Raw genomic sequence first — 89,337 nt, forward strand, 5'->3', positions numbered from 1 at the left:
GCCTGGGGGCTTTGCACCGCATAGGCTGGGTCAAAATTAAACGCTGAACACGGGTCAGTTTTGAACGCTCATTGACATGATAGTCGTGATTGCCGATCACCAACGCGAGATCGGCGGCTGCGGCCACCCCCGGCGCCAGGATGGCAAGGCTGGCGAGCGACGCCAGTCCGAGTGGGAAAAGCCGTTTCATTTCTATCTCCTGTCTTTTGAAAACAGGTCAATCCTACCGTGCCCCATGGTGCCGCGTCCTTAACATAGATTAGCCCTGCGCAGGGCGGCGGGGCCGACACGCTGCACCAAGGCCGACGGCGTCATGGGGGATTTCAACACGGTCAAGTTGTCGAACCGCTCCGCAGCAACGGCCGATCTGAAGGGCAGTCAGATGGCGCTTGGGCCGAAGCCGCCGTGGTATGGCGATGAGGCGGTGGCGAAGGTGACGATCTGAACGTTGCTCTCGGGGTTTGGCTGTCGCACTTCATTGACGACGCGCACGACCGTTCGTCTTGCACCAACCATCGACCTTTCCCAGCCCCAAAGCGGACCCACCCTTGGCGACTACCCCGTTTTGGCTGAGGATGCATGTAGGGTTTGCTCTGTTGAACAACTCCTGCTTGATCGGAGTGTAAGCTGCGGATTCAATTCTTTTAACGGGCGGTTTTTGGAGAGCGAACTCTTGCGGTGAATACCTCCCTCGCTTCGGGTCCTCAGAAACCATTATGGCACATGCGATGCCGTTGGGTGGGGCCACCCATCGCATCAATTCAGGCCCAGAAGGCCCCGAATGCTTTGACACATTGGCCTTGGACATATGTGACGCGCGGTGGACTTGCCGTCGCCAGCGCCTTGGGCCTTTTTGTTGGCTTTGTGGGATTTTGATTGAAGCGTTTTCGCGATAATCTGTGATAGGAAAGACTGTGGCAGTCTTGGATATTCAATGACTTCAAAGGGTTATGCTGTCGAAATGAGAAATCCGTCAAAGGCCCTGATACTGTGCTGTCATTGAAACACCTGTTCTCGTCGGTGCGTATCCGGCTTTTGGTCATTGCGCTGCTGCCGATGCTTGTGTTGATGCCGCTGATGCTGGGCGGCTCGATGCTGCGCTGGGCTGGCAAGATCGACGATATCCTGATCACAAAGGTCAACGGAGATCTCACGATTGCCGACCAGTATCTGCAACGGCTGTTGGACACATCGGGTGAGCGGATGGCCGCGCTGGCCGACTCGGTGGCGTTGCGCGATGTGCTGGGCAACGATGCGGCGCGACAGGCCCTGCTGGATCAGCAGCGCGTGCAGCTTGGGCTGGATTTTTTGTATCTGACCGATGGCATCACAGGTCCTGATGGGTTTACGCCCGGCGATTGGCCGGTGGTCCGACATGCCATGTCGGGACATTGGCGCAGCGCGGTTGATATCCTTGGTGCGGAACACTTAAACGCGTTGCACCCCGGCTTGGCCGCGCGTGCGGCTATCCCGCTGGTCGATACCCGCGCCGCCGTGCCCACAGACCGCACCGTTGAAACCCGCGGGATGATCATCCATTCGGCAGCACCCGTGCGCCTGCCCGACGGCACGCGGGGAGCTTTGGTGGGGGGGCGGTTGTTGAACCGGAACCTTGATTTCATCGACACGATCAATGGCCTTGTCTACCGCGAACAAAGCCTGCCCAATGGCAGCCAAGGCACCGCGACGCTGTTTCTGGAGGATGTCCGGGTGTCCACCAACGTGCGGCTGTTTGAAAATGTGCGCGCGCTGGGCACGCGTGTTTCGGCCGAAGTGCGCGCACGGGTTCTGGACGAAGGGCAGGTGTGGCTGGACCGGGCCTTTGTGGTCAACGATTGGTATATCTCGGCCTATGAGCCAATCACCGACAGCCGCGGCGCGCGCGTCGGGATGTTGTATGTGGGGTTTCTTGAGACACCGTTTCAGGCGGCCAAGACCAACGCCATTCTGACGGCAGTGGGGTTTTTCCTGTTGATCGCGCTGGTCTCGGTGCCGATATTCCTGAGCTGGGCGGGCCGCATTTTCTTGCCGTTGGAACGTATGACCCAGACGATTGCACGGGTCGAGGCGGGCGATATGTCAGCCCGCAACGCGCCCGAGGCGGACAGCGGCGAGATCTCGCAAGTGGCCGGGCATCTGGATACCCTTCTGGATCAGGTGCAAGAGCGCGACCGCCAGTTGCGCGATTGGGCCGAACGCCTTGAACGCAAGGTGGCCGAGCGCACCCGCGATCTGCAAGAGGCCAACCGGCAGTTGGAACTGACCACCGAGCAATTGGTGATGTCTGAAAAGCTGGCCGCCGTGGGCGAGATCACCGCGAGTGTTGCGCATGAAATTAACAATCCTATAGCGGTGATTCAGGGTAATCTTGAGGTGGCTCGCGCCATGCTGGCCGAGGAAGCCGACAAGGTGCACACCGAGTTTTCCCTGATCGACGATCAGGTTTACCGGATCAGTGCCATCGTTTCCAAGCTGCTGCAATTCGCCAAGCCCGAGGAATATTCGGATGCCTCGAACATCCTTGCAGCAGGCGATGTGGTGCGCGATTGCCTTGTTTTGACCCGTCACCAGACCGAGGTGTCCGGCATCGAGATCGCGACCGATCTGCAAGGCGAGGCCAATGTGCGCATGGCGCGGACGGAATTGCAGCAGGTGCTGGTCAACCTGATCCTGAACGCCGTGCAGGCTATGCCGCAGGGCGGCGTTTTGACGGTGCGTGTGGCCGACATGCAAGACAGTGTCACGATCACTGTAGAGGACACAGGCCATGGCATCGCGCCCGAGGCGCAGAAGCGGATATTTGATCCGTTTTTTACCACGAAACAAGCCGAAGGCACCGGGCTGGGCCTGTCGATCAGTCAACGGCTTGTCACCCGCACTGGCGGCACGCTTGAGGTCCACTCGATCGAAGGGCAGGGCAGCCGCTTTGTCGTGACCTTGCCGTCCGCCCAAGAGGGGTGACATAGGCCTATGGCGTGGCGCAGGGCATGCGGCCAGCGGTTTTTTGGGCGCGCCACCAACATGTTTGCGCGAAGGGGCGGGAAAGTCCTGTTTTGCAGTCTGTCCAAGCAGAAAAGCCGGTCAGCGATCACGGCATCGTGCCGCGTGTAAAGTGGCAGACAGCGCGCGCCGACATGAAAAAGGCCCGGCAAACCGGCCGGGCCTTTTTTTGCATGGTATCGGTTGCGTGTCAGGCGTTTTGAAACGCCTACGCCATTCGGACAACCACCGCCAAACCCGCCCGGCGCGATGGCCGGGCGGATCTGCCAAGATCTGGCTTAGGCCAGATCGAAGCGGTCGGCGTTCATCACCTTGGTCCAAGCGGCAACGAAATCCTTGACGAATTTCTCTTTGCTGTCGTCTTGGGCATAAACCTCGGCGTAGGACCGCAGGATCGAGTTGGACCCGAACACCAGATCGGCGCGCGTGGCTGTCCACTTGACCTCGCCGCTATTGCGGTCACGGATTTCATAGAGGTTGTTTTCAACCGGCTTCCAAGTGTTGGCCATGTCGGTCAGGTTGACGAAGAAATCGGTGGTCAGCGCGCCTTCGTTGTCGGTGAAGACGCCGTGCTTGGTGCCGCCATAGTTGGTGCCCATGACCCGCATACCGCCAACCAGAGCGGTCATTTCCGGGGCAGTCAGGCCCATCAATTGCGTGCGGTCCAGCATCATTTCTTCGGCCGAAACCACATAGTCCTTCTTCAACCAGTTGCGATAGCCATCGGCCAGCGGTTCCAGAACGTCAAAGCTTTCGGCGTCGGTCATCTCGTCCGTGGCGTCACCACGGCCCGGCGCAAACGGCACCTCGATGTCGAACCCGGCAGCTTTGGCGGCCTGTTCGACGCCGACGTTACCCGCCAGAACGATCACGTCAGCGACGCTAACACCGGTCTCGGCGGCGATGCCTTCCAGCACGCCCAGAACACGGGCCAGACGCTCGGGCTCGTTGCCCTCCCAGTCTTTTTGCGGTGCCAGACGGATGCGCGCGCCATTGGCGCCGCCGCGCAGGTCCGAACCACGGAAGGTGCGGGCGCTGTCCCATGCGGTGGCCACCATATCCGACAGCGACAGGCCGCTTTCGGCGATCTTGGCTTTGACGGCGGCGACATCGTAGTCGGTCGCGCCGGCCGGGATCGGATCCTGCCAGATCAGGTCTTCCTGCGGGACTTCGGGGCCAAAGTAGTTGGCTTTGGGGCCCATGTCGCGGTGGGTCAGCTTGAACCATGCGCGGGCGAAGGCATCGTCGAATTCTTCGGGGTTCTTGTAGAACCGCTCGGAAATCTCACGATACTTGGGGTCCATCTTCATGGCCATGTCGGCATCGGTCATGATCGGATTATAGCGGATCGACGGGTCTTCGACGTCAACCGGCTTGTCCTCTTCCTTGATGTCCACGGGCTCCCACTGCCATGCACCTGCGGGGCTTTTCTTAAGCTCCCACTCGTAGTTCAGCAGCAGGTGGAAATAACCATTGTCCCATTTGGTGGGATGGGTCGTCCATGCGCCTTCGATGCCGCTGGTCACGGTGTCACGGCCAACGCCGCGCGTGGTGTGGTTGTTCCAGCCAAGGCCCTGCTCTTCGACGTCCGCCGCTTCGGGCTCGGGGCCCAGCAACTCGGCATCGCCATTGCCGTGGCATTTGCCAACGGTGTGGCCACCGGCCGTCAAGGCAACGGTTTCTTCGTCGTCCATCGCCATACGAGCAAAGGTTTCGCGCACCTGCTCGCCGGTTTTCAGCGGATCGGGGGTGCCGTTCACGCCTTCGGGGTTCACATAGATCAGGCCCATCTGCACAGCGGCCAGCGGGTTTTCCATGGTGGCGGGGTTTTCCACGTCGGCATAACGCTCATCCGACGGGGCCAGCCATTCTTTTTCCGCGCCCCAGTAGGTGTCCAGCTCGGGGTGCCAGATATCTTCGCGGCCGAACGAGAAGCCAAAGGTTTTGAAGCCCATCGATTCATAGGCCACGTTGCCCGCCAGCAGGATCAGGTCGGCCCAGCTAACCTTGTTGCCGTATTTCTTTTTGATCGGCCACAGCAGGCGGCGGGCCTTGTCGAGGTTGGTGTTGTCGGGCCAAGAGTTCAGCGGCGCGAAACGCTGGTTGCCAGTGCCGCCACCGCCACGGCCATCGGCCAGACGGTACGAGCCCGCGGCGTGCCATGCCATGCGGATCATCAGACCACCGTAGTGGCCCCAGTCCGCCGGCCACCAATCCTGACTGTCGGTCATCAGCGCGGTCAGGTCTTTTTTCAGGGCGTCCACGTCAAGCTTTTTCAGCTCTTCGCGATAGTCGAAATCGGGGCCCATCGGGTTGGTCTTGGTGTCGTGCTGGTGCAGGATCTCAAGGTTCAGGGCGTTGGGCCACCATTCCATGTTGGAGTTGCCCGAGGCTGTATTGCCGCCGTGCATGACCGGGCATTTGCCCTTTGGGTTCATGTCGTTGCCGTCCATGATCGTCTCCTGTTTATTGCTTCTATCTCTTGTCGCGCCGTCCATTTTCGGTGGCGTGGCAAATGTCGTGTGTCGCGCCCCAGCAACACCGGATTCGCGACTCTGACTTCCACATATCAGAGATTTTCTATAAGAGGAATTTGGAATTTTTAATTAATGTGATAGGTAGCGGTTATGAAAAGCCTGACCATAAAACACCTGCGCTATTTCGAGGCGCTGGCCCAGCAAGGCCATTTTGGCCGCGCCGCCGAGGCCTGCTCCATATCGCAACCCGCGCTTTCCGTTCAGATCAAGGAGTTGGAGGAAATCCTTGGCGCGTCGCTGGTCGAGCGCGGCACCCGCGATATTCGCCTGACCGGACTGGGCGAATCCTTTGCGGCCCGTGTGCGCGAGATTTTGCGCAGTGTCGATGAATTGGGCGATCTGGCCCGCGCCTCGCAAAGTCGCCTTGTGGGGCGGTTGCGGATCGGGGTGATTCCCACGATTGCACCGTATCTGCTTCCCCGTTTGGTGCAGCATCTGACCGGGCTTTACCCCGAGTTGGAGATTCGCCCGCGCGAAGCCGTCACCCAACGCCTGATCGAAGATCTGGCCGATGGGCAGATTGATACCGCCATTGTCGCACTGCCGGTGTCCGAGCCGAGCCTGATGGAAATGCCGCTGTTTGACGAAGATTTCGTGCTGGTCCGCCCGGCGGCAGACGCACAAAAGCCGGTGCCGAAGCCCGAGCATCTGAGCGAGATGAAACTGCTTTTGCTGGAAGAGGGGCATTGCTTTCGCGATCAGGCGCTGTCGTTTTGCAATATGTCGCCCTCGGTGCCGCGTGATTTGATGGAGGCCAGTTCGCTGTCGACGCTGGTGCAAATGGTGGGCGCGGGTATCGGTGTGACGCTGATCCCGGAAATGGCCGTGCCGATCGAAACCCGTTCAGCGCATGTGGCGGTGGCGCGGCTGCCGCGACCCCGGCCCATGCGCACGGTCGGTATGGTCTGGCGCAAGACCAATCCCCTGGCCCCGCAATTGACAGAAATTGCCAGCGCGTTTCGCGATGTGGTGCGCGGCGGCGTTTTGGACGATGCCCGTCAATCCTTGCCCGTCGCCGCGCCGCAGCCGTAAAGCGCGGCGTCGGCATGGGCGCGGTCGGCGTGTTCAAATTCCAGCGTTGAATGGCAGATGCCGAACCGGTCATGCAAGATCTGCTTGATCTCGGATTTGACCTGTTCTTGGCGGGCCCAACCCGCTGCATTCAGCATGACATGGCTATCCAGCGACGCGCTGTGTTCCTGCATCTGCCAGAAATGCACATGATGCAGATCCTGCACGCCGTCGATCTTGCGCAGTTCGGCCACAAGGTCCGAAGGATCAATGCCGGGTGGGCTGCCCAGCATCAACATCCGAATGGGGCCGCCGATTTCGCTTAACGCCAGATACAGAATATAGCCCGCAATCGCGATGGTGATCAGCGGGTCAACAATGCGCCAGTCATACAGCAAAATCAGCGTGCCGCCGACCATCACCGCGACCGAGGCCAGCGCATCCGACAGGTTATGCACAAACAGCGCCCGTATGTTCACGCTGTCGCGCTGCATCGTATAGGTCAGCATGGCGGTCAGAACATCAACCACCAGCGCGACGCCCGCCAATATCACCACGATCCAACCGGTCACCTGCGGCGGGTCGATCAGGCGCATCGCCCCCTCATAGAGCAGGAACGCCCCCACCAGAATCAACGAGGTATAGTTGATAAGCGCCGCGACCACCTCGATCCGGGCGTAGCCAAAGGTCATCACCTTGTCGGCGGGCCGCCGGGCGATTTTGCGCGCAACGAAGGCGATCAGCAGCGACACCATGTCAGACAGGTTGTGCATCGCATCGGCCACCAGCGCCAGACTGCCCGACAGCAGCCCGCCGATGATCTGCGCCACCGTCAGCAGCGCGTTCGCCCAGATCGCTAGGCTGACACGGCGGTCGCCGCTGTCGGGGTCCAGATGGACGTGGCCATGGTGGTGACCGTGTTGCCCGTTGTGATCCTGCGCCATGCTGCCCCCTTGTGCTGTGTGGCCTCAGTCCAGAACCACGATGCCGCTATGCTTGCACTTGTGCTCAGGCTCGACATGAATGGTCACCTCGGCCTCGTCGATGGCCTGTTTCAAGGCCGCTTCCAGACGGTCGCAGATTTCATGCGCGTCGAACACACTCATTTCGCCGGGCACGACAAGGTGAAATTCAATGAATGTGGCGCGGCCTGCATGACGGGTGCGCAGATCATGCGCCTCGACCGCGCCGCCACCATGTTCGGAGATCACACTGCGGATTTTCGCCAGTTCACCTTCGGGCAGGGCTTCGTCCATCAACCCGCTGAGCGATTGCGCGATCAGGTGCCCGCCTGACCACAAGATGTGCAGCGCAACCAGCGTGGCCATGATCGGATCAAGAATCCACCATCCGGTCACGATGGCCAGAACGATGCCCATGGCCACCCCTGCCGATGTCAGAACATCGGTAAACAGATGCCGCCCATCCGCGACCAAAGCGGGCGAGCGCAGCGCGCGGCCCTTGGTGACCAACAGCCACGCCCACACCCCGTTCAGGATCGTGGCCGCGCCGTTCAACAGCAAGCCTTCAAGCGGCGCGGTAATATCGCGCGGAGCGGTAAAGCCGTGATACGCCTCTTTCAAGATCAGCAAGGCGGCGATGATGATCATCACGCCTTCCAGAACGGCGCTGAAAAACTCGGCCTTGTGGTGTCCGAAGGGGTGGGTTGCATCGGCGGGCCGTGCCGCCACCTGTATCGCCACCAGCGCCGCAATCGCCGTGGCGACATTCACGGTGCTTTCCAGCGCATCCGACAGCAACGCGACCGATCCGGTCAGCCACCACGCAAGCGCCTTCAGCGCCAGCACAACGCCGCCGATGATCAGACTGCCCACGGCAAGTTTCATGGTGGCTGACATGCGGGGCCTCCGGTTGGCGCTTGGCGAACCTCTTGGATAAAGAACCGGGCGCGAGTCCTCAAGCCAAAGGGTGCGGCCAACGAAAAACCCCCGCGCCGGTTGGCGCGAGGGCATCATGCGTCACGGATTGCAGGGATCAGTTCCAGCCGACGTTGTTAAAGATCGTCTGCGCCGCCTTGGCGTTGGTGCCGAACACGGCGGTGTTGGTCGTGGTGTCTGGGATGAAGATGCCCAGACGCGCGGTGCGTTCGTGAAGTGGGACACCGCTGACCGCCGGATATTCGTTGTTCTGGCCTGCAAAATGTTGCTGCGCGAATTCTGTAGTCAGGAACTCAAGCAGCTTGTCGGCCTCGTCCGAATTGGGCGAATGCGCGGCCTTGGCGGCGGTGGACAGGTTCACATGCGCGCCCCGACCGCTTTGGTTGGGCCAGACAAAGCCGATGTTGTCCAGACCTTCGGTCAGGCCATCAACATCCTTTTCATAACCGCGCAGGTAGTAGTAGTGGTTGGACACCGCCACATCACATTCGCCCGACACGATGCCGCGCAACTGGTCGGTGTCGCCACCTTGGGGCGGACGCGCCATGTTTTCGACAACGCCGGCCGCCCATTCGGTTGCCGTGTCTTCGCCATGGGCTTCGATGATCGATGCCAGCAGCGACTGGTTGTAGATGTTCGAAGATGACCGGATACAGACCTTGCCCTTCCATTCGGGCTGCGCCAACTCTTCGTAGGATTTGGGCGGGGTATCGACGCGATCCTTGGCGTAAAAGATCATGCGCGCGCGCTGTGAGACGCCGATCCATTTTCCGTCGGGATCGCGCAGGTGCGGCGGCACACGATCATTGATCACGTCCGACGAAAACGATTGCAGGATGCCCGCCTCATCGGCGCGGCCCACGCGGCCAACATCCACGGTCAGCAGCACGTCAGCGGGGCTATTGTCGCCCTCGGCATCGATCCGGGCGATCAACTCGTCGGCCTTGGCCTCGATCCGGTTCACGGTGATTCCGGTGCGGTCGGTGAATTCGTTGAACAGTGCATCGTCAGAATCGTAGTGACGGCTGGAATAGACGTTGACCTCCTGCGCGAAGGCGGGGGCGGTCACGGCGGTCAGGGCCAATGCCGCAATCAGGGTGCGGGGGGCTTTCAGGGTCATGCCAGAATCATCCTTCTTGTTGTCTGACGAAATTAGTAAGACATTCCTATCTATTTCCGATAAAAACAGTCAAGTCAAAATCTGACAAAAAAAGTCAGACCGAGTCAAGGGTGGAAAAATGCCGTGATATCAATGAGTTTCTGGGTGATTAAGGAAGGTCAGCCGCGCGCTGTCGCGCGGCCAAGGGCCGCAGCCCCGGTTGTCAGTGTAAAGATCAGCGCCGCGATGCACACGATCGTCGGGCCTGTGGGCGTGTCGAACACGAACGACACCGGCAATCCCCCCAAGGCCGCCACCGACGCAAGGGCGGCTGCGATCAGTGCCATACGTTCGGGCGTGCCCGCCAAGGGCCGCGCGGCTGCGGCTGGCACGATCAGCATGGCGGCAATCAGCAAAACGCCGACAACCTTGATGGCCACAGCCACCACCAGCGCCAGCGCCAGTGTCAGGCCCAGTTGCTCGGCCCGTGGATCAATACCGCTGGCCTTGGCCAGATCGGGGTTCAACGTGGCGGTCAGCAGCGCTTGCCAGCGCCAGATCAGCAGCGCCACCACCAGCACCGCACCGCCCCAGATCACCGCCAGATCGGATTTGCCCACGGCCAGAATATCGCCGAACAGGTATCCCATCAGGTCGATGCGCACCCCTTGCAGGAACGACACCGCCACCAGCCCAAAGGCCAACGCCGAATGCGCCAGAACGCCCAGCAGGGTGTCCATCGCATAGCCGCGCCCTGACAGGGATGAAACCGTGGCCGCCATGATCAGCGCCACCACCAGCGCGCCGACAAACACCGACACGCCAAAGCCTAGCGCCATCGCCACACCCAGAATCGAGGCATGCGCCGTGGCATCCCCGAAATAGGCCATGCGCCGCCAAACCACGAAACAGCCCAAGGGCGCGGCGGCCAGTGCCACGCCCAAGCCAGCCAGCGCCGCGCGCATCATGAAATCGTCCAGCATCATCATTGCGCGGCCTCGTGATCTTTCGTGCGGTCGTGATCGTGATCGTGCGTGCAGCCCGATGCGTCATCATGAGCATGATCATGGGTGTGCCGATACAGCGCCAGCGCGCCCTGCGTGCCGGTCCCGAACAAGGCGCGGTATTCTTCGGCCTGCGCCACGTGTTCAGGCTGTCCTTCACAGCAGACATGCCCGTTCAGACAGATCACCCGGTCACTGGCGGCCATCACCACATGCAAATCATGGCTGACCATCAGCACCGCGCAGCCAAGGCTTGCGCGCACCTCTGCGATCCGCTGATAAAAGGCCGCCGCGCCGGGCTGATCCAGCCCTTGTGTGGCTTCGTCCAAAATCAGCAAATCGGGGGAGTTCATCAGCGCCCGCGCCAGCAGCACCCGTTGAAACTGCCCGCCCGACAGGTTGGTCATCTGCCGGCTGGCCAGATCGGGCAGGCCCGCCTGTTCCAGCGCTTTGCGAATGGTCGCGCGGCGGTGGCGGCGTGGCAGGCTAAGGAAACGGCCCACGGTCATTGGCAGGGTCGGGTCGATATGCAGCTTTTGTGGCACATATCCCACCCGCAGCCCCGGGGCGCTGATCACTTGCCCCTCGGTGGGTTTGATCGCGCCGATGATCACCCGCAACAGCGTCGATTTGCCCGATCCGTTCGGCCCGACGATGGTCACGATCTCGCCGCGGTCGATGGCGAAATCGACATGGCTCAGGATGCGGGTGCCGCCCAGTTGCACACCCACCGCTTGCGTTGAGATCAGGCTCATGCGTGGGCCTCGGCGGCGCACGAAGGGCACAGGCCCACGGCCTCGACCACGGCCTGTTCCACAACAAACCCGGTGTCACGCACCGCTTGACCCAAAAAGCCGCGCGCGGGGTCGGCATGGGCTTCGGCTACGGCATCGCAGGCGCGGCAGATCAGGAAGGCGGGGGTATGGTTTTGATCGGGGTGCATGCAGGCGACAAAGGCGTTCAACCGCTCAACCTTGTGGGCAAAGCCATGACTGACCAGAAAATCAAGCGCCCGATAGGCCACCGGCGGCTGCGAGCCCATGCCCTCATCGCGCAGAATATCCAAGATTTCATAGGCTCCCATGGCGCGATGGCCCTCAAGCAGCAACTCCAGCACCCGGCGCCTGACCGGGGTCAGTTGCAGGCCGCGGTCGGTGCAGGCGCGTTCGACCGTGTCCAGCCCTGCACGGATGCAACTGCTGTGATCGTGGCGTTCAAAGCCTATGGCATCCATTATGCTATCTCCGGGCAGTGCGGGCGGTCTTGGGGTGGGCGGCGAATTTTCCACTTGATATGTTATATGGTTACAACTATCAAGCACTGCATATGTTATATTATTACATGGAGAAGACAATGCGCCTGCCCGCCACCGCCCTTGCTGCCCTGCTGTCGTTTGGACTGCCCGCTGTTGCAGATACGCCGCGCGTTGCGGCCGACATTGCGCCGATTCAATCTTTGGTCGCGCAGGTGATGGATGGGGTGGGGGAGGTTGATGTGATCGTGCGCCCCGGCATGTCGCCACACGGCTACGCGATGCGCCCGTCCGAGGCGCGCGCTTTGGATCAGGCCGATCTGGTTATCTGGATGGGGCCTGAATTGACCTCATGGCTGGACGAGGCGATTGAGACCTTGGCCGATGATGCGGTTGTTTTGACATTAATGGACAACCCCGAAACCATCACCTTGGCAAGCCGCAAGGGTGCCCGCTTTGAAACGCATGAGCATGGTCACGACAGCCATGACGCGCAGGACGACCACGCGCACGATGATCACGACGACCACGGCCATGAGGAGCATGGCCACGACGATTACGACGACCACGGCCATGACGAGCACGACGACCACGCGCATGGGGGCCACGATCACGACGACCATGGCCATGAGGAGGCGCACGCGCATGACGGGGCCGACCCACATGCTTGGCTGGACCCGCAGAACGCCGACCGCTGGCTGGGGCTGATTGCCGCCGAACTGGCGCAGCTCGATCCCGACAACGCAGAGGCTTACAAGGCCAACGCGCAACAGGCCCGGTCCGACTTGGCCGCGCTCAGCGCTGACATCACGGCGCAGCTTGCGCCATTGGGCGACCGGCCGTTCTTGGTGTTTCACGATGCCTACCAGTATTTCGAGGCCCGCTTTGGCGTCACGGCGGCGGGGGCGATCTCGATCAGCGATGCGTCCGATCCCGGCCCGGCGCGTCTGGCGGAATTGCGCGCGCTGGTCGAGGAAGAAAACATCGTTTGCGCCTTTGCTGAGCCGCAGTTCAACACCACGATTCTTGACACCGTGTTCCCTGACACGCTGCGCATCGGCACGCTTGATCCCCAAGGCTTGGCGCATCCGGCGGGCGCTGGGCTGTATTCGGCACTTCTACGCGATATGGCCGATGCGATGGTCGAATGCCTGTCTCCCAAAGGGTGACGTCAATCGACCGCGCACTTGGCTGGAAACGCAGCGTCAAACTTGCGCCACGCGGCAAAGCTGCCCATTGTGGTTCCCGAGGGAACGATGCGGCCTGACCAAAGGTCGCCTTTCGGGGAGGACACGACAATGACATTTGCCTCGCGGCAGGATGCGCTTGATATTGAAAACGAAATATCGTGGGACGCGCGCGAGCGTCCTGCCACGCTTTACCAGATGCTGCGCGACACGGTCGAAGCGTTTCCCGACCGCCCCGCCGTCAGCTATCAATTGCAATCAGGCGCGTCTGATCCGTCGCAAACCCTGACATGGCAACAATTTCACGAACAGGTCTGCCGTGCGGCCAACCTGTTCCGCGATCTCAAGATCAAAGAAACCGATGTCGTGGCGCTTGTTTTGCCCAACACGCTGGAAACCGCCATCGCCACCATCGGTGCGGCCATTGCCGGGATCGTCAACCCGATCAACCCGCTGCTTGAGCCCGAACAGATCGGCGCGATCCTGCGCGAGACCGACGCCAAGGTGGTTGTCACGCTCAAGGCGTTTCCGAAAACCGACATTGCCCAGAAAACCGCCGAGGCGGTGCGCCATGCCTCGCATGTGCACACCGTGCTTGAGATTGACCTCAACCGGTATCTGACGCCGCCCAAAAGCTGGATCGTGCCGCTGATCCGCCCGAAAAATCCGGGCAATCACCATGCCGATGTGAAATGCTTTAATACCGAAATGGCCAAGCATCCGATCACGCTGGGCTTTGACGATGGCGGGCAGGATCGTGTCGCCGCTTATTTCCACACCGGCGGCACCACCGGCATGCCCAAAGTGGCGCAGCACCGTTACGCAGGCATGGTCTATAACGGCTGGTTGGGGCACACCCTGCTGTTCACGGAAAAAGACAGCGTGATGTGCCCGCTGCCTTTGTTCCATGTCTTTGCCTGCCACGTCATCCTGATGGCGATGATCAAATCGGGCGCGCATGTGGTGTTTCCAACACCTGCGGGCTATCGCGGCGACGGGGTGTTCGACAATTTCTGGAAGCTGCTGGAGCGCTGGCAGACCACCTTCGTGATCACCGTGCCCACCGCCGTTTCCGCCCTGATGCAGCGCAAAGTGGATGCCGATATCTCGACCGTGAAAAACGCCTTTTCCGGCTCGGCACCGATGCCGTTGGAACTGTTCAACCGCTTTGAAGCAGCCACCGGCATGACCGTGATCGAAGGCTACGGCCTGACCGAGGCCACATGCCTTGTGTCGTGCAACCCACCCGAAGGCCAGAAAAAAGTCGGCTCGGTCGGGGTGCCGTTCCCTTATACAGATGTCCGCATCTACAAAACCGATGACGCCGGCGCACCGGTGGACTGCGCCACCGATGAGGTGGGTGAAATCTGTATTTCCAATCCCGGTGTTTACGCGGGCAATACCTATACCGAGGCGGCCAAGAACGCTGATCTTTACCACCACGACACCTATCTGCGCACCGGCGATCTGGGCCGGATCGACCCGGATGGTTATCTGTGGATCACAGGCCGCGCCAAGGATTTGATCATTCGCGGTGGCCACAACATCGACCCCGCAGACATCGAAGAGGCGCTGATGGCGCATCACGACGTGGCTATGGCCGGGGCCATCGGTCAGCCTGACGCCCATGCCGGCGAAATTCCCTGTGCCTATGTTGAACTGGTCGAAGGTGGGGCCACCACCGCAGATGAGTTGCGCGAACATTGCAAGGTTCACGTGCATGAACGCGCCGCAATCCCCAAACATGTCGAAGTGTTGGATGAATTGCCCAAAACCGCCGTTGGCAAGGTCTTTAAGCCCGATTTGCGCAAACGCGCCATCACGCGCATCTACAACGCCGCGCTGGACGAGGCCGGGTTGGCCGCACGGGTGACGCAGGTGATCGATTCGAAAAAACGCGGGTTGGTCGCCCAGCTTGAGAAAACCGGCGAGCTGGACGAGGAAAAGCTGGGCCATGTTCTGGGCCAGTTCACCCGCCCGTGGGAATGGGCCGATCAGGCGCAAACCGAAGACGCCTGAGCCTTTGACAACCGCCGGGGGGCCAGCCCCCCGGACCCCCCGGGATATTTATGAACAGAAGAAGGCTGGGCCTTTTATACGCGAATAAAAAACCCCCGGTCGCTACATGGCACCGGGGGTTTCTTGTTGTGTCAAAGGGCCTTAGCTGACGTCTTTATAGTTGATCTCTTTTTGATCCTCGCCCAAACGTCCGCGCCGCACCAACAGACGGTTCAGCGCGTTGACATAGGCCTTGGCACTGGCCACCACTGTATCGGTATCGGCGGATTGCCCAGTGGCGATATTGCCCTCTTCTTCCAGCCGGACCGAGACCGTGGCCTGCGCGTCGGTGCCTTCGGTGACGGCATGCACCTGATAGAGCGACAGATGGGCATCATTGGGGTGCAAATCGCGCACCGCCTTGAAGGTGGCATCGACCGGGCCATCGCCGGTTTGGGTGGCGGTTTTTTCGACGCCGTCGATTGTCATGACCAGCTCGGCCTCGGCGGGGCCGCCGGTGCCGCAGACCACGCGCAGCGATTTCACGACCAGCCGATCACTGGCGTCATCCTCGCCCGCGCGCATCAGCGCGATCAGGTCTTCGTCGTAGACTTCCTTTTTGCGGTCGGCCAGATCCTTGAAACGCACGAACATGTCGTTCAATTGGTTTTCAGCCAGATCATAGCCCAAATCCTTGAGCTTGGCGCGCAGCGCCGCGCGGCCCGAGTGTTTGCCAAGCACGATGTTGGTCTCGGTCAGGCCCACATCCTCGGGGCGCATGATCTCGAAGGTTTCAGCGTTTTTCAGCATGCCATCCTGATGGATGCCGGATTCGTGGGCAAAGGCGTTTTTGCCGACGATCGCCTTGTTGTATTGCACGGGAAAGCCGCTGACCGTGGCCACCCGGCGCGAGATATTCATGATCTTGCGGCTGTCGATCCCGGTGTGAAACGGCATGATGTCGCCGCGCACCTTCAGGGCCATCACCACCTCTTCCAGCGCGGTGTTGCCGGCGCGTTCGCCCAAGCCGTTTATCGTGCATTCAATCTGGCGCGCGCCGCCAGCGACAGCGGCCAGCGCGTTGGCTGTGGCAAGCCCCAGATCGTTGTGGCAATGTGTGGCGAACACCACCTCGTCGCCGCCCGGCACTTCGGTGATCAGGCGGCGGATCAAATCGGCGCTTTCGACCGGGGCGGTATAGCCCACGGTATCGGGGATGTTGATGGTGTTGGCGCCTGCTTTGATGGCGATTTCCACGACGCGTTTGAGGTAATCCCACTCGGTCCGGGTGGCATCCATCGGGGACCATTGCACGTTGTCACACAGGTTGCGCGCATGGGTCACGGTTTCATGGATGCGGTCGGCCATTTCATCTTGGGTCAGGTCGGGAATGGCACGGTGCAACGGCGAGGTGCCGATGAAGGTGTGGATGCGCGGGGAACGCGCATGTTTCACCGCCTCCCAGCAGCGGTCGATATCTTTCACATTCGCGCGCGCCAGCCCGCAAATCGTGGCATCGCGCGATTGCTTGGCAATCTCGGACACGGCGCGGAAGTCACCCTCGGAGGCGATGGGAAACCCGGCCTCGATGATGTCGACGCCCATGTCGTCAAGCATCGCCGCGATTTCCAGCTTTTCCTCGTGGGTCATGGTGGCGCCGGGGCTTTGTTCACCGTCGCGCAGCGTGGTGTCGAAAATAACGACGCGGTCTTTGCCCTGATCCGGGGCGGTGGTTTTGGTCTGGTCAGTCATTTGGGAACTCGTTGGTTATCCTAAGCCTATGGCGCGAAATCAGGCACATCCTCTGAGCGGTCGCGCCGGGAACGGCACGCTCAGAGGCGGCTTAGGAGTAGCAGGCCGAAAGCGCAACCCGTAGACCGGGGCGCTTGCAGTTGTGCGATATGGCTCTGCTGTGTCATGGCTGAAACTATAGGCATCGCGCGCGCCATTGAAAACCCCTGATTTTCGGGGCTGTTGTTGGCTTGAACCGCCACTGCGGCGACCTATCATGATGGTCATGGAAAATGCATTGATTATAGGCGCTTCGGGCGGGATTGGCGCGGCACTGTCGGTGGCTCTGTCAGAGCGCGGGGTGGCGGTAACTGGTCTGTCGCGCTCGGGCGATGGGCTGGACGTGACGGATGAGGCCTCGGTCAGCGCGGCGCTTGGCCAGCTTAGCGGGCCGTTCGACATGATATTCGTGGCGACCGGGGGGCTGGAAATCAACGGACAACGGCCTGAAAAGTCCCTGAAGGATGTGACCGCGCAGAACATGCGTGACCAGTTCGCGCTGAACTGCATTGGCCCGTCTTTGGTGTTGAAACACGCGCCAAAACTACTGCCGCGCGACCGGCGATGCATATTTGTGGCGCTTTCGGCGCGGGTGGGGTCGATCGGCGACAACGGCTTTGGCGGCTGGTATGCGTATCGCACAGCCAAGGCCGCGCTGAACCAGATGATCCACACCGGCGCGATTGAACTGGCACGCAGCCACAAGCACTCAATCTGCGTGGCGCTGCACCCCGGCACTGTTGAAACGCCGCTGACCGCGAAATATGCGGGCCATCATCCCACAGTGACCCCGCAACAGGCCGCGACCAACCTTTTGGGCGTGCTTGACGGGCTGACGCCGGACGACACCGGCCTGTTCTACGATTGGGCTGGAAAGCGCGTGCCATGGTAAAACGTCTGGTTCTGGTGCTTGGCGATCAGCTCAGCAAACCCTTGTCCGCCCTGCGCGCGGCCGACAAGGACACCGACCTGATCGTCATGGCCGAGGTCGCGGATGAAGCGGGCTACGCGCCGCACCACCCCAAGAAAATCGCACTGGTCCTGTCGGCCATGCGCCATTTCGCAGCCGAGCTGGAGCAGGACGGCTGGCAAGTGGCCTATACCCGGTTGGACGACCCGGAGGCGTCCACGTCGATCGTCGGCGCGGTGATGCGCCGCGCGCAAGAGCATTGCACCACCACGGTGATCGCCACCGCGCCGGGCGAATGGCGATTGCACCGCGCGCTTGAGGCTGCGCCACTGTCTATGACCTTGCTGCCCGATGATCGTTTTGTTTGTTCGCTGGACGCGTTCAACGCATGGGCCGAGGGCCGCAAAGAATTGCGGATGGAGTATTTCTATCGCGAGATGCGCCGCAAGACCGGGCTGATGATGGAGGGCGACAAACCCGCAGGCGGCAAGTGGAATTACGACCATGACAACCGCAAACCGGCCTCGGGCGATATGCTGCGCCCCGCGCCGATGCAGTTTACCCCCGACGAGATCACCGAAGAGGTGCTCAATCTGGTTGAGACGCGGTTTGGTGACAATTTCGGCGCGCTGCGCCCGTTTCATTTTGCGGTGACACGGGCGCAGGCCCTGCGCGCATTGGATCATTTCGCCACGACCTTGCTGGCAGGCTTTGGCGATTATCAAGATGCGATGCTGCAAGACGACAAGTTTTTGCATCATTCGCTGTTATCTCCATATTTGAATATTGGATTGCTGAATCCTGTGGAAATCTGCCAGCGTGTGGTTGAAGAATGGAAAGCCGGGCGCGTGCCGATCAATGCCGCCGAAGGCTTTATCCGGCAGGTGATCGGCTGGCGTGAATATGTGCGTGGCATCTATTTCCGCGAGGGGCCGGACTATACCGCGCGCAATGCGCTTGGCCATGATCGCGATTTACCCGCCCTGTATTGGGGGGCCGAGACGGGGATGAATTGCCTGTCGCACGCCGTCGCCCAAACCCGCGACGAGGCCTACGCCCACCACATTCAGCGGCTGATGGTCACCGGAAATTTCGCGCTGCTGGCGGGTGTCGACCCGGCGCAGGTGCATGAGTGGTATCTGGCCGTCTATGCCGACGCGTTTGAATGGGTTGAAGCCCCCAACACCCTTGGCATGAGCCAGTTTGCCGATGGCGGCATCATCGCGTCGAAACCTTATGTGTCATCGGGCAATTACATCGCCAAGATGTCGGATTACTGTGGCAGTTGCGCCTATTCGGTCAAGGACAAGACCAGGCCAAAGGCCTGCCCGTTCAACCTGTTGTATTGGGACTTCCTGATCCGCCATCGTGACCGGTTCAAGGGCAATCCACGCATGGGGCAGATGTATCATACGTGGGACCGGATGGACGAGGACCGCAAACAGGCGGTTCTGGACGGGGCGGCGGAGGTGCTGTCGCGGCTGGATGCGGGTGAAGCGGTATAGCAGCATTGCGCCCCGTATCGGGCCGGGCAGGGGGGCGCTGCCCCCCGTCGCCGCAAGCGGCGCCTCCCCCCGGAGTATTTTGGGAACAATGAAGGACGCGGGTTAGTCTGACGCACCGTCAGTTTGTGGCGTTTCGGGCGTTTCGGATGGCTCAGGCGCGGCGTCGTCTTCCGCGATCCCCTCGGTCTGGTCTGCCAAGGCGCCGTTTTCCCATGTGCCGCTGGCCTCTTCGCCGGTGGCATAACGCATTGTGCCGTTGCCTTGGCGCTTGCCTTTGAGGAATGTGCCCTCGTAAACATCGCCGTTGGTATAGGTGGCCACGCCTTGGCCAGAAATCTCGCCGTTTTGCCACTCGCCCTCGTAGACGAATCCGTCAGGCATGGTGATTTTGCCTTGTCCATGGCGTTGCCCGGTCTGGAACTGGCCCTCATAGATCGTGCCGTCGGGATATGTGGCGGTGCCTGTGCCGTGGCGCTGCCCATCTTGCCACTGTCCTTCGTAGCGATAGCCATCGGCATAGGTCATCACCCCAAAGCCCTGATTGCGGGCGTTTTCGAAGGCGCCTTCATAGACCACGCCGTTGGGATAGGTGGCCTTGCCTTGACCGTCGATCACGCCGCCGGCCCATTCCCCTTCGTAAGTTGATCCGTCGGGATAGGTGATGCGGCCCTGTCCGTTGGCCAGATCATCGCGGAATTCGCCCTCATAGACCGAACCGTCAGGGTAGGTCACCGTGCCTTGCCCCGAAATCTTGCCAGCGTTCCAGTCGCCTTCGTAACGGTAGCCGTCGGTGCCGGTGAACACTCCGCTGCCGTGGCGGCGATCATCTTTGAACTGGCCTTCGTAGATGTCGCCGTTTTCATAGGTGACTTTGCCCTGACCCTCGCGGCGGCCCGCCACCAACTGACCCTCGTAGACATCGCCATTGGGTTGCGTCAGTTTGCCTTCGCCGTCGATCTGGCCTTCGGTCCACCGGCCTTCGTAGATCAGCCCATCGGGCATCGTCAGCGTGCCTTGGCCGTGCCGCGTTCCGCGCAGCACTTCGCCCTCGTAAACCGCGCCGTCGGGATAGGTGATGGTGGCCGTCCCTTCCTTGACGCCGTTCACCCAATCGCCTTCGTAGATATAGCCGCCGGGGCTTTCCATGCGGCCCTTGCCGTGATGCATCGCGTTGCGGAACCCGCCTTCGTAGCGCACCTCGTTGGCATAAACGGCAACCCCTTGGCCGGTGATCTTGCCGTCTTTCCATTCGCCTTCATAGGTGCCGCCATCGGCAAACACGATCCGGCCGACCCCTTCGGGCTTTCCCTTGGCGAACTGCCCCTCATAGACTGAGCCATTGGGAAACCGCGCCACGCCATCGCCGCGAATTTCACCCTCGATCCATTGGCCGGTATATTCATAGCCATTGGGCAGCGTGTAGGTGCCGGTGCCGTGCTGTAGCCCGTCCTTGAACGTGCCCTCGTAGACGCCGCCATCGTCATATTGCTTGCTGCGGACCTCGTCGTCCTGCGCCTGCGCGGTCCCGGCTAGCAGTGCGGCCAAAAGGATGGTTCTGCCCAGTGATACGTTCATGTCTGCCCCTGATGCCCAGCCCAGTCCGCCCGTTCCAGCGAACGCTCTTGAAATCTAAAGGAGCCGCGCGGCAGTGACAACGGCTTTTGACCAAATCGGCTTTCCCTCGCGCGGTGATCTGCTAAATCAGACATGAATTCAAACGAAAGGCACTCCATGGCCGACCGGTTTCGCCTGACATTGGCACAATGGAATCCCACGATGGGTGATCTGGCGGGCAACGCTGCGCTGGCCCGCCGCGCATGGGAACAGGGCCGTGCCGCCGGGTCCAACCTTGTGGCCTTGCCCGAGATGTTCATCACCGGCTACAACACACAGGATCTGGTGATGAAGCCGGCGTTTCATAGCGCCGCCATCGCCGAGATTGAGGCGCTGGCGCGTGATTGCACAGATGGGCCCGCGCTGGCCATAGGTGGCCCGGCGGTGGACGGCGGCGCGCTGTATAACGCCTATTATATCCTTCAAAACGGCAAGATCGCTGCGCGCGTGTTCAAGCACCACCTGCCCAATGAAACCGTGTTCGACGAAAAACGCATTTACGCTTCGGGCGATGTCACCGGGCCTTATGCCCTGGACGGGCTGCGCATTGGCAGCCCGATCTGCGAGGACAGTTGGTACGAGGACGTGGCCGAGACATTGGCCGAAACCGGGGCCGAGGTGCTCTTGGTGCCCAACGGTTCGCCGTATTACCGCGAAAAGGTCTCGCATCGGCATCAGTTGATGGTTGCGCGGGTCGTGGAAACCGGCCTGCCTTTGGTCTATCTCAACCTTGTGGGCGGGCAGGATGATCAGGTGTTTGATGGGGGCAGTTTCGTGCTGAACCCCGGCGGCGAATTGGCCCTGCAAATGCCCCTGATGCAAGAGGCGACCGCGCATCTGGATCTGATCCGCACCGATGAGGGGTGGCGCGCGGAAAAGGGCGAGCTGGCCCGCATTCCGCAGGCCACCGAGCAGGATTATCACGCGATGGTGTTGTCCCTGCGCGATTATCTGCGCAAGGCGGGGTTTTCCAAGGTGCTTTTGGGCCTGTCAGGTGGAATCGACAGCGCGCTTGTGGCCACTGTTGCTGCCGATGCGCTGGGCGCGGAAAACGTGCGTTGCGTGATGTTACCGTCTGAATATACCTCGGACGCGTCATTGCAAGACGCCAAGGCGCTGGCCGAAAATTTGGGCTGCCGGTATGATTTCGTGCCCATCGCACAGGGACGAGAGGCGATCACCGATACTCTGGCCCCGCTGTTTGACGGCACGCAGCCCGACGTGACCGAGGAAAACATTCAATCCCGTTTGCGCGGGCTGCTTCTGATGGCGATCTCGAACAAGTTCGGTGAGATGTTGTTGACCACCGGCAACAAATCCGAGGTGGCGGTGGGCTATGCCACCATCTACGGCGATATGTCAGGCGGATATAACCCGCTGAAGGATATGTATAAAACCCGCGTTTTCGAGACTTGCCGCTGGCGCAACGCCAATCACCGCGACTGGATGCAAGGCCCCGGGGGGGCAGTCATCCCGCAGCGCATCATCGACCGCCCGCCAAGCGCCGAACTGGCCCCCGATCAGCGCGACGAGGACAGCCTGCCGCCCTATGAGGTGCTGGATGGGATCCTTGATATCCTTGTCGATCAGGACGGCTCGATCGCGGATTGCGTGACCGCGGGCTATGATCGGGCCGATGCCAAGCGGGTGGAACACTTGCTTTATATCTCGGAATACAAGCGCTTTCAGTCCGCTCCCGGCACGCGCCTGTCAAAGCGGGCCTTCTGGCTGGACCGGCGCTATCCCATCGTGAACCGCTGGCGGGATGGCGACTGACGCGGCTCTGGGTGAGGCGGGCCGTCATTCCCACCAGCGGTCGATATGGGCGATGTCGGCGTCGGACCAGCCGAAGTGATGGGCGAATTCGTGGATGGTGACATGGGCCACCATTTGCGCGATCTCGACATCGCCCCGCGCCCGCCATTCGGCTAGGATCGGCTGCCGGAACAGCCAAACGGTATCAGGCGCAAGCATTTGGTCCATATAGGACTTTTCGGTAACGGGGATGCCTTCGTAAAGTCCGGTCAACTCAAGCGGGTCGCGCATATCAAAGGCGTCCAGCATATCCTGCGCGGGCCAGTCGACCACCCGTAGCGCCACATCTTGGGCGGCTTTGGCAAAGGGATGCGGCAGGCCCGCGACGGTCTCGCGGGCCATTTGATCCATGTCTTGCAAGCTGGGGTCGGGGGCATTCATCCCTCTAAAGTAAAGCAGTGTCAGACAGGGATAAATCCCGTTTCGTCAGCCTTGCATCATCAACTGATAGCTGGTCGGGACATAGCGAAACCCGTCGCCTTGTGCCTCGACATAGCCCATCCCCGGCCATGGCATGTGATACCCGATGAAGGGAATGCCATCTGCCGCCAGCATATCCAGAACGCGGCGGCGCGTCTTGGCGGCGGCGGCTTTGTCCATGTCGAACTTGACCTCCCAATCCGGGTAGCCAAGCGACCACACGTAGTGGTTGGCGAAATCTGCGGCGACCAGAAGGCGTTGCCCCTCGCTTTCGATCATGTAGGTCATATGCCCCGGCGTGTGGCCAAAGGCGGCCATGGCGGTGATGCCCGACGCCACGCTGTCCCCGTCGCCAATCATCGTCATCTGTTCGGCCAAGGGGCGCACTTTGCTTTCAAAGCCGTCGTTTTCCATCGCGGCCCAGGCATCGAACTCGACCGATCCGGTGATATAGCGCGCATTCGGGAAAGTCGGCGCATCGCCTTTCATCAGCCCGCCGATGTGATCGCCATGCATGTGGGTGATCACAACGATATCAATCTGATCCGGGGTATAGCCCGCCTGTGCCAAGGCGGCTGTGGTCGCCTCGGCGTTCAGGCCGGTGTCGAATAGAACCAGTTCCGCGCCCGTGTTGATCACCGTTGGCGTAAAAAAGAACTGCGCCTTGTCGGTGGGTATCCGCGCCTCGGCAGAGGCTTTGGCAAACGCGTCTTCGCTGACATTCAGGCCGAAAATCGTATGCGGATCAGGGCGCGGCATGGTCCCGGCCAAGATTGTCGTCACCTCGAAACCGCCCAACCCAACACGGTTGTAGCTCGACATCCCCGCCCCCATCATCGGGGCTGCGGCATGGGCCATTTGGCCACCGGCGGCTGCAATCGGTAATGCGGCGGCTGAGGCCAGCAGGCTACGGCGGGTGAATTCGCTGTTGGACATGGGAACCCTCTTTGGTTGTGTGTGTTCGATGGGCACTTTAGCGCAAAAACGGCTGTCTCTGCGGGCCTTCACGCGAATGTGACAGGCCCCGTCATTCTGGACAATTCCCGGCGGCTGTGACATGGCCCATCTCAATCAGGAGAGACCCATGACAACCACCCGTTTTGCCCCGTCGCCCACCGGCTATATCCACGTTGGCAACCTGCGCACCGCCTTGATGAATTTTCTTATCGCCCGCAAATCCGGCGGCACGTTCATTCTGCGCATCGACGATACCGACCCTGAGCGGTCGAAAGAAGAGTATGTCGACGCCATCAAGCAGGATCTGGAATGGTTGGGCCTGAAGTGGGACCGGGTTGAACGGCAATCCGAGCGGCTGGATCGCTATGCCGACGCTGCAGACAAACTGCGCGATATGGGCCGCTTTTACGAGGCGTTCGAGACGCCCACCGAACTGGACCTGAAGCGCAAAAAGCAGCTGAACATGGGCAAACCGCCAGTTTATGACCGGGCGGCGCTTGCCTTGTCCGAGGCGGAAAAAGGCGCTTTGCGCGCCGAGCGGGGCAATGGCGTTTGGCGCTTCAAGCTGGATCACGAACGGATCGAATGGAATGACGGTATTCTGGGCGATATTTCAATTGATGCGGCCAGCGTCAGCGATCCGGTGTTGATCCGTGGGGATGGTCAGGTGCTGTATACCTTGGCGTCGGTGGTGGACGACACCGAAATGGGCGTGACCCATGTGGTGCGTGGCAGTGACCACGTTACAAACACTGCAACGCAAATTCAGATCATCCAAGCGCTTGGCGGCACGGTGCCGCAGTTTGCGCACCATTCCTTGCTGACCGGGCCGCAGGGCGAATCCCTGTCGAAACGCCTTGGCACGCTCAGCTTGCGCGATTTGCGCGCGCAAGGGGTAGAGCCGATGGCGCTGCTGAGCTTGATGGCGCGGCTTGGCTCGGCTGATCCGGTCGAGGTGCACAGCGACATGGCGGATTTGATCGAAGGCTTCGACATCGGCCGCTTTGGCGCGGCGCCGACCAAGTTTGATGTGAACGACCTGTTCCCGCTGACCGCGCGTCTTTTGCACGAGCGCGATTTTGCCGAGGTCCGCGACGAGATTGCGCGCATTGGCGTCCCCGACGCCTCGGCCGAACGGTTCTGGACGGTGACGCGCGACAACATCACCACGCTGAACGACCTGCCCGATTGGTGGGCCATGTTCCGCGACGGGGCCGAGCCTGTAATCGACGACGAAGATCGCGACTTCATCGCACAAGCGATGCAGATGCTGCCCGAGGGGCCGTATGATGACAGCACATGGTCAAATTGGACCGCGCAGGTGAAAGAGGCCACAGGCCGCAAGGGCAAGGGCTTGTTCATGCCGCTGCGCAAAGCCCTGACCGGGCAGTCGCACGGGCCGGACATGGGGCAGGTCTTGCCGCTGTTGCAAAAGATCAAAGCGCGCGATTAAGCGTCATCGGCCTGTCGCGTCATCGGGGCGGCGCAGGCGGGCCTTTTCGCTGACCAGTGGCAGGGACTTATCGGCGTAGGCGCGGGCGCGCTCGGCCATGTCGTGTGCGGCTTGGGCCAGTGCCTTGTCCGGGCAGGTTGTCAGCGGTTCAAGCGCGGCAAGCAAATGCTGCACCACTTCGATCATGCCCGCCCCATCACGCGCGATGCTACCATAGGCCTTGTCGATCAGATCCTCGGGGTTTGTGTCGGGCACGAAGATGCGGTCGAATTTCGGCGGCGCATCGTTTAGCGGTGTGTGCACCCAATCCCATAACAGCCCTTGTTGGCGGGCGATCACGTCGATTGCCGTGCCCGGATCGTTGACGCCGGGCGACAAGGCGCGCGATCCGATTTCGGACAGGACAAGCAAGCCATAGGTGGCATCCTGCTCAAAGGTGCGGGTATCGGCGATGGTCAGGCAGACTTGTACTTTCTTGCGAAGCGCGTCGGACAGGCCTGCCGCATAGGCAATTGGCTGGCCTTGCAAAACATGGGTGCCGGGCGCGCTGTGGATATAGATTTTTGCTTGGCTTTTGCCCAAGGCCGCGCTGAGACGTGGCAGATCTATGAACTGCAAAAACCCCGACCGTGGCGCGCCGATGGGCTGCGCATCATCGGGGATGACCGTATCACGCGTCAGGGGTAAGGCCCGCAAGGCCGGTTCTGATCTGGTTTGCAGCAAGCTGTCGCGCGCCGCGTGTTCGGTTGCGCGCAGGCTGGTGTCCATACTGCTGAGATCGCTTAGGTGATCAATCCAGCGCAGCATGGCTAGAATGACCAGAACCACCACGGCCACGGTAACGGCCATCACCGTCACTGCCGCGCCCGGCCCATGCAGTTGCGCCTTGAACAGGATGATCGAGGTCAGCGCATAGACAAACGCGCCGATAAACGTGGCCAATACGGTCTGCGTTGTCGTGTCGGCCAGTAGGATTCGGTGCACCCGCGGGGTGGCCTGTGCGGCCGCCGCGTTATGGGCCGACACCATGACATTCAGTGAAAACGTGCTGACCGCCAGCATGCTGGAGGCCAGTATCGTCAGGATCGGCATCACCGCGTCTGGTGTAAATCGCTGGGTCAGCGCGTCCGGGATCACGTTTTCCAAAAAGATTGCCATGGCCGAGGCCACGACGGCCAAAATAGCCATCAACGCCACGCGCACCCACAAAAGCCGGCCAAGCCGCAGAAGCATCAAGATGGGTTTGGAGGCTGTCTTGGTTTTCATCGCGTGCCCTTGTTTGACGCGATCATGCCCCAGTGCCGGCGCGTGGTCCAGTGGCCGCGACAGGCTTAGTGATGCACAACCCGGATGCGGCGCGCTTGCAATTGCGCGTCGACAAACGCGCGCTCAACCGGGCTTAACTGGCGATGGCGCGGGTATAGCGGCTTGGCGCGGTCATCCAGCACCGGGGTGTCCCAGCCATCGGTGGTATCGAAAAACCGTGCTGCGCCCTCTTCGCCGAACTCTCGCAGGTAGCCTTGGACGACCACGTCGATATAGCTCAGCAAGGCGGGGTGGGTGTCGCATGGGGTGTCGTGTTGCCCCTCGGGGATGGAATATACCGCGATTTGCGGGGCGTGGGGCAGGGTATGGTGTATCTGATGGGCGGCGGGCACGCGATCATACGCAGCCTCGCGCTTGTCCAGCGCGGCCCAATCCTGCCCCGGCACGGGGGCGATCAGCCCGTCAATTTCACTATCCGCTGCGGGCACGACCGTCAGAAAGGCGACCGGGCGCAATGCAGTGTGCCGCCAGACCCGCCGCCAGCCGCGCAAACGGGCGCAATGCGTGTCTTGAAAACGATGGGTCTCGCGGTTCACAAGGCTGCCATAGCCGAAAAAATATGCATCATCGGTATATGTTATTTTTTTTGCCCCTTGATCTAAGTCATATCTCTACGGTCGTTTTGTCGTCACGGTGCGCAAAATTCAAGCAGTCGGATCAACAGACCATGCGCATTACCAAACGCACCAATATTGCCATTCGCGTCCTGATGTTTTGTGGGGCCAATGCAGGCCGTCTGGTGACCAAATCCGAAATAGCGGCGTGCTGCAATACCTCGGAAAGCCATCTGGCCCAAGTGATCAATCGTTTGGCGCAGCTGAACTTTCTGCACACCCAACGGGGGCGCTGCGGCGGCATTACCTTGGCGCGACCCATGAGTCAGATCGTGATCGGGGACGTGTTTCGACAGCTTGAGTCAAATGTGCCGATTGCCGAATGTTTTGCCGATGTCGACAATACGTGCCCCTTGGTTGAGTTCTGCCGTCTGAAACTGGCGATCGCTGACGCAGCCGAAGCGTTTTATGCCCATCTTGATGACGTCACGCTGGATGCATTGGTGTGTGACAACCAAGAATTGCTGGACGTATTCGTGCCCACGCGCTGCGCAGAACGCGCTTGAACTGATCCAAGCGGTATATTAGCGTTTAAGCATCTGATCGGGAGAACCGGATAACCCGGTGCCGAAGGAGCAACCGCCCCGGAAACTCTCAGGCAACAAGGACCGATCTGATAAAACAACTCTGGAGAGTTCCCGCAGTTGGCGGGACGCCGAAGGGATAGCGATCTCAGGCCAAAGGACAGAGGGGGCATCGTGGCGCGGCCGAAACGGGTGCGCGAAACCGATGCCGGATTGATCGTTCAATCAAGCTGGCGCCATTTGGAGAGACCGGATGAGCGACACCCTGCGTAAGACCCCGCTGCATGCGCTGCATGTCGAGTTGGGTGCCAAGATGGTGCCCTTCGCGGGCTATGACATGCCCGTGCAATACCCTCTTGGCGTGTTGAAGGAACACCAGCACACCCGCGCGTCGGCGGGGTTGTTCGACGTCAGCCACATGGGCCAAGTGATCGTGCGCGCCACAGGCGGCTATGACGCTGCCGCCCGCGCGACCGAGGTGCTTGTGCCGGTGGACCTGCTGGGCTTGGCGCAAGGGCGGCAGCGTTATGGGTTTTTCACCAACGATCAGGGCGGCATACTGGATGACCTGATGCTGGCCAATCGCGGGGATCACCTGTTTGTCGTGGTCAATGCCGCCTGCAAGGACGCTGACATTGCCCATATGCGCGCCGGTCTTGAGGGGTGCGAGGTTGAGGAAATCACCGACCGGGCCTTGTTGGCGCTGCAAGGCCCCGCCGCCGAGGGTGTTTTGCAGGCCCTCGTGCCGGGTGTGGCCGAGATGAAGTTCATGGATGTTGCCATAGTCGACAGCCGGTTTGGGGAGCTATGGATTTCGCGATCGGGCTACACGGGCGAGGATGGCTACGAGATTTCCGTGCATGCCGATCAGGCCCAAGGCTTGGCTCGTGCGCTGCTGGCGCATGACGCGGTTGAACCAATCGGGTTGGGCGCGCGCGACAGTCTGCGGCTTGAGGCTGGGCTGTGCCTGTATGGTCATGACATCGACAGCGGGACCACCCCGGTTGAGGCTGGCCTGACATGGGCCATCCAAAAAGTCCGCCGCGCCGGGGGGGCGCGCGCGGGTGGTTTTCCGGGTGCGGGTATCATCCTAGACCAGATCAGCAATGGCGCGCCCCGCAAACGCGTGGGTTTACGGCCTGACGGGCGTGCTCCGATGCGCGAGGGCACAGCCCTTTTTACCGATGCCGAAGGCGGCACGCCGATTGGTGCGGTGACATCCGGCGCGTTTGGCCCGACCTTGGGCGCGCCCATGTCGATGGGCTATGTGCCCGCTGCACTTTCTGCCCCCGGCACCCCGCTTTATGGCGAGGTGCGGGGCAAACGAATGCCCGTGACAGTGGCCGAACTGCCCTTTGTCCCGGCCAATTTCAAACGTTGACACTCAACCCTGACAACAAGGACGACAAAAATGAAATTCACCGAAGATCATGAATGGTTGCTAAGCGACGGCGATGTGGTGGTTGTTGGCATTACCGAACATGCCAGCGAACAGTTGGGCGATGTGGTGTTCGTCGAATTGCCCGAGGTTGGCACGCAAGTGGCCAAGGGAGACGAGGTTGTGGTGATCGAAAGCGTCAAGGCCGCAAGCGATATCATGGCCCCGATTGACGGTGAAATCACCGAAATCAACGACTCGCTGACCGATGACCCCGGCAAGGTGAACGAAGACCCGATGGGCGCGGCGTGGTTTTTCAAGATCAAGCCCACCGATGATGGCCAGATAGATGGCTACATGGACGAAGACGCCTACAAGGACTTCATTGATTAACCCTATTGCGGCCCTGCTTGGCTGGCCAAGGGTGCTGGTGGACAGGGCGCTTTTCTGGAAATGACGAGGATGATCATGCCTTTCACTCCGACAGACTATCTGCCTTACGATTTTGCCAACCGCCGTCACATTGGCCCGTCACCCGAAGAGATGGCCGAAATGCTGCGCGCGCTGGAGGCGGACAGCCTTGAGGCCTTGATCGACGACACGGTGCCACGGTCCATCCGGCAAGATACGCCGTTGGATTTCGGCAAGCCCAAATCCGAACGTGAATTGCTGCACCACATGCGCAATGTGGCCTGCAAGAACAAAGTTCTGACCTCGCTGATCGGGCAGGGCTATCACGGCACGGTCACGCCGCCCGCGATCCAGCGCAATATCCTTGAAAATCCGGCGTGGTATACCGCCTACACGCCCTATCAGCCGGAAATCAGCCAAGGCCGGCTTGAGGCGTTGTTGAACTTTCAGACGATGGTCAGCGACCTGACCGGGCTTGAGATCGCCAATGCATCGCTGCTGGATGAGGCCACGGCGGCGGCAGAAGCAATGACCATGGCGCAGCGCGTGGCCAAGACGAAGGCCAAGGCGTTTTTTGTCGATGAGAATTGCCATCCGCAGAACATCGCGGTGATGCAGACCCGCGCCGCGCCCCTGGATATCGAGGTGATCGTTGGCCCGCCCGAGGATATGCAGCCCGACACGGTATTTGGGGCAATCTTCCAATATCCCGGCACCTATGGGCATCTGCGTGATTTCAGCGATGAAATGGCCGCATTGCATGAGCACAAGGCGATTGGCATCGTCATCGCCGACCCGCTGGCGCTGACGCTGTTGAAAGAGCCCGGTGCCATGGGCGCGGATATCGCCGTCGGCTCAACCCAACGCTTTGGTGTGCCGATGGGCTATGGCGGCCCGCATGCCGCCTATATTGCCACCAAGGACGCCTATAAACGTGCCCTGCCGGGGCGGATTGTCGGGGTCAGCGTCGACAGTCACGGCAACCGCGCCTACCGTTTGGCCCTGCAAACCCGCGAGCAGCATATCCGCCGGGAAAAGGCCACATCGAACGTTTGCACCGCGCAGGCGCTTTTGGCGGTGATGGCGTCGATGTATGCGGTGTTCCATGGCCCCAAGGGGCTGAAGGCCATCGCGCAACGCATCCACCGTAAAACGCTACGTCTGGCCAAGGGGCTTGAGGCTGCGGGCTTTGACGTGCAACCGGATACGTTCTTTGACACGATCACGGTCGATGTGGGGCTGCTCCAGCGTGGCGTGCTACAAGCGGCCGTGCGCGAAGGCATTAACCTGCGCCGGGTGGGCGACACGAAAATCGGCATTACACTGGATGAACGCACCCGTTCCGCCACCATCGAATCCGTTTGGCGGGCCTTTGGAATCATCATGGAAGACCAAGATTTCGAGGGCGCGTATCGGATGCCCGACGCAGTGCTGCGGCAATCCGATTACCTGACGCACCCGGTTTTCCACATGAACCGCGCGGAGACGGAAATGATGCGCTACATGCGCCGTCTGGCCGACCGGGATCTGGCGCTGGACCGGGCGATGATCCCGCTGGGATCATGCACGATGAAACTCAATTCCGCCGCCGAGATGATGCCCGTCAGCTGGCGTGAGTTTTCCTTGCTGCACCCCTTCGTGCCTGCCGATCAGGCCGAGGGCTACAAGGAAATGATCGACGATCTGTCCGCCAAGCTATGCGATATCACCGGCTATGCCGCGATTTCGATGCAGCCTAATTCCGGTGCGCAGGGCGAATATGCGGGGCTTTTGACGATTGCCGCCTATCACCGCGCCAATGGCGAAGGCCATCGCAAAGTCTGTCTGATCCCGACCAGCGCGCATGGCACCAACCCGGCCAGTGCGCATATGGTTGGCTGGGATGTCGTGGTGGTCAAATCCGCCGAAAACGGCGATATCGACGTTGAAGACTTCCGTGCAAAGGCCGAAAAACACTCGGAAAATTTGGCGGGCTGCATGATCACCTATCCGTCAACCCACGGCGTGTTCGAGGAAACCGTGCGCGAGGTGTGTGATATCACGCACCGGCATGGCGGGCAGGTCTATATCGACGGGGCCAACATGAACGCCATGGTCGGGCTTGCCCGTCCCGGCGACGTGGGCGGCGATGTCAGCCACCTGAACCTGCATAAAACCTTCTGCATCCCGCACGGGGGCGGCGGCCCCGGCATGGGGCCGATTGGGGTCAAGGCGCATCTGGTGCCGCATTTGCCCGGCCATCCGTTGACAGGGGGCGAACAGGGGCCGGTGTCGGCGGCGCCTTTCGGCTCGCCTTCGCTTTTGCCGATCTCTTGGGCCTATTGCTTGATGATGGGCGGTGAGGGGCTGACGCAAGCGACGCGGGTTGCCATTCTGAACGCCAACTACATCGCCAAGCGGTTGGAGGGGGCGTATGACGTCCTTTACAAAGGGCCGTCGGGCCGTGTGGCGCATGAATGCATTCTGGATACGCGAACCTTTGAGAAAAGCGCAGGCGTGACGGTGGATGATATCGCCAAACGTCTGGTCGATTGCGGCTTTCACGCCCCAACCATGAGCTTTCCGGTGCCCGGCACCCTGATGGTTGAGCCCACGGAATCCGAGACCAAGGCCGAGCTGGACCGGTTTTGCGATGCCATGCTGGCGATCCGCGAAGAAATTCGCGATATCGAAGAGGGGCATGCGGATCGTGACAACAACCCGCTGAAAAATGCCCCCCACACGGTCGAGGATCTGGTGGGCGATTGGGATCGGCCCTACAGCCGCGAACAGGGCTGTTTCCCGCCGGGGGCGTTCCGGGTGGATAAATACTGGCCGCCGGTCAACCGCGTCGACAATGTCTATGGCGATCGGCACCTGATCTGCTCGTGTCCGCCGCTTGAGGACTACGCAGAGGCCGCCGAGTAAAGCGCATTGCTCCGCGCCGATCTTCGGTGCGGGGCATGTCATTTGGGCGGGTCAGCCCATCAAAAACGCGAACCTGTCGCGCAGGTGTGTCCAGCTGTCTTCGTTCGGGGCGGCCAGAATATACCCTTCGGTCAGGTTGGCATTGTAATCGGCCCCATCCAGCATGCGCACCACGCCACCGGCCTGCTGACAGATCATCACGCCCGCGGCGTGATCCCATGGGTTGAGCGTGCCGGAAATCATGAAATCCATCCCGCCTTGCGCCAAGGTGCGATATTCATGGCACGAACAGCGCAGCATCAGCGTTCGGGCAAACTCGGGCAGGCAGGCGGCCATCTCGGCCTGTTTGTCCTCGGGCAGCAGATAAAGATGAACATAACCCGACATGTCCGACAGAGCCCCGCCGCGCGCCACCGATAGGGGGCGATCCGCGCCGATATTGCGTGACAGATGGGCTTTATTTTCGCTATCGGCGCATATCCAGTCATCCATCACCGGATCGTACAGCAGCCCGAACACCGGATTACCAAACCGTGTGACCGACAAGATCACCCCGAACAGGGGCAGGCCATGGGCAAAATTCCATGTGCCATCCACCGGATCAAGGATGATCGCCATTTCCGCATCACCGATTTGGTCGCGCAGATCGGGATTTGTGCTGCTGGCCTCTTCGCCGACGACAAGGGCATGCGGGAACATCTGTTGCAGACCGCGCGCCAGCATGGCTTCGGCGGCGGTGTCGGCCTCGGTTACCAGATCGTAAGGCCCTGATTTCGATGAGATGTCGGAATGCGACAGGTTACGGAAACGCGGCATGATTTCGGCCCGCGCGGTGCGGCGGACCAGATTGATCAGGCTGGTTTTCTGAGCTTTGCTAAGCGGCGCAGTCAGGGCAATGGGAAGAGAATCGGTCATCGGTCGGGCCTTGAACGTAGAGGGGTTGACCCCATTGACTGCCACCGGACAAGGCGAATGACAATGCGTCTATTCGCGTGATCGCAGCACCTGTGCGGGGCGCGCCTGAATGGGCCGCCATGCAAAGGCCAGCCCGGCCAGCAGGCTGATCACCGCGCCGCCTGCGACAATGCTGAGGGCCGAAGCCCATGCAATCTCAAACCCTGTGTCCATCACGAAATGGCTGACGGCCCACCCCCCGGCAATGCCAGCGGCAAGCGCGACGATGCCCGCAACGGCCCCAAGGATCGCCGCGCGCAGCGCCAAGCTGGCCAAGATGCGCGCCCGCGATGCGCCAAGCGTCTTGAGAATTGCCGCCTCATGCGTGCGGGCCGCCTGATCTGCCGCCGCCGCGCCGATCAGCACCAAAAAGCCGGTCAGCAGCGTGGCCGCCGCCCCCCATGCCGTGGCCGAGGCTAACCCGGCCAGCAGCCCCGACACCCGGTCGATGGCATCACGCACGCTGATCGCGGTGACGTTTGGCATCGCGTCCGAGATATCGCGTAGGATGTCACGCTCGGCCTCTTGCTCGGCGTAGATGGTCGAAATGAAGGTATGCGGCGCGCCTTCCAACGCGGCGGCGTTCATCACAATGACAAACCCCATCCCGGCGGTCGAAAAATCGACCTCGCGCAGCGATGTCAACTCGGCGGTCAGGTCGCGGCCAAGGATGTTGACGGTGATCATGTCACCGATCGACAGGCCCATTTCCTGCGCTTCTTCCTCGGCAAAGCTGATCTGTGGCGGGCCGTCATAGCCTTTGCCCCACCATTCTCCGGCGACGATCTTGGTGCGGTCGGGCCGCGCATCGGCATAGCTGATGCCACGGTCACCTTCGACAACCCAATGGCCCGGGGCCACCTCGGTTGCGGGGCGGTCGTTGATCCGGCTGATCACCCCGCGCAGCATCGGGGCTGACTCGATGCGCGACACGGCGGGATCGGTATTCAGACGCTTCATGAAGGCTGGCATCTGATCTTTCTGGATATCGACAAAGAAATAGGATGGCGCGCGGTCGGGCAGGTCGCGGGCGATGGCACCGCGCAGGTTCTGGTCGATCTGGCCAACAGCGGCCAGCACCGACAGGCCCAGCCCCAGTGACAGCATCACCGGCGCTGCCGTGGTTCCCGGCCCGCCAATGGCCGCTAGCGCCCAAGCCAAGGCCGGGCGTCCGCGGGCCAGCGGTTTGGCCCGGCGGGCCAGTGTGACCACAGCAGCGGCGGCCAGCACCAACAGGATCAATGCGCCGAATATGCCGCCGGCGGTGGACAGCGTCAGGATGGTATTGCCTGAAAATATCATGGCCGCCCCAATCAGTGCCGTCAACAGCGCCAAGGTAGTTACCAGATACGGCCAGCGGGGCAGGCGGCGCGCCTGCCCAAGCGCATCGCGAAACAGGGCGGCGGCGCGCACGTCTTGCGCGCGGGCAAGCGGCCACAGGGCAAAGATCAGCACGGTCAGCGCGCTGTAAAGCGCGGCTTCGGCCATCGGTGCGGGATATGCGCCAAAGGCTGCGGGCACGGGCAGGCGCGCTTCGATGATGGGGGACAGAAGAACCGGCACGCCAACGCCCAAGGCCAGCCCGCAGACGATGCCGACAAGCGCCAGCAGCGCGACCTGAAAAAAGTAAGTCAGGAAAATCGTGCGCCGATCCGCGCCGAGGGTGCGCAGCGTTGCGATGGTTTCGGTCTTGGTGGCCAGATAGGCGCGCAGCGCAGCCGAGATGCCGACGCCGCCGACAGCCAGCCCCGAGAGCCCCACCAGCACCAGAAACGCGCCCAGACGGTCCACGAATTCGGCAACACCCGGCGTGCCGTTGCGAGCATCGGTCCAACGCAGACCGGAGTCAGGGAAGGTCTGTTCTGCCTGCGTTTGGAGCGCGGCAAGGTCGGCACCTGCGGGGAAATCCAGCCTGTAGCGGGTGGAATACAGGGTGCCCGGCCCCAGCAAGCCCGCCCCCTCAAGATCGGCTGAACGCACAATGGTGCGCGGTCCAAGGCCAAAGCCCGATGTGGCATTGTCCGGCTCGAACATGATTTCGGCACTGAGCACGAATTCAGCATTGCCAAGCCGGAACGTGTCGCCGGGTTGTAAATCCAGTTTTCCGCTCAGCAGGGGGTGCATGACCGCGCCGGGCAGGCCATCACGCCCGGCAAATGCCTGCGCAAGCGGCATCGCCGGGGCAAGCGTGACCTGCCCCAAAAGCGGATAGGCCCGGTCAACCGCCTTGACCTGCGTCAGGCCGCGTTCGCCATCCGGGGCCACGGCCATGGACCGAAAATCGACAATTTCGGACACGCGGTTTGCCGCGCCGTCCATCCAGTCGCGCTCGGCCTCATTGGCGAAGCGGTAGGTGAATTCGATCTCGGCGTCGCCGCCCAAAAGGGTGGCCCCTTTGCGCTCAAGGCCGGTGGCGATGCTTTCGCGCACCGTGCCAACGGCGGCAATCGCGGCAACGCCCAGAATGACGCAGGCCAGAAAGATGCGAAACCCGCGCAGCCCGCCACGCAGATCCCGCCGGGCCAGACGCGCGGCCGTGGGTATGCTCATGCAGGCACCTTTTGCGCTTCGGCCAGCCGACCATCGACCAGTTCAACCACGCGGTCACAGCGCGCCGCCAATTCCGGCGAATGGGTGACCATCACCAGCGTTGCGTCTTCGCGCGCGCTGAGGTCGAACAACAGGTCGATGATCGCAGCGCCGGTCTTGCTATCAAGGTTGCCGGTGGGCTCATCGGCCAGCATGATATCGGGCCGTGGCGCGGCGGCGCGGGCCAGCGCCACGCGCTGTTGCTCGCCGCCCGACAGTTGCGACGGGTAATGATCGGCCCGCTGTTCCAGCCCGACCGAAGCCAGTTCTTGGGCGGCGCGGGTGAAGGCATCGGATTGGCCAGCCAATTCCAACGGGGCGGCGACATTTTCAAGCGCGGTCATCGTGGGGATCAGGTGGAACGATTGAAATACAACGCCAAAGTGATCGCGGCGCAAGGCGGCCAGTTGATCTTCGTTCATGGCAGACAGATCATGTCCCAGTGCTCGCACCTGTCCCGCGCTGGCCCGTTCCAGCCCGCCCATCAACATAAGCAGCGAAGATTTGCCCGATCCGGACGGGCCGACAAGCCCCACCGTTTCCCCCTTCTGGACATCCAGTGTGATCCCGTGGAGTATCTGGACAAGCCCCGCGTTGCCCTGAAGCGACAGCGTGGCATCTTTGAGCGAAAGAACGGGGTCGGTCATGGGATTGTACCTGATTACTAAGGACTTTCTGACATATGGGGTAACCACCCTACGGGGCAAGGTGCTGGCCGCGCTTCTTTTGGTCGCGCCGCCTGTGTTTGCAGAACAAGTTTCGGTCTTGGCGTTCGGTGACAGCCTGACGCAAGGTTACGGTCTGTTGGATCATCAAGGGCTGGTGCCGCAGCTGGATCAATGGCTGGAGGATCAAGGCCACGCGGTGCGCGTTGTCAATGGGGGTGTGTCAGGCGAGACCACGGCAGGCGGTGCAGCCCGAATCGAATGGAGCCTGACGCCCGATATCGACACGGTGATGGTCACGCTTGGCGCCAACGACATGTTGCGCGGGATTGATCCGGCGGTGTCACGGGCCAACCTTGACCGTATTCTGACAGCGACCCAAAAGGCCGATGTGCCGGTGTTGCTGGTGGGGATGCGCGCACCGGGCAATTACGGGGCCGAATATCAGGCCGCGTATGACAGTATCTATCCGGATTTGGCGCAGAAGTTCGATACGCTGTATTTCGACCACTTTTTTGCCGGGCTGGGTTCGGACGATCCGGCACAGCTGCGCGACTATTTCCAGCCCGATGGCATCCACCCCAATGCCGAAGGCGTGCAGCTCATCGTCGAGGCGCTTGGCCCGAAGGTGGTGCAATTGGTCGAGGCCGCAAAATAAAAAACGGGCCCCTGCAGGGGGCCCGTGGGATACCCAAGATATAACTTAGGCCAAGGCGATATTCGTCGCCGACTCGCGGCCGTCGCGGCCGGGCTCGATGTCGAAGGTCACTTTTTGGTTGTCGGCCAGCCCGGTCAGGCCGGCACGTTCAACAGCCGAGATGTGCACAAACACGTCTTTGCCGCCACCTTCAGGCGCGATAAAGCCGTAGCCTTTTGTTGTATTGAACCATTTGACGGTGCCAGTAGCCATCCGTTTATCTCCTTTTGGTTGTTGTTGCCCACGGTGTTGCGGCAACCCGGCTATGTCAGAGCAAGATCGAGTGACTGAGCCGGTCGTAACGGAGCAGATGGTCGATAGAGGTAACGTCGCGGTGAAATATATGGGGCTGCAATGCGGATCGCGCAAGAAAAAATGCGCGCCCGGCTTCGGGCGCGCAAGCGGTGTTACGACTTGCAAAGCTTAGATAACGGTGACAACGGTCCCAACCGGGACGCGTTCATACAAGTCTCTTACATGTTCATTCAGCATTCGGATACACCCGTTCGAGACCGAACGCCCGATCGAGCGCGGCGCAGTGGTGCCATGAATGCGGAAATAGGTGTCGCGCCCGTTCTGGAATAGGTAAAGCGCGCGCGCGCCCAACGGATTGCCCGGGCCACCGGGTTGCACGTAGTCATTATCCTTGAACCGTGCGTATTCCTGTGGGTCACGTTCGATCATGTCGTTGGTGGGGCGCCACGTTGGCCATTCTTTTTTGACATCAATGGTGGCCGTGCCGGTAAATTGCAGCCCGGCCTTGCCGACCCCGACGCCATAGCGCAGCGCCTCACGCGGGGCGGTGACGAAATACAGAAAATGCGCGCGCGGCAGCACCAGCAATTGGCCGGGGGCATATTTCTCGGAGATGCGCACCTTGGTCGGCTTGAATTTATCTTCAAGCTCAAAGGCTTGGGCAGCAGCCGGCAGTGTGGTGGCGGCCAAGCCCGCCCCGATGAAAAAGCGGCGATCGATCATGTTTGTTTCCCTCTCAAGCACACGGCAACGTATAGTTTGCCACCAAAGCATGACAAAATCAAAACCCGGTGATGTGGCGCAATCCCGGTCCGCATATGGTTTTGGGGTCACGCGGGCCTCGGCCACCGGACTGGACCCGCAAATGCAAACGGGGAAGGCCCATGGCCCGCCCCGTTCGAATTCGTCCTGTCGTCACCGTGGTGACGTGCGGCCTTTAGGCCAGCTGCAGGTTGGTCGCGCTTTCGCGGCCGTCACGGCCTGCTTCAACGTCGTAAGTCACTTTCTGGTCGTCTGCCAGGCCGGTCAGGCCCGAACGCTCGACGGCGCTGATGTGAACGAACACGTCTTTGCCACCTGTTTCAGGTGCGATGAAGCCGAAGCCTTTGGTGGTGTTGAACCATTTCACTGTGCCATTGGCCATGTGAAGTCTCCTAATCAAGTATCCTGCCCGCGGAAGTGCGGCAGCGTGGCGTTGTCGTCTGGATCGAATGACTGAACGCCGTTTGAAGGGAGACAGTGGGTCGAAATAGAAAAACGTAGCAAGAGAGCGTATGACAGGTCAGGATCGGCTTGGCAAGGATAATCTGTAGCGAAGTTGTCGCGACCGTCCCGCGCGGGATCAAGGTGCGCAGCACCGCCGCGCGATCGCCAGTCCTGGGCTCCGCCCGTTCGTAGGCGAAACGCTCCCCCGGAGCGTTTCCGGGAAGCCTGCTCACCCACCCGCCGGGCTGGCGATTTGGTTCGCGTATGCGCCCTGTGTTGACGTCTTCCGATAGTGGCCGGGATAAATCGAGGGTTTCGGGGGGCGGGTCGCCATCCCGCGGTCTGGCGAACGTGCGGCTTGCTTTTTACGCCCTCAGCAGGGTGCGCAGTGACTGCGCACCCTACGATAATTACCGCGCGAATTTCTTATGCTTGATCCGCTTCGGCTCAAGCGCGTCGGGGCCGAGGCGACGTTTCTTGTCTTCCTCGTAATCCTCGAAGTTGCCTTCGAACCATTCCACATGGGCCTCGCCCTCGAACGCCAAGATATGCGTGCAGATACGGTCCAGAAAGAAACGGTCGTGGCTGATCACCACGGCGCAGCCGGCGAAATCAACAAGCGCGTCTTCCAAAGCGCGCAGGGTTTCAACGTCCAAGTCGTTGGTCGGTTCGTCGAGCAAAAGCACGTTACCGCCCGATTTCAACAGCCGTGCCATGTGAACGCGGTTGCGTTCGCCGCCCGACAGAAGCGAGACTTTTTTCTGCTGGTCACCGCCTTTGAAGTTGAAGGCCGAGCAATAGGCGCGCGAATTCATCTGGGCGTCGCCCAGTTGGATGATCTCGGCACCGCCGGTGATCGCCTCCCAGACATTGTCGCCGTCCTTGAGGTCATCGCGCGACTGGTCGACATAGGACAGCTCAACCGTATCGCCATATTCCACGGTGCCTTCGTCGGGCTGTTCTTGGCCCGTCAGCACCTTGAACAACGTCGATTTACCCGCGCCGTTGGGGCCGATCACGCCGACGATGCCGCCGGGCGGCAGCGAGAATGTCAGGTCTTCGATCAAAAGCTTGTCGCCCATGTGCTTTTTCAGGCCATCAACGTCGATCACCTTTTGGCCAAGGCGCGGACCGTTGGGGATGACAATTTGGGCGCGGGCCAGTTTTTCACGCTCGGACTGGTTGGCCAGATCGTTATAGGCGTTGATCCGGGCCTTGGATTTGGCCTGACGGGCCTTTTGGCCTTGCCGCATCCATTCCAACTCGCGCTCCAGCGTTTTCTGGCGCGATTTATCCTCGCGCGCCTCGTGCTGCAGCCGCTTGGCCTTTTGTTCCAGCCAGCTTGAATAATTGCCCTCGTAGGGGATGCCGCGGCCGCGGTCGAGTTCCAAAATCCAGCCGGTGATGTCATCAAGGAAATACCGGTCGTGCGTGACGATCAGGATGGTGCCCTTGTAGTCGATCAAGTGCTGTTGAAGCCACGCGATGGTTTCGGCGTCCAAGTGGTTGGTCGGTTCGTCCAGAAGCAGCATCTCGGGCGCTTCCAGAAGCAGCTTGCACAATGCGACGCGGCGTTTTTCCCCGCCCGACAGGGTGGTGACATCGGCATCATCGGGGGGGCAGCGCAGCGCCTCCATCGACACGTCGATTTGTGCGTCCAGATCCCACAGGTTCTGGCTGTCGATCTCGTCTTGCAGTTCCGCCATTTCATCGGCGGTTTCGTCCAAGTAGTTCATCGCCAGTTCGTTGAAGCGGTCCAGCTTGGCCTTCTTGGCCGCCACACCCAGCATGACGTTCTCGCGCACGGTAAGCGACGGGTCGAGGTGCGGTTCTTGCGGCAGGTAGCCCACCTTGGCGCCCTCGGCGGCCCATGCTTCGCCGGTGAAATCGGTGTCGAGGCCCGCCATGATCTTCATCAGGGTGGATTTACCGGCACCGTTGGGGCCCACGACGCCGATCTTCACACCGGGCAGAAAGCTGAGGTGGATGTTCTCAAAACATTTCTTGCCGCCGGGGTAGGTCTTGGAGACGCCCTGCATGTGATAGACGTATTGATTGGCTGCCATTGAGTGTGCTCCGAAACGGTTGGAAAAGAGTGTTGGTCCCGTATCTAGTCAATGTTGCAGGCCGCCGCAATCGCTGTGGGCGCGTTGGCGTTTTTCGGTTGGACAGGCGGTGAGGGGCTGGCACAAGGGCGCAATGACATTGCGTTTGCCATATGTGCGCCCCGGTCAGGTGGTGGGCTTGCTGGGCGGATCCTTCGATCCGCCGCATCAGGGGCATGCCCACATCAGTCGCGAGGCGCTGAAGCGCTTTGGACTGGATCAGCTTTGGTGGCTGGTCAGCCCAGGCAATCCGCTAAAGGCGCACGGCCCCGCCCCGATGGAGCGGCGCATCACGGCCTGCCGCGCAATGGTGACCCATCCGCGTATCCATGTCACCGATGCCGAGGCGCAGCTTGGCACTCGCTATACGGCCCAAAGCCTGCGGGCCTTGCAGGTGGCGCGGCCCGGTGTGCGCTTTGTCTGGTTGATGGGGGCCGACAATCTGGCGCAGTTCGATCAATGGCAGGATTGGCGCGACATCATGGAGCGTGTGCCCGTGGCGGTTTTGGCCCGGCCCGGCCAGCGGATTTCGGCGCGCATGTCCAAGGCGGCAAGGGTTTACGGCGCGGCACGGCTACCGGCGGCGTCCAGTCACTCTTTGGGTCATCGCGGGCCGCCAGCGTGGTGTTTTGTCAACGTGCCCATGCTGGCCGTGTCCTCGACCCGGTTGCGGGCCAAGGGCGAGTGGCCGCAATCTGAGCGCGGATGACGCAGAGTTGACCGACAAAAAGGATTGTGTGCGCCCCCGCGCTGCGCTTTATTCCCGGTATGGTCAAACAGCTGTCTCGAAGATTTTTCATAGGCACGGCGCTGGGTGCGCTTAGCACAGGGGCTTGGGCGGAGGCGCCTTCTGTGTCACTGCGTCCGGTGGTCCGGCCCAAGGGTCTGCAGACTGGCGCTGCGCCGAAGGCCGATGCGCTGATCAAGACGGCCAGTCTGGGCGGTCAGGTTGAGTTCGCGGTGATGGATGTGAAGACTGGCGTGCTTCTGGAAAGCCGCGGGGCGGCTGCGGGGCTTCCACCGGCCAGCGTGATCAAGACGGTGACGGCGCTTTACGCGTTGGATAGCCTTGGCGCGGACTACCGGTTTGCGACCCGCCTGATTGCCACTGGCCCGCTGGAAGATGGTGTGCTCAAGGGCGATCTCGTGCTGGCGGGTGGCGGCGACCCGACACTTGATACCAATGCGCTGGCGCAGATGGCCTCGGATCTGAAAGAGGCAGGCGTGCGCGAGGTGCGCGGCGCATTCAAGGTTTGGGGGGGTGCTGTGCCCTATGAGCGGGTGATCGACCCCACGCAGCCCGAGCATGTGAGCTATAACCCCTCAGTCTCGGGCCTGAACCTGAATTTCAACCGTGTTCATTTTGAATGGAAACGCGGCGGTGATGGCTACGATGTCAGCATGGATGCGCGGTCGGATCGCTACAGGCCAGCGGTGACGGTGGCGCGCATGGTGGTCGCAGGCCGCAAAGCGCCGGTCTACACCTATAGCGATGGCGGAGATCATGACGCCTGGACCGTCGCGCGGGGCGCTTTGGGCGCTTCGGGGTCACGCTGGTTGCCGGTGCGCAAACCCGAAGCCTATGCCGCCGAGGTGTTCGCGGGGTTTGCCCGCGCGCATGGCATCACTCTTAACTTGGGTGGCAGCCTGCGCAGCGCCCCGCAAGGCCTTGCGTTAACCACCCATCAAAGTGGCCCCTTGCGCGATATTCTGCGCAATATGCTGAAATATTCCAACAACCTGACGGCGGAACTGGTGGGGCTGACGGCCACCGCCGCGCGCGGGGGCAAGGCAGTGGCTTTGGCGACCTCTGCCAAAGAAATGAGCCGCTGGGCCCGCAGTGAGTTGGGCATGCAAGGCGCCAATCTGGTGGACCATTCGGGTCTGAGCGAACAGTCGCGCCTGAACGCCGGGGCCATGGCGCGTGCCTTGGTGCGGGTTCATGGCGACAAGCAGTTGCAGCCGATCCTGAAAGACATTCCCCTGCGCAATAGCGCGGGCGGGATCAATCGTGACCATCCGGTCAAGGTGATGGCCAAGACGGGCACCTTGTATTTCGTCAGCTCACTGGCCGGGTATATGACCGCCCCGGACGGCACCGAACTGGCCTTTGCGATCTTTTGCGCCAACACGGAAAAGCGGGCCGGGATCAATCGGCGGGCCGGCGGTCGGCCACCGGGCGCGGCCAATTGGAACAGGCGGGCCAAGAGCTTGCAACAGGCCCTGATCGAACGTTGGGGCCTTGTTTACGGGGTGTGAGCCACCGGCGCTGCAACGATCACTTCGGTGCCCCACGCGCTGCAATTTTCGGATAGGCCGGCGGGCAGCGGATGGTCGGTGAAAAACTTGTCGATATCGCGCAATGATCCGATGCGCACCGGCGCGCCGCGCCGGAACTTGGAATGGTCCGCGACCAGAAACACCTCGCGCGAGCGTTTCAGCAAGGTCTGCCCGACAACCACCTCTTGAATGTCGAAATCCAGCAGATCGCCATCTTCGTCCATCGCCGAGCAGCCAAGGATCGCGTAATCGAATTTGAAATTTTCGATGGTGCGCGCGGTCAGATTTCCCACCAATCCGTTATCGGCCCGGCGCAGGCTTCCGCCCGCGACGACGATGTCGCTGGTTTTGTTCGCCAAAAGGATATTGGCGACGTTCATGTTGTTGGTCACCACCATCAGCCCCGAGTGGTCCAGCAGCTCTTGGGCGACGGCCTCGGTCGTGGTGCCGATATCCAGAAACACCGACGCATTGTCAGGAATCGCATCAGCACAAAGGCGCGCGATTGCTTGCTTGGCATCTTCATTCAGGCGGCGGCGTTCCTCGTAGATGATATTCGTCACGCCCGAGGGCAAAATCGCGCCGCCATGCACACGCTCCAGCTTGCCGGCATTGGCCAGTTCGGTCAAATCGCGGCGTATGGTTTGCACAGTAACGTCAAAGCGTTCGGCAAGATCCTCGACCATGACCTTGCCTTCGATCCGGGCGATTTCAAGAATGTCGGGTTGTCGAAGGGTTTGGGACACGGCGCGAACCTTTGTTGTAATATTTTCGATTATGTTCGTTTGGTTGGTAATTTCAAGGTTAACGATGATTCGGCTTTCGTGGGAGTTTTCCTTTTTGACACAGTGCGGCAGGGAATAAGCGGTGAAAAACACCTGTAAATTCATTGGATTGCGCCAAAGCGAAAATAAACGAACATTCGTAATTGACTTGATTGTTGCAAATGTGTTTCGTTTGCGCTCACATTCGGCGATGAGAGAGGGAGGCTCAGGTGCCAACAGAGCATGACAACACCATTGTCGATCTGTTCGTGATCGGTGGCGGCATCAATGGCTGCGGCATTGCGCGCGATGCGGCGGGCCGTGGGCTGACTGTCGAACTGGCCGAAATGAATGATTTGGCATCCGCGACCTCCTCGGCGTCCACCAAGCTGTTTCATGGCGGTTTGCGCTATCTTGAGTATTTTGAAATCCGTCTGGTGCGCGAGGCGCTGATCGAGCGTGAAACCCTGCTGCGGGCGATGCCGCATATCAGTTGGCCGATGCGTTTTGTCCTACCGTATCACCGCGACATGCGGTTCGAGGGTGAAACGCCCACCTCGAAATTGCTGAACATTGTGATGCCATGGATGAAGGGGCGTAGGCCCGCATGGCTGATCCGGATGGGCCTCTTCTTCTATGATCACCTGGGCGGGCGCAAGATTTTGCCCGGCACGCGCACCTTGGATTTGCGCACTGATCCGGCAGGCCGGGTTTTGAAAGACAAGTTCGAGCGCGCTTTTGAGTATTCCGACTGCTGGATCGAAGACAGCCGTCTCGTGGTGCTGAACGCCCGTGATGCCGAGGCGCGTGGCGCAAAAATCCGAACCCGCACCAAAGTCACGTCAGCGCGCCGCGATGGCGATATCTGGTGCGTCACGACCAAGGATCTTTCCACCGGGGAGACCCGCGAAACCAAGGCACGGGCTTTGGTGAATGCCGGTGGGCCTTGGGTCAAGGATGTGATCCAGAACACGCTGCGCCAAAATTCCAGCGAGGGCGTGCGGCTGGTGCGCGGTAGCCACATCGTCACCCGCCGTCTGTTCGATCACGACAAATGCTATTTCTTTCAGGGCACCGATGGGCGGATCATCTTTGCCATTCCCTATGAAACCGATTTCACCCTGATCGGCACCACCGATGCCGAGCATAGCGATGTGTCCGCCAAGCCCGAATGCACCCCCGAAGAGGCCGAGTATCTGTGCAACTTCGCGTCCGAGTATTTCCGCCAGCCAGTGACACCAGACGATATTGTCTGGACCTATTCCGGTGTGCGGCCGTTATACGACGACGGGGCCAAGTCGGCCACGGCGGCGACCCGCGATTACGTGCTAAGCCTTGACGACATCGGCGGCGCGCCATTGTTGAACGTGTTTGGCGGTAAAATCACCACATATCGCAAATTGGCCGAGGCCGCGATGGCCAAGATCACGCCGTTTTTCCCGCAGGCTGGTGAGAACTGGACAGCGGGTGTTACCTTGCCCGGGGGGGATTTTCAGGTAAACGAGGTTGCGCGGCTGATTGATGATCTGCGCAAGGACTATGCGTTTCTGGATGAGTATTGGGCGGGCCGTTTGGTGCGCGCCTACGGCACCGAAGCCCGGCAGATTTTGGGGGACGCCACCTCGGCGGCCGATCTTGGCCCTGATTTTGGCGCGACCCTGACCGGGCGTGAAGTGACATGGATGATGCACCGTGAATATGCCCACCGCGCCGACGATGTGGTTTGGCGGCGCACGCGGTTGGGGCTGCGGATGAGCGCCGAGCAGATTGCCACGCTGGATGCATGGATGACATCGAATGCCGGTGCCGAGGGCAGCGCCCCGGCTGCCAAGCAGGCATGAGGGAGGAACAAGACCGATGACGCTAAAACTAGAAGGCGTGTCCAAGGTGGTTGCGGGGCAGACGCATATCTATCCCATCGACCTGACCCTCGAAAAGGGCACGATGAATGTGTTCTTGGGGCCTACGCTGTCGGGCAAGACATCTCTGATGCGGCTGATGGCGGGCCTTGATGTGCCCAATACTGGACGCATTGTGTGGAATGACGAGGATGTGACCGGCCGCCGGGTTCAGGACCGGAACGTGGCGATGGTCTATCAGCAGTTCATCAATTACCCGTCGATGACCGTTTACGACAATATCGCCTCGCCTTTGCGCCTGATGGGCCGCTCGGCCAGCGAGATCGACGCCGCGGTTCAAAAATCGGCCGATTTGATGAAACTGACACCGATGCTGCAGCGCAAGCCGCTGGAACTGTCGGGCGGTCAGCAACAGCGTTGCGCCTTGGCGCGGGCCTTGGTCAAAGATGCCGGGCTGGTCCTGCTGGATGAACCGCTGGCCAATCTGGATTACAAGCTGCGCGAGGAATTGCGCGTGGAAATCCCCAAGATATTCGAAGAATCCGGCGCGATTTTCGTCTACGCCACGACCGAGCCCGAAGAGGCGCTGTTGCTGGGCGGCAATACGGCCACCCTGTGGGAGGGGCGCATCACGCAATTTGGGCTTACGCCGGATGTCTACCGCCAGCCGGTCGATGCCACCACGGCACGCGTGTTCAGCGATCCGCCGATGAACTTTCTGTCGGTCAGCAAGACCGGAGGCAAGCTTTTGATCGGGGATGGGCAAAGCGCAACGGCGACTGGCAAGATGGCCGAGCTGCCCGATGGTCGCTACAGCGCGGGGTTCCGGCCCAACCATCTGGAAATCGGTCAGCATGCGGCGGATGCGATGAAATTCACCGCAACGCTGTCTGTAACAGAACTGACCGGCTCGGAAACCTTCGTGCATCTGGATCATCATGGTGAGCGATGGGTTGGCCTGATCCATGGTGTGCATGAGCTGACATTGGGGGCCGATCTGGATGTCTATCTGGACCCGCGCCACGTTTACATTTTTGGCGAGGATGGCGCGCTGATCGCGCCGGCCGCCTATGCCTTGGCGGCCTGAGGAGGGGAAAGATGGCAAAGATCACCTTGGATAATCTGGCGCATTCTTACCTGCCCAAGCCAACCCGTGAAGACGATTTCGCGCTGAAAGAGTTGAATCATGATTGGGACGATGGGGCGGCCTATGCACTGCTTGGCTCGTCGGGTTGCGGCAAGTCCACGCTTTTGAACATCATCTCGGGGTTGCTGCATCCCAGTCAGGGGCGCATTCTGTTTGATGGTCAAGACGTCACCAATGCCCCGACAGCGCAACGCAACATTGCGCAGGTGTTCCAGTTTCCGGTCGTTTACGACACCATGACAGTGCGTGACAATCTGGCCTTTCCGCTGCGCAACCGGGGCCGCGATGAGGCCTATGTCGCCGAGCGCGTGCAGGATGTGGCACGCATGATCGGCATGGAAGAAGAACTCTCACGTAAGGCCCGAGGTCTGACGGCGGATGCCAAGCAGAAAATCAGCCTTGGACGCGGCATGGTCCGCAAGGATGTGAATGCGCTGCTGTTTGATGAACCGCTGACCGTGATCGACCCGCATATGAAGTGGGAGTTGCGCACGCAGCTTAAAAAGCTGCACCACGATTTCGGCCATACAATGATCTACGTCACCCACGACCAGACCGAGGCGCTGACATTCGCCGACAAGGTCGTGGTGATGTATGACGGTCGCGTTGTTCAGATCGGCACGCCCGAGGAACTGTTTGAACGGCCCGAGCATACTTTCGTGGGCTATTTCATCGGCTCGCCGGGAATGAATGTGATCCCGGCCAAGGTTGAAGGCCGTCAGGCCTATGTCAACGGCTCGTCCATTGATCTGGGGCGCGGATATGCCCCGCTGGATGGCAAGGTTGAAATCGGCGTGCGTCCTGAATTTGCCCGCCTGTCTGACAGTGACGGCCTGCCTGTCAATATTCGCCGGGTCGAGGATGTGGGCCGCCACAAGATCGTGCGCGCGGATTTTTTCGGAAACGATATCAACATCATCGCAGGCGAGGACGAAGAGATCGGCGCAGACATGACGCGGGTCGTGTTCGATCCTGCGCATGTCAATGTTTACGCCAATGACTGGCGCGTCAACGGGGAGGCCGCGTGATGCAGGAAAAAACGGTTAATCATAAGGCATGGTTTCTTGTTTTGCCGGTGCTGGCGCTGGTGGCCTTTTCGGCGGTGATCCCGTTGATGACAGTGGTCAACTATTCCGTGCAGGACAGTTTCGGCAACAATCAATTCTTTTGGGCCGGGCTGGAATGGTTCCGCGAGATGTTGTCCGAGGAACGCATGTGGAATGCGCTGGGCCGTCAGATGGCGTTTTCGGCGATCATTCTGGCGATCGAGGTGCCACTGGGCATTTTCGTGGCGCTGAACATGCCCAAAAGCGGTTTTTGGGCCAGTTTCTGTCTAGTGGTGATGTCGCTGCCGCTGCTGGTGCCATGGAACGTGGTGGGCACGATCTGGCAGATTTTCGGGCGCGTCGATATCGGCCTTTTGGGCTATACGCTGGATGCGCTTGGCGTCAATTATAACTACACGCAGGATTTCATTTCCGCTTGGGCGACGCTGATTGTCATGGATGTCTGGCACTGGACTTCGCTGGTGGCGCTGCTGGCCTATGCCGGTCTGCAATCCATCCCCGACGCCTATTATCAAGCGGCCAAGATCGACCAAGCCAGCCGTTGGAAGGTGTTTCGTTACATCGAATTGCCCAAGATGATGGGCGTTCTGATGATCGCCATTCTGCTGCGCTTCATGGACAGCTTCATGATCTACACCGAGCCTTTCGTTGTCACAGGCGGTGGCCCCGGCAATGCCACAACCTTCCTGTCGATCGACCTTGTCAAAATGGCACTTGGTCAGTTCGATCTGGGCCCGGCGGCGGCGTTCTCGATCATGTATTTCCTGGTGATCCTCGCGATTTCATGGGTGTTCTACACGGTGATGACCAATCTCGACAAACGGGAGGGCAAGTAAATGGCCGATATGACCGCAAATCCAAGCGTGGCGCGCAAGGCCAGCTTGCCCCGCATCAACAGCAGGTTGGTGGTGATGACGCTGTATCTCGTGTTTCTGATGCTGCCGATCTACTGGCTGCTGAACATGAGCCTCAAGACGAACTCCGAGATCCTCAACAGCTTTACGCTGTGGCCGCAGAACCTGACATTTGCCAACTATGCGACCATCCTGACCGATGCGAGCTGGTACATGGGCTATGTCAATTCGATGATCTATGTGGTGATGAACACGGTGATCTCGGTCGCGGTGGCGCTGCCGGCGGCCTATGCCTTCAGCCGCTATCACTTCATGGGCGACAAGCACCTGTTCTTCTGGCTGCTGACCAACCGGATGGCCCCGCCTGCGGTGTTCGCGCTGCCGTTCTTCCAGCTTTATTCATCGGTCGGCTTGTTTGACACGCATATCGCGGTGGCCTTGGCGCATTGCCTGTTCAACGTGCCCTTGGCGGTGTGGATCTTGGAAGGGTTCATGCGGGGCGTGCCCAAGGAAATCGACGAAACGGCTTATATCGACGGCTACAGCTTCGGGCGCTTTTTCGTGAAAATCTTCATGCCGCTGATCGCCAGCGGGATCGGTGTGGCCGCGTTCTTTTGCTTCATGTTCTCATGGGTCGAACTGCTGCTCAGCCGCACGCTGACCAGCGTCGACGCCAAGCCGATTGCCGCCACGATGACCCGCACGGTGGGCGCATCAGGCATCGATTGGGGCGTGCTGGCTGCGGCCGGGGTGCTGACCATCGTGCCGGGCGCCTTGGTGATCTATTTCGTGCGCAACTACATCGCCAAGGGCTTTGCCCTAGGCCGCGTGTAAAGAAGGAGACGGATCATGGAATGGATGGCATGGACATGGCCCACGGCGATTTTCTTTATGGTGATCGCGGGCCTTCTGATCACCTTTTCGATCCTTGCGATCAAGTTCCCCGAAACGCCACGCAAGGGGGTGCTGCAGATCGAAACGACACGCGGTGACAGGTTGTTCATCACGCTTTTGGGCTCGGCCTTTATCAATCTGGCCTGGCTGGGGATCGTGGGGGCGCATCAGCCCTACGCGATGCTGGTTTGCTTGGCCTACGCTGCTGCAGTGTTCCGCTGGGTGTAGGGCAGGCGGCGCGCATGGGGCCAAGGACACCCGGCGCGCAACACGACCGTCCTTGACTGAAAATGACGTAATTTGGTTCGAAACACGGGAGGATAGAACCCAATGACCCTCAGTTTGAAAACATCAACAGCCGTCGGGCTTGCCCTGTCGCTGCTGTCTGCCCCGGCCTTCGCCGGGATGGACGAGGCGCGCGCATTCCTTGATAGCGAAATCGGCGATCAGTCGGCCTTGACCCGGGAGGAGCAAGAGGCCGAAATGCAATGGTTCATCGACGCGGCCCAGCCTTATGCAGGTATGGACATTCGCGTTGTGTCGGAAACCATCGCCACGCACGAATACGAATCCAAGGTTCTGGCCCCGGCCTTTACCGCGATCACCGGCATCGAGATCACCCATGACCTGATCGGCGAAGGTGACGTGGTGGAAAAGCTGCAGACACAGATGCAGTCAGGCCAGAACATCTATGACGCCTACGTCAACGACAGTGACCTGATCGGCACGCATTGGCGCTATCAGCAAGTGCGCAACCTGACCGACTGGATGGCCGGCGAAGGTGCGGACGTGACCAGCCCGGGCCTTGATCTGGATGATTTCATCGGCACCGAGTTTACCACAGCGCCCGATGGCAAACTGTATCAGTTGCCGACCCAGCAATTCGCCAACCTTTATTGGTTCCGGTATGATTGGTTCAACGACGAAAAGAACAAGGCCGATTTCAAAGAAGCCTATGGCTATGATCTGGGCGTTCCGGTCAACTGGTCGGCCTATGAGGACATTGCCGAGTTCTTCACCGGGCGTGATCTAAGCCATCTGGGCGTCGACGACGAAGTCTATGGCAACATGGACTATGGCAAGAAAGACCCCAGCCTTGGCTGGCGTTACACCGATGCGTGGATGTCCATGGCAGGCATGAGCGATGTCGGCGAACCCAACGGCCTGCCGGTCGATGAATGGGGCATTCGCGTCAACGAAAAGAGTCAGCCGGTGGGCGCCTGTGTCGACCGTGGCGGTGCAACCAACGGCCCGGCGGCGGTTTACGCCATTGAAAAGGCGATTGACTGGCTTCAGAACTACTCGCCGCCTGCGGCGCAGGGCATGACCTTCTCCGAGGCGGGCCCGATCCCGGCACAAGGCAATGTGGCCCAGCAGATGTTCTGGTATACCGCGTTCACCGCAGCGTCGGTCAAGCCGGACCTGCCGGTGATGAACGAAGACGGCACGCCCAAGTGGCGCATGGCCCCCAGCCCGCACGGGGCATACTGGGAAGAGGGCATGAAGGTTGGCTATCAGGACGTGGGCAGCTGGACGCTGATGAAATCCACGCCCGTCGACCGCGCACAGGCCGCATGGCTTTATGCGCAGTTCGTGACCTCGAAAACCGTTGACGTGAAGAAAAGCCATGTTGGCCTGACCTTCGTGCGTGACAGCTCGATCAATCACGAAAGCTTCACCGAGCGTGCGCCGAAACTGGGCGGTCTGGTGGAATTCTACCGCAGCCCGGCGCGCACCCAGTGGTCGCCCACCGGCACCAACGTGCCTGACTACCCAAAGCTGGCACAGCTGTGGTGGCAGAACATCGGTGACGCCATGTCAGGCGCCAAGACCGCGCAAGAGGCTTTGGACAGCCTGTGTTCGGATATGGAAAGCGTGATGGAGCGTCTGGAACGCGCAGGTATCCAAGGCGATATCGGCCCGGTGATGAATGAAGAGCAGGATCCCGAGTATTGGCTGAGCCAGCCCGGCGCGCCCAAGCCCAAGCTGGCAAACGAGGACGAAGAGCCGATCACCGTCAGCTATGACGAATTGATCGCAAGCTGGAAGTAACCCTCCCGTCCGGGGGCGGCTTGTGGGCTGGCCCCGGACACTCCCTGTCATGCAAGCCCTTGGGCGCAGTTGCACAAGCGGCTGGCACGGCTAAACTGCGGTCGCCGCACCCGTGGCGGCCGCTTTTTTATATCTCAACATTGACAGAACGCGCAGGACCAGACCGATGACCCATATTCTTGCTATTGATCAGGGCACCACGTCCAGCCGGGCGATCCTTTTTGACCGTGACATGCGGTTGGTCGCCACCGCGCAGGAAGAATTTCAACAGCATTACCCCGATTCCGGCTGGGTTGAACACGATCCAAACGATCTGTGGTCCACCACCGCAGGCACCTGCCGCGAAGTGATCGAGCGGGCCGGGCTGGGCGGCGCGGATATCAGCGCCATCGGCATCACCAACCAGCGTGAAACCACGGTTGTTTGGGATCGCGCCACCGGTATGCCTGTTTATAACGCCATCGTCTGGCAGGATCGCCGCACCGCCGAGTTTTGCCGCAGCCTGCGTGACGCAGGTCACGAGCCGATGATCAACGACCGCACCGGCCTGCTGCTTGACCCCTATTTTTCGGGAACCAAGCTGAAATGGATTTTGGACAATGTCGAAGGGGCCCGAGCCCGCGCCGAAGCCGGAGACTTGCTTTTTGGCACGGTCGATAGCTACCTGATCTGGAAGCTGACCGGCGGCGCGGTGCATGCCACCGATGCCACCAACGCCGCGCGCACCTTGCTGTATGACATCCGCAAGGGCCGCTGGAGTTCGACAATTTGCGACTTGCTGGATATCCCGCAATCCATGTTGCCTGATGTGCGCGACAGTGCCGACGATTTCGGCGTGACGCGCGCCGATCTGTTCGGGCGTGCAGTGCCCATTCGGGGCGTTGCCGGGGATCAGCAGGCCGCGACAGTAGGGCAGGCGTGCTTTCAGCCCGGCATGATGAAATCCACCTATGGCACAGGTTGTTTTGCACTGCTCAACACCGGCGAGACGCCCGTTGTGTCACAAAACCGGCTTTTGACGACCATTGCCTATCAGTTGGACGGCAAGCCGACCTATGCGCTTGAAGGGTCGATTTTCATCGCCGGGGCGGTGGTTCAATGGCTGCGCGACGGGCTCAAGATCATCCGCGAGGCCTCGGAAACACAAGGATTGGCCGAACGCGCCGATCCGGCGCAGAATGTGGTGCTTGTGCCGGCGTTTACCGGCTTGGGTGCCCCCTATTGGAATGCCGAGTGCCGTGGCGCGGTGTTTGGCCTGACGCGCAATTCGCGGCCCGAAGAATTTGCCCGCGCCGCGCTGGAAAGTGTCGGCTTTCAAACCCGCGATCTGCTGGATGCGATGCGCGCCGATTGGGCGGCGCAGGCCGGCACCGGCGATGTGGCCACGCTGCGCGTCGATGGCGGGATGAGCGCGTCAGACTGGGCGATGCAATTCTTGTCCGATATCATCAACGCCCCGGTCGACCGGCCCGAGGTGTTGGAAACCACCGCATTGGGCGCCGCGTGGCTGGCCGGAATGAAGATCGGGCTTTACCCCGAGCAAGAAGAATTCGCCAAAACATGGGCGCTGGAACGCCAATTCACCGCCTGCATGCAAGAGGCCGAGCGTGTCCGCAAATACAACGCTTGGAAACGCGCGGTGGAGGCGACTCTTAGCTTTTGAGGTGGCACTGCCGCTGCGCACCACCGCACTTTGGTAATAAATAATTACCAATCTTGTTGCCGATCGGAAACTTTGCGGGTAGCTATTGGAGGGCGTGCATACCAATGCATGCCCGCCAAGATCAGCAGTGGAGGAGCCCGAGATGGTGCAACGTATTGAAAAGCATGGCCTTCAAGTGGCCGAAGACCTAGCCCGCTTTGTCGACGACAGCGCCCTGCCGGGCACGGGTGTTTCGGCGGATGGATTCTGGTCAGGCTTTGCCGCGCTGATCAAAGAGATGGCCCCAAAGAACAAGGCCTTCCTTGACCGGCGCGAAGAATTGCAGCGCCAGATCGACGATTGGCATATCCGCCACCGCAACCAGCCGCATGATCACGAGGCCTATAAGGCGTTTCTTAAGGACATCGGCTATCTTGTCGAAGAAGGTCCGGATTTTGAGATCGAGACAACGAATGTCGACCCCGAGATTGCGCTTGTGCCGGGGCCGCAACTGGTGGTGCCGATCACCAATGCCCGCTACGCGCTGAATGCCGCAAATGCCCGTTGGGGCAGCCTTTATGATGGGCTTTACGGCACTGACGCCATGGGAAGCCTGCCGCCCAAAGGCGGCTATGACCGTGGCCATGGTGCGCGGGTCGTGGCGCGCGCGCGGGTGTTTCTTGATGAGGCGTTTCCGCTGGTGGGCACCAGCCACGCGGATGTGCGGCGCTACTACGTGCAGGATGGGGCGCTGTTGGTTGATGATTGCCCGCTGGCACAGCCCGAGAAATTCGTCGGCTACCGTGGCAACCCGAAGGCCCCCGATGCCGTGGTGTTGCGCAATCATGGTCTGCATGTCGAACTTGTGTTTGACCGGGCGCATTTCATTGGCTGCCGTGATCAGGCGCTTTTGGCCGATGTGCAGATCGAAAGCGCTGTGTCGGCGATCATGGATTGCGAAGACTCGGTCGCCTGCGTGGATGCCGAGGACAAGGTGCAGGCCTATGCCAACTGGCTGGGCCTGATGCAGGGCAATCTTGAGGCCAGTCTCGACAAGAACGGTAAAACCATCACTCGCCGCTTGGCCGAAGATCGCCACTATACCGCGCCCGATGGCAGTGACTTGATGCTCAAGGGCCGCGCCCTGATGTGGGTGCGCAATGTCGGCCACCTGATGACCAACCCGGCCATTCTGGACGCCGACGGCCATGAAATTCCCGAAGGCTTGATGGATGCCGCGATCACAAGCCTGATCGGTATGCACGACCTCAAGCGGGAGGGTGGCAACTCGGTGCATGGCTCGATCTATATCGTCAAGCCCAAGATGCACGGCCCCGACGAAGTGGCCTTCACCGACGAGATATTCACTCAAGTCGAAAAGTTCCTTGGCCTGCCGAAATACACCTTGAAAATCGGCGTTATGGACGAAGAACGCCGCACCTCGGTCAACCTCAAGGAATGTATCCGCGCCGCCAAGCATCGCGTGGCCTTTATCAACACCGGCTTCCTTGATCGCACAGGTGACGAAATACACACCAGCATGGAGGCAGGCCCCTTCAGCCGCAAAGATTTCATCAAGCGCAAGGCGTGGATCGCGGGCTATGAAAACCAGAACGTTGATATCGGGCTGGAATGCGGGCTGTCGGGCAAGGCACAGATCGGCAAGGGCATGTGGGCCATGCCCGATATGATGGCCGCGATGCTGGAACAGAAAATCGAACATCCGAAATCGGGGGCCAATTGCGCATGGGTGCCGTCGCCCACGGCGGCGACCCTTCACGCGTTGCATTACCACAAGGTCGATGTGTTCGCCGTGCAGGACAAGCTCAAGGCCGGAGGGCGGCGCGCGTTTGTCGACACGCTGTTGGATATCCCCATGGCCAGCTTCCAAAAATGGTCGAAAGAGCAGATCGCCAAAGAGGTCGAAAACAACGCCCAAGGCATCCTTGGCTATGTCGTGCGCTGGATTGACCAAGGCGTTGGATGTTCAAAAGTGCCCGACATCAATGATGTGGGCCTGATGGAAGACCGCGCCACCTGTCGGATCAGCTCGCAACATATTGTCAACTGGCTGCATCACGGCGTTGTCAGCGAGGCCGAGGTGATGGACGCCATGCAAAAAATGGCCGAAGTTGTGGACCGGCAAAACGCCGATGACCCGGATTACAAGCCCATGGCCCCCGGTTTTGACGGCATTGCCTTCCAAGCCGCCTGTGATCTGGTCTTCAAGGGTCGCGAACAGCCCTCGGGCTATACCGAACCTGTGCTGCATCGCCGCCGGCTGGAACTCAAAGCCGCGCAATCAGCATAAATTTATAGCAGTAGGAGGCCCAAAATGGCTGAACTCTCCCTCAATCGTGCCCACTCCATCATCCGCAAAGCCTTGGCCAAAGGCCGCGAGGCTGGCTTTAAACCATTGTCGGTCGTGGTGCTTGACACTGGCGGCCACGTCAAAGCTTTCGAGCGTGAAGACGGGGCCGCCCCGGGCCGCTTTGGCATCGCCCATGGCAAAGCCTATGGCGCGATCATGCTGGGCATGGCAGGCCGGGCGCAGATGGCCCGCGCCGAACAACAGGCCTATTTCATGGCGGCCGTAAACGGAGTCTATGGCGGGCAGGTCGTGCCAGTGCCGGGCGGCGTTTTGGTGCGCGACAAGCGCGGCAATATCGTCGGGGCCGTGGGCGTGACCGGGGACACCTCCGACAATGACGTGATCGCGGCCGTTGCCGGAATCGAATCCGTCGGGCTGACGCCGGAAGACTAATCAAGAGTCGATGCGTGTTGCCGATGATGGACCTTGGTACGGTCTCATCGGCGCGCCCATCCGGCCCATTCCACCACGGCGCACTGTCCGCGCTTTCTAGAATTAAATGTGGCTGGAAAGGATGGGGGGACAGGGGCGTCGAACGGGCGACACACAATCGCTCCGACGGTAACGGTCAGTTACCATCTGTCTAAACGCTTCGTCACGCTATCTGAGGGAGATAAATGGAGGCGAGTACCGGAATCGAACCGGTGTACACGGATTTGCAATCCGCTGCGTCACCACTCCGCCAACTCGCCGCCAAAGTGGTTTGTGTCGGTTACCCGATCGCTGCGATCTGTGCAAGAGCGGCTGTGTCGATTGTGGCCACGTATTTGCGTTGTTCCTTTTTGGTGGATGTGCCAAAATGAAAGTGATGTATTCCAAAGAATAAGAGCCTGCCCGATGACAGACTATGCCGCGCGGCGCACCGTAATGGTCGACACCCAAGTCCGCCCATCCGATGTTACAAAATTTCCGATCATCGACGCGATGCTGTCGGTCCCACGTGAGGCGTTCGTCCCGCGTGACATGCGCGAAGCGGCCTATGTGGGCGAAAATATCGATCTGGGCGGCGGGCGCGTGATTCTTGATCCGCGCACCTTGGCCAAGATGCTGGACGCTTTGGATGTGCGCGGCGATGAGCTGGTTTTGGACATCGGCTGCTCGCGGGGCTATTCGTCTGCTGTCATTGCCCGCATGGCCGAAGCTGTGGTGGCCGTTGAGGAAGACGCAGACATGGCCACCGAGGCACAGGGCCTGCTGGCCGAAAACGGCGTGGACAATGTGGTGCTTCACCAAGGCCCACTGACCCAAGGTGCGGCGGAACATGGCCCATACGATGTGATTGTGGTTCAGGGGGCGGTTGCACATCTGCCCGCAGAATTGACCGAACAGTTGAAAGAAGGCGGTCGTGTCGCCTGTCTTTTCATGGAAGAAACTTTGGGCGTGGTCCGTATCGGATACAAAATTGACGGCCATTTGACATGGCGGTTTGCGTTCAACGCCAGCGCGCCGGTCTTGCCGGGGTTTGAACGGCAGGCGGCCTTTACGCTTTAACACCGACGGGCACGTTTCGGCGGTCCTGAATTGTCAGGAGATTGATGTGAGACATTCGGCGATGAAAAAGATCAGAGGCGCGCTGCTGGCTTCGGCTCTTGCATGTGCAGTGCCGGTTGCGGCTTGGTCGGAAACGCTGGCGGATACATTGGTCAGCACCTACCACGCCAGCGGCCTGTTGGAGCAAAACCGCGCCTTGCTGCGGGCCGCTGACGAAGACGTGGCCGTGACACTGTCGCAGCTTCGCCCGATTCTGAACTGGTCGGTTGACGTGACCCGCAATTTCGGGCGCAGCAAAACAGCCGGCACCCGCCGTCCGATTGCCGATACCAACACCTCGCTTGGCATCACTGCCGAGTGGCTGCTTTATGATTTCGGGCGCACCGGGCTGCAGGTCGAGGCGGCCAAGGAAACCGTTCTTGGCACGCGTGAAACATTGCGCAGCATTGAACAGCAGGTTCTGCTGCGTGGTGCGACCGCTTATTTGAACGTGCGCCGCAATCAGGCGTTCGTGGACCTTCGGCAAAACAACCTGCGCCTGTTGGAGCAAGAGCTGCGCGCTGCGCGCGATCGTTTCGAAGTGGGGGAGGTGACCCGCACCGATGTGGCGCAGGCCGAGGCGCGGTTGGCCTCGGCGCGCAGTGGCCTTGCCGCCGCGCAGGGCGATCTGGCGCAAGCGGTCGAAGAATTTGTCGCGGCCGTTGGGCGTGAGCCAAACAATTTGCAGGCGCCGGGCGCGTTGCCAAACCTGTCGGGCGATGTTGATCAGTCGAAACTGGTGGCCGCGCGCAACCATCCTGATGTCTTGAAGGCGCGCCACGATGTGGCCGCCGCCGAATTGACGATCAAGGCGGCATCGGCGGCCATGAAGCCCTCGGTCAGCCTCACAGGTCGGGCCGGTGTTACGGAAGAGTTCAACGAGAGCGATTACACCCGCTCGGGCAGCGTGGGCGTTGCGGTGACAGGCCCCATATATCAAGGCGGTCGGCTAAGTGCGCTGAAGCGTCAGGCGATGGCCCGGCGTGATGCCAATCGCGGTGCCTTGCACGTGGTGCAGTTCCAGGTGCAGCAGGAAGTCGGTAACGCCTATGCCAGCCTGCGTGCCGCGCGCGCCAGCCGTGATGCCAGCCAAGAGCAGGTGCGCGCCGCGACCGTGGCCTTTCGCGGTGTCCGTGAAGAGGCAACATTGGGTGCGCGGACAACATTGGATGTGCTCAATGCCGAACAGGAATTGCTGGACGCCCGTGCCACGCTGATTTCGGCTGAAATTGATGTCTACACTGCGGCGTATTCCGTTCTTGCGGCCATGGGGCAACTGACGGCCAAGGATCTGAACCTGCCGGTCAAAACCTATGATCCGGCAGCCTATTACAACATGGTCAAATCGGCACCGGCCAATCTCAGCCCGCAAGGTCGCAAGCTGGACCGTGTGCTGCGCGCCTTGGGTAAAGATTAAAACCTGTCCTAATCTGTTGTGTGACCAGCGCCTCGGGGCTAAACTGAGGTGAGGCAAGAGTGGTATTGAATTATGTCGGATCCCGTCAGCAACGCTGAAATCGAAGACGTGTTGTCGTCTATTCGTCGGCTGGTTTCGGTCGAAGATCGTGCCGACACCCAAGCCGATGATGCGCGCGATACATCTGAAACCATGGCCGCTGATCCCTCTCAGGGGGGGGCGGGTGACCGGCTGATGTTGACGCCCGCCTTGCGTGTGGACGACCGCGACTCTGCACCTCAAACCGATGCCGACTCGCAGGGTGACGCAGACCTTCCCGGCGATGCCAACGCAGATCAGGACCAGTCCGACGACGGGTCTGAGGCTCAAGAGCTTCGGTTTAGCCATAGCGACTATGAGCGCGCGTGGCAGGATACCGCCGATCAGACGGCGGAGCACGACAGCACGGATGAGGCCGACAGCACGGGCGCAGACGATAGCGAACCGGCCGATAATGCCCCCTATGTGCTGGATCAGACACAGGCGGCAGATCCTTTGGACGCCCCCGGCCTTGGGGGTCGTATTGCCGAGGTTGAGGCGGCCGTCGCCGCGCGACACGATCAATGGGAACCCGATGGCGAGTCGGACGACGCCTATGCCGGTGGTTCTGTTTCGCCTATGGCTTGGGAAGATTACGGCCCCGAACCCACCTATGATGACGCAGATGGCGATGAGCTGACGGGCGATGCCAGTGACATTGCCGACGATACGGAACCCCCCGGCGCACAGACATTCGGTGAAACAGACGATCATCGGGTCGACGCGGGCGATCAAACGGCCGGCGCGTCTGCCGGAGGCACTTCGGCAACAACGTCGGATGATAGCGACGAGGAGACCTTGTGGGACGATGACCGTGTCGACACCGTCATCGACGAAGAAGCGTTGCGCGACATGGTCAGCGAAATCGTGCGTCAGGAATTGCAGGGCGCTTTGGGCGAACGGATCACCCGCAATGTCCGTAAATTGGTGCGGCGTGAAATTCACCGCGCCCTAAGCAGCCACGAATTGGACTAGTGTTCTGCACCTGACGCAAGATGCCCGTGCGACGGCAAACTTGAGGTCAGGAGGCAAGTTTTCCGAGTGGAAAGGCTCAATCACGGCTGTCATCCCCGGCGCAGACATTGGAATGCCAAGCTCCTGCGCGGAGTCGAGGGCGAAGCCCGCCGCGCATCGCCGACGCGCCCCCACGCGGCGGCGATTTGGTTAGGCTGGGCGCATCGCTTTGATGTCGTTCGGATTTGGCTGACATAAAGTGCCCAGCCCCATTTAGCTTCGCCACCGCGCGCGTCGGCAATGCGCGGCTTGATCCGGCGTCTGCTCCATCCCGCAAAAGCTCAGTGGCGGTGCCACTTTGCAAACTAGCTGCCGCTCGCACCTTCGCTGAACGGGGGTCGACACCAGAGGCGAGCGTTCAAACTTACGTCAGGTGCAGAACACTAGGTCAAAGGCGCGGCCAATCTCAGCAGCAGGTCCAGATCCATATGGGTTTCCATATGCTGACCCAAAGCGTCGAGCGTGGTTTCAAGATCATCGCCATAGGTCAGGCCCGATTGCCCGCCCAGATCGGCCAGAAACGCGGCGCGAAACGCATCGGACGCAAACAGCCCGTGCAGGTAACAGCCGCGCACACGGCCCGACGGCGATGCTGCGCCTTCCGGACGGCCCGCGATATCCAGCCATGCGCGCGCGCAATCTGGCCCGCTGGTTTCGCCAAGGTGAATTTCATAGCCTTGCACCGCATCGCCTGTGGCGCGGTATGTGGCATCGGTTAGCGCAAGACGCTTTTCCGGCTTCATCACGGTGATCACATCCAGATGGCCAAGGCCGGGCACGCTACCTGCCACGCCTTCGATACCGTCCGGATCGGCGATGTCACGGCCCAACATCTGATAGCCGCCGCAAATGCCCAACACGTGCCCGCCGCGCCGGATATGCGCGGCCAGGTCGATATCCCAGCCTTGCGCCCGGAAATGCGCCAAATCGGCAATCGTCGATTTACTGCCCGGTATCAAAACCAGATCGGCATCGCCGGGCAGGGGCTGGCCTGCCTCGACGATCTCGACGCTGATATCAGGCTCGGACGACAGCGGATCAAGGTCGTCGAAATTCGCGATCCGGCCCAGCCGGGGCACCGCCACCTTGAAGCCGCCGCCCTTGGTGGATGCGATATCCATGACATCCTCGGCGGGCAGGCGCCATGCGTCGGCAAACCATGGCACAACCCCTAACGACGGCCAGCCGGTGCGCTGCGCGATTTCAACCAATCCATCGTCAAACAGGCTGACATCGCCGCGAAACTTGTTGATGGCAAAGCCCTTGATATGCGCGGCATCCTCGGGCGGCAAAACGGCCTGAGTGCCGACGATCTGCGCAATCACGCCGCCGCGGTCTATATCGCCCACCAGCACCACGGGCACGCCTGCCGCTTGGGCAAAGCCCATATTGGCGATGTCGCCCGCGCGCAGGTTGATCTCGGCCGGGCTGCCCGCGCCCTCGACAATCACCAGATCGGCGGATGCGCTGAGCCGTTTGAAGCTGTCCAGAACCGGCGGCATCAGGCGCGGTTTGGCTTTGGAATAGTCCCGCGCGCGCAACGTGGCAAAGCGTTGGCCCTGCACGATCACCTGCGCGCCGGTATCGGTTTCGGGTTTCAGCAGCACTGGGTTCATGTCGGTGATCGGCGCACGTCGCGCCGCCAGCGCCTGCAAGGCCTGTGCCCGGCCAATCTCGCCGCCATCTTCGGTGACGGCGGCATTGTTTGACATGTTTTGCGGCTTGAACGGTGCGACCGACAGGCCACGATTGGCAAACGCCCGTGCCAGCCCGGCGACAAGCATCGACTTGCCCACGTTCGAGCCTGCGCCCTGAATCATGATCGCTTTGGCCATTCGGCGCCTCTTTGCTCTGCTCACCAGTGGTCTTAGCGGTCGCGCTTGACCTAGGAAAGCCTTGAAGCGTCAGAGGTGGGGCAAATAAGACATGGCCGCAAAGAAATGAAAAGCCCCGCCAATGTGGCGGGGCCTGTTCTATAGTCTATCCGGCACGTTGGATCAGGCGGCTTCGGCCTGTGCGGCGGCATTGCGACGTTCGCTTTCTTCGCGCGACAGCGCGACCGAGGTGCGAACCCCTTTGCCGACAAAATCCATCAGCCCCGTAACGACGCGTTCGTTCGGATCAATCCCGGCGCAGGATAGCACCTCGCGGCCATCGCGCGAGCGTGCCCACCGAGCAATCTGCTCGGGGCCATTTCCGTACTTCTTGTCATCGGCAATGGCATCGTCCAACGCTGCCAGCACCACGGCGGCAAACAGTTTCCGAGCGCGGTTGCCTTGCTCGGCGTTGAATGCCGTGCCGTCAACGAAATCAGTCATGTTTCGTCCTTGTTTTTATTGGTCTTGTGTTTTCGGCTTAGCGATGGTTATGGCTGAGTTTAATCGATTCGGATAGAGCGGATATGCATAACTTCTATGCAAATTCCGCATAGCTTTCTGCGCGTGCAGCACAGGATATCGTCGTCTTGCCACCCATTGCCTCACCAGATATAGGGATTGGCAATCCTTCATCAACCTTTTGTCACGGTTTTGTCTTATGCCAAAGATCAACGGAAATGAAATCAGACCCGGCAATGTGCTGGAACATAACGGCGGTCTTTGGACTGCGGTCAAGGTCGACCACGTCAAACCCGGCAAGGGCGGTGCATTTGCTCAGGTCGAAATGCGCAACCTGCGCAACGGGTCAAAGCTGAACGAACGGTTCCGCAGCGCCGACAAGGTCGAACGCGTCCGGCTAGAGCAAAAAGACCAGCAATTCCTGTATGAAGCCGACGGAATGCTGGTGTTCATGGACAATGAGACCTTTGAACAAATTGAACTGCCTGCCGAAATCTTGGGCGAGCGCCGCCCGTTCCTGCAGGATGGTATGACCATTCAGATCGAATATTATGAGAACGAGGCATTGAGCGCGGCCCTGCCGCAAAAGGTCACCTGCCGCGTTGTTGAAACCGAGCCGGTTGTCAAAGGGCAGACCGCCGCCAACAGCTTTAAGCCCGCCATTCTGGACAACGGGATCAAGGTGATGGTGCCGCCGTTTGTGGGCCAAGACGAGGATATCATCGTCAACACCGAAACCATGGACTACGCCGAACGCGCGTAACCCGCGCCGACGCCTGAACGAAAAACGCCGGTCCTGATTGCTCAGGGCCGGCGTTTTTCTGTGTGAGTCACAAACTAGGGCGTGTAGGTCACCGTCGCGTCTTCGGCCTGCATCGGGCCTTTGGCCCGGTCAAACCGCAGATAGGCAATTGCCTGTCCGCCCGATTGCGTGAACAACGTGCCCGCCGGTTTGCCATCGGCGGTGATCGGGGTGCCGACCGGTGCCGCGCCGTCGATGTTGACGCGGGCCAACCCTTTGCGCAATTCGGTCTTATGCTTCATGCGCGCGGCCACTTCCTGACCGACGTAACAGCCCTTGCGAAAATCCACGCCGTTCAGTCGCTCGAACCCGGCTTCGAGAATGAAAGTGTCCGGCGTCAGTTCCACGCCGGTTTCGGGGATACACTGCGCCACGCGGATCGCATCCCAATCGGTGCCGTCATCACCGCCTTCCGTGCCATACAGCCGCCAGCCCATATCGGGATGGCGCGGATCAGCAAAGGCACCTTCTGGCGCAGGGCCAGTGCCGCGCCTGACCTTCAGATCGCTTGGCGTCAGGGTCACATCGGCGCGCAGCTTGTACATACCCAACCGCTGCATCAGTCCGGGGGCCAGTGACGCATCCACATCCAGCAGCACCGCGTCGCCCCACGGCAACAGCAGGAAATCGGCCAGATACTTTCCCTGTGGCGTCAGGATGGCGGCATAAACCAGCCCCTGTTCCAGTTTTGCGATATCGTTGGTCACAAGCCCCTGAAGAAAGCTGCGGGCCTCGGACCCTGTGATTTCGATGATGTTGCGTGTCATTGCCTCTCCCGTCGCGATCTGCTTGGTAATATAGGTCATGGCGCGCGGCACAACAGGGGGCAACGATGCGAGCGAAACTGTCGGTTATCATTCCGACGCTGAATGCAGCCGAAGGGTTGGCGCGCAGCCTGCCATCGCTGGCGGCCGGGCTTGAGGCCGGGGTGATCCGCGAACTGATCCTGTCTGACGGCGGATCCCAAGATGCAACCGCACTCATCGCGCAAGAGGCCGGGGCAATCTTTGTGCAAGGCGCGGCCTCGCGCGGTGGGCAGTTGCGGCGTGGGGCACAGGCCGCCACGGGCGACTGGCTGCTTTTTCTGCATGCCGACACTATCCTGCCGCCCGACTGGCCGCAGATTGTTCAGGCGCATATGGCGCAGGGGCGGGCCGGGTATTTCCGCCTGCGCTTTGATGCCAACGGTGTTGCGCCCGTGGTGGTCGCCGCTTGGGCCAACCTGCGGGCGTGGGCGTTTCACCTGCCTTATGGCGATCAGGGGCTATTGGTGTCGCGGCACGATTACGACTCGGTCGGTGGCTTTCGCGATATCCCGTTGATGGAAGATGTGGCCATGGCTCGCGCCCTTGGCCGCCGGTTGCGCCCCATGCCAGCGGCGGTGATCACAAGCGCCGCAAAATATCAGCGCGAGGGCTGGTTGCGGCGCGGTGCGCGCAATCTGCGTCTGTTGCTCAGTTATCTGGCCGGGGCCGATCCCACGCGGTTGGCCCGCCGATATTGATCTTTCAGAACATCGGCGTGTTGTTGGCCAGATAATCGGCCTGCATCTGGCCTGCGTCATATTCGGTGGCGATCCACTGCTCAAAGCCGATGCCGGTCTCGGCCTGCCGCGCCTCGTAGCGATCAAGGATGTAATCAAGAATCCCGGTGCGCGACCATTTCAGGTGAATATACTTCACGCTCAACATTTTGCGCGCCTCGGATACCGGCTTGCCCTCGATTTCCATCATATAAATAGCGGCGGCAAACCCGGCCCGGTCGGCCCCCGATTTGCAATGCATGACAAAGGGCTTTTCGATCTCGCGAAAGGCGCGGATCAGATGCAGGATATCGTGGCGCGGCGCGGCCTGACGGGCCATCAGATTGACGCTGACCAAGGTTAGCCCCAAGCGGCGGCAGCTTTCCTCTTCCACCAGATAATGCGCCGCCCCGGCGGCTCCGCGTAGGTTCAGGATGGTCTTGATGCCCATCTGCTTCAGCCGCTCGAAGCGTTCATGGGTGGGCTGGTTGGATCGATAAACACCCGGCGCGACCGGATAGAAATTGGTCCAGACCTTACGAAGCACGGCATGATCGAACCACAGGTTGTAGATATGCGCGCGGCGGCGATTTTCGGGGGTGGACAGGTCAACATCATAGGACATGCGCAGCGCCCGTTCCCAATCGACGATCCGTTTGAACAGTTTCATGGAATGATGCGCGCTCCGTCTTGTCGGGGTGGTCCCGGCGTTGCCCCCATTTAGGGGGCGTGGCGCGGCATGGCAAGCGATTGACGGCGCGCGGGATCGGGGTAATGTCTGCGCGTGATTTTCAGGAAGGCATGCACATGACGCTTAGCAACGGTCGCCCTTATCTGGCCATTCCCGGCCCCTCGGTCATGCCCGAGGCGGTTTTGCGGGCCATGCACCGTGGCGCGCCCAATATCTACGAGGGCGAGTTGATCGACATGATGCCGGCCTTGATGGGCGACCTCAAGCGGGTGGCACGCACCGAGCATCACGCCACGATCTATATCAGCAACGGCCACGGCGCATGGGAGGCGGCGCTGGCCAACACCATCGCCCCCGGCGACACGGTGCTGGTGCCCGCAACAGGGCGGTTCGGCCATGGCTGGGCCGAGATTGCCCGCACATTGGGCGTGCAGGTGGACCTGCTGGATTTCGGCAAACGCGCGCCGGTGGATGTGGACCGGCTGGAACAGGCCCTGCGCGCCGATACCGGCCACAAGATCAAGGCGGTGCTGGCCACGCATGTGGATACCTCAAGTTCCGTCCTGAACGATATTCCGGCCATTCGGGCCGCGATGGATGCCGCGGGCCACCCGGCGCTGTTGATGGCCGATTGCATTGCCTCTTTGGCCTGTGACCGGTTCGAGATGGACGCATGGGGCGTTGATGTCATGGTGGCCGCCAGCCAGAAAGGGCTGATGGTGCCGCCCGGTTTGGGCTTTGTGTTCTTCAACGACAAGGCCGCACAAGCGCGCGCCGGGCTTGCGCGGGTCAGCCATTACTGGGATTGGACAGCGCGCGCCAACCCTGACCTGTTCTATCAGTATTTTGGCGGCACCGCGCCCACCCACCACCTTTACGGCCTGCGCGCCGCGCTTGACATGATCCATGGCGAAGGGATGCCCGCCATCTGGGCGCGCCACGATTGTTTGGCGCGGGCGATCTGGGCCGCCTGCGAGGTTTGGGGGCAGGGCGGCCCGTTGGAGTTGAACGTCGCGGATCCCGTGCATCGCAGCCGCGCGGTGACCGCGCTGCGGATCGGCGCGCCGCATGGCTCCGATCTGCGCCGTTGGGTGCAGGACAAAGCAGGGGTAACCCTTGGGATCGGCCTTGGCATGGCCGAACCGGGCGATCCGGCGTGGCACGGCTTTTTCCGGATGGGCCATATGGGACACGTGAACGCACATATGGTGCTGGGGATGCTGGCGGCGGTGCAGGCGGGGCTGACGGCGCTGGATATCCCGCATGGCACCGGCGCGTTGCAGGCGGCAACGGCGGTGATCGCCGAAGCCTGAGGCGGTTGGCTATCGCCGCCGCCCCAACAGTGTGATCAGATAATTCAGGCCATAGCCGGCGGCGAAAACGGCAGGCAATCCAAATATGGCCCATAAGGCCATGAAAACCCAAATCAAATTCACAAACCCCATGATCAGGGCGGCGTTTGTGTAATTGGGGGCTTCTGACAAGGTGCCGCGCCGCATGACAGCAGCCTAGCGCAAGGCGCGCGCGCCTGTCAGTCAAAATATATGTGACAGTGGGCTATGCGCGAGCGGCGGCCAAGGCCTCGGGCAGCACCTCGGCCAGAACATCCATATCCTGTGGGCGGCCACAACTTATGCGAATGCAGCGGTCTTGCGGGGTCACGGCAGGCTTGCGCACGAACACGCCGCGCGCGACCAATTCCTCTAGCACGCGGGTGGCAAACGCCCCATCCGCCCCGCAATCGACCGCCACGAAATTGGTCGCCGAGGGCAGGGCGCTTAGCCCGTTTTCAGCAGCAATTGCGGTGATCCTTGCGCGGGCTTCCGCCACCTGATCCTGCACATGCGTCAGCCACGCGCCATCCCGCACTGCGGCCAAAGCCCCGGCCTGCGCCACGCGGTTCATGCCGAAATGGTTGCGAATCTTGTCAAAGCTTCGGATCAGATCCACCGCGCCAATCGCATAGCCAATCCGCGCACCTGCCATGCCATAGGCCTTGGAAAAGGTGCGCATCCGGATCACGCGCGGATCATCGGCGCTGATCTGCGCCGCCGTGCCGTCGGGCGCAAACTCGACATAGGCTTCATCCAGCAAGAGCAAGCACCCGTCCGGCAGATCGTCCAGCGCCGCCACAATCGCCGCGCCGCTGTGCCATGTGCCCATCGGGTTATCGGGGTTGGCAAGGTAAACCAGCTTGGCGTCCACTTCGCGCGCGCGGGCGAACAGCGCGGCAGGGTCTTCGCGGTCGTCCACATAGGTGACCTTGTGCAGATCGCCGCCAAAGCCCGCCACATGATAATTGAATGTCGGATATGCCCCGTCCGAGGTGACAACCGCATCGCCGGGGCCGATCAGCAACCGCACCAGATTGCCCAAAATCCCGTCAATACCTTCACCGACAAGGATATTTTCGGGCCGTGCGCCCATCTGTGTGGCCAGTTCATGGCGCAACTCATGGCTGCTGGGGTCGCCGTATTTCCAGATCTCCAGCACTTCGGCCTGCATCGCCCTTACGGCGGCAGGGGACGGGCCGAACAGGCTTTCGTTGGCACCAAGACGGGCGCGAAACGGCGCGCCGCGGCTGCGTTCTTGCTCTTCGGGCCCGACAAAGGGCACGGTCGAGGGCAGGGTGTTCACAAGGTCGGTATAGCGTGGTTGGGTCATGTCAGCAGGTAAGGGAAAAGCGATGCGGAATGCAAGCCGCACGGCGCACCGCCGAAATCTTTAAAAGATTTCGGCCCGTTTTCTTTTAAAGAAAACGGGCACTTGGTTGCGTCTGTCGGCCCTTAGCCCAGTTCGGCCAGACGCTGCAACGCGATGCGCAGCTTGCCTTCTTCTTCTTCGCGCAGGGCAAGGTTTTCGCGGGCTTCGTTCACCACCTCTTCGGGCGCGCTGGCCACGAATTTGGGGTTGTTGAGCCGCCCGCGCAGGCCGCCAAGTTCTTTCTCAAGCTTGCCAAGGGTCTTTTCCAGCCGCGCCTTTTCTTCGGCCACGTCGATGATATCGGCCACCGGCAGGCCCAGATTGCCGCCCTCGACGGCCACGGTTATGCAGCCTTTGGGCAGGCTATCGACGCGGGTCAGGCTTTCGATCCGGGCGATGCGCTTGATCATCACCTCGTTGCTGTCCCACGCGCGCTGTTCGGCTGCGCCCAGATCGGTGCACAGCACCGGCACATAAAGCCCCGCCGGCACATGCACCTGCGCCCGGGCCGAGCGGACCTGTTCAATCACCGAGATCACCCAGTTCATTTCGCGGTCGGCGTCTTTGTCCAGCAGATCGGCAACCGTGTAGGTCGGCCAATCGGCATGGATCAGCATTTTCTGACGGTCGCCCAAGGTGCCCCACAGCTCTTCGGTGACATAGGGCATGATCGGGTGCAGCAGGATCAGGCATTGGTCAATCACCCACGCCATGGTGGCCTGCGTTTCGGCCTTGGTGGCGGCGTCGCCATCCAGCAGCAGGGGCTTGGACAGTTCCACATACCAGTCACAGACCTTGCCCCAGACAAAGGCATAAAGCGCGTTCGCCGCGTCGTTGAAGCGAAAGTTTTCCAGCGCGTCATCGACGGTTTCACGCACCTTGGCGGTTTCGCCGATGATCCACTTGTTGACGGTGGCGGTGGGCGTGGGCACGTGCCCGTCACTGCCAACCGCGCCGTTCATCTCGGCAAAGCGGGCGGCGTTCCAAAGCTTGGTTCCGAAATTGCGATAGCCCGCGATCCGGTCTTTCGACAGCTTCAGGTCACGGCCCATGGCGGCCATCGCCGTCAGGGTAAAGCGCACCGCATCCGCGCCGTAGTCGTCGATCAGGTCCAGCGGGTCCAGCACGTTGCCCAAGGATTTGGACATCTTCTTGCCCTTCTCATCGCGGACAAGAGCATGCACATAGACATGGCTGAACGGTTTTTGGTCGACCACGGCATATTGCATCATCATCATCCGGGCGACCCAGAAGAAAATGATGTCAAAGCCGGTGATCAACACGCTGGTGGGAAAGTATTTTTCCAATTCCGGCGTCTGCTCGGGCCAGCCAAGCGTGCCGATGGGCCAGAGCCCGGACGAGAACCATGTGTCGAGAACGTCATCGTCTCGACTGATGACAGCCGTTTTTCTTCCGGTGTCTTTATCTCGCCGCAGGCTTGCTTTGACGGATTCATCAAAATTTTCGACAACCACTTCGTCTACTAAGTCGCCGTAGTATTCTTTAGCCTTCTGAATTGCCTCTTCTTCGGTAGCGGCACAAAATTCCTTAGTCCGAAAGTTTAGTCCGTTGTCGTCCATCGCATTGAAATCGTCAGGATTTGCAATCCCATACCAAACCGGAATCTGATGTCCCCACCACAACTGACGGGAAATGCACCACGGTTCGATATTTTCCAGCCAGTGGAAATAGACCTTGCGGTCGGCCTCGGGCATGATCGTCACCTCGCCTGAGCGCACGGCGTCCAGCGCCGGGCCGACGATCTTGGCGGTGTCCACGAACCACTGATCGGTCAGCATCGGCTCGATCACCACTTTCGAGCGGTCGCCAAACGGCTGCATGATCGGCTTTGGCTCCACCAGCGGCACGAGGGACGCTTCGCGCGGGTCGCCGCCTTCTTCGGGGGCGACGGGGGTGTGTGCCGCTTTGCCCAGCCGTGGGTCATTTTCCGGGACCATGACGGCAAGGCCTTCTTGGGTGATTTCGTCAACCACTTGCTTGCGGGCCTCAAAGCGATCCAGCCCGCGCAGATGATCAGGCACAAGGTTCAGGCTGTCCACCTCGGCCACGGTAAACGCGGCACCGTTCGCGATGTCTTGGGCGCGCTGCGCGGCCTCGGCATAGGGCGCGCCATCGGCACGCAGATGCGCCTTGGTGTCCATCAGGCGATACATCGGGATGCCGCCGCGCTTGGCGACCTCGTAGTCGTTGAAATCATGCGCGCCGGTGATCTTCACCGCGCCCGAGCCGAAGTTGGGGTCGGGATAGTCATCGGTGATGATCGGGATCAGGCGGCGATGCTCTTTGGGCCCAACCGGAATTTCACAGAGTTTTCCGATGATTGGCGTATAACGTTCATCTGATGGATGAACGGCCACAGCGCCGTCGCCCAGCATGGTTTCGGGCCGCGTGGTGGCGATGGAAATATAATCGCGCTCTTCCTCCAGCACGATATTCCCGTCCTCGTCCTTTTCGACGTAGGTATAGGTTTCGCCCCCCGCCAGCGGGTATTTGAAATGCCACATATGGCCGGGGGTGTCGATGTTCTCGACCTCAAGATCGGAAATCGCGGTTTCGAAATGCGGATCCCAGTTGACCAAACGCTTGCCGCGATAGATCAGGCCCTTGTTATACATATCCACGAACACCTTGATCACGGCATCGTGGAAATTGCCCTCTTCGCCCGCGGGCGCACCGGGCGCACCAGACATGGTAAAGGCATTGCGTGACCAGTCGCAGGAGGCGCCAAGACGCTTGAGCTGATTGATGATCGTGCCGCCGGAATGGGTCTTCCACTCCCACACCTTTTCAAGGAATTTCTCGCGGCCCAATTCGCGGCGACCCGGAGCACCCTCTTCGGCCAGCTTGCGTTCCACGACCATCTGCGTGGCGATGCCCGCATGGTCCTGCCCCGGCTGCCACAGCGTGTCATGCCCGCGCATCCGGTGCCAGCGGATCAGGATATCCTGCAACGTGTTATTAAAGGCATGGCCCATATGCAGGCTGCCCGTCACGTTGGGCGGCGGGATCATGATCGAAAACGGCTCGGCCCCCGGCTTGGCATTCGCGCCGGCCTTGAAGGCCCCAGCTTGTTCCCATGCCTCGTAAATCCGGCCCTCGGCCTTGGCTGCGTCAAAGGTCTTGTCCATCGCCATTCTGTGTGCCCCGTGGTCATTCCGCTTGGTCCTGCCCCCCTTAGCGAAACTGCGCCGCAAGGGGAAGCGGTTATGCCCTTATCCTCGCCGGTCCAGCTTGGTGGACAGTTGGATCAGGCTTTCCGAGCCCTTCACCCCGCGGGTTTCGCCAATGCGGTCCAGCGTGTCGTCCAGCGCCTCGGTCGTTTCGGCTTCGATCCCGACGATCAGGTCGAACCGACCCGAGGTGGTGTGCACGGTTTTCACATCCGGCAATGATCGCAGCCGTGCCAGCACGGTGGGGGCGCTGCGCGGCTCGATGCTGACAAGGGCGGTGGCCCGTAGCGGCGCGCGCTGCGTGTCGTTCAGGCGCAAGGTGTAGCCCTTAATGACACCCGAAGTTTCCAGCCGCTCTAGCCGGGCCTGCACCGTGGTGCGCGCAAGGTTCAGCTTGCGCGCCAGCGTGGCCACGGGCGTGCGGGCATTTTCCGAAAGCAGCGCCAGCAAGGCGCGGTCTGTGTCGTCTGTTTGCATGATCGACCCGGCATAATGACGTTAATAGAAGTCACTTTATGCGAAGTGACGCATGGAATCGACGGCTTTTGCCCGCATTCTGGGAAAAACGAGCAGCCCAACAGGATTTTCAGATGCGCGAAACCCCGAACTGGCCCGACCCGGCGGCACATATCGCCCGGCATTCCCCCGACACGGCGACCCTGTATTTCAGCCCGGCAGCCTTGCACGCCACCGCGCGGCGGTTTCAAAACGGCTTTGACGGGCTGGTGACCTATGCGGTCAAGGCCAATGCGGGCGAAGAGGTGCTGACCAATCTGGTGGCGGCGGGCCTTCGTGCCTTTGATGTGGCCAGCCCGCGCGAAATGTATGCCGTGCGCACGATCTGCCCCGACGCGGTTTTGCATTACAACAACCCCGTGCGTTCGGCCGAAGAGGTGGGCGTTGCGCGCGCCTTGGGCGTCGCCTCGGCCTCGGTCGATTGCTGGCGCGAGTTTGACAAGCTGGCTGAACTGCCCAAAAGCACCGAAATCGCCGTGCGGCTGGCCTTGCCGGTTGCGGGCGCGGCCTATGATTTTGGCGAAAAGTTCGGCCTTGGCCCGGATCGTGCGGCGGATTTGCTAAGCGAGGTGGCCGCGCGTGGCTATCGCCCCGCCATCACCTTTCATCCCGGCACCCAATGCGCCGATCCTGCCGCATGGGGGGCGTATATCGCCGTGGTTGCGGATGTGGCGCGCCGGGCTGGCGTGCGGCTTGCGCGGCTCAACGTCGGTGGCGGCTTTGCCTCGCATCGCGCGGGGCATGCCCCGGACCTTGAGGCGATATTCACCCATATCCGGGCCGAGGTGTCGCGCCATTTCGGGGATCACGCCCCCGATTTGGTATGCGAGCCGGGCCGCGCCATGGTGGCCGATGCCTTTACGTTGGCCACCCGCGTCAAGGCGCTGCGCGACACGGGGGCGGTATTCCTGAATGATGGCATATACGGCGGCCTGACCGAAGCGCGCGATATTGGCGCGCCCGGTCGCATTCGCGTCTTGTCGGCCGATGGCACGCCGCGCCATGCGCCGCCGGTGCCGCGCGTGGTTTATGGGCCTACCTGCGACAGCCTTGATCGGCTGCCCGATCCGCTGCCGCTGCCCGGTGATTTGACCGAGGGCGATTATGTGCTGTTCGATGGTATGGGCGCCTATTCGCGCAGCCTGACCACCCGGTTCAATGGCTATGGTCTGGGTGATCCGGTGACGGTGGCAGAATTGCGGTAGGACGCTCTGGACATGTGCGCAGGGGCCGTTACGTTCGGCCCAAGGCATGTGCGAAAGGGCAGATCATGGAAAAATTCGGCAAAAGCCAACCCGTTACCCGGTTTGAGGATCAGCGATTCCTGACAGGCCATGGCCGCTATGTGGACGATATCGCGCCTGAGGGCGCGCTGTTTGCCCATGTTTTGCGCAGTCCGGTCGCGCATGGCACGATCACCGCGCTGGATGTGGAGGACGCCCGCAGCGCCCCCGGCGTGCATCTGGTGCTGACCGCTGATGATCTGGCCAAATCCGGCGTGACCGAGGGTATGGCCTTCAACATGATCAAGAACCGCGATGGCAGCCCCGCCGCCGCGCCGCGCCGGCCCATTCTGGCCGAGGGTCGCCTGCGGTTTGTCGGCGAACCTGTGGCGATGATCGTGGCCGACACGCTGGATCAGGCCCGCGACGCCGCCGAGATGATCGCACTGGAGTATGATGATCTGCCGGTGCATATGGACATTGCCGCAGGCGGCACGCCCCTGCATGACGAGGCCCCGGACAACCGCGCCTTTGACTGGGCGCTGGGCGATGAACAGGCGGTCGAATCGGCGATTGCCGGTGCGGCTCATGTCGTGCGGATGCCGTTGCATGATAACCGGATCATCTCAAACCCGATGGAGCCGCGCGGCTGCTACGCCGAAACCTTGGGCAACCGCCTGCATCTGGCGGTGAACGGTCAGGGGGTCTGGGGCACCAAGCGCAATCTGGTGCGCGTTCTGGGGATGGCCGCGGATGACATTCGCGTCACCACCCCCGATGTCGGCGGCGGGTTCGGCACCAAGGCGATGGATTATCCCGAAACCTATCTTGTGGCCCATGCCGCGCGTGTTTTGGGCCAACCCGTGCGCTGGATGGCGGATCGCGGCGAAACCATGCTGGCCGACAATGCGGGCCGTGGGCTTGATCATGACCTGACGCTGGCCTTCGACGCGGATCTGAAAATCACCGCCTACCGCGTGGATAGCCGGGTTGATCTGGGTGCCTATTGCAGCACCATGGGGCAGGGGATCCAGACCGATCTGTTCTCGAAGGTTCTGATGGGTGTCTATGACGTGCAGGATACGTTTTTGCATGTCGAAGGGTTCTTTACCAATACCGTGCAGGTCGATGCCTATCGCGGCGCGGGCCGCCCCGAGGCGATCTATGCGCTGGAACGCGTCATGGACCGCGCGGCGCGCGAACTGGGTGTCGATCCATGGGAGTTGCACCGCCGCAATTTCATTCCGGCTAAGGCCTTTCCCTATGTGTCGTCCACCGGCGAAACCTATGATGTGGGCGATTTCAACCGCGTGCTGGAGCGGGCTGAGGCCGAATGCGACCGCGCCGGGTTTGCCGCGCGCAAGGCCGAAAGCGCGGCGCGCGGGCGGCTGCGCGGCATGGGGCTGTGTTACTATATCGAAAGTATTTTGGGCAATCCTTCGGAAACGGCGAAAGTCGCGTTCAATGCGGAGGGCACCGTGTCGATCTATGTGGGCACACAATCCAACGGTCAGGGGCATGAAACTGTCTATGCGCAGTTCCTGTCGGATCAAACCGGCATTCCGGTGGACCAGATCACCGTGGTGCAGGGCGACAGCGATCTGATTGCCAATGGCGGCGGCACCGGCGGCTCGCGTTCGGTGACCACGCAAAGCAACGCCACGCTGGCCACCGTGTCCAAGATGATCTCCGCTTTCATCCCTTATTTGGCCGACAAGATGGGCGTCGGCGAAGATGCGCTTGGCTTTGATGATGATACCTTCCGTGCGCCGGGGTCCAACATGACACCTACGCTACTGGAAGCCGCGCAAATGGCGCGCGCCGATGGCCGCAGTGACCTTTTGGTGCACGAAGAGACCGCCACGCTGCCTGCGCGGTCATTCCCCAACGGTGCCCATGTCGCCGAGGTCGAGGTTGATCCCGATACCGGCAAAGTCACGCTGGACCGCTACACAGTGGTTGATGATTTCGGAAACCTGATCAACCCCTTGCTGGTGGCAGGGCAAGTGCATGGCGGCACCGTGCAGGGCGTCGGGCAGGCGCTATTGGAACACGTTGTGCATGACGCTGATGGTCAGCTCCTCACGGCGAGTTTCATGGACTATGCGATGCCAAGGGCCGATGATGTGCCCATGATCGGGTTTACCACCGAAGCTGTGCCCTCAACGGCGAATGCCATGGGTATGAAAGGCTGTGGCGAGGCTGGAACCGTCGGCGCGATGGCTGCCACCGCCAATGCGGTGGCCGACGCGCTTTGGGATCGTGGCGTGCGGCAGGCGGATATGCCTTTTACGCCGCACCGTGTGTGGAAGATGCTGAATGAAGCGATGGCGCCACTGGATTGAATGGTTTGCAACCGCCCTGCGCCCCGGACAGCGCCGGGGGCAGACAAGCCTTGCCCAAAGGCGGGGGCGGATCAATCATGTCCTGATCCTGGATGGGACCATGTCCACGCTGAACGATGGCCGCGAAAGCAACGCGGGCCTGACCTATAAATTGCTGTCTGAGATCAGCGGTCCGGACCTGTCTGTATATTACGAAGCGGGGGTGCAGTGGCAGGACTGGTCCAGCACGTTGGACGTGATGATGGGGCGCGGGATCAATCGGCAGATCCGCCGCGCCTATGGCTACCTTGCCAGCCGTTACCGTGCCGGAGACCGGATTTTCCTGATTGGCTACTCGCGGGGTGGGTATGCCGTGCGCTCTTTGGCCGGAATGATCGACAAGGTGGGCCTGTTGCGTGCTCAAGACGCCACCGAGCGTAATATTCTGACCGCCTATCGCCATTACCAATCACCGCCCGGAAGCGCGGCGGCGCAGGCGTTTACCCGCCTGTATTGTCAGGATGCGGCGCCGGTCGAAATGGTGGGCTGCTGGGATACGGTTAAGGCGCTGGGCTTGCGCCTGCCGCTGCTATGGCGTTGGAGCGAAGGCCGCCACGCGTTTCACAATCACCACCTTGGCCCGACCATCAAGCACGGTTTTCACGCGTTGGGCCTTGATGAAACCCGCGCGGTGTTCACGCCGGTGTTGTGGGACTGTCCACCCGAATGGAATGGCCGGGTGGAACAAGTCTGGTTTCGTGGCACCCATGGCGACATCGGTGGGCACCTGATGGGATATGCCCCCGCCCGGCCGCTGGCCAATATCCCGCTGGTCTGGATGCTTGAGAACCTTGAGGGCTGCGGGCTGGCCTTGCCGCACGGCTGGCGGGCGCGTTTTCCGATGGATGCCAATGCGCCGTCGGTCGGCACATGGCGCGGTTGGGGCAAGATATTCCTGTTGCGCGGTCGCCGCGTGGTGGGCCGCGACCCGTCTGAACGCCTGCATGAAACCGTCACCGAGGCCGTTGTCGAAAAGACCGACCCGGCAGGCCATGTCGCCCAAGGCTGACACCAAGGCCAACGCCCACAGGTTTTGGTCAGATGGAGATAGCGAGCAGAGCAGGCCCGGAGCCCAAAGCCCTTAACGCAGTTTCATGATCAGGCAGGTGGTTGATCCGGTGGCATAGAGTTTGCCGTCGTCAATCCCGCGTATTTCGCCGCTGGCGACGCCCGTTGACCGGCCTGCGTGATCCACCACGCCGGTGGCGCGCACAGGCATCCCCAAGGGGATCGCGCGGGTGATGTTCACCTTGTATTCCAGCGTCGTGTAGACCGAGCCGCGCGGCACCTTGGTCATCACGGCGCAGCCCATGCAACTATCAAGAATCGCGCCATACCAGCCGCCATGCACGCCACGCATCGGATTGGTCGCGCCGAACTCAGGCGTGCCTTCAAACACAACGCGGCCGTCTTCGGCCAGAACCGGCGCAAAGCCCAGCGTTGGCCCGATGGGCGGGCCGGGCAGGCGGCCTGTGATCATGTCCTCCACGAACTCCAGCCCGGACCGCGCCAGCAGCTCATCCATGCCCGGCATGTCATCTAATGTTTCTGCTACACGCGGCATCGTTGCCCCCAAATCTTGTGATGTCGAAGGCGACGTTAGGCGCGCAGGCCAACAAAGAAAAGCACCAGTTACAAGACGCGTCAGGCGACGTCGCGCAGGGCGACCTTGGGTGCCACGCCAAGGGCATGGCACACGTCGCGCGTCAGCTCGGGGCGGTTCAGCGTGTAGAAGTGCAAATCTTCCACCCCGCCTTCGATCAACTCGCTGCACAGCTCGGTCGCCAGTGCCGTGGCCAGCAGATCTTGCCGGTTGTCGCGAATGGCCTTGTCGAATGTCTCGTCCAGCCATGCCGGGATGGATGTGCCGCAGGAGGTGGCAAACTTGCGCACGCCGGCCCAGTTTTCAATCGGCAGAACGCCGGGGATGATCGGCGCGTCGATCCCGGCCTTGACGCAGGCATCGCGGAACCGGAAAAACGTGTCGGCTTCGAAAAAGAACTGGGTGATCGCCTCGGTCGCACCCGAATCGATCTTGCGCTTCAGCCAATCAATATCGGCGTTTTGGTCCGCCGCCTCGGGGTGCTTTTCGGGATAGGCGCCGACGCGGATCGTGAACTTGCCAGTGTCGGCCAGCGCCTCGATCAACTCGCAGGAATTGGTGAAGCCGTCGGCATGCGGTGTAAAGCCCGCCGCACCCTTGGGCGGGTCGCCGCGCAGGGCGACAATCTCTCTTACACCAGCCTGATGGAAGCTGTCGGCGATCGCCAGCGTTTCCTCGCGCGTGGCCTCGACGCAGGTCAGATGCGCGGCCACGTTCAGGCCCGTGGCATTGTGCAAGGTGCCCACGGCCTCGCGGGTCAGTTCGCGCGTGGTGCCGCCCGCCCCATAGGTTACGGACACGAAACGCGGCGACAGCGGCGCCAGCGTATGGATCGTGTCCCACAGGCGAAACGAGGCTTCCAACGATTTGGGCGGAAAGAATTCGAACGATATATTTGGTGTTGTCATGGCGGCCATCCTGCGAAAAATCTGAGTTGTCTTCTTGTTGCAGGTGCAGCATTGTGAGACAACTTCATAAAATTCATGGTTTATGTGAGGCGCGCTAATATATGCATATCGAATTGCGGCACCTGCGAACGATCCGGGCGATCCAACAGGCCGGGGGTATCGCCCGTGCGGCCGATCTTCTGCACATCACGCAGTCGGCATTGAGCCATCAAATCAAAGGGTTAGAGGATCAGGCCGGGGTCGAACTTTTCGCGCGCCGGTCAAAGCCGTTGAAATTGTCGGCCGCGGGGCAACGCCTGTTGCGGGTGGCTGAAAAAGTCCTGCCCGAGGTCGAGGCGCTGGAAGGTGAGTTTGGCGGTCTGCGACAGGGCAGCGCAGGGCGGATGCATATCGCCATTGAATGCCACGCCTGTTTTGACTGGTTGTTTCCCGTGCTGGAACAGTTTCGCAAGGCATGGCCCGAGGTTGATGTGGATATCCGCCCCGGTCTGGCCTTTGATGCGCTGCCCGCCCTGCGCAAGGAAGAGGTGGATCTGGTGGTGTCGTCGGACCCCGAGGATCTGCCGGGCATCCAGTTCAAACCGCTTTTCGATTACGAGCCGGTGTTCGTTGCCTCATCGCAGCATCCGTTGGCGCAAAAACCCTTTGTCGAGGCCGAGGATTTCCGGGGGGAAACCCTGATCAGCTATCCCGTGGACCGGTCGCGTCTGGATGTGTTTACCGAGCTTTTGACCCCGGCCAAGGTGGAACCGCGCAGCATCCGTCAGGTGGAATTAACGGCGGTTATTCTGTTGCTGGTGGCGTCGAATCGTGGCGTTGCGGTGCTGCCCGACTGGGTGGTGCGCGAGGTCAGAACCAGCAGTGATTACGTGACCCGCCCGATCACCGACAAGGGATTGACCAAACGCCTTTACGCCGCGATCCGCGATGATGATGCCGACAAGCCGTTCGTTGCCCATCTGGTCCGGCTGGCCCGCGAAATTCCGGTGCGCCTGCAACGTGGCGAACTGGCCGGGCAAGGCCCCTTGTAAGGCGCGCGCGGGGCGCGTATACGCGCGGCTTGAACGCAAAGGAGCCGATGCGATGCCGGGCAGTGCCAACCTCAACATCATGATCAAAGCCGCGCGCAAAGCGGGCCGGTCGCTGGTCAAGGATTTCCGCGAGGTCGAACAGCTTCAGGTGTCGATGAAAGGCGCGGGCGATTTCGTCAGCCGCGCTGATCTGGCCGCCGAGCAGATCCTTAAGGATGAACTGCGCGGCGCGCGCCCGACCTATGGCTGGCTGGCCGAAGAGGGCGGCGCTGAAGACGGCGAAGACCCAACCCGCCGCTGGATTGTCGATCCGCTGGACGGCACCACCAATTTCCTGCACGGCCTGCCGCATTGGGCGATTTCCATCGCCTTGGAGCATAAGGGCAAAATCGTTGCCGGCGTGATTTACGACGCGGCCAAGGACGAGATGTTTTTTGCCGAAAAAGGCGAAGGCGCATGGTTGAACGAAAGCCGCCTGCGCGTATCGGGCCGGGGCCGGATGATCGAAGCGATCTTTGCCACCGGCGTGCCATTTGGCGGCCGCTCGGACCTGCCCGCGACCCTGCAGGATCTGGCGCGGCTGATGCCCGCCTGCGCCGGTGTGCGGCGGTGGGGCTCGGCGGCGCTGGACATGGCCTATGTCGCCGCTGGCCGCTATGACGGGTTTTGGGAACGTCGGCTGAAAGAATGGGATCTGGCCGCGGGAATCATCATCGTGCAAGAAGCCGGTGGTTTCGTCGAACCGCTAAGCGAGGGCGGTGACATTCTGGACAGCGGCGAAGTGATCTGCGCCAACGAGGTGATTTTCGACAAGTTCACCAAGGTGATCCGCGGCGCGTGATCCTGATGGGCGCCTTTGGCGCGCCGGTTGGAGTGCGTTCAGGCCACGCAGGCCTTGGGGGACGCTGTCCCCCAAACCCTCTGGGATATTTTTGAACAGAAGAAGGCGCGGCGCTATTTGCGGCGGCGCACGCGTGGGATGTCGCTGCGTCGGAACTGGTATTGTGCCGGGGCGTGCGGCGGCTCACCTGCGGTGCGTTGCCAAAAGGCCGGGCCGCCGCGTTTGAGAAAGACCGGCACGGTCAGGATCAGGCCGATGACAAAGCCCCCGGCATGCGCCCAATAGGCCACGCCGCCCCCCGTGGGGTCCGATCCGATGCCGCTGAACAATTGCAGGCCGAACCAGATCGCCAGCATCAGCCAAGCAGGGACCGGCATCAGTTTGACGAAAACGATGAAAATCAGCAGGACATCCACCCGCGCCTTGGGAAACAGCAGCAAATAGCCGCCCATCACCCCCGCGATCGCGCCTGACGCGCCCACTGTGGGCACTTGGCTGTAGGGCGCTGCCGCCAGATGGGCCAGCCCGGCCCCAAGGCCCGAAGCAATGTAGAACAGCGTATAGCCAAGATGGCCCATCTCGTCTTCGAGGTTGTCGCCGAAGATGTATAAAAACAACATGTTACCGGCAAGATGCATCAGCCCGCCATGCAGGAACATCGAGGTAAAAAGGGTGGAATAGGTGCCCTGCTGGCCGACCAGCGCCGGGGTCATGGCCCAGTCGTAGAAAAACAGTTGCAAGGAGCGCTGATCGGCAAACAGCGACCAGTAGCTGATGAACACCACCACGTTGATCGCGATCAGCGCATAGGTGACATAGGGCGTTTGCCGCGACGGGTTGTGATCTCGGATCGGGAACATGGGGGATAGTTGGCGCGCCGCCCCGGCAAGGTCAAGCGCCCGCCGTATGTGGCGGGCGCTTTAAGGGGGGCGTCAGGCCATGCCGCCCAACAAGGCCGCGTTGCCGCCCGCGGCGGTGGTATCGACGCAGACATGGCGTTCGTGCAGGGCATGGCCGGTATCGGGCAGGCCGGTGATCAGGGGGATGATCGGGCCGGCGCGCCCGCTGAGTGCTTGTGTGTAGGCGCGCCCGGTGGCGGCATCGCCCCACCACAGCGCGCCGGACAGGCCGGCCAGTTTTTGCAACACCTCGGGCGCGACATGACCGGTGGCCTGCACGGCCAACCCGCCCAAGGCTTCGACGGCGCGGGCCTGTTCGGCGGCGGCTTGCGCGCCCGGCCCGAGACACAACAGCGCTTCGCGGGTGTGGCTGGTCAGGCGGTTCGATTCTCCCGTAGGCCCCGGCAGGACAAGATCCTGTCGACGCTCGGCCTTGTGGGTATTGGCCCGATCCAAGGCACCCTGCACATCGGTGGCCGACATGTCGCGCGGCCAATCCGTGCCGTCCTGCGGGGCCGCGTGACGTGTGAAGCGGGCCAGGTAATGCGGGCCACCCGCCTTGGGGCCAGTGCCCGACAGGCCTTCGCCGCCAAAGGGCTGGCTGCCGACGATGGCACCGATTTGGTTGCGGTTGACATACATGTTGCCCGCATGAATGCGGTCGGTCACATACTGCACGCGGTCGTCGATCCGGGTTTGCAGGCCAAAGGTCAGCCCATAGCCGGTGGCGTTGATCGCGTCGATCACCTTGTCCAGCTCATTGGCGCGGTAGGTCGCCAGATGCAGCACCGGGCCGAAAATCTCGCGCTCCAGATCGCCGATGCCGGTGACGCGGATCAGGGTGGGGGCCACATAGGTGCCCGCGTTGGGGGTGTTCAGCTCGTGGATCAGGCGGCCGTCGGCGCGGGCCTGTTGGATGTGGTCGTCGATGCCTTTGTGAGCCTGTTGGTCGATCACCGGGCCGACATCGGTGGACAGGTTCCATGGCAGGCCGATGTTCAGGGCATCCATTGCGCCGGTCAGCATTTCGATGAACGGTGTGGCGATGTCTTCTTGCACGTAAAGGCAGCGCAGCGCCGAGCACCGTTGACCCGCTGATTGGAACGCGGATTCGACAATCGCTTGCACCGCCTGTTCAGGCAATGCGGTGGAATCGACGATCATGGCGTTCAGCCCGCCGGTTTCGGCAATAAGCGGCGCGCCGGGCGCCAGATTTTCTGCCATTGCCGCGCGAATTTTCAACGCGGTTTCGGTCGAGCCGGTGAAGGCCACGCCATCGACACGCGCATCCGAGGTCAGCTGTGCGCCGACCTCCCCTGCACCGGGAAGCAGTTGCAGCGCGGATTGCGGCACGCCTGCTTTATGCATCAACTGGATCGCAAGATGCGAGATGATCGGCGTTTGCTCGGCGGGTTTGGACAGAACCGCATTGCCCGCGGCCAGTGCGGCGCTGATCTGCCCGGTGAAAATCGCCAGCGGAAAGTTCCATGGGCTGATGCAGGTGAAGGTGCCAACCGGCTGGCCCTCGGGGGCGTTGGCCGCGTAATACCGCAGGAAATCAACCGCTTCGCGCAGTTCGGCGACAGCATCCAGAACCGATTTCCCGGCCTCGCGATGGATGATCGCGAACAGCTCGCCGTAGTTTTCCTCATAGAGGTCGGCCACCCTGTTCAGCACCTTTGCACGGTCCGAGGCCGGGGCATCCCATGGCTTGGCGGCATCCAGCGCTGTGTTCACATCCGCCGGGCTGGCATAGGCCACGGTGCCGGGGCTGTCGGCGGGATCGGCGGGGTTGGTCACCGGGGCAGGGTCTTGCGGGCTGGCGGTGCCGGCCAGAATGGGCCCCGCTTGCCATGTGTGGCGGGCAAACGGGCCGCGCGCCGTGTCGATCGCATCCAGCGTTGGCTGATGGGCCAGATCAAAGCCCATCGAATTACGCCGCTCGGGTTGGAACAGATCGGGGCCGGTGGTTAGCTTCGGCGTCTTGTCCTGGATGGCCTCGAACGGGTCGCGGGCGACGGTTTCGGGGGGGACATCCTCGTCGACGATCTGGTTGACGAAGCTTGAATTGGCGCCGTTTTCCAGAAGGCGGCGCACCAGATAGGCCAGCAGATCACGATGCGCGCCGACCGGGGCGTAGATCCGGCAGCGGGTGCCTTCGGATTTCAGGATGATGCCATGCAGCGCCTCGCCCATACCGTGCAGGCGCTGGAATTCAAACCTGTCCTTCTGATCCTTGCCCATTTCCAGAATCGCCGCTGCGGTGTGGGCGTTATGGGTGGCGAACTGCGGATAGATGCGATCGGTCATGCCCAGCAATTTGCGGGCGTTGGCGATATAGCTGATGTCGGTCGCCGCCTTCGAGGTGAAAACCGGAAAGCCCTCAACCCCCTCGACCTGTGCCAGCTTGATCTCGGTGTCCCAATAGGCCCCTTTGACCAGCCGCACCATGATCTTGCGGTCCAGACGGGTGGCCAGATCGTGCAGGTAGTCCAGCACATGAGAGGCGCGCTGCCCATAGGCTTGCACCACCACGCCGAACCCATCCCAACCTGCCAGCGCGGGTTCACTTAGAACGGTTTCGATCACGTCCAGCGACAGCGACAGACGGTCAGCTTCTTCGGCGTCGATATTCAGGCCCATGCGGGCCGATTTCGCCAACAGCGCAAGGCTGCGCAGGCGCGGCACCAGAACGTCCATGACTTGTTCACGTTGGGCCACCTCATAACGCGGATGCAGCGCCGATAGCTTGACGGAAATGCCGGGGTTGTCGCGGATGTCGGCATTGGTGCAGGCCGCGGCGATGGCGGTGATGGCGCGCGAATAGCTCAGGTGATAGCGGGTGGCGTCGGCATCGGTGCGGGCAGCCTCGCCCAGCATGTCGTAGGAGTAGGAATAGCCCTTTTTCTCCATCTCGGCGGCGCGTTTCATCGCCGACTGGATGGTTTCGCCCAACACGAATTGACGGCCCATTTCCTTCATCGCGCGGCCCACGGCGGTGCGAATGACCGGCTCGCCCAAGCGGCGGATGGCGCCGCGCAGGTGGCCCACGATCCCGGCCTCTTGATCCTCTTTCAGAACCTTGCCGGTCAGCATCAGACCCCAAGTTGACGCATTGACCAGTGACGAGGTGGAATGCCCCATATGCTTGCCCCAATCCGACGGGGCGATCTTGTCTTCAATCAGCGCGTCGATGGTTTCGGCATCCGGCACGCGCAACAACGCCTCGGCCAGACACATCAGCGCAATGCCTTCATCGGTGGACAGGCCATATTCGGCCAGAAACACTTCCATCAGGCCGGGGTCGGAATGGCCGCGAATGTCGCGCACCAACTGTGCCGCCCGTTCGACGATCTGCGCGCGATCCGTTTCGCTGAGGTCGGCCAGCTGCGTCAGACGCTCGATCATGTCGGTCTCATCGGCGTAGGTGGCCAAGTCTATGGCGCGCCGGATATCGCTGTCGTAAGGCATGACGTCTCCCTCTCAGGTCATTGACCTATACTACCAACCTAGGCTAAGTCATATTTCCCGAAAAATCAAAAACGACCTATCGAAATGAATTTAAAACCGGAGTTTTGAGATGACAAATGACTATCCTGAGCTAGACCGGTTCGACCGGGCGATTCTGCAGGTTCTGGCCACCGACGGGCGCATTAGCATCACCGATCTGGCGCGTGAAATCGGCCTGTCCAAATCGCCCACACAGGCCCGGCTGCGGCGTCTGGAAAAGGATAGGATCATTACCGGATACCGCGCCCTTGTCGATCCGATCCGTCTTGGCATGGATCATGTCAGTTTTGTTGAAGTGCGCCTGAACGACACCCGCGAAACCGCCTTGGCCGAGTTTAACGCGGCGGTGCGCAAAATTCCCGAGATCGAACAGGTGCACCTGATCGCGGGAAATTTCGACTATCTGATGAAAGTGCGCACGCAAAACATGACCGACTATCGCATTGTTTTGGCGGAAAAAATCTCGACTTTGCCGCATGTGTCCAACACCTCGACCTATGTGGCGATGCAGGCGGTCAAGGAAAACGCTCTCTCGGATGTGATTTGACCAGCGGTTAAAACGCCATCCTTCAAGTCCGGTCTGCATGAATGCGCCTGTTGCCAACACCCCAAGCAGCCGAAGAAGAGGTGTAAGCCGTCTTTACACGCCGCGCAAAGTGGATATTGTCGCGCCTCGCTGGCCCGCGTGGTGGAATGGTAGACACAGGAGACTTAAAATCTCCAGGCCGAAAGGCCGTGCCGGTTCGAATCCGGCCGCGGGTACCAGCGTGGTGTCTTTACACAGGGACCGGGCCTGACCTGAAGGAGTGGCTGCGCCACGCTTTATGATGTGAATGAGGGGCTCTGCCCCTCAAACTCCCCGGGATATTTTTGAACAGAAGAAGGGCAGGGCCGGTTTAGTCGCGGGTGCCGGAAAACCGGGTGGCCCAGTCTTCGCGCTGGTCATCTGTGATCTTGGTGAACAGCACGTCGGGCACGGTAAAGGCGTGGCCCGGTTCCAGATGGGCCAGTGCCTGCGACACGTCGTCGGGCCAGCTGTCATCGCGGGTTTGCATTGCGTCCAGCATGCGCGCGGCGGCATCGGGGATGAAAGGGGCCGACAACACGGCGTAAAGCCGGATCAGGTTCAGCGCCAGCCGGATTTGCGCGGCGGCCTGTTCGGGGTCTTCCTTGTAGGTGGCCCAAGGCGCGGCCTCTTGCAGGTATTCGTTGCCTTCCACCCAGATGGCGCGCAGGGCGGCGGCGGCTTTGCGCACCTCCATGGCTTCCATATGGCCTTCATAGGCGCGCACCCGGTCGCCGATATCGTCGATCAGCGCGCGTTCGCGGGCGCGCATCTCGCCACCCTCGGGCACCGCCTCGCCGAATTTTGCGCGGCAGAACTTGGTCACGCGGCTGACGAAATTGCCCAGAACATCGGCCAGATCCTTGTTTACCGATTGCTGGAAATTCTCCCATGTAAATTCCGCGTCCGAGCTTTCGGGCGCATGGCTGAGCAGCCACCAACGCCAGTAATCGGCAGGCAGGATGTCAAGCGCCTGATCCATGAACACGCCGCGCCCTTGGCTGGTGGAAAACTGCCCGCCATCATAGTTCAGGTAATTGAATGATTTGATGTAATCGACCAGCTTCCAATCTTCGCCCGAGCCCATCAGCGTGGCCGGAAAGCTGAGCGTGTGGAATGGCACGTTGTCCTTGCCCATGAACTGGGTATAGCGCACATCATCGGCGCCTTTTTCGGTGCGCCACCAGCGTTCCCATGCGGCACCGTCCAGGCTGTGGGCCTCGGCCCATTCGGCGGCGCAGGCGATATATTCGATCGGCGCGTCGAACCACACATAGAAAACCTTGCCTTCCATGCCGGGCCAGTCTTTATCGCCACGTTTGACGGGGATGCCCCAATCCAGATCGCGGGTGATGCCGCGATCTTGCAGGCCGTCCCCATCGTTGAGCCACTTCTTGGCGATTGAGGTGGTCAGGATCGGCCAGTCGGTTTTTTCGTCGATCCATTTGTTCAGCGTGTCGCGCATTTGGCTTTGACGCAGGAACAGGTGCTTGGTTTCGCGCACTTCCAGATCGGTCGAGCCCGAGATCGCGCTGCGCGGGTCGATCAGGTCGGTCGGGTCCAATTGCTTGGTGCAGTTTTCGCACTGGTCGCCACGGGCCTTGTCGTAGCCGCAATTGGGGCAGGTGCCTTCGATGTAGCGGTCGGGCAGGAAGCGGCCATCGGCGTTGGAATAGACCTGTTTTTCGGTGACTTCCTCGATCAGCCCGGCGTCGTACAGTTTGCTGGCCAGATGTTGGGTCAACTTGTGATTTTGCGGGCTGGAGGAGCGCCCGAAATGATCGAAACTCAGGCGAAAGCCTTGGGCCAGATCGGCTTGCACCTTGTGCATCCTTGCGCAGTACTCGGCCACCGGCTCGCCGGTCTTGGCGGCGGCCAGTTCGGCGGGTGTGCCATGTTCATCGGTGGAACACAAAAACAGTACCTCGTTGCCGCGCCCGCGCTGATAACGGGCGAACAGATCGGCGGGCAGTTGGCTGCCCACAAGGTTGCCCAGATGCTTGATCCCGTTGATATAGGGAATGGCCGAGGTGATCAGGTGCCGTGCCATGAATTTTGGTTCCGCCTTATCTACTGTTATATGGCCCCGTGTAATGCCCTGCGTGCCAAAGGGCCAGAGGCCGCGCGACCCCGTGCCCGAATTTTGGGCCGTTATCGGGCGGGCGCAGAATTTTCGCCTGCCTGTCGCAGTTATGTTTGACGCGGTCGCAAGCGGGTTGCTAGGGCAAAGCATAGTCATCGGCGCCGGGCTGCGCCAAGCGCAAAAGGGTAGGTGCGATGATACAGGTTCTGGCGGCGGTCTGGGCGCTTTTGTTGGGCATGACCCTGATCATGATCGGCAATGGCATGCAGGCCACCCTGATGGGGGTGCGCGGCGCAATCGAAGGCTTTGGCACCCTGCAATTGTCGGTCATCACCTCGGCTTATTTTCTGGGGTTCCTGATCGGCAGCCGGGTCACGCCGGAAATGATCCGCCGTGTGGGGCATGTGCGGGTGTTTGCGGCGCTTGGCTCGTTCATCTCGGCGGGGTTGGTGGCCTTTCCGGTGTTCACCGATCCCTATAGCTGGACGGTGATCCGGGTGATCCTTGGCTTTTGCCTGTCGGGCGTTTATGTGACCGCTGAAAGCTGGCTCAACAATGCGGCCACCAACCAGACGCGCGGCACGATGTTGTCGGCCTATATGATCGCGCAGACCTCTGGGATCATCATCGCCCAAGGGTTGATGAACTTGGGTGAAGCGGCGGGCTTTTTGCTGTTCGTTATTCCCTCGATCCTTGTGTCGCTCAGCTTTGCGCCAATCCTTTTGTCGATCACCCCGACACCGGCATTTGAGACCAACAAACCCATGAGCATCCGACAGCTTTATCACAGCTCGCCTTTGGCCAGTGTCGGCATCCTGTTGATGGGTGGCGTGTTTGCGGCACAGTTCGGCATGGCGTCGGTCTATGGCGCTGCGGCGGGGTTGAACGCGGCGCAAATCAGCGGCTTTGTTGCGGCGATTTTCATGGGGGCGGTGGCGCTGCAACTGCCGATCGGCTGGCTGTCTGACCGTATGGATCGGCGCTTTTTGATCCTTGGTGTCTCGGCCATGGGCGCGCTGAGCACCGGGGTGGGGATATTCCTTGGCGTCGACTTCAAGACGCTGCTGGTGTTGGGCTTTGTGATGGGCGGTGCGGCCTCGCCGCTGTATTCGTTGCTGATCGCTTACACCAATGACTTTCTGGAGGTCGAGGATATGGCAGCCGCCTCGGGCGCGCTGGTCTTTGTCTACGGGATGGGGGCGATTGTGGGCCCAATGGCCACCGGCCAGTTGATGGACATGATCGGGCCGCACGGGTTTTGGGTGTTCCTGTCAGCGTTGTTCACCATGACATCGCTCTACGCGGCATGGCGGATGACACGGCGTGCGGGTGTGCCTGTGGATGAAACCGGGGCATACCTCAACGTGCCGCCCACCGTGTCGCCGGTGGCGATCGAAGCCGCGCAGGAATGGTATGTTGAACAAGCCGAAGAGGCCGCCGCCGAGGCTGAGGCCGAGGCGTCTGAGACTGCGACCGGCCCCTAACCCCCGTCCGGCGCGGTCATCCGCCACTGGCCGTTGATGTCGGTCACATGCCACGCCGCAGGCGGTGCGGTGCGGGCGCGGCGGCGTTCCAACCGCCAGCCATTGTGATCTGCCTTATGTGTCGAGGCCATGTGCCAGCGGGTCTCAACCCCCGGCGCGCCCCCGTCGCCGGGGGTCAGGACAATTCCCAGAGGGGCGGTCTTGCCACCTGTCGCCCCGGCCTCGGCGGCCAGATGCAAGCGGCGCACCGGGGTCAGCGGTGGCGGTTCGGGCAGGTCGGCCACCGCCAGCGGCACCTCGCCACTGCGCAGCACCTCCTCCAGCGACCATAACAGATCCTCGGGCCGCTGTGGGCTGACAAAGATGAAGCGCCCCAGATCGACAAGCGGTTGCATCCCATCGGGATTGGGCCTGTCGCTTAACCATGTGGGGGCGATCCAGACCACCGGGCCGCGCGTGGCCGCCGCCACCCGCATCGCCAGACTGCGCCGCGCGGGGCCGCAGACCTCGTGCAGGCGGGCCAGTGGCAGGGCCATGTCCCCCAGCACCGGCAGGGCCGGGCGGGCGGTGTGGCTGTGGCGGGTCAAGACATGGGCGGTCATGGCGTTTAGATTAAAGTGTTCTTATTTTGTTCTCAACGGGAAATGACGCTTGGGATCGTAAAAACCGCCAATCAGCCCAAATAGGTAAACCAAACGAACCTGCATCTTGCAGGTATCAGTGGTTGCATTCGGCCCCGTTTTTCGAGTGTCAGCTTCGTCAACCCAGCAGAGATTCATGCAAGGTGCGACCAGTGGCGGCAGGGAGTCCTATTGGACCTTAAAGGCTCTAGCCGCGCATTGACGGGCCGCGGCCCGGCGATGCGCGGCGGGCCTGCGGCCCTTGATTCCGCGCAGGGGCAATGTCCGCTTTGTCCGCATGCACTAAATCGCTTCGCGATAGGGGCTCTGGGTGGCGGGCGTTGCGCTGAAGCGGGTTTTGCTTCGCGATTTTT

At 61.0% G+C, this 89,337-nt stretch carries 74 protein-coding genes, 2 tRNA genes and 1 riboswitch; of the genes, 40 read left to right on the forward strand and 36 right to left on the reverse strand.

What is annotated here, in order from left to right; genetic code table 11:
* Positions 1-190, reverse strand: a 190-nt coding sequence (locus tag HAT86_RS07375; RefSeq protein WP_167195191.1) for a hypothetical protein, incomplete at its 3' end; no start/stop codon positions are given.
* A gap of 123 nt (positions 191-313) precedes the next feature.
* Between HAT86_RS07375 and HAT86_RS16995 the strand changes: the two genes are divergently transcribed.
* Both HAT86_RS16995 and HAT86_RS07380 read left to right on the forward strand, forming a co-directional pair.
* Positions 314-445 (forward strand): hypothetical protein, encoded by a 132-nt coding sequence (locus HAT86_RS16995; protein WP_269204305.1) that lies wholly within the window; start codon positions 314-316, stop codon positions 443-445.
* A gap of 611 nt (positions 446-1,056) precedes the next feature.
* Entirely contained in the window at positions 1,057-2,961 is a 1,905-nt protein-coding gene (locus HAT86_RS07380) for a sensor histidine kinase (protein ID WP_167195392.1), read from the forward strand.
* Positions 2,962-3,278: 317 nt separating this feature from the next.
* Here HAT86_RS07380 and katG read toward each other — a convergent pair whose 3' ends face one another.
* Entirely contained in the window at positions 3,279-5,453 is a 2,175-nt protein-coding gene (gene katG, locus HAT86_RS07385; RefSeq protein ID WP_196780547.1) for a catalase/peroxidase HPI, read from the reverse strand.
* Between the two features lie 174 nt (positions 5,454-5,627).
* Between katG and HAT86_RS07390 the strand changes: the two genes are divergently transcribed.
* Positions 5,628-6,569 (forward strand): hydrogen peroxide-inducible genes activator, encoded by a 942-nt coding sequence (locus HAT86_RS07390; protein WP_167195197.1) that lies wholly within the window; start codon positions 5,628-5,630, stop codon positions 6,567-6,569.
* On the opposite strand, the gene HAT86_RS07395 is transcribed toward HAT86_RS07390, so the two are convergent.
* The 6 genes from HAT86_RS07395 to HAT86_RS07420 form a co-directional block, all read right to left on the reverse strand.
* A complete protein-coding gene (locus HAT86_RS07395; RefSeq protein ID WP_167195200.1) occupies positions 6,536-7,492 on the reverse strand; it encodes a cation diffusion facilitator family transporter in 957 nt (318 codons plus the stop codon). The two genes, HAT86_RS07390 and HAT86_RS07395, sit on opposite strands and share 34 nt — an antisense overlap.
* A gap of 24 nt (positions 7,493-7,516) precedes the next feature.
* Complete coding sequence (locus tag HAT86_RS07400) at positions 7,517-8,407, reverse strand: cation diffusion facilitator family transporter (RefSeq protein WP_167195203.1); 891 nt, start codon at positions 8,405-8,407, stop codon at positions 7,517-7,519.
* 136 nt (positions 8,408-8,543) lie between these two features.
* On the reverse strand, positions 8,544-9,566 hold the full coding sequence (locus tag HAT86_RS07405; RefSeq protein ID WP_167195206.1) for an extracellular solute-binding protein: 1,023 nt from the start codon (positions 9,564-9,566) through the stop codon (positions 8,544-8,546).
* A gap of 158 nt (positions 9,567-9,724) precedes the next feature.
* Positions 9,725-10,534, reverse strand: coding sequence for a metal ABC transporter permease (locus HAT86_RS07410; protein WP_167195209.1), 810 nt, complete (start codon positions 10,532-10,534; stop codon positions 9,725-9,727).
* Positions 10,531-11,304: an ATP-binding cassette domain-containing protein gene (locus tag HAT86_RS07415; protein ID WP_167195212.1), complete on the reverse strand. Its 774-nt coding sequence runs from the start codon at positions 11,302-11,304 to the stop codon at positions 10,531-10,533. Before HAT86_RS07415 ends, HAT86_RS07410 begins: the two co-directional genes overlap by 4 nt.
* On the reverse strand, positions 11,301-11,783 hold the full coding sequence (locus tag HAT86_RS07420; RefSeq protein WP_167195215.1) for a transcriptional repressor: 483 nt from the start codon (positions 11,781-11,783) through the stop codon (positions 11,301-11,303). The genes HAT86_RS07415 and HAT86_RS07420 overlap by 4 nt, the downstream gene beginning before the upstream one ends.
* Before the next feature lie 119 nt (positions 11,784-11,902).
* On the opposite strand from HAT86_RS07420, the gene HAT86_RS07425 reads away from it, so the two are divergent.
* Both HAT86_RS07425 and HAT86_RS07430 read left to right on the forward strand, forming a co-directional pair.
* Positions 11,903-12,970, forward strand: a complete 1,068-nt coding sequence (locus tag HAT86_RS07425; protein WP_167195218.1) for a zinc ABC transporter substrate-binding protein — start codon at positions 11,903-11,905, stop codon at positions 12,968-12,970.
* Between the two features lie 129 nt (positions 12,971-13,099).
* A complete protein-coding gene (locus HAT86_RS07430; protein WP_167195221.1) occupies positions 13,100-15,007 on the forward strand; it encodes an acyl-CoA synthetase in 1,908 nt (635 codons plus the stop codon).
* A gap of 141 nt (positions 15,008-15,148) precedes the next feature.
* Here HAT86_RS07430 and HAT86_RS07435 read toward each other — a convergent pair whose 3' ends face one another.
* Entirely contained in the window at positions 15,149-16,738 is a 1,590-nt protein-coding gene (locus HAT86_RS07435; RefSeq protein ID WP_167195224.1) for a 2-isopropylmalate synthase, read from the reverse strand.
* A gap of 265 nt (positions 16,739-17,003) precedes the next feature.
* On the opposite strand from HAT86_RS07435, the gene HAT86_RS07440 reads away from it, so the two are divergent.
* Complete coding sequence (locus HAT86_RS07440) at positions 17,004-17,669, forward strand: SDR family NAD(P)-dependent oxidoreductase (protein ID WP_167195227.1); 666 nt, start codon at positions 17,004-17,006, stop codon at positions 17,667-17,669.
* On the forward strand, positions 17,663-19,192 hold the full coding sequence (locus HAT86_RS07445; RefSeq protein ID WP_167195230.1) for a cryptochrome/photolyase family protein: 1,530 nt from the start codon (positions 17,663-17,665) through the stop codon (positions 19,190-19,192). The genes HAT86_RS07440 and HAT86_RS07445 overlap by 7 nt, the downstream gene beginning before the upstream one ends.
* A 102-nt stretch (positions 19,193-19,294) precedes the next feature.
* On the opposite strand, the gene HAT86_RS07450 is transcribed toward HAT86_RS07445, so the two are convergent.
* A complete protein-coding gene (locus HAT86_RS07450; protein WP_167195233.1) occupies positions 19,295-20,767 on the reverse strand; it encodes an MORN repeat-containing protein in 1,473 nt (490 codons plus the stop codon).
* 156 nt (positions 20,768-20,923) lie between these two features.
* Here HAT86_RS07450 and HAT86_RS07455 point away from each other — a divergent pair, with 156 nt between their 5' ends.
* Entirely contained in the window at positions 20,924-22,582 is a 1,659-nt protein-coding gene (locus HAT86_RS07455; RefSeq protein WP_167195236.1) for an NAD+ synthase, read from the forward strand.
* Between the two features lie 24 nt (positions 22,583-22,606).
* On the opposite strand, the gene HAT86_RS07460 is transcribed toward HAT86_RS07455, so the two are convergent.
* Both HAT86_RS07460 and HAT86_RS07465 read right to left on the reverse strand, forming a co-directional pair.
* Positions 22,607-22,963: a metallopeptidase family protein gene (locus tag HAT86_RS07460; protein ID WP_408015015.1), complete on the reverse strand. Its 357-nt coding sequence runs from the start codon at positions 22,961-22,963 to the stop codon at positions 22,607-22,609.
* Between the two features lie 84 nt (positions 22,964-23,047).
* On the reverse strand, positions 23,048-23,977 hold the full coding sequence (locus HAT86_RS07465; protein ID WP_167195243.1) for an MBL fold metallo-hydrolase: 930 nt from the start codon (positions 23,975-23,977) through the stop codon (positions 23,048-23,050).
* 148 nt (positions 23,978-24,125) lie between these two features.
* Between HAT86_RS07465 and gltX the strand changes: the two genes are divergently transcribed.
* Positions 24,126-25,451, forward strand: coding sequence for a glutamate--tRNA ligase (gltX, locus tag HAT86_RS07470; protein ID WP_167195245.1), 1,326 nt, complete (start codon positions 24,126-24,128; stop codon positions 25,449-25,451).
* Positions 25,452-25,454: 3 nt separating this feature from the next.
* Here the strand turns inward: gltX and HAT86_RS07475 are convergent, their stop codons facing one another.
* Together HAT86_RS07475 and HAT86_RS07480 are read right to left on the reverse strand one after the other, a co-directional pair.
* Positions 25,455-26,717, reverse strand: coding sequence for a DUF2254 domain-containing protein (locus tag HAT86_RS07475; protein WP_167195247.1), 1,263 nt, complete (start codon positions 26,715-26,717; stop codon positions 25,455-25,457).
* A 65-nt stretch (positions 26,718-26,782) separates the two neighbouring features.
* Positions 26,783-27,358 carry a gamma-glutamylcyclotransferase family protein gene (locus HAT86_RS07480; protein WP_167195395.1) on the reverse strand — a complete coding sequence of 192 codons (576 nt, stop codon included), beginning with the start codon at positions 27,356-27,358 and terminating at the stop codon, positions 26,783-26,785.
* A gap of 86 nt (positions 27,359-27,444) precedes the next feature.
* On the opposite strand from HAT86_RS07480, the gene HAT86_RS07485 reads away from it, so the two are divergent.
* The 4 genes from HAT86_RS07485 to gcvP all read left to right on the forward strand — a co-directional run bounded on the left by HAT86_RS07485 (position 27,445) and on the right by gcvP (position 32,611).
* A complete protein-coding gene (locus HAT86_RS07485; protein ID WP_167195250.1) occupies positions 27,445-27,897 on the forward strand; it encodes an RrF2 family transcriptional regulator in 453 nt (150 codons plus the stop codon).
* Positions 27,898-27,925: 28 nt separating this feature from the next.
* Positions 27,926-28,012, forward strand: a riboswitch (glycine riboswitch).
* A 156-nt stretch (positions 28,013-28,168) separates the two neighbouring features.
* On the forward strand, positions 28,169-29,296 hold the full coding sequence (gene gcvT / locus HAT86_RS07490; RefSeq protein WP_167195253.1) for a glycine cleavage system aminomethyltransferase GcvT: 1,128 nt from the start codon (positions 28,169-28,171) through the stop codon (positions 29,294-29,296).
* A 30-nt stretch (positions 29,297-29,326) separates the two neighbouring features.
* Complete coding sequence (gene gcvH / locus HAT86_RS07495) at positions 29,327-29,686, forward strand: glycine cleavage system protein GcvH (RefSeq protein ID WP_167195256.1); 360 nt, start codon at positions 29,327-29,329, stop codon at positions 29,684-29,686.
* 75 nt (positions 29,687-29,761) lie between these two features.
* Positions 29,762-32,611 (forward strand): aminomethyl-transferring glycine dehydrogenase, encoded by a 2,850-nt coding sequence (gene gcvP / locus HAT86_RS07500; protein ID WP_167195398.1) that lies wholly within the window; start codon positions 29,762-29,764, stop codon positions 32,609-32,611.
* Positions 32,612-32,662: 51 nt separating this feature from the next.
* On the opposite strand, the gene HAT86_RS07505 is transcribed toward gcvP, so the two are convergent.
* The 3 genes from HAT86_RS07505 to HAT86_RS07515 form a co-directional block, all read right to left on the reverse strand.
* On the reverse strand, positions 32,663-33,526 hold the full coding sequence (locus HAT86_RS07505; RefSeq protein ID WP_167195259.1) for an inositol monophosphatase family protein: 864 nt from the start codon (positions 33,524-33,526) through the stop codon (positions 32,663-32,665).
* A 69-nt stretch (positions 33,527-33,595) separates the two neighbouring features.
* A complete protein-coding gene (locus HAT86_RS07510; RefSeq protein WP_167195262.1) occupies positions 33,596-36,115 on the reverse strand; it encodes an ABC transporter permease in 2,520 nt (839 codons plus the stop codon).
* A complete protein-coding gene (locus HAT86_RS07515) occupies positions 36,112-36,801 on the reverse strand; it encodes an ABC transporter ATP-binding protein (protein WP_167195265.1) in 690 nt (229 codons plus the stop codon). The genes HAT86_RS07510 and HAT86_RS07515 overlap by 4 nt, the downstream gene beginning before the upstream one ends.
* Between HAT86_RS07515 and HAT86_RS07520 the strand changes: the two genes are divergently transcribed.
* Entirely contained in the window at positions 36,800-37,477 is a 678-nt protein-coding gene (locus HAT86_RS07520; protein ID WP_167195270.1) for an arylesterase, read from the forward strand. The two genes, HAT86_RS07515 and HAT86_RS07520, sit on opposite strands and share 2 nt — an antisense overlap.
* Positions 37,478-37,522: 45 nt before the next feature.
* Here HAT86_RS07520 and HAT86_RS07525 read toward each other — a convergent pair whose 3' ends face one another.
* The 4 genes from HAT86_RS07525 to ettA all read right to left on the reverse strand — a co-directional run bounded on the left by HAT86_RS07525 (position 37,523) and on the right by ettA (position 41,043).
* Positions 37,523-37,729, reverse strand: a complete 207-nt coding sequence (locus tag HAT86_RS07525) for a cold-shock protein (RefSeq protein ID WP_167195273.1) — start codon at positions 37,727-37,729, stop codon at positions 37,523-37,525.
* A gap of 210 nt (positions 37,730-37,939) precedes the next feature.
* Positions 37,940-38,494, reverse strand: a complete 555-nt coding sequence (locus HAT86_RS07530) for a L,D-transpeptidase (RefSeq protein ID WP_167195276.1) — start codon at positions 38,492-38,494, stop codon at positions 37,940-37,942.
* Positions 38,495-38,708: 214 nt separating this feature from the next.
* Positions 38,709-38,915, reverse strand: a complete 207-nt coding sequence (locus HAT86_RS07535) for a cold-shock protein (protein WP_085815897.1) — start codon at positions 38,913-38,915, stop codon at positions 38,709-38,711.
* A gap of 472 nt (positions 38,916-39,387) precedes the next feature.
* The gene (ettA, locus tag HAT86_RS07540; protein ID WP_167195278.1) at positions 39,388-41,043 is read right to left on the reverse strand and encodes an energy-dependent translational throttle protein EttA; all 1,656 of its coding nucleotides are present in this window, start codon (positions 41,041-41,043) and stop codon (positions 39,388-39,390) included.
* A 133-nt stretch (positions 41,044-41,176) separates the two neighbouring features.
* On the opposite strand from ettA, the gene HAT86_RS07545 reads away from it, so the two are divergent.
* Positions 41,177-41,791, forward strand: coding sequence for a nicotinate-nucleotide adenylyltransferase (locus HAT86_RS07545; protein WP_167195280.1), 615 nt, complete (start codon positions 41,177-41,179; stop codon positions 41,789-41,791).
* A 59-nt stretch (positions 41,792-41,850) separates the two neighbouring features.
* Complete coding sequence (gene dacB, locus HAT86_RS07550; RefSeq protein WP_167195283.1) at positions 41,851-43,341, forward strand: D-alanyl-D-alanine carboxypeptidase/D-alanyl-D-alanine endopeptidase; 1,491 nt, start codon at positions 41,851-41,853, stop codon at positions 43,339-43,341.
* Here the strand turns inward: dacB and HAT86_RS07555 are convergent.
* Entirely contained in the window at positions 43,329-44,108 is a 780-nt protein-coding gene (locus HAT86_RS07555; RefSeq protein ID WP_167195286.1) for a DeoR/GlpR family DNA-binding transcription regulator, read from the reverse strand. The two genes, dacB and HAT86_RS07555, sit on opposite strands and share 13 nt — an antisense overlap.
* A 248-nt stretch (positions 44,109-44,356) precedes the next feature.
* On the opposite strand from HAT86_RS07555, the gene glpD reads away from it, so the two are divergent.
* The 10 genes from glpD to HAT86_RS07605 all read left to right on the forward strand — a co-directional run bounded on the left by glpD (position 44,357) and on the right by HAT86_RS07605 (position 56,405).
* Positions 44,357-45,967, forward strand: a complete 1,611-nt coding sequence (glpD, locus tag HAT86_RS07560; RefSeq protein WP_167195289.1) for a glycerol-3-phosphate dehydrogenase — start codon at positions 44,357-44,359, stop codon at positions 45,965-45,967.
* A gap of 16 nt (positions 45,968-45,983) precedes the next feature.
* Positions 45,984-47,072, forward strand: coding sequence for an ABC transporter ATP-binding protein (locus HAT86_RS07565; RefSeq protein WP_167195292.1), 1,089 nt, complete (start codon positions 45,984-45,986; stop codon positions 47,070-47,072).
* Between the two features lie 11 nt (positions 47,073-47,083).
* Complete coding sequence (locus HAT86_RS07570; protein ID WP_167195295.1) at positions 47,084-48,160, forward strand: ABC transporter ATP-binding protein; 1,077 nt, start codon at positions 47,084-47,086, stop codon at positions 48,158-48,160.
* A complete protein-coding gene (locus HAT86_RS07575; protein WP_167195298.1) occupies positions 48,160-49,035 on the forward strand; it encodes a carbohydrate ABC transporter permease in 876 nt (291 codons plus the stop codon). The genes HAT86_RS07570 and HAT86_RS07575 overlap by 1 nt, the downstream gene beginning before the upstream one ends.
* On the forward strand, positions 49,036-49,887 hold the full coding sequence (locus HAT86_RS07580; RefSeq protein WP_167195301.1) for a carbohydrate ABC transporter permease: 852 nt from the start codon (positions 49,036-49,038) through the stop codon (positions 49,885-49,887).
* 15 nt (positions 49,888-49,902) lie between these two features.
* The gene (locus HAT86_RS07585) at positions 49,903-50,175 is read left to right on the forward strand and encodes a DUF2160 domain-containing protein (protein ID WP_167195304.1); all 273 of its coding nucleotides are present in this window, start codon (positions 49,903-49,905) and stop codon (positions 50,173-50,175) included.
* A gap of 102 nt (positions 50,176-50,277) precedes the next feature.
* Positions 50,278-51,999 carry an ABC transporter substrate-binding protein gene (locus tag HAT86_RS07590; RefSeq protein WP_167195307.1) on the forward strand — a complete coding sequence of 574 codons (1,722 nt, stop codon included), beginning with the start codon at positions 50,278-50,280 and terminating at the stop codon, positions 51,997-51,999.
* 166 nt (positions 52,000-52,165) lie between these two features.
* On the forward strand, positions 52,166-53,662 hold the full coding sequence (gene glpK, locus HAT86_RS07595) for a glycerol kinase GlpK (RefSeq protein WP_167195310.1): 1,497 nt from the start codon (positions 52,166-52,168) through the stop codon (positions 53,660-53,662).
* A 142-nt stretch (positions 53,663-53,804) separates the two neighbouring features.
* Positions 53,805-55,952: a malate synthase G gene (locus HAT86_RS07600; protein WP_167195313.1), complete on the forward strand. Its 2,148-nt coding sequence runs from the start codon at positions 53,805-53,807 to the stop codon at positions 55,950-55,952.
* 24 nt (positions 55,953-55,976) lie between these two features.
* Complete coding sequence (locus HAT86_RS07605) at positions 55,977-56,405, forward strand: GlcG/HbpS family heme-binding protein (protein WP_167195317.1); 429 nt, start codon at positions 55,977-55,979, stop codon at positions 56,403-56,405.
* 225 nt (positions 56,406-56,630) lie between these two features.
* Here the strand turns inward: HAT86_RS07605 and HAT86_RS07610 are convergent.
* A tRNA-Cys gene (locus HAT86_RS07610) sits at positions 56,631-56,704 on the reverse strand.
* A 145-nt stretch (positions 56,705-56,849) separates the two neighbouring features.
* On the opposite strand from HAT86_RS07610, the gene HAT86_RS07615 reads away from it, so the two are divergent.
* The 3 genes from HAT86_RS07615 to HAT86_RS07625 all read left to right on the forward strand — a co-directional run bounded on the left by HAT86_RS07615 (position 56,850) and on the right by HAT86_RS07625 (position 60,012).
* Complete coding sequence (locus tag HAT86_RS07615; protein WP_167195320.1) at positions 56,850-57,503, forward strand: protein-L-isoaspartate O-methyltransferase family protein; 654 nt, start codon at positions 56,850-56,852, stop codon at positions 57,501-57,503.
* 61 nt (positions 57,504-57,564) lie between these two features.
* On the forward strand, positions 57,565-58,959 hold the full coding sequence (locus HAT86_RS07620) for a TolC family outer membrane protein (RefSeq protein ID WP_167195324.1): 1,395 nt from the start codon (positions 57,565-57,567) through the stop codon (positions 58,957-58,959).
* 72 nt (positions 58,960-59,031) lie between these two features.
* Positions 59,032-60,012: a membrane-attack complex/perforin family protein gene (locus HAT86_RS07625; RefSeq protein ID WP_167195327.1), complete on the forward strand. Its 981-nt coding sequence runs from the start codon at positions 59,032-59,034 to the stop codon at positions 60,010-60,012.
* 422 nt (positions 60,013-60,434) lie between these two features.
* On the opposite strand, the gene HAT86_RS07630 is transcribed toward HAT86_RS07625, so the two are convergent.
* Both HAT86_RS07630 and HAT86_RS07635 read right to left on the reverse strand, forming a co-directional pair.
* Complete coding sequence (locus HAT86_RS07630; protein WP_167195330.1) at positions 60,435-61,886, reverse strand: cobyric acid synthase; 1,452 nt, start codon at positions 61,884-61,886, stop codon at positions 60,435-60,437.
* A gap of 162 nt (positions 61,887-62,048) precedes the next feature.
* On the reverse strand, positions 62,049-62,369 hold the full coding sequence (locus tag HAT86_RS07635) for a DUF6280 family protein (RefSeq protein WP_167195333.1): 321 nt from the start codon (positions 62,367-62,369) through the stop codon (positions 62,049-62,051).
* 217 nt (positions 62,370-62,586) lie between these two features.
* Between HAT86_RS07635 and efp the strand changes: the two genes are divergently transcribed.
* Positions 62,587-63,150, forward strand: coding sequence for an elongation factor P (gene efp, locus HAT86_RS07640; RefSeq protein WP_167195336.1), 564 nt, complete (start codon positions 62,587-62,589; stop codon positions 63,148-63,150).
* A gap of 74 nt (positions 63,151-63,224) precedes the next feature.
* On the opposite strand, the gene ygfZ is transcribed toward efp, so the two are convergent.
* Positions 63,225-63,956, reverse strand: a complete 732-nt coding sequence (gene ygfZ, locus HAT86_RS07645) for a CAF17-like 4Fe-4S cluster assembly/insertion protein YgfZ (RefSeq protein ID WP_167195400.1) — start codon at positions 63,954-63,956, stop codon at positions 63,225-63,227.
* Between the two features lie 65 nt (positions 63,957-64,021).
* Here ygfZ and HAT86_RS07650 point away from each other — a divergent pair, with 65 nt between their 5' ends.
* The gene (locus HAT86_RS07650) at positions 64,022-64,693 is read left to right on the forward strand and encodes a TIGR04283 family arsenosugar biosynthesis glycosyltransferase (protein ID WP_167195339.1); all 672 of its coding nucleotides are present in this window, start codon (positions 64,022-64,024) and stop codon (positions 64,691-64,693) included.
* 4 nt (positions 64,694-64,697) lie between these two features.
* On the opposite strand, the gene HAT86_RS07655 is transcribed toward HAT86_RS07650, so the two are convergent.
* The gene (locus HAT86_RS07655) at positions 64,698-65,381 is read right to left on the reverse strand and encodes a phosphatase domain-containing putative toxin (protein ID WP_167195342.1); all 684 of its coding nucleotides are present in this window, start codon (positions 65,379-65,381) and stop codon (positions 64,698-64,700) included.
* Positions 65,382-65,518: 137 nt separating this feature from the next.
* Between HAT86_RS07655 and HAT86_RS07660 the strand changes: the two genes are divergently transcribed.
* Entirely contained in the window at positions 65,519-66,715 is a 1,197-nt protein-coding gene (locus HAT86_RS07660; protein ID WP_167195403.1) for a pyridoxal-phosphate-dependent aminotransferase family protein, read from the forward strand.
* A 244-nt stretch (positions 66,716-66,959) separates the two neighbouring features.
* Here the strand turns inward: HAT86_RS07660 and HAT86_RS07665 are convergent, their stop codons facing one another.
* The 3 genes from HAT86_RS07665 to HAT86_RS07675 all read right to left on the reverse strand — a co-directional run bounded on the left by HAT86_RS07665 (position 66,960) and on the right by HAT86_RS07675 (position 71,773).
* Entirely contained in the window at positions 66,960-68,066 is a 1,107-nt protein-coding gene (locus tag HAT86_RS07665) for a pyridoxal phosphate-dependent aminotransferase (RefSeq protein ID WP_167195345.1), read from the reverse strand.
* A 122-nt stretch (positions 68,067-68,188) separates the two neighbouring features.
* Positions 68,189-71,260, reverse strand: coding sequence for a valine--tRNA ligase (locus HAT86_RS07670; protein ID WP_167195348.1), 3,072 nt, complete (start codon positions 71,258-71,260; stop codon positions 68,189-68,191).
* A gap of 78 nt (positions 71,261-71,338) precedes the next feature.
* Positions 71,339-71,773: an Lrp/AsnC family transcriptional regulator gene (locus HAT86_RS07675; RefSeq protein WP_167195351.1), complete on the reverse strand. Its 435-nt coding sequence runs from the start codon at positions 71,771-71,773 to the stop codon at positions 71,339-71,341.
* Positions 71,774-71,886: 113 nt separating this feature from the next.
* Between HAT86_RS07675 and HAT86_RS07680 the strand changes: the two genes are divergently transcribed.
* The 3 genes from HAT86_RS07680 (at position 71,887) to HAT86_RS07690 (ending at position 76,428) form a co-directional block, all read left to right on the forward strand.
* Positions 71,887-73,017, forward strand: coding sequence for a type III PLP-dependent enzyme (locus HAT86_RS07680; RefSeq protein ID WP_167195354.1), 1,131 nt, complete (start codon positions 71,887-71,889; stop codon positions 73,015-73,017).
* 65 nt (positions 73,018-73,082) lie between these two features.
* Positions 73,083-75,380, forward strand: coding sequence for a xanthine dehydrogenase family protein molybdopterin-binding subunit (locus HAT86_RS07685; protein WP_167195357.1), 2,298 nt, complete (start codon positions 73,083-73,085; stop codon positions 75,378-75,380).
* Entirely contained in the window at positions 75,355-76,428 is a 1,074-nt protein-coding gene (locus HAT86_RS07690; protein ID WP_167195360.1) for a DUF2235 domain-containing protein, read from the forward strand. The genes HAT86_RS07685 and HAT86_RS07690 overlap by 26 nt, the downstream gene beginning before the upstream one ends.
* 72 nt (positions 76,429-76,500) lie before the next feature.
* Here the strand turns inward: HAT86_RS07690 and HAT86_RS07695 are convergent, their stop codons facing one another.
* Together HAT86_RS07695 and metF are read right to left on the reverse strand one after the other, a co-directional pair.
* The gene (locus tag HAT86_RS07695) at positions 76,501-76,983 is read right to left on the reverse strand and encodes a PaaI family thioesterase (protein WP_167195363.1); all 483 of its coding nucleotides are present in this window, start codon (positions 76,981-76,983) and stop codon (positions 76,501-76,503) included.
* A gap of 80 nt (positions 76,984-77,063) precedes the next feature.
* Positions 77,064-77,939 (reverse strand): methylenetetrahydrofolate reductase [NAD(P)H], encoded by an 876-nt coding sequence (metF, locus tag HAT86_RS07700; protein WP_269204306.1) that lies wholly within the window; start codon positions 77,937-77,939, stop codon positions 77,064-77,066.
* Between the two features lie 92 nt (positions 77,940-78,031).
* On the opposite strand from metF, the gene HAT86_RS07705 reads away from it, so the two are divergent.
* Both HAT86_RS07705 and HAT86_RS07710 read left to right on the forward strand, forming a co-directional pair.
* Positions 78,032-78,961 carry a LysR family transcriptional regulator gene (locus HAT86_RS07705; protein WP_167195369.1) on the forward strand — a complete coding sequence of 310 codons (930 nt, stop codon included), beginning with the start codon at positions 78,032-78,034 and terminating at the stop codon, positions 78,959-78,961.
* A 52-nt stretch (positions 78,962-79,013) separates the two neighbouring features.
* The gene (locus tag HAT86_RS07710; protein WP_167195372.1) at positions 79,014-79,802 is read left to right on the forward strand and encodes an inositol monophosphatase family protein; all 789 of its coding nucleotides are present in this window, start codon (positions 79,014-79,016) and stop codon (positions 79,800-79,802) included.
* A 113-nt stretch (positions 79,803-79,915) separates the two neighbouring features.
* Here HAT86_RS07710 and HAT86_RS07715 read toward each other — a convergent pair whose 3' ends face one another.
* Positions 79,916-80,662: a rhomboid family intramembrane serine protease gene (locus HAT86_RS07715; RefSeq protein ID WP_167195375.1), complete on the reverse strand. Its 747-nt coding sequence runs from the start codon at positions 80,660-80,662 to the stop codon at positions 79,916-79,918.
* Positions 80,663-80,734: 72 nt separating this feature from the next.
* The gene (gene putA, locus HAT86_RS07720; RefSeq protein WP_167195378.1) at positions 80,735-84,172 is read right to left on the reverse strand and encodes a bifunctional proline dehydrogenase/L-glutamate gamma-semialdehyde dehydrogenase PutA; all 3,438 of its coding nucleotides are present in this window, start codon (positions 84,170-84,172) and stop codon (positions 80,735-80,737) included.
* Positions 84,173-84,281: 109 nt separating this feature from the next.
* Here putA and HAT86_RS07725 point away from each other — a divergent pair, with 109 nt between their 5' ends.
* Positions 84,282-84,758: an Lrp/AsnC family transcriptional regulator gene (locus tag HAT86_RS07725; RefSeq protein WP_167195381.1), complete on the forward strand. Its 477-nt coding sequence runs from the start codon at positions 84,282-84,284 to the stop codon at positions 84,756-84,758.
* A gap of 132 nt (positions 84,759-84,890) precedes the next feature.
* A tRNA-Leu gene (locus HAT86_RS07730) sits at positions 84,891-84,976 on the forward strand.
* A gap of 131 nt (positions 84,977-85,107) precedes the next feature.
* Here the strand turns inward: HAT86_RS07730 and metG are convergent.
* Positions 85,108-86,826, reverse strand: a complete 1,719-nt coding sequence (metG, locus tag HAT86_RS07735; protein ID WP_167195384.1) for a methionine--tRNA ligase — start codon at positions 86,824-86,826, stop codon at positions 85,108-85,110.
* 227 nt (positions 86,827-87,053) lie between these two features.
* On the opposite strand from metG, the gene HAT86_RS07740 reads away from it, so the two are divergent.
* The gene (locus tag HAT86_RS07740; protein WP_167195386.1) at positions 87,054-88,343 is read left to right on the forward strand and encodes an MFS transporter; all 1,290 of its coding nucleotides are present in this window, start codon (positions 87,054-87,056) and stop codon (positions 88,341-88,343) included.
* Here the strand turns inward: HAT86_RS07740 and HAT86_RS07745 are convergent.
* Positions 88,340-88,945 (reverse strand): ImuA family protein, encoded by a 606-nt coding sequence (locus tag HAT86_RS07745; RefSeq protein ID WP_167195389.1) that lies wholly within the window; start codon positions 88,943-88,945, stop codon positions 88,340-88,342. The two genes, HAT86_RS07740 and HAT86_RS07745, sit on opposite strands and share 4 nt — an antisense overlap.
* Positions 88,946-89,337 lie beyond the last annotated feature (392 nt).

This window comes from Roseovarius gahaiensis (genome assembly GCF_011601345.1).
Classification (GTDB): domain Bacteria; phylum Pseudomonadota; class Alphaproteobacteria; order Rhodobacterales; family Rhodobacteraceae; genus Roseovarius; species Roseovarius gahaiensis.

What these genes read in the sequence shown, in the direction of transcription:
- HAT86_RS16995 (WP_269204305.1), top strand. Translation starts at nt 314, where the DNA reads ATGGGGGATTTCAACACGGTCAAGTTGTCGAACCGCTCCGCAGCAACG.
- HAT86_RS07380 (WP_167195392.1), top strand. Translation starts at nt 1,057, where the DNA reads ATGCTTGTGTTGATGCCGCTGATGCTGGGCGGCTCGATGCTGCGCTGG.
- katG (WP_196780547.1), bottom strand. Translation starts at nt 5,453, where the DNA reads ATGGACGGCAACGACATGAACCCAAAGGGCAAATGCCCGGTCATGCAC.
- HAT86_RS07390 (WP_167195197.1), top strand. Translation starts at nt 5,628, where the DNA reads ATGAAAAGCCTGACCATAAAACACCTGCGCTATTTCGAGGCGCTGGCC.
- HAT86_RS07395 (WP_167195200.1), bottom strand. Translation starts at nt 7,492, where the DNA reads ATGGCGCAGGATCACAACGGGCAACACGGTCACCACCATGGCCACGTC.
- HAT86_RS07400 (WP_167195203.1), bottom strand. Translation starts at nt 8,407, where the DNA reads ATGTCAGCCACCATGAAACTTGCCGTGGGCAGTCTGATCATCGGCGGC.
- HAT86_RS07405 (WP_167195206.1), bottom strand. Translation starts at nt 9,566, where the DNA reads ATGACCCTGAAAGCCCCCCGCACCCTGATTGCGGCATTGGCCCTGACC.
- HAT86_RS07410 (WP_167195209.1), bottom strand. Translation starts at nt 10,534, where the DNA reads ATGATGATGCTGGACGATTTCATGATGCGCGCGGCGCTGGCTGGCTTG.
- HAT86_RS07415 (WP_167195212.1), bottom strand. Translation starts at nt 11,304, where the DNA reads ATGAGCCTGATCTCAACGCAAGCGGTGGGTGTGCAACTGGGCGGCACC.
- HAT86_RS07420 (WP_167195215.1), bottom strand. Translation starts at nt 11,783, where the DNA reads ATGGATGCCATAGGCTTTGAACGCCACGATCACAGCAGTTGCATCCGT.
- HAT86_RS07425 (WP_167195218.1), top strand. Translation starts at nt 11,903, where the DNA reads ATGCGCCTGCCCGCCACCGCCCTTGCTGCCCTGCTGTCGTTTGGACTG.
- HAT86_RS07430 (WP_167195221.1), top strand. Translation starts at nt 13,100, where the DNA reads ATGACATTTGCCTCGCGGCAGGATGCGCTTGATATTGAAAACGAAATA.
- HAT86_RS07435 (WP_167195224.1), bottom strand. Translation starts at nt 16,738, where the DNA reads ATGACTGACCAGACCAAAACCACCGCCCCGGATCAGGGCAAAGACCGC.
- HAT86_RS07440 (WP_167195227.1), top strand. Translation starts at nt 17,004, where the DNA reads ATGGAAAATGCATTGATTATAGGCGCTTCGGGCGGGATTGGCGCGGCA.
- HAT86_RS07445 (WP_167195230.1), top strand. Translation starts at nt 17,663, where the DNA reads ATGGTAAAACGTCTGGTTCTGGTGCTTGGCGATCAGCTCAGCAAACCC.
- HAT86_RS07450 (WP_167195233.1), bottom strand. Translation starts at nt 20,767, where the DNA reads ATGAACGTATCACTGGGCAGAACCATCCTTTTGGCCGCACTGCTAGCC.
- HAT86_RS07455 (WP_167195236.1), top strand. Translation starts at nt 20,924, where the DNA reads ATGGCCGACCGGTTTCGCCTGACATTGGCACAATGGAATCCCACGATG.
- HAT86_RS07460 (WP_408015015.1), bottom strand. Translation starts at nt 22,963, where the DNA reads ATGGCCCGCGAGACCGTCGCGGGCCTGCCGCATCCCTTTGCCAAAGCC.
- HAT86_RS07465 (WP_167195243.1), bottom strand. Translation starts at nt 23,977, where the DNA reads ATGTCCAACAGCGAATTCACCCGCCGTAGCCTGCTGGCCTCAGCCGCC.
- gltX (WP_167195245.1), top strand. Translation starts at nt 24,126, where the DNA reads ATGACAACCACCCGTTTTGCCCCGTCGCCCACCGGCTATATCCACGTT.
- HAT86_RS07475 (WP_167195247.1), bottom strand. Translation starts at nt 26,717, where the DNA reads ATGAAAACCAAGACAGCCTCCAAACCCATCTTGATGCTTCTGCGGCTT.
- HAT86_RS07485 (WP_167195250.1), top strand. Translation starts at nt 27,445, where the DNA reads ATGCGCATTACCAAACGCACCAATATTGCCATTCGCGTCCTGATGTTT.
- gcvT (WP_167195253.1), top strand. Translation starts at nt 28,169, where the DNA reads ATGAGCGACACCCTGCGTAAGACCCCGCTGCATGCGCTGCATGTCGAG.
- gcvH (WP_167195256.1), top strand. Translation starts at nt 29,327, where the DNA reads ATGAAATTCACCGAAGATCATGAATGGTTGCTAAGCGACGGCGATGTG.
- gcvP (WP_167195398.1), top strand. Translation starts at nt 29,762, where the DNA reads ATGCCTTTCACTCCGACAGACTATCTGCCTTACGATTTTGCCAACCGC.
- HAT86_RS07505 (WP_167195259.1), bottom strand. Translation starts at nt 33,526, where the DNA reads ATGACCGATTCTCTTCCCATTGCCCTGACTGCGCCGCTTAGCAAAGCT.
- HAT86_RS07510 (WP_167195262.1), bottom strand. Translation starts at nt 36,115, where the DNA reads ATGAGCATACCCACGGCCGCGCGTCTGGCCCGGCGGGATCTGCGTGGC.
- HAT86_RS07520 (WP_167195270.1), top strand. Translation starts at nt 36,800, where the DNA reads ATGGGATTGTACCTGATTACTAAGGACTTTCTGACATATGGGGTAACC.
- HAT86_RS07515 (WP_167195265.1), bottom strand. Translation starts at nt 36,801, where the DNA reads ATGACCGACCCCGTTCTTTCGCTCAAAGATGCCACGCTGTCGCTTCAG.
- HAT86_RS07525 (WP_167195273.1), bottom strand. Translation starts at nt 37,729, where the DNA reads ATGGCTACTGGCACCGTCAAATGGTTCAATACAACAAAAGGCTACGGC.
- HAT86_RS07530 (WP_167195276.1), bottom strand. Translation starts at nt 38,494, where the DNA reads ATGATCGATCGCCGCTTTTTCATCGGGGCGGGCTTGGCCGCCACCACA.
- HAT86_RS07535 (WP_085815897.1), bottom strand. Translation starts at nt 38,915, where the DNA reads ATGGCCAATGGCACAGTGAAATGGTTCAACACCACCAAAGGCTTCGGC.
- ettA (WP_167195278.1), bottom strand. Translation starts at nt 41,043, where the DNA reads ATGGCAGCCAATCAATACGTCTATCACATGCAGGGCGTCTCCAAGACC.
- HAT86_RS07545 (WP_167195280.1), top strand. Translation starts at nt 41,177, where the DNA reads ATGACATTGCGTTTGCCATATGTGCGCCCCGGTCAGGTGGTGGGCTTG.
- dacB (WP_167195283.1), top strand. Translation starts at nt 41,851, where the DNA reads ATGGTCAAACAGCTGTCTCGAAGATTTTTCATAGGCACGGCGCTGGGT.
- HAT86_RS07565 (WP_167195292.1), top strand. Translation starts at nt 45,984, where the DNA reads ATGACGCTAAAACTAGAAGGCGTGTCCAAGGTGGTTGCGGGGCAGACG.
- HAT86_RS07570 (WP_167195295.1), top strand. Translation starts at nt 47,084, where the DNA reads ATGGCAAAGATCACCTTGGATAATCTGGCGCATTCTTACCTGCCCAAG.
- HAT86_RS07575 (WP_167195298.1), top strand. Translation starts at nt 48,160, where the DNA reads ATGCAGGAAAAAACGGTTAATCATAAGGCATGGTTTCTTGTTTTGCCG.
- HAT86_RS07580 (WP_167195301.1), top strand. Translation starts at nt 49,036, where the DNA reads ATGGCCGATATGACCGCAAATCCAAGCGTGGCGCGCAAGGCCAGCTTG.
- HAT86_RS07585 (WP_167195304.1), top strand. Translation starts at nt 49,903, where the DNA reads ATGGAATGGATGGCATGGACATGGCCCACGGCGATTTTCTTTATGGTG.
- HAT86_RS07590 (WP_167195307.1), top strand. Translation starts at nt 50,278, where the DNA reads ATGACCCTCAGTTTGAAAACATCAACAGCCGTCGGGCTTGCCCTGTCG.
- glpK (WP_167195310.1), top strand. Translation starts at nt 52,166, where the DNA reads ATGACCCATATTCTTGCTATTGATCAGGGCACCACGTCCAGCCGGGCG.
- HAT86_RS07600 (WP_167195313.1), top strand. Translation starts at nt 53,805, where the DNA reads ATGGTGCAACGTATTGAAAAGCATGGCCTTCAAGTGGCCGAAGACCTA.
- HAT86_RS07605 (WP_167195317.1), top strand. Translation starts at nt 55,977, where the DNA reads ATGGCTGAACTCTCCCTCAATCGTGCCCACTCCATCATCCGCAAAGCC.
- HAT86_RS07615 (WP_167195320.1), top strand. Translation starts at nt 56,850, where the DNA reads ATGACAGACTATGCCGCGCGGCGCACCGTAATGGTCGACACCCAAGTC.
- HAT86_RS07620 (WP_167195324.1), top strand. Translation starts at nt 57,565, where the DNA reads ATGAAAAAGATCAGAGGCGCGCTGCTGGCTTCGGCTCTTGCATGTGCA.
- HAT86_RS07625 (WP_167195327.1), top strand. Translation starts at nt 59,032, where the DNA reads ATGTCGGATCCCGTCAGCAACGCTGAAATCGAAGACGTGTTGTCGTCT.
- HAT86_RS07630 (WP_167195330.1), bottom strand. Translation starts at nt 61,886, where the DNA reads ATGGCCAAAGCGATCATGATTCAGGGCGCAGGCTCGAACGTGGGCAAG.
- HAT86_RS07635 (WP_167195333.1), bottom strand. Translation starts at nt 62,369, where the DNA reads ATGACTGATTTCGTTGACGGCACGGCATTCAACGCCGAGCAAGGCAAC.
- efp (WP_167195336.1), top strand. Translation starts at nt 62,587, where the DNA reads ATGCCAAAGATCAACGGAAATGAAATCAGACCCGGCAATGTGCTGGAA.
- ygfZ (WP_167195400.1), bottom strand. Translation starts at nt 63,956, where the DNA reads ATGACACGCAACATCATCGAAATCACAGGGTCCGAGGCCCGCAGCTTT.
- HAT86_RS07650 (WP_167195339.1), top strand. Translation starts at nt 64,022, where the DNA reads ATGCGAGCGAAACTGTCGGTTATCATTCCGACGCTGAATGCAGCCGAA.
- HAT86_RS07655 (WP_167195342.1), bottom strand. Translation starts at nt 65,381, where the DNA reads ATGAAACTGTTCAAACGGATCGTCGATTGGGAACGGGCGCTGCGCATG.
- HAT86_RS07660 (WP_167195403.1), top strand. Translation starts at nt 65,519, where the DNA reads ATGACGCTTAGCAACGGTCGCCCTTATCTGGCCATTCCCGGCCCCTCG.
- HAT86_RS07665 (WP_167195345.1), bottom strand. Translation starts at nt 68,066, where the DNA reads ATGACCCAACCACGCTATACCGACCTTGTGAACACCCTGCCCTCGACC.
- HAT86_RS07670 (WP_167195348.1), bottom strand. Translation starts at nt 71,260, where the DNA reads ATGGCGATGGACAAGACCTTTGACGCAGCCAAGGCCGAGGGCCGGATT.
- HAT86_RS07675 (WP_167195351.1), bottom strand. Translation starts at nt 71,773, where the DNA reads ATGCAAACAGACGACACAGACCGCGCCTTGCTGGCGCTGCTTTCGGAA.
- HAT86_RS07680 (WP_167195354.1), top strand. Translation starts at nt 71,887, where the DNA reads ATGCGCGAAACCCCGAACTGGCCCGACCCGGCGGCACATATCGCCCGG.
- HAT86_RS07685 (WP_167195357.1), top strand. Translation starts at nt 73,083, where the DNA reads ATGGAAAAATTCGGCAAAAGCCAACCCGTTACCCGGTTTGAGGATCAG.
- HAT86_RS07690 (WP_167195360.1), top strand. Translation starts at nt 75,355, where the DNA reads ATGAAGCGATGGCGCCACTGGATTGAATGGTTTGCAACCGCCCTGCGC.
- HAT86_RS07695 (WP_167195363.1), bottom strand. Translation starts at nt 76,983, where the DNA reads ATGCCGCGTGTAGCAGAAACATTAGATGACATGCCGGGCATGGATGAG.
- metF (WP_269204306.1), bottom strand. Translation starts at nt 77,939, where the DNA reads ATGGCCGCCATGACAACACCAAATATATCGTTCGAATTCTTTCCGCCC.
- HAT86_RS07705 (WP_167195369.1), top strand. Translation starts at nt 78,032, where the DNA reads ATGCATATCGAATTGCGGCACCTGCGAACGATCCGGGCGATCCAACAG.
- HAT86_RS07710 (WP_167195372.1), top strand. Translation starts at nt 79,014, where the DNA reads ATGCCGGGCAGTGCCAACCTCAACATCATGATCAAAGCCGCGCGCAAA.
- HAT86_RS07715 (WP_167195375.1), bottom strand. Translation starts at nt 80,662, where the DNA reads ATGTTCCCGATCCGAGATCACAACCCGTCGCGGCAAACGCCCTATGTC.
- putA (WP_167195378.1), bottom strand. Translation starts at nt 84,172, where the DNA reads ATGCCTTACGACAGCGATATCCGGCGCGCCATAGACTTGGCCACCTAC.
- HAT86_RS07725 (WP_167195381.1), top strand. Translation starts at nt 84,282, where the DNA reads ATGACAAATGACTATCCTGAGCTAGACCGGTTCGACCGGGCGATTCTG.
- metG (WP_167195384.1), bottom strand. Translation starts at nt 86,826, where the DNA reads ATGGCACGGCACCTGATCACCTCGGCCATTCCCTATATCAACGGGATC.
- HAT86_RS07740 (WP_167195386.1), top strand. Translation starts at nt 87,054, where the DNA reads ATGATACAGGTTCTGGCGGCGGTCTGGGCGCTTTTGTTGGGCATGACC.
- HAT86_RS07745 (WP_167195389.1), bottom strand. Translation starts at nt 88,945, where the DNA reads ATGACCGCCCATGTCTTGACCCGCCACAGCCACACCGCCCGCCCGGCC.